Raw genomic sequence first — 104,574 nt, 5'->3', positions numbered from 1 at the left:
CGGCAGCGTCAGGATCGGTTCGCCCTGTGCACCTACCGCTTCAGTGAGCGCTTTGCTGTTGGCGGCTTTGGGACGGAGTTGCAGCACTTCGCCATGCCGGGCGGTGATCTGCTCAACCTGTCCCAGCACAATCATGTCCATCAGCTCTTCCCAGTCCTGGGAAAGCTGTCTTTCTTCTTCTTCATCCGGGCTCCAGAGCAGCGGGGCGCCAACGCGACGCTCTGCCAGCGGGATCTGCCTGTCACCCTCAACGGGTACCCACAACACCCGCTTCAGCTTATGCCTGACGTGGCTGGTTTCCCATGTCACTCCGCTATTACCCGTTAGCGGCGCAACGCAGACAAAGGTAGTTTCCAGTGGCCGCCCCAGGCTATCAATGGGGATCGTCTTCAGTTCCACCCCCAGCGCCGCAAAATCTTGCTCGGGTTTACTGCCCGCGCTTGCGCCCAGCCAACGTTCAAGCAACACGCCGATCCAGCCTTTATCGCGCTTCAGATCGTTGGGTATCGTCAACCCCGCCATCACGGCCAGCTCGCCCAGTGCATAGCCTGCCAAACGTTGTGCCTGCTGGAGTAACTGGGCTTCACTGACGGGAGGTGAGAGCAGTGGGGCGAGAGAATGCATGCTGACAACCTTTTGGTTAAAAAATGAACTGATATTTTATCCCTTGTGGATAGAGTTTACTTTTTTCTGAGTATATATTCCATGTGGATGATTTATATTATGTTTTTTAGGAATGTATCCCGTCGCGCCATGGCTAAAAAACAGGTTGTGCAATTCTGGTCACTGACAATAAACAGGATCTTACACCATGTTATCCACAGAAAAATGGGATAACTGCGAATAACCGCCACTACTGTTTCAATTTACAGCCTTGACGTGCGATGAAAATCGAATTTTCACACAAATTATGCCTAACTTATTGGCACAATCTGTGGATAAAACCGACGCTGTTCGATCTTTCATCACCAGGAAGATCTTTGATGTGACGATCGTCACGTTAATCGCCTTTGATACCCTAAATTTACGTTTAACTAGATGAATTTAAATAATTTATTTTAAGTGATGAAAATTGCCGATTCGCCGGGCCACAAGGTTGTTCATCGGTAATTCCATACTTCTTCACAACTATATCCACAGAAAAGGTGAATAAAAATGGTCTCAGTCGCCCTCATCTGTTTATAACTCCTCACAAAATTGTGAGTTATTCAAATGTTATTAGGTTGCAGGCCTGTAAGAGAGTGGTTTACCGCCTCCCTGTAGTGTGAAACAATCATTCATATATCAGATTTAGTTTGGGGTAGTCCGGTGATTGATGACGATGGCTACCGCCCAAACGTAGGAATAGTAATTTGTAATCGTCAGGGCCAGGTGATGTGGGCCCGGCGATATGGTCAGCACTCCTGGCAGTTCCCGCAAGGCGGGATCAATCCTGGAGAGTCCCCAGAACAAGCGATGTACCGGGAGCTGTTTGAAGAGGTTGGTTTAAGCCGAAAAGATGTTCGCATCCTGGCTTCGACCCGCAACTGGTTGCGTTACAAGTTACCGAAACGTTTGGTGCGTTGGGACACAAAGCCGGTTTGTATCGGCCAGAAACAGAAGTGGTTTCTTTTGCAGTTGGTGGGCAACGATTCAGATATCAATATGCAAACCAGCAGCACGCCAGAGTTTGATGGCTGGCGCTGGGTAAGCTACTGGTATCCGGTTCGTCAGGTCGTGTCATTCAAGCGCGATGTATACCGTAGGGTGATGAAAGAGTTCGCAAGTGTCGTGATGCAGCTTCAGGAGACGACTCCGAAGCCACAGAGCGCACCTGCCTGGCGACGTAAAAGAGGTTAAGCTACGCAAATCATGCTCACCCGCTTGCGAGAAATAGTTGAAAAGGTCGCCAGTGCGCCTCGCCTCAACGAGGCGCTGAATATTCTGGTGACGGACATCTGTCTTGCGATGGAAACCGAGGTCTGTTCGGTCTACCTGGCCGACCATGACCGACGTTGCTACTACCTTATGGCAACCCGCGGATTAAAAAAACCACGGGGACGCACCGTAACGCTCGCGTTTGATGAAGGTATTGTTGGCCTGGTCGGGCGACTGGCGGAGCCAATCAACCTTGCCGATGCGCAAAAACACCCCAGCTTCAAATATATCCCTTCCGTCAAAGAAGAGCGTTTCCGCGCGTTTCTTGGCGTACCGATTATTCAGCGCCGCCAGCTGCTTGGCGTGCTTGTTGTTCAGCAGCGCGAGCTGCGCCAGTACGATGAAAGCGAGGAGTCCTTCCTCGTCACGCTGGCAACGCAGATGGCGGCGATCCTCTCTCAGTCCCAACTGACAGCTCTTTTTGGTCAGTATCGTCATACGCGTATTCGCGCGCTTCCGGCCTCGCCGGGGGTCGCTATTGCCGAAGGCTGGATGGATGCCACGCTCCCGCTGATGGAGCAGGTCTACGAAGCCTCGACGCTGGATGAGGCGCTTGAGCGCGAACGGCTCACCGCTGCGCTGGAAGAGGCGGCGAATGAGTTTCGTCGCTACAGCAAACGCTTTGCCGCTGGCGCGCAAAAAGAGACGGCGGCCATTTTCGATCTCTACTCACACCTGCTTTCCGATGCGCGTTTGCGTCGTGAGTTATTTGCCGAGGTCGATAAGGGGTCGGTGGCAGAGTGGGCGGTTAAAAAGGTCATTGAAAAATTTGCCGAGCAGTTTGCGGTACTGACTGACGGCTATCTGAAAGAGCGCGCCGGCGATTTACGCGCGCTTGGGCAACGTCTGCTGTTCCACCTCGATGATACTATTCAGGGGGCGAATGCCTGGCCGAACCGGTTTGTGCTGGTGGCCGATGAACTCTCGGCGACGACGCTGGCGGAATTACCGCAGGACAGGCTGGCGGGCGTGGTGGTGCGCGATGGCGCAGCTAACTCTCATGCCGCCATTATGGTGCGTGCGCTCGGTATTCCGACCGTGATGGGGGCGGATATTCAGCCCTCCGTACTGCATCGCCGCACGCTGGTGGTGGACGGATATCGCGGTGAGTTGCTGGTGGATCCTGAGCCGGTTCTTCTTCAGGAGTACCAGCGTCTTATCAGCGAAGAGAATGAATTAAGCAAGCTGGCGGAAGATGACGTCAACCTGCCCGCACAGCTCAAGAGCGGTGAGCGGGTGAAGGTGATGCTCAACGCGGGATTAAGCCCCGAGCATGAAGAGAAGCTCGGCAGCCGCATCGATGGCATTGGTCTCTACCGCACCGAAATACCGTTCATGCTACAAAGCGGCTTCCCGTCAGAAGAGGAGCAGGTTGCGCAGTATCAGGGCATGTTGCAGATGTTTAACGACAAACCCGTCACGTTGCGCACCCTCGACGTCGGCGCGGATAAGCAACTGCCCTATATGCCCATCAGTGAAGAGAATCCCTGCCTCGGCTGGCGTGGGATCCGCATTACCCTCGATCAGCCGGAAATTTTCCTTATCCAGGTTCGTGCGATGCTGCGTGCCAACGCGGCCACGGGGAATCTCAGCATTTTGCTGCCGATGGTCACCAGTATTGACGAGATCGACGAAGCGCGGCGGTTGATTGAACGTGCAGGGCGCGAAGTGGAAGAGATGATCGGCTACGCGATCCCTAAACCCCGTATTGGCGTGATGCTGGAAGTGCCTTCGATGGTCTTTATGTTGCCGCAGCTGGCGACCCGCGTTGATTTTATCTCCGTTGGCACCAACGACTTAACGCAATACATTCTGGCGGTCGATCGCAACAATACCCGCGTGGCCAGTATCTACGACAGCCTGCATCCGGCGATGCTTCGTGCCCTGGCGATGATCGTCCGCGAAGCCGAGCAGCATAATATCGACCTGCGCCTGTGCGGTGAAATGGCCGGCGATCCGATGTGCGTGGCGATCCTGATTGGCCTCGGTTTCCGTCACCTGTCAATGAACGGACGTTCCGTTGCGCGTGTGAAATACCTGTTACGTCACATCGAACAAGATGAGGCGCATGAGCTGGCCGCGAGAAGCCTGGAGGCACAGCTGGCAGCCGAAGTGCGCCATCAGGTGGCGGCGTTTATGGAGCGACGCGGCATGGGCGGTTTGATCCGCGGCGGCCGCTGATCCCCACAAAATAATGACTGCTCGGACGACCCCCTCTCCCTTGAGGAAGAGGAATGGGGTGAGGGGGAACAGCGCGCATAAAACCCTATACACATCTTTTACATCTCAGGCGCATCCTCCGCGCCTGCCTTATGCTATGATTCGCAACTTTGGAGCACCTGCCAACGGCGGGAATGCAATTCAGCCGCTGTCCACTTTCAGCGGAATAACAACATCTTGTGGTGACAGATGAACAGTGGTTATCTGCATTTTCCGGAATTCGATCCGGTTATTTTCTCAATAGGACCTGTAGCGCTTCACTGGTACGGACTGATGTACCTGGTGGGCTTCGTCTTTGCCATGTGGCTTGCTGGTCGTCGCGCCAGTCGTCCAGGCAGCGGCTGGACGAAGAACGAAGTGGAAAACCTGCTTTATGCTGGCTTTCTTGGCGTATTCCTGGGCGGGCGCATCGGCTATGTTCTGTTCTACAACTTCCCGGTATTCCTGAACGACCCGCTCTATCTGTTCCGCGTCTGGGACGGCGGCATGTCCTTCCACGGCGGACTGATTGGTGTGATCCTCGTGATGGTGATCTTCGCCAAACGCACCAAACGTAACTTCTTCCAGGTGGCTGATTTTATTGCGCCATTAATCCCGTTTGGGCTGGGTGCAGGGCGTCTGGGCAACTTCATCAACGGTGAACTCTGGGGGCGTGTCGATCCGAGCGTGCCGTTTACCATGCTGTTCCCGGGCTCCCGCGCAGAGGATATCGCGCTGCTGCCTTCGCATCCTGAGTGGCAGTCCATTTTCGATACCTACGGCGTTCTGCCGCGTCATATGTCTCAGCTTTATGAGCTGGCGCTGGAAGGTGTGGTGCTGTTTATCATCCTGAATCTGTATATCCGCAAACCGCGCCCAATGGGGGCAGTATCTGGTCTGTTCCTGATTGGCTACGGCGCGTTTCGTATCATCGTCGAGTTCTTCCGCCAGCCGGATGCACAGTTTACCGGCGAGTGGGTACAGTACATCAGCATGGGGCAGATCCTCTCCATTCCGATGATTGTCGCGGGTGCCATTATGATGATTTGGGCGTATCGTCGTCGTCCACAGCAACAACTTTCCTGAGGAATCATGAAACAGTATCTTGAATTGATGAAAAAAGTGCTCGACGAGGGCACGCCGAAAAACGACCGCACCGGCACCGGTACGCTCTCCATTTTTGGCCACCAGATGCGCTTCAATCTGCAAGAAGGCTTCCCTCTGGTGACGACGAAGCGCTGCCATCTGCGCTCGATCATTCATGAACTGCTCTGGTTCCTGCAAGGCGATACCAACGTTGCTTATCTGCATGAAAACAATGTCTCCATCTGGGACGAGTGGGCAGATGAGAACGGCGACCTGGGGCCGGTTTACGGCAAGCAATGGCGCGCGTGGCCTACCCCGGACGGCCGCCATATCGACCAGATCACGACCGTCATGAACCAGCTGAAAAATGACCCGGACTCGCGCCGTATCATTGTTTCTGCCTGGAACGTGGGTGAACTGGATAAAATGGCGCTGGCGCCTTGCCACGCGTTTTTCCAGTTCTACGTGGCGGACGGCAAACTCTCCTGCCAGCTGTATCAACGCTCCTGCGACGTGTTCCTCGGCCTGCCGTTTAACATCGCCAGCTACGCGCTGTTAGTGCACATGATGGCGCAGCAGTGCGATCTTGAAGTGGGCGATTTTGTCTGGACGGGCGGTGATACCCACCTCTACAGCAATCATATGGAACAGACGCATCTCCAGCTGACGCGCGAACCGCGTGCATTGCCGAAGCTTGTGATCAAACGCAAACCGGACTCGATCTTCGATTACCGTTTTGATGACTTCGAGATAGAAGGCTACGACCCGCATCCTGGCATCAAAGCCCCTGTCGCCATCTGATACGGCGAATCCTGACACAACCGGTGCTCTTTAGCGCCGGTTTTTTTTCGCGCTCGTTTTGTTCTTCGAGCCTGTTTCCAGAGACGATGTAACGCGTTGCAACGGGTGAAAATCTCCGGAAAGCGGCTCGTAATGTTCTGGTTTAACGCTCGCGCCTTTTCTACCATTCCGCCACACTCCCGCCATGAAAAACGAACATGGCTTTACGCTTATCGAAACCCTTTTCGCCATCTCGCTGGTTGTGATCCTCAGCGCGACGGGTCTTTATGGCTGGGACAGCTGGCAACAGCGGCAGCGGCTCTGGCAGACAGCCTGTCAGGTGCGGGATTACCTGGCGTTCTTGCGAAACGACGCAAATCGTCACAACAGCGAGCACAGGATCGCGCTTCACGCTGACGGGAATCAGGCCTGCCTTGTCAGCGCTGTGGTCCTGGGCTGCGACAGCGGCGGCCCGTTCGTGATGAAACCGTTATGGCCGGAGGTCACGCTGAGCGACGTAACGCCTGCGCTGGGATTTTACGGCTTAAGGGATACCGCATGGGCCGGACATATTCGCGTGCAGAGCCGCGCCGGTGCGTGGTGGGTTATTGTCTCAAATGGCGGACGTATCAGGCTGTGTGATGCCGCAGGAGAAGGTGCATGCCAGTAAAACAAAAAGGGTTCTCCCTTCTGGAGGTCCTGATTGCGATGACGATAAGCAGTATTCTGTTACTCAGCACGTCACGTTTTTTACCGGGGCTACAGCAGGGTGTTTTACTGCAATCCGGGCAACGGGAGCTGGAAGATGAGGTGTGGCAACGCCTGCTTGCGATGGGTAAACAGCTCCAGCGAGCAGGATACTGTGCAGGGCATTGTCAGGGGCAAGGGTTAATTATCGGCAGGCAAGGACGATGTGCGATTGTGCAATGGGATGCAAACAGCAACGGCCAGTGGGATAACACCGCGTCAGAAAATGACAGCACGGGATTCCGGCTTGAGTCCGGAACGCTCGAAACGCTGCGGGGCGCGACATCCTGTGAAGGTAAGGGATGGGATAAGCTCACCGACCCGGATCGGGTCCTGATAGAGCAGTTTATGGTCACTAAAACCGATCGTGCTGGTTTTGCACCGGTAATCAATGTCGAGCTGCGTGCCCGCCGCAAAGGTGAACTGACCGCACCCTTTTCGGCTCGCCACACCGTAACGGGGTTTAATCTGTGAATCGTCAGCGGGGCATGTCATCGCTGGCGCTGGTCCTGCTATTGCTGGTGCTCGGCACGCTGATCCTCACCGGATTAAACCAGCAGTTGCAAACCTTTAGTACGTTGGTGAATGGCGAGAGTTTGTCTATTCGCCAGCAGGCTGCCTTGCAATCTGCACTGGAGTGGGGACGCGTTCAGGACTGGGCTTTACAGCCAGAGGTTCAGTGCAAGCAGACACAAGGTCTGCGGGTCTGTGTAAGGCTGTTTGAGGAGCGTGTTTTGCTTATTGCCGGAAATGACGATCTGTTGCTATGGCGAGGCGGGGATATCGCGGAAGGACAAATACGCTTTTCTGCCCACGGCTGGAGCGACTTCTGCCCCCTTAAGGAAAGTGCGCTATGTCAGTTACCCTGAGCAGACAAAAAGGATTTAGCATGGTTGAGGTTTTGCTGGCAATGATGTTGCTGGTTGTGGTTGTGACGGCGTTATCCGGATATCATCGCGCGCTGGCAGCCCGGTATGCGGCGCTTAGCCAGTATCGCCAGCTATGGCATCATGCGTGGAATCAGTCGCAGATCTCAACATTAACGCTCCCGCCGGGCTGGCAGGTCAGTCGGGGGCAGACAACACAGTCCGGATGTGTCAGCATCACGGTCACACTTATTTCTCCTCTGGGGCGGCAGGGCGCGTTGACGCGTCTGCATTGCCCGGTTAGCCGCTAGTCGGGAGCGTTTATGCTAAGGGTTTACCACTCAAATCGTCTGGATGTGCTGGAAGCACTGATGGAGTATATCGTTGAGCAAGAGCGTCTTGACGATCCGTTTGAGCCAGAAATGGTGCTGGTGCAGAGCACCGGTATGGCGCAGTGGCTACAAATGTCCCTTTCGCAGAAGTTTGGCATTGCGGCGAATATCGATTTTCCGCTGCCCGCGAGCTTTATCTGGGAGATGTTTGTACGCGTCCTGCCGGATATTCCTGAGCAGAGTGCCTTCAACAAACAAAGCATGGCCTGGAAACTGATGACGCTGCTGCCGGACATGCTGGCGCATGATGAGTTCGCCATGCTGCGCCACTATCTGAATGACGACACCGACAAGCGCAAACTTTTTCAGCTGGCCTCACGCACTGCTGACCTCTATGACCAGTATCTGGTTTACCGCGCAGAATGGCTGATTCGCTGGGAAGCGGGAGAATTAGTCGATGGGTTACCGGAAGCGCAAATCTGGCAGGCGCCGCTCTGGAAAGCGCTGGTCGAGCATACCGGGCAGCTCGGTCAGCCTAAATGGCACCGTGCTAACTTGTACGATCGCTTTATCTCAACACTTGAGAACACCGCAGAACGGCCAGCCCGTTTGCCGTCACGCGTGTTCATTTGCGGTATCTCCGCGCTGCCGCCTGTCTACCTGAACGCGCTAAAAGCGCTCGGTAAGCACATTGATATCCATATCCTCTTTACCAACCCATGTCGGCACTATTGGGGAGATATTCAGGATCCGCGCTGGCTTTCACGGCTGGTCACCCGCCAGCGTAAACGCCTATTTGAGGAACGCGCCGTGCCGCTGTTTAAAGACAGTGAAAACGCGGCGCAGCTTTTCGATGAAGAGGGGATTCAGAACCTGCCGAACCCGCTACTTGCCTCGTGGGGCAAGCTGGGGCGCGACTATATTTATCTGCTTTCAGATATCACCTCCTCGGGAGAGGGGGACGTGGACGCGTTTGCGGATATTACGCCAGACAGCCTGCTGCACAATATTCAGCTTGATATTCTGGATTTAGAAAACCGTGCCGTGGCCGGGATCACTGCCGAGGAGTTTGCGCGAAGCGATAAGAAGCGAAAACTGGATCCTGACGATCGCAGTATCGCGATCCACGTTTGCCACAGCCCACAGCGTGAAGTTGAAATTCTTCATGACCGCCTGTTGGCCATGTTGCAGGACGACCCAACCCTGACACCCCGCGATATCGTGGTGATGGTGGCGGATATCGACAGCTACAGCCCGTTTATTCAGGCTGTATTTGGCAGCGCAACGGGCGACCGCTATCTTCCCTACGCGATCTCTGACCGCCGTGCTCGTCAGTCACACCCGGCGTTACAGGCCTTTATCAGCCTGCTTTCGCTGCCTGATAGCCGGTTTATCTCTGAGGATGTGCTGGCATTACTGGATGTGCCTGTTCTGGCCGCACGCTTCAGCATTAACGAAGAGGGCTTGCGCTACCTGCGCCAGTGGGTCAACGAATCCGGCGTCCGCTGGGGAATCGACGATGATAACGTCCAGGAGTTTGAGCTGCCCGCGACTGGCCAGCATACCTGGCAGTTTGGCCTGACGCGTATGCTGCTGGGGTATGCGATGGAGAGCATCCACGGCGAATGGAATGACGTGCTGCCGTACGATGAGTCCAGTGGGTTAATTGCGGAACTGGTTGGTCACTTAGCCTCGCTGCTGATGCAGCTCAACCGCTGGCGCCGTGCATTGATGCAGCCCCGTCCACTCGAAGAGTGGCTGCCGATTTGCCGCGAAATGCTAAATGACTTCTTCCTGCCGGACAGCGAAACGGAAGCCGCCATGGCGCTTATCGAGAAGCAGTGGCAGGCCATCGTTGATGAGGGGGTTAATTCGCACTATCACGAGGCGGTTCCCCTTTCGCTTCTGCGTGATGAGCTGACGCAACGTCTCGATCAGGAGCGCATCAGCCAGCGCTTCCTTGCTGGGCCGGTGAATATCTGCACCCTGATGCCGATGCGTTCAATCCCGTTCAAAGTAGTCTGTCTGCTTGGCATGAACGACGGTATTTATCCACGTGCGCTGCCACCCCTGGGCTTTGATCTCATGAGCGCACAGCCGAAGCGGGGCGACCGCAGCCGCCGCGATGATGACCGTTATCTCTTCCTTGAGGCGCTGATGTCTGCGCAAAGCAGGCTTTATATCAGCTATATCGGCCGTTCAATTCAGGACAACAGCGAGCGTTTCCCGTCCGTGCTGGTGCAGGAGCTGGTGGACTACATCGGGCAGAGTCACTATCTGCCGGGCGATGAGGCCTGTAACTGCGACGAAAGCGAACGTCGGGTGAAAGCGCATATTACCTGTCACCATAGCCGTATGCCGTTTGATCCTGTCAATTACGTTCCTGATGAACTGCAAAGCTACGCCCGCGAGTGGCTTCCCGCTGCGAAGAACGCGGGCACACCGCAAACCGATTTCATTCAGGCGCTCGAACCGCGCGCCATAGACACCCTTACGTTTGAGCAGCTGCAGCGCTTTTGGGCCCATCCGGTTCGGGCTTTTTTCCAGCAACGCTTGCAGGTGAACTTCCGCTCGGAAGAGAGCGAAATCCCTGATGCGGAACCGTTTATTCTTGATGGACTGGAGCGTTTTAAGCTTAATTCCCAGCTTTTGAATGCGCTGGTTGACGAAGAAGACGCCAGTAAACTGTTCCGACGTTACAGGGCGTCGGGATTACTGCCGTATGGTGCGTTCGGCGAAATCGTCTGGGATGCCCAGTGTGAGGAGATGCAAGCGCTTGCTGACCGGGTTATCGCGTGTCGGCAACCGGCGAGCAGCATTGAAATTGATCTCGATTGTAACGGTATGCACCTCAGCGGCTGGCTCACGCACGTGCAGTCTGACGGGCTGCTACGCTGGCGCCCATCTATGCTCAGCGTTTCACATGGCCTGCAACTCTGGCTCGAACATCTTGTCTACAGTGCGAGTGGTCACGAAGGCGAAAGCCGGTTGTTTGTACGTAAGGACGGCGAGTGGCGCTTCCCGCCGATGGAGCCTGAGCAGGCGTTGACGTATCTGTCGCTTTATATTGAAGGTTATCGTCAGGGCATGAACAAGCCTCTGCTTTTGCTGCCTGAAAGTGGGGGGGCATGGATAAAAGCCTGTTACGACGCGCAGAATGATGCCATGTTAACGGATGAGGCTTCGCTCCAGAAAGCGCGCAGCAAGTTTTTGCAGGCCTACGAAGGGAACATGATGGTACGTGGCGAGGGCGACGATGTCTGGTATCAACGTTTATGGCGAACGCTGGAGCCAGAATATTTCGACATTATCACGGAAGAGGCGCAACGCTACCTGTTACCGTTGTTCAAATTTAAGCAGTCCTGAGTGCTGTATAAAAATTGCACAGTACGGGGTGTTCATTTATGATGCACCTCTTATCACGGACTGATGTACCCAAAGAAAGAGATGCTGGCGTGTCCAGCACGCACGTTGTTAATGATGTAGCCGTGATAAAGAGGTCGTAATGCCAGGCAGCACCTTGTTCAAAGCGTTTGTTTTGTTTATCGCCCTTTGGGCTCCCGTCACTCAGGCCGATTCCGGTTGGCAACCTGTCCAGGAAACAATCCGTAAGAGCGATAAGGACACCCGTCAGTATCAGGCGATTCGTCTTGATAACGGGATGACCGTGCTGCTGGTTTCCGATCCTCAGGCGGTTAAATCGCTCTCCGCACTGGTTGTGCCGGTCGGATCGCTGGAAGATCCTGATGACCATCCGGGACTGGCGCACTACCTTGAGCACATGACGCTGATGGGGTCTAAAAAATACCCACAGCCTGACAGCCTGTCCGAATTTCTGAAAATGCATGGTGGCAGCCACAACGCCAGCACTGCGCCGTATCGTACCGCGTTTTACCTGGAAGTGGAAAATGATGCGCTTGACGGGGCGGTGGACCGTCTGGCGGATGCCATCGCCGCACCGCTGCTGGATAAAAAATATGCTGACCGGGAACGCAACGCCGTAAACGCCGAACTGACGATGGCGCGCACGCGAGACGGTATGCGCATGGCGCAGGTTAGCGCTGAAACCATCAATCCGGCGCACCCGGGTTCGCGCTTCTCAGGCGGCAACCTTGAAACGCTGAGCGACAAGCCGGGTAGCCCGGTGCTCGATGCGCTGCATGCGTTTCGTGAAAAATACTATTCCGCCAATCTGATGAAAGCGGTTATTTACAGCAATAAACCGTTGCCGACGCTGGCAAACATGGCTGCGCAGACCTATGGCAGGGTGCCAAATAAAAATATCGATCTGCCGCAGATTAACGTGCCGGTTGTCACGGACGCGCAAAAAGGCATTGTTATTCACTATGTGCCGGCCTTGCCGCGCAAGGTGTTACGCGTTGAATTCCGTATTGATAACAACACGGCGCAGTTCCGCAGCAAAACCGACGAGCTGGTGACTTATCTTATCGGTAACCGCAGCCCGGGTACGCTCTCCGACTGGCTGCAAAAGCAGGGGCTGGTGGAAGGTATTCGCGCTGACTCCGATCCCGTCGTAAACGGGAATAGCGGCGTGCTGGCCATCTCCGCGACGCTGACCGATAAAGGGCTGGCTCACCGTGACGACGTCGTTGCGGCCATTTTCAGTTATCTCTCTCTGCTGCGCGACAAAGGCGTCGATAAACGCTACTTCGACGAGCTGGCGCACGTGCTGGATCTCGATTTCCGCTATCCCTCTATTACGCGTGATATGGACTACGTCGAGTGGCTGGCAGATACCATGATCCGCGTGCCGGTGGAACATACGCTGGATGCGGTAAATATTGCCGATCAGTATGACGCCGGGGCGCTCAAAGCGCGTCTGGCGATGATGACTCCGCAGAATGCCCGCGTCTGGTATATCAGCCCGAACGAACCGCATAACAAAATGGCCTACTTCGTTGATGCCCCGTATCAGGTTGAAAAAATCAGCGAACAGACCTTCGCGGGCTGGCAGAAAAAGGCGGGGGAAATTGCGCTGAAGTTACCGGAGCTTAACCCCTACATCCCGGACGATTTCTCGCTGATCAAACCCGCAAAGGCCTATCCGCATCCGGAGCTGATTGTTGATGAGCCGACGCTGCGCGTGGTCTACACCCCAAGCCGCTATTTCGGCGACGAGCCAAAAGCGGATGTCAGCGTAGTGCTGCGTAATCCTAAAGCAATGGACAGCGCCAGAAACCAGGTGCTGTTTGCGCTTAACGATTATCTGGCCGGTATTGCCCTCGATCAGCTCAGCAACCAGGCTGCCGTTGGCGGTATCAGTTTCTCCACCAATGCCAATAACGGCCTGATGGTGAATGCCAACGGCTATACCCAGCGTTTGCCGCAGCTGTTCCAGGCGCTGCTGGACGGTTATTTCAGCTATACGCCTACGGAAGAACAGCTCGAGCAGGCTAAGTCCTGGTATGCCCAGATGATGGATTCTGCCGAGAAGGGTAAAGCCTACGATCAGGCGATTATGCCAGCACAGATGTTGTCCCAAATTCCTTATTTCCAGCGCGAAGATCGCCGCGCGTTATTGCCCTCAGTCACCTTAAAAGAGGTGCTGGCTTACCGTGATTCGCTGAAAACCAATACTCGTCCGGAGTTCCTGGTTGTAGGGAACATGAGCGAAGATCAGGCTAAAACGCTGGCACAAAACGTGCGTGCGCAACTGGGTTCAAAAGGCGATGAGTGGTGCCGTAACCAGGATGTGCTGGTAGAGAAAAAGCAGAATGCGATCTTCGAAAAAGCGGGAAGCAGCACGGATTCCGCGCTGGCCGCGGTGTTTGTCCCTGTCGGATATGACGAATTTACCAGCTCTGCCCAGAGTGCGGTGCTCGGTCAAATTATTCAGCCGTGGTTTTACAACCAGCTGCGCACCGAAGAGCAGCTGGGTTATGCGGTATTCGCTTTCTCGATGAATGTGGGCCGTCAGTGGGGGGTGGGCTTCCTTCTGCAAAGCAGCGACAAACAACCTGCTTACCTGTGGCAACGTTATCAGGCATTCTTCCCGCAGGCGGAAGCAAAACTGCGCGCCATGAAGCCGGAAGAGTTTGCCCAGATCCAGCAGGCGGTTATCGCCCAGGTGATGCAACCGCCGCAGACGCTGGGTGAAGAGGCCTCGCAGCTGAGCAAAGATTTTGATCGCGGTAATATGAAATTTGATTCGCGTGATAAAATAGTGGCCGAAATAAAACAGCTGACGCCACAAAAAGTTGCCGATTTCTTCCATCAGGCGGTAGTAAAACCGCAGGGTATGGCCATCCTGTCTCAGGTTTCTGGCAGCCAGAACGGGAAAACGGACTACGTAAAATCAAAAGAGTGGACCGTCTGGAAGAGCGTCAGCGCGCTGCAACAAACTATGCCCTGGAGTAAGAAAGAATGACCCATACCGCTGAGCCGCTTGATCCCCTAAGTTTACCTCTACAGGGTGAGCGACTGATTGAAGCCTCAGCGGGAACGGGAAAAACCTATACCATCGCCGCGCTCTATCTGCGTCTGCTGTTGGGGCTCGGCGGCAACGCCGCTTTTTCGCGCCCGTTAAGCGTGGAAGAGCTGCTGGTGGTAACTTTCACCGAAGCGGCCACTGCCGAGCTGCGTGGCCGTATTCGCAGCAACATTCATGAGCTGCGCATCGCCTGTCTGCGTCAGACGACGGATAACCCCCTCTACGCGAGCCTGCTGGACGAGATTGCGGATAAGCAACAGGCTGCGCAATGGCTGCTGCTGGCCGAACGGCAAATGGATGAAGCGTCCGTCTTCACCATTCACGGTTTTTGTCAGCGCATGCTGAGCCTGAATGCGTTTGAATCCGGCATGCTCTTTGAGCAGCAGCTTATTGAAGATGAATCCGAGCTTCGCTATCAGGCCTGTGCGGATTTCTGGCGTCGTCACTGTTATCCGTTGCAGCGCGACATTGCTGAAGCGGTTCACGCCCTGTGGAAAGGTCCGGAAGAGCTTCTTCGCGCCATCGACCGTTACCTGCAAGGCGAAGCGCCGGTCATTAAATCTCCTCCGCCTGCCGATGAAACGCTGGCCTCGCGCCATGAAAAGATCGTCGCCAAAATTACCGCGCTTAAGCAGAAGTGGAATGAGTCGGTTGGTGAAATTGATGCAATCATCGAAAACTCAGGCATCGACAGACGCAAGTTCAACCGTGGGAACCAGGGGAAGTGGATCGAAAAGATCAGCGCCTGGGCCCAGGAGGAGACGCGGGGTTACCAGCTTCCGGACGCACTGGAAAAATTTTCGCAGCGCTTTTTGACCGAGCGAACCAAAGCCGACGGTATTGTGCCTGAGCATCCCCTGTTTGTGGCGATTGAAGCGCTGCTTGCGGAGCCATTAACGCTCAATGACCTGATGATCACCCGCGCCATGACGGAGATCCGCCAGGCCGTCGCGCGCGAAAAACGTCGCCGGGGCGAGCTGGGGTTTGATGACATGCTGAGCCGCCTGGACGAAGCCCTGTCCAGCGAGAATGGTGAAGCGCTCGCCAGCGCGATCCGTACCCGTTTTCCGGTGGCGATGATTGACGAATTTCAGGACACCGACCCCCAACAGTACCGCATTTTTCGCCGCATCTGGCGACAGCAGCCCGACACTGCCCTGCTGCTGATAGGCGACCCTAAACAGGCCATTTACGCCTTCCGTGGGGCAGATATCTTCACCTATATGAAAGCCCGTAGTGAGGTGGTCGCGCATTACACGTTAGATACCAACTGGCGCTCCGCTCCGGGGATGGTTGAGAGCGTCAATGCGCTGTTCAGCCGTATGGCGTCGGCATTCATGTTCAATGAAATCCCTTTCCTGCCGGTGAAATCCGCCCCAAAAAACGCATCCCTGCGCTTTGAAGTCAGCGGTGCGGTGCAACCCGCCATGACCTTCTGGCTGCTTGAGGGGGAAGGCTATGGCGTTGCCGATTATCAGGCGGCGATGGCCCAGCACTGCGCCGCGCAAATCCGTGACTGGCTAAGCGCAGGCGCGCGCGGCGAGGCACTGCTGTGGAAGGGGGAACAGGCATATCCTGTAAAGGCCTCTGATATTACCGTGCTGGTGCGCAGTCGTCAGGAAGCGGCGTTAATCCGCGATGCGCTAACGTTGCTGGATATTCCGTCAGTGTATCTCTCTAACCGCGACAGCGTGTTCGACACGCTGGAAGCCCAGGAAATGCTCTGGTTGCTTCAGGCGGTGTTGGCGCCGGAGCGCGAAAATACGCTTCGAAGCGCGCTGGCCAGTTCTATGCTGGGGTTGAACGCACGGGATATTGATGAACTCAACCATGACGAAAACGCATGGGATGCGGTGGTAGAAGAGTTTGTCCATTACCGTGAACGCTGGCAAAAGCGCGGCGTTATGGCGATGCTGCGCGAGCTGATGACACGGCGTCAGATTGCCGAAAATATGCTGGCGACATCCGGCGGTGAAAGGCGTCTGACCGATATTTTACACATCAGCGAACTGTTACAGGAAGCGGGTACCCAGCTTGAAAGTGAACATGCCCTTGTGCGTTGGCTGGCGCAGCAAATCGCGGATCCAAACAGTAACTCTTCAAGCCAGCAGATGCGTCTTGAGAGCGATAAGCATCTGGTGCAAATCGTCACCATTCACAAATCCAAAGGTCTCGAATATCCGCTGGTCTGGCTGCCTTTCATCGCGAACTACCGGGTTCAGGATCAGGCCTTTTACCATGACCGCGAGACTTTCGATGCGGTGCTCGATCTCAGCAAGGCGGAGACCAGCGTTGAACTGGCAGAAGCGGAGCGTCTGGCGGAGGATTTGCGCCTGCTTTACGTGGCGCTGACCCGTTCTGTCTGGCATTGCAGCCTGGGCGTCGCCCCGGTTTTCCGCCGTCGCGGGGAGAAAACAGGGGAAAGCGATTTCCATTTAAGCGCGTTAGGGCGGCTTATTCAGCGTGGCGAGCCGAAAGATGCGGCGGGGTTGCGCCTCTGCATTGAGTCGCTCTGCGGTGACGATATCGCACTGCATATCCCGTCTCTGCCAGACAATAGCCGCTGGCAAATGGCGCAAGAGCCCGCGACCGACCTTCATGCGCGCCAGATCACGCGGGTGCTTGCCGACGACTGGCGCGTCACCAGCTATTCTGGCCTGCAACAGCACGGGCAAAGTATTGCGCTGGATCTCATGCCGAAGCTGGACGTGGATGCCGCAGGGGTGGGTGATATTCCGGTTGAACCGACGTTAACTCCGCATCAGTTCCCACGCGGCGCGTCGCCGGGCACCTTTTTGCACAGCCTCTTTGAAGAGCTTGATTTTACTCAGCCTGTCAGTGAGGAGTGGGTGCTTAAGATGCTACAGAGCGGGGGCTATGACGCGCACTGGCAGCCCGTTCTCACTGACTGGATCAACGCCATTTTGCAGGCGCCGCTGACTGAGCAGGGCTTCGCTCTTCGTCAGCTAACGGCCAGAAATAAGCAGGTTGAGATGGAGTTTTATCTGCCTGTCGCAGGCCCGCTTAAGGCCGACGCGCTCGATGCGCTTATCCGTCAGTACGATCCGCTCTCAGCCGGTTGCCCGCCGCTGAACTTCCGTCAGGTGCAGGGCATGCTGAAAGGTTTTATCGACCTGGTCTTCCGTCACGAAGGACGGTACTACCTGCTGGATTACAAATCGAACTGGCTGGGCGAGAACAGCGAAGCCTATACCCAGCAGGCGATGGCGGCAGCCATGCAAATGCATCGCTACGATCTGCAATATCAGCTCTACACGCTAGCGCTGCACCGCTATTTGCGCCACCGTATTGCGGATTACCGCTACGACGATCATTTTGGTGGCGTCATCTACCTCTTCTTGCGCGGGGTCGACGCTGCCGATCCGCGCTCCGGGATCTTCAGCACCCGTCCGGATGCGGAATTGATTAATAAAATGGATAACCTGTTTGCAGCAAACACGGAGGAGATGGCATGACGATGCAGGACTTATTGCTGGAAGCGGTAGAGCAACGCGTGCTGCGTCAGCTGGACGTGCAGTTTGCCATGATGATTGCCGCTGACCAGCCCGCCGTGATGCTTGCCGCTGCCCTTTTGAGTAAAGACGCCGGAGAGGGGCATGTGTGTCTGCCGCTCTCGCGTCTGGTAGTTGACGAGAAAATGGCGCCTGTCCTCCAGTCCTGCTTTGCGCTGCTGGGGGAGAGGGTGGACTGGCAGAAAATTTTGCGCGAATCGTCGGCCGTCGGGCCGGGAGAAAACCAGGCGCCGCTGATCCTGACGGGGGAGCGCTTATATCTGAACCGTCTGTGGCGAAACGAACTGACGGTAGCGCGTTTCTTTAGTGAGACCAACGCGCCGCTTCCCTGCGACGAAGCGCAGCTTCGCCAGACACTGGACAGGCTGTTTGACTCCGGTGAGCCTACAGACTGGCAGAAAGTGGCGGCGGCCGTCGCCCTGACGCGGCGGATTTCGGTGATTTCAGGTGGCCCGGGGACCGGGAAAACCACGACCGTCGCAAAGCTGCTTGCAGCCCTGATCCAGCTATCAGGCGAGCAGCGATGTCGTATTCGTCTGGCGGCGCCCACCGGGAAAGCAGCGGCGCGACTGACCGAATCACTGGGCGGTGCGATGCAACAGCTGCCGCTCACTCAGGAGCAGCTTGCGCTTTTCCCGGGTGAAGCGAGTACCCTGCACCGTCTGCTCGGCGCGCAACCGGGTAGCCAGCGGCTGCGCTACCATGCGGGTAATCCGCTGCATCTGGACGTGCTGGTGGTGGATGAAGCCTCCATGATTGACCTGACCATGATGTCGCGCCTGATCGATGCTCTGCCGCCGCATGCGCGCGTGGTTTTCCTGGGCGATCGCGACCAGCTCGCCTCCGTGGAAGCCGGGGCGGTACTGGGGGATATCTGTACCTACGCCAGCTACGGTTATACCGCCGCGCGGGCGCAGGAGCTTGCCCGCCTGACCGGCTGCTCGCTTGAACCCGTTCACTCGCCGGTCGCAGGCGCACTGCGTGACAGCCTGTGTCTGCTGCAAAAAAGCTACCGTTTCGGTAGCAACTCCGGCATCGGCCAGCTGGCTGCGGCGGTCAACCGTGGCGATCGGCATGCCACGCGCACGGTGTTTGACGGCTCTTTCACTGACATTGAAAAGAAATCGCTGCAAAGCGGGGAAGAGTATCAGGCTATGCTTGAGGAGGCTCTCCAGGGATACCAGCGTTTTCTGAGCTGCGTGCAGCAGCGCAGTCAGCCCGGGCAGGTCATTGCCGCATTTGGCGAATACCAGCTTCTGTGCGCATTGCGGGAAGGGCCGTTCGGCGTTGCGGGCCTGAACGACAGGCTGGAGCAGCTGCTCGTGCAGAAACGCAAAATTAACCGTCAGCAGCATTCGCGATGGTATGAAGGCCGGCCAGTGATGATCTCCCGCAACGACAGTACGCTGGGGCTGTTCAACGGGGATATCGGTATTGCGCTCGATCGCGGTAACGGTTTGCGCGTCTGGTTCCAGCTACCGGACGGCAGCGTGAAGTCCGTCCAGCCCAGCCGTCTGCCAGAGCATGAAACGGCATGGGCGATGACGGTACACAAGTCTCAGGGCTCAGAGTTCAACCATGCGGCGCTGATCCTGCCGACACAGCTTTCGCCGGTCGTAACCCGTGAGTTGGTCTACACCGCCGTTACCCGTGCGCGCCAGCGTCTGTCGCTGTATGCGGATGAGCGCGTGCTGGGTCAGGCGATTGCCACTCGCACCGAGCGCAGAAGCGGATTAAGCGCGATTTTTGAATCTGTCTGAGTAATCACCCTCTCCGACAGGAGAGGGTGATTGTTATCCCAGGTCCGCCATTAACACCTTCGAGCGGCGCTGGTAGTTGTACATCTCTTTCTTACTTTCCGGCAGAGAATCAATATCCACCGGCGTGAAGCCGCGCTCCTGGAACCAGTGAATGCTGCGCGTGGTGAGCACGAACAGCTTGCTCAGACCCATCTGGCGCGCCTGTGCCGCCACGCGTTCAAGCAGCAGTTCCCCCCGCGAGGAGCTACGGTAATCCGGGTGCACGGCAACGCACGCCATTTCGCCAATCTGCTCTTCCGGGAACGGATAAAGCGCCGCACAGGCAATGGTCAGGTTATCTCGCTGGATGATGGTGAACTTGTCGATCTCCATCTCCAGCTGCTCGCGGGAGCGGCGAACCAGAATGCCCTGTTGTTCCAGCGGACGGATCAGCTCCAGAATGCCGCCGATGTCATTGATGGTGGCACGGCGGATCTGCTCGGCGCTCTCCATTACGATCTGCGTACCGATCCCGTCCCGGGAGAACAGTTCCTGCAACAGCGCGCCGTCTTCCTGATAGCTGATCAGGTGGCTGCGGCGTACCCCGCTGCGGCACGCTTTGACGGCGCCGCGCAGAAAACGCACGGTACCGGAATAGTAATCGCCTTGTGCTTCCAGCGCTTCGACGCGCGCCTGGGCTTCATTCGGAAAAAGTTCTGGCACAATCACGCCCTCATCGTTCACGACACCCTGTGAGGAGCAAAAGCCGATCATTTTTTCCGCTTTCAGCTTGATGGCCAGCTGGGTGGCAATCTCTTCCGAGGTCAGATTAAAACTTTCACCCGTTACGGAAACGGCAACGGGTCCCATCAGGACGATCGCGCCATTGTCTAACTGGCGGTGAATGGCTTCTTCATCAATGCGCCGGATGCGGCCGCTGTGGCAGTAATCCACGCCATCGTCCACGCCGAGCGGCTGAGCGATGATAAAGTTGCCGCTGACCACGTTGATGTGCGCGCCCTGCAGCGGCGTATTACTCAGGCTCATCGACAGGCGGGCGGTGATATCGAGCTGCAACAGACCCGCCGCCTGTTTGACCAGTTCGAGGGTTTTCGCATCCGTCACGCGGGTATGTTTGTGGTAGATCGGCTCATGGTGATGGGCGGCCAGGTTGGCTTCGATTTGCGGACGTGCGCCATACACCACCACCAGACGGATGCCGAGGCTGTGCAGCAGGCCGATATCATTGACGATACTGGAAAAGTTCTCATGCTCAATGGCTTCACCGCCAAGCATGATGACAAAGGTTTTGCCCCGATGGGTGTTGATATAGGGAACAGAATGGCGGAATCCCTGGACCAGTTCGGTTCTGCGTTCCTTAACCATGACACAACCCTTAATGAATGTTTATTCGTTATTTATGTATTTTTATTCGATTGTGGCCGCGTGTGCAAGCCAAAATTTTCTGCGACACACAGAAAATAATAAGTAATCCGTGCGTTAACGTATGATTGTTTACCCTTTTATAGATGACAGTTTATGCGTCATTCGTTAAAGTTTTCGGTCAATTTGGGGGTTTTGTTCATCAATCAGATTTCTTGCTCGGGAGAAGCATGTCGGGATCCAATTCAGCAATAAGCCGCCGCCGCCTGTTAAAAGGGGCCGGGGCGATGTGGTTGCTTAGCGTCAGCCAGGTGGGTCTTGCCGCCACAAGCCAGGTAGTCGCGGTGCGCGTCTGGCCGTCGTCGACCTATACGCGCGTGACGGTCGAGTCCAACCGCGTGCTGAAATACAAACAATTTGCCCTCAGCAATCCTGAACGTGTGGTGGTTGATCTCGAAGGTGTGAATCTCAACTCCGTGCTTAAAGGCATGGCGGCGCAGATCCGTGGCGACGATCCTTTTATCAAATCGGCGCGCGTCGGGCAGTTCGATCCGCAAACCGTGCGCATGGTGTTTGAGCTCAAGCAGAACGTGAAACCGCAGCTCTTTGCCCTTGCGCCTGTTGCCGCCTTTAAGGAGCGCCTGGTAATGGATCTCTATCCGGCGAATGCAACGGATATTCAGGATCCGCTCCTGGCGTTACTTGAAGATTACAACAAAGGCGATCTCCAGCGGCAGGTCCCACCTGCGCAAAGTGGTCCTAAGCCGGGCAGGGCGGGGCGCGATCGTCCGATTGTGATCATGCTCGATCCTGGCCACGGCGGAGAAGATTCCGGCGCCGTTGGGAAATATCACACCCGTGAAAAAGATGTGGTGCTGCAAATTGCCCGTCGTCTGAAGGCGTTAATCGACAAAGAGGGCAATATGCGCGCCTACATGACGCGCAACGAAGATGTCTTTATCCCGCTGAAGGTCCGCGTGGCGAAAGCGCAGAAGCAGCGCGCGGATCTGTTTGTCTCTATTCATGCGGATGCCTTCACCAGCCGCCAGCCGAGCGGATCGTCGGTGTTTGCCCTGTCAACGAAAGGGGCGACCAGTACCGCCGCGAGATACCTGGCGGACACGCAGAACGCCTCGGATTTAATCGGTGGCGTGAGCAAAAGCGGGGATCGTTACGTCGACCATACGCTGTTTGATATGGTGCAGTCGCTGACCATTACCGACAGTCTGAAGTTTGGTAAAGCGGTGCTGGGCAAACTGGGCCGGGTCAACAAGCTGCACAAAAACAGCGTCGAGCAGGCCGGATTTGCGGTACTGAAAGCGCCAGATATTCCGTCCATTCTGGTCGAAACCGCGTTTATCAGTAACGTGCAAGAGGAACGCAAGCTCAAGACGGCTAAATTCCAGCAGGAAGTGGCGGAGTCGATTCTGGCGGGTATTCGGGCCTATTTCTCAGACGGGGAAACGCTGGCGCGGCGGGGATAGGGTATTACGCCGGGTATCTCGCCCGGCACTTTCACAAACGGCAGATACAAAAAAACACCCTTAAGGGTGTTTATTGTTTTAAGAAGTGTTGGTTGCGGGGGCCGGATTTGAACCGACGACCTTCGGGTTATGAGCCCGACGAGCTACCAGGCTGCTCCACCCCGCGTCCGTGGAAGCGCACTATACTCGGATAGGTTTGTGATGCAACCCCTTTTTCGCATAATTCATTATTTTGTATGCAAAATGAACGGGAATAGCCACTTTGGCCTATTTTTTGTCCAGAATTTGCCAAAGGGAAGGCGATCGCATTTCATTACCACGGTGGGTTTGTTATCTTCATCACGCGGAATTGGGCAACTAAAAGACGAGATATAATGAAAGGACGTTGGGTGAAGTATCTGATGACAGGCGCAATGGTAGCGATTCTTGCGGCCTGCTCTTCCAAACCGACCGATCGCGGTCAACAGTATAAAGACGGGAAGTTATCCCAGCCTTTCTCTTTAGTTAACCAGCCAGATGCCGTGGGTGCTCCAATCAATGCCGGGGATTTCTCCGAGCAGGTGTACCAGATCCGCAAAGCGTCGCCGCGCCTGTATGGCTCACAGAACAACGTTTATAGTGCAGTGCAGGACTGGCTGCGTGCTGGCGGTGATACGCGCAATATGCGCCAGTTTGGTATTGACGCGTGGCAGATGGAAGGGGCGGATAACTACGGTAACGTTCAGTTTACCGGCTACTACACCCCGGTTGTCCAGGCACGACACACGCGTCAGGGCGAATTCCAGTATCCGATTTACCGCATGCCGCCAAAACGCGGTCGTCTCCCGTCCCGCGCTGAAATCTATGCCGGTGCGCTTAGCGAAAATTACGTGCTGGCCTACAGCAACTCGCTGATGGATAACTTCATCATGGACGTGCAGGGCAGCGGCTATATTGATTTTGGCGACGGCTCGCCGCTGAACTTCTTTAGCTATGCCGGGAAAAACGGCCATGCCTATCGCAGCATCGGTAAGGTGCTCATCGACCGTGGTGAAGTGAAACGAGAAGATATGTCGATGCAGGCGATCCGCGAGTGGGGCGAAAAACACAGCGAAGCGGAAGTGCGTGAGCTGCTTGAGCAGAATCCATCGTTTGTCTTCTTCAAACCGCAGAACTTTGCGCCGGTGAAAGGGGCGAGCGCCGTCCCGCTGATTGGCCGCGCTTCTGTGGCATCGGATCGTTCGATTATCCCGGCGGGTACCACGCTGCTGGCGGAAGTCCCTCTCCTCGACAACAACGGCAAATTCAACGGCAAGTATGAATTACGCCTGATGGTGGCGCTGGACGTGGGCGGGGCGATTAAAGGTCAGCACTTCGATATTTACCAGGGCATCGGCCCGGATGCAGGGCACCGTGCAGGCTGGTATAACCACTACGGGCGCGTGTGGGTGCTGAAGACAGCGCCGGGTACCGGGAACGTATTTAGCGGCTGAGTGTGGTATTCTGAGCGCAAGACGGATTACGGTTCAGGGTGAGGAATACCTCACCCTTTTTATATCTGAGGTTTTATGTCTGTGGTAATCAGCGATGCCTGGCGCCAGCGTTTCGGCGGCACGGCACGGTTATACGGTGAAAAAGCCCTGCAACTGTTCGCGGATGCGCATGTCTGCGTGGTGGGCATTGGTGGCGTGGGTTCGTGGGCGGCAGAAGCGCTGGCGAGAACCGGCATTGGCGCAATTACGTTGATTGATATGGATGACGTCTGCGTCACTAACACTAACCGTCAGATCCACGCCCTGCGTGATAACGTCGGTCTGGCGAAGTCCGAGGTGATGGCGGAGCGTATTCGTCTCATCAACCCGGAGTGCCGCGTAACGGTGATTGACGACTTTGTGACGGCAGATAACGTCGCGGAGTACATGAGCAAAGGCTACAGCTATGTGATTGACGCCATCGACAGCGTGCGGCCAAAAGCGGCGCTGATCGCTTACTGTCGTCGTTACAAGGTGCCGCTGGTGACAACGGGCGGCGCGGGTGGACAAATTGATCCGACGCAGATCCAGGTGGCAGATCTGGCGAAAACCATTCAGGATCCACTGGCTGCTAAGCTGCGCGAGCGCTTAAAAAGCGACTTCAACGTGGTGAAGAACAGTAAAGGCAAGCTGGGCGTGGACTGTGTGTTCTCGACAGAAGCGCTGGTTTATCCGCAGGCGGATGGTTCGGTCTGTGCAATGAAAAGCACAGCGGAAGGGCCAAAGCGGATGGATTGTGCCTCAGGGTTTGGAGCGGCCACCATGGTGACCGCCTCCTTCGGCTTTGTGGCGGTCTCTCACGCCCTGAAGAAGATGATGGCGAAGGCGGAACGTCAGGCCTGAGCCTGACGGGCGGCCTCCAGCACCGCGTCGTTTAGCGCAATCAGTCCCTGACCGCGCGAGGCGCTAAGCTGCGTGCGAAGTCCCAGCTCATCAAACAGCGCCAGCGGAGAATGCGCCAGCAGCTCTGCGGCGCTTTTCCCTTCGATTGCGGTCAACAGCACCGCCATCAGACCGCGAACAATGCGTCCCTCGCTGTCGCCGAAGAAATGCAGTTTCTCACCGGATATGCTAAACCCAAGCCAGACGCGGTTCTCGCAGCCAGCTATCTCCTTCGCCTGCGATTTCAGTTCGTCTGACAGCGTGGGCAACTGTTTGCCCAGCAGGATCAACTGACGATATTTATCTTCCCACTGCGTGAGCGGGACGAAGGTCTGTTTTAACGTCTCTTCAGTGATAACGGTGCCGAACGGATGCCCGGCTAAGGCTGAACTTGTCATTAATCCACCAGTAATTCCAGGGCGCGGTCGACGGCGGAAACCAGCGCGTCGACGTCACTTTTTGTGTTGTACGGTGCAAACGAGGCGCGCAGGGTACCGCTCACCCCCATGGCCGCCAGCAGCGGCTGGGCGCAGTGCTGTCCTGCGCGCAGGGCAATGCCGTATCCGGCAAGCAGCGTCACCATGTCGCTATGGTGTACGCCCGCAAAATCAAAGGCGAGCAGGCTGGAGTCCTGGACGCGGAACGAGCGAAACCCGGGGCGTTTCTTAAGCTCTTCTTCTGCCAGCGTCGCCAGGCCCCGGCTCCAGCTTTCAGCCTGAGCCACGTCCGTATCTGCGAGAAATTCGAGCGCTGCGCTCAGACCGATAACCCCTGCCACGTTCGGCGTACCGGCTTCCAGGCGGTAAGGCACATCCTGCGTTTTGAAACCGTCGAAGGTGACTTCGGTAATCATCTTGCCGCCGCCGAGCCACGGCGTCATCCGGGCCAGCAGTTCAGGTTTGCCGTACAGCGCGCCGATACCGGTTGGCCCGTACAATTTATGCCCTGAGAAGGCATAGAAGTCGATATCCAGCGCCTGAACGTTAGCCGGAAAATGCACCACACCCTGCGCACCGTCGACCATTACCACCACGCCGCTGGCATGGGCAATCTCAATGGCGCGCGCCAGATCCGGACAGCCGCCGGTGACGTTGGACATCTGCCCCAGCGCCAGAATACGGCTGCGCGGCGTAATCAGCTCAGGCAGACGCGCCACGTCAGGCAGGAAGTCTGTACCCAACGGGAGTTTTACAACCCGTGCCCCGGTTTGTTCGGCCACCATCAGCCAGGGCACCAGGTTGGCGTGGTGTTCCGCCTCGCTGACGATGATCTCATCTCCGGCCTGCAACAACGGACGCGCGTAGCATTGCGCCACCATGTTAATGGCCTCGGTGGTGCCGCGCGTCCAGACGATGTTCCTACCGCTGTCGGCATTGATCAGGCGCGCGACCTGATCCCGTGCGGCTTCGTATTGCGCCGTCAGGCGCTGCGCTTCGGCATACTGGCTGCGGTGCACGTTCCCGGCGCTCAGGCTGTAAAACTGGCGGGTTGCCTCAATCACCGCCTGCGGCTTAAGGGCCGTGGCGGCGCTATCAAGATAAATACCGGCATCGGCCAGCGCGGGAAACTGTGCGCGAAACTGCGCAGGACTGAAAGCGTTCATGGAATTCCTCATATCGATTCTACGATCGTCGCGCAAATTCATCGGCAGGGCAAGGAAGTTGATATCTATCAGATTTGTCTGCTTATCCTGGCGAGTCTGAAAAAGCAGGTTATGCTAAATAGTGTTAGGCGGATGTTTTAGCCTGTTATAAATCGAGGTTTGAATAGCATTAATTGCTAAAGGAGAATAATCATGAAAAAGACAGCTGCAATCATTTCTGCCTGTGCGTTGACCTTTGCCCTGAGCGCATGTTCTGGAAATAACTACGTAATGCATACCAACGATGGTCGATCTATCGTCTCTGAAGGGAAACCGACAACCGATAATGATACCGGGATGATTTCATATAAAGATGCTAACGGGAACAAACAGCAGATCAATCGCAGTGACGTGAAAGAGATGAAGGAAATCGAGCATTAACAGTTAGATAAGCGAAAAAAAAGCACCGCAAGTTGGCGGTGCTACATTAATCACTATGGACAGACAGGGTAAATGTACAGGAAGTGAAAATTTGGTAGCGTTGCTACCGTGGTCTGAATCGCAGACCAATTGCAAACACAACAACACAACATCACAACCGTAAGCCAAAAGCCCTTCAGAACACGCATTCCAAAAAAAGCTTTTCGTTCCGGCTCAGGAAGTGCCGCCACTATAGGTATTTGCTGGTAGTTCCTCAACGGACAAATTATAATGGCTCAGATAAAAAAAACTAATAGGTTAAACGTTGTTTCCTATATGTTAAATCTCGTTAACATCTAAGCCAGATAACCATGTCCAAGCGATTGCCACCCCTAAATGCATTACGTGTTTTTGATGCAGCAGCACGCCACCTCAGCTTCACCCGCGCAGCCGATGAGCTTTTTGTGACACAGGCCGCAGTAAGTCATCAAATCAAGTCTCTGGAGGATTTTCTGGGGCTTAAGCTGTTCCGTCGCCGCAACCGTTCGTTGCTGTTGACCGAAGAAGGGCAGAGCTATTTTCAGGATATTAAAGAGATTTTCTCCCAGCTGACGGAAGCCACCCGTAAGCTTCAGGCACGGAGCGCAAAAGGTGCACTGACTGTGAGTTTATTGCCCAGTTTTGCCATTCAGTGGCTGGTGCCGCGACTCTCAAGCTTTAACTCAACTTATCCGGGAATCGATGTCCGAATCCAGGCAGTGGACCGTCAGGAAGACAAGCTTGCAGACGATGTGGATGTGGCGATTTTTTACGGTCGTGGTAACTGGCCGGGCTTGCGTGTTGAAAAATTATACGCAGAATATCTGCTGCCGGTCTGTTCACCGCTGCTGCTGACGGGGGAGAAAGCGCTCAAAACGCCCGCCGATCTGGCGCAACACACGCTTTTGCACGATGCGTCGCGTCGCGACTGGCAAACTTATACCCGTCAGTTAGGTCTTAATCATATAAACGTGCAGCAGGGGCCCATTTTTAGCCACAGCGCGATGGTGTTACAGGCTGCCATTCACGGGCAGGGCGTGGCATTAGCGAATAACGTCATGGCGCAGTCCGAAATTGAGGCAGGCCGTCTGGTTTGCCCATTTAACGATGTACTGGTCAGCAAGAATGCATTTTATCTGGTTTGTCATGACAGTCAGGCAGAACTGGGTAAAATAGCCGCTTTCCGGCAGTGGATACTGGCGAAAGCGGCAAGCGAGCAAGAAAAATTCCGCTTCAGGTATGAACAATAACGTTTGTGTGCCGGGCACGCATTAATTCAGGACTTAAACATGACCAGCCGATTCATGCTGATTTTCGCCGCGGTGAGTGGCTTTATTTTTGTAGCTCTGGGCGCGTTTGGCGCGCATGTCTTAAGCAAGTCTTTGGGCGTTGTGGAGATGGGCTGGATCCAGACCGGCCTTGAATATCAGGCGTTCCACACGCTGGCAATTTTTGGGCTGGCGGTGGCGATGCAGCGCCGTATCAGCATCTGGTTTTACTGGAGCAGCGTCTTTCTGGCGCTGGGTACCGTACTGTTCAGCGGCAGTCTCTACTGTCTGGCGCTGTCGCATTTACGCCTGTGGGCGTTTGTTACACCCGTCGGCGGCGTCAGCTTCCTGGCGGGTTGGGTTTTAATGTTTATCGGAGCTATCCGTCTGAAACGCAAGGGCGTTGTTCATGAATAAGGTTGTTTTATATTGTCGCCCGGGGTTTGAGAAAGAGTGCGCCGCGGAAATCACCGATAAAGCGGCGAAGCGTGAAGTCTTCGGATTCGCTCGCGTCAAAGAGAACGCGGGCTATGTGGTATTTGAATGCTATCAGCCTGATGATGCCGACAAGCTGGCGCGCGAACTGCCGTTCAGCTCGCTGATTTTCGCCCGTCAGATGTTTGTCGCGGGCGAACTGCTGAAAGATCTTCCGCCGGAAGATCGCATCACGCCGATTGTTGGCCTGTTGCAGGGCGTGGTGGAGAAGGGCGGCGATTTGCGCGTGGAAGTGGCTGACACCAATGAAAGCAAAGAGCTGATGAAGTTCTGCCGTAAGTTTACCGTGCCGCTCCGCGCGGCACTGCGTGATGCGGGAGTGCTGACAAACTACGAAACGCCAAAGCGTCCAGTCGTGCATATCTTCTTTATTGCGCCAGGATGTTGCTACACCGGCTACTCGTATACCACCAATAACTCGCCGTTCTTTATGGGGATCCCGCGTCTGCGCTTCCCGTCAGACGCGCCGAGCCGTTCAACCCTGAAGCTGGAAGAGGCGTTCCACGTCTTTATCCCGGCGGACGAGTGGGACGAACGTCTGGCAAACGGCATGTATGCCGTCGATCTTGGCGCGTGCCCGGGCGGCTGGACCTATCAGCTGGTGAAACGCAACATGTGGGTTTCGTCTGTGGATAACGGCCCGATGGCGCAAAGCCTGATGGACTCCGGGCAGGTCACCTGGCTGCGTGAAGATGGTTTCCGCTACCGTCCTACCCGTAACAACATCTCCTGGATGGTGTGCGACATGGTAGAAAAACCGGCGAAAGTCGCGGCGCTGATGGCCTCCTGGCTGGTGAACGGCTGGTGTCGTGAGACGATTTTCAACCTCAAGCTGCCGATGAAAAAGCGTTACGAAGAGGTGTCGCAGAACCTGGCTTATATTCAGCAGCAACTGGACGAACACGGGATTAACGCGGAAATCCAGGCGCGTCAGCTGTATCACGACCGTGAAGAAGTGACGGTGCATATCCGTCGCTGGTGGGCGGCCGTGGGTGGGCGTCGCGACGAGCGATAACGTTTGTAACGCCCGGTGGCGCTGCGCTTACCGGGCCTACAAAATCGTGTAGTTGTTTTAACGTTCTAACCTTAACTGCTGTAAATTCCCGTCCAGCTGTAAATCCGTCTGTAGCGTTGCGATTTCCCGGCAGATAAACGCCATCTCTTTATTCGCCTCCAGCTTCTTGCGCCATTTTTCCGGCACTTCCTCAAGCCTTGCGTAAATCCCTTCCAGATTCTGAAACTCCGTCAGCAGCTGTGCGGCACTTTTGGGTCCAATACCGGCGACACCCGGCACTCTGGAGCTGCTGATCCCCGCCAGCCCCCAATAATCCGGCAATTGCTCAGGCGATACGCCAAACTCGCTGGCAATAAATGGCGCGTCCAGCCAGCGTTTCTGGAAGTAGTCGCGGATGCGGACCGTTGGAGAGAGCAGCTGGCAGTAGCCTTTGTCGGTTGAAACGATAGTCGCCTGATGCCCGGCGCTCGCGACTTTAACCGCCAGCGTTGCGGCTAAATCGTCAGCCTCATTACCGTGTGCGCCCCAGCACGGAACGCCGCGCTGTTCAAAGGCCGCGCGTATAACTGGCATTTCGGCGTGCAGATCGTCCGGCATCGGCGCACGCCCGGCTTTGTAGTCCGGCAGGCGCTGGTGCCGCCAGCCGGTATTGCGTGCTTCATCGTCGAATACGGCAACAGCGTGGGTGGGTTCGCTATGGCGAATGAGCTGCTCCAGCGCGTGTAAACAGGTGTCCTTGCAGGGGGTGCCCTGTACCGCGTGAATACGGCGAATCAGGTTAAGTGCATCGACGATAAGCAAATGAACGGCCACAGATAATCTCCCTTCTGTCTAATGGGGGAAGGGTAACACTGAGCGCAGCATGAAACTATGAATGGTGGGGAAAACAGGAAGAAGCCTCGCAAAACGAGGCTTCCTGAGAGGCTTAATCGCAGGTAACGATCTTCATCGCCAGGCCACCGCGGGAGGTTTCGCGGTATTTGGCGTTCATATCTTTACCGGTTTCGTACATGGTTTCGATAACCTTGTCGAGACACACGCGCGGTTCGCTGGTGCGGCGCAGCGCCATACGGGCCGCGTTCACCGCTTTCACAGAGGCGATGGCGTTACGCTCGATGCATGGCACCTGGACCTGTCCGCCGACCGGATCGCAGGTCAGCCCCAGGTTATGTTCCATGCCGATTTCCGCCGCAATACAAACCTGCGCAGGACTTGCGCCCAGCAATTCGGCCAGACCCGCCGCCGCCATAGAGCAGGCTACGCCCACTTCACCCTGACAGCCCACTTCCGCGCCGGAAATCGAGGCGTTCATCTTGTACAGTGAGCCAATCGCACTGGCGACCAGCATATACCGCGCGAGTGAGTTTGCATTCACTTCACGGATAAACTTGTCGTAATACGCCAGGATCGCCGGAACAATGCCGCACGCCCCGTTGGTTGGCGCGGTGACGACGCGGCCACCCGCGGCGTTCTCTTCGTTCACCGCCAGCGCGAACATGTTGATCCAGTCGACAACGGCCATCGGGTCGGTGGTGGTTTTGTCGGTGCTGACCAGCATGCGGCGCAGCGCAGCCGCACGACGTGGAACACGCAGTTTCCCCGGCAGCACGCCTTCGGTGGTGATCCCGCGCTCAATGCCGCTGCGCATCACTTCCCAGACGTTTGCGAAGTGCTGTTCCAGCTCCTCTTTGCTGTGCAGGGCCAACTCGTTTTTCATCATCAGGCCGGAGAGAGAAAGGCCTGTCTCCTGGCAGTGACGCTGTAAATCGGCCGCGTTTTTGTACGGGTACGGCACCTCAACGGCGGAGCCGTTGGTTTGACCAAAATGGTCTTCGTCGACGATAAACCCGCCGCCGATGGAGTAATACGTCTGGCTGTAAACCGCTTTATCGCCGACCAGCGCGGTAATGCGCATGCCGTTTTCGTGCAGCGACAGGTTATCCGCATGGAAATTCATGCAGTGGTCAACCGGGAATTCAACTTCGTGCTCGCCGTTGGCCAGCAGCAAACGACCGTGGGTGTTCACGTCCTGGATAAAGCCAGGAATGGAGTCAATATCAACGGTATCCGGCAGGTTACCCGCCAGCCCCATGATAATGGCAATATCGGTATGGTGGCCTTTACCGGTCAGGGAAAGGGAACCGTATACATCGACAACCACGCGGGTGATGTCGTGCAAAATGCCGCGTGCAATCAAGTCATCCGTGAATTGTTTACCGGCTTTCATTGGTCCGACGGTGTGAGAGCTGGAAGGACCAATACCGATTTTGAAGATATCGAATACGCTAATCATGATGCGTCCATTGCTTCAGTCAGAGGGGAGGAGTGCGCCATCCGCAGACGGCGCAGGAGGTATTAGCTGAACAGCGAGTAGAAAATAGCGGAGATGGCAATCAGACCCATCACAACAACGAACACGTTGCTGATATGGCCGCTGTATTTACGCATCGCTGGCACTTTCTGAATCGCGTACATCGGCATCAGGAACAGAATCATCGCGATAATCGGGCCGCCCAGGGTTTCAATCATGCCCAGAATGCTTGGGTTCAGGGTGGCTACCGCCCAGGTGGTCACCAGCATGAACAGCGCGGTGATTTTGTTCAGACGGTTGATTTCAATGCTCTTGCCTTTACCGCGCAGAGATTTAATCACCATACCGTTGAAGCCTTCACGTGCGCCCAGGTAGTGGCCCAGGAAGGATTTGGTGATGGCGATAATCGCGATGATCGGTGCCATCCACGCAATCAGCGGTGCGTTAAAGTGGTTTGCCAGGTAGGACAGAATAGAGATGTTCTGCTCTTTCGCCGCCGCCAGATCCGCCGGGGAAAGGCTCAGCACGCAGCTGAACACGAAGAACATAACTGTCAGTACCATCATGATGTGTGCGCGAGCCAGGATGCTGGAGCACTTCTTCTCTGCACCATTGCCGTACTCTTCACGCTTCGCCACCGCGAAGGAGGAGATGATTGGCGAGTGGTTGAAGGAGAACACCATTACCGGGATCGCCAGCCACAGGGTCAGTAGCAGGCCGTTACCGGTTGCGGATGCGCTGCTCAGAGACAGAGTTTCCAGCGCAGCGCCGTTCCACTGTGGGATCAGGTACAGCGCCAGCACCATCAGGGCTGCAACAAACGGGAATACCAGCACGCTCATCGCTTTGACAATCATCTGCTCGCCAAAGCGCACGATGGTCATCATACCGACGATCAGGATCAGGGACAGGATCGCACGCGGCGGCGGGGTCATCTGCAGCTGGTGCATCATGAAGCTTTCAACGGTGTTGGTGATAGCAACGCTATACACCAGCAGAATCGGGTAAATCGCGAAGAAGTAGAGCAGGGTAATCAGCTTACCTGCGCCGACGCCGAAGTGTTCTTCAACGACTTCAGTAATGTCTTCGCCCGGGTTTTTACCGGACAGCACGAAGCGGGTCAGGCCGCGGTGTGCAAAGAAGGTCATCGGAAAGGCGATGATGGCCATGATGATCAGCGGGATCAGACCGCCGACACCTGCGTTGATAGGAAGGAACAGTACACCAGCGCCGATTGCCGTGCCGTACAGGCCAAGCATCCACATGGTATCCGTTTTGCGCCAACCGCTTCGGGATTCAATCGAAGCAACGGTGCTGGTTTGAGTGGTTTCCATCTGTATCTCCTGGAGGAAGCAAATTGTCAGGTTTTTAGTCAAATCCGATGAAAAAGTGCCTGACGGTAATATGAAATTCGTTTAGTGACGGTTTTTTAATAATTTTTGCCCGTAACTATTGGCGGGCGGAAAGATACATTCTCGTTATGAATCTATCAGTGATCGCGATCCCAAATGCAATAATCCACTTATGATGTGGGCATATTTAGACCATTTATCTGTTAAAAAAACATCAAAGAGGATTTACGGGCGCGAAGGCTACCATTAACGACATGTTTTCGAAAAGGCTGACCCGCGAGATAGGTGTCTTTCGCTGTAAAGAAATAGGATTTTAGGATTTTCTGGCAGGTAATTTCGATTAAGGCTGATTATTTACGGTTTCAAAAACGAGGTAATCGTTTGCGCAGGCGCCAGATTTGTTAATAACATTGAAGATCGCTATGAATTACATCACTAATAAAAAAGCCGGATGACAATCCGGCTTGAGAGGAGGGAAAGGACGCTTTATTTGATGATTTCGTAACAGGGAATATAGGCAGAACCCGGAAGTTTCATGCGGTGCTGAGCCACAAAGCCCTGCAGCATGTCATCCATGCGGCGCATCATCTCCGGGTCACCGTGGATTTTATACGGCCCGAACTCCTCAATCGCGCGGATCCCCACCTCCTTCACGTTCCCCGCCACGATGCCAGAGAAGGCGCGACGCAGGTCAGCTGCCAGTACTTCCACCGGCTGATCCGGATAGAGTTTGAGGTTCGCCATGTTCTCATGCGACGGCTCGAAGGGGATCTGGAGATCCGGTGCGATACGGATGGACCAGTTAAAGCTGTAGGCATCCCCGGTATCACGACGGTTCTCTTTCACCAGCGGCATCGCTTTTTTCATCTGACGGGCCACTTCTGCGGCATCGTCAATAATAATGCGGTAGTGACGGCGCGCGTCTTCCCCCAGCGTATGCACGATAAACTCGTCCAGCACGCGGAAATAGTCGGCGCTCTCTTTCGGGCCGGTCAGGATCAGCGGCAGAACCTGATTTTTGTTGGCCGGGTTCATCAGGATCCCGAGCAGATAAAGCAGTTCTTCCGCCGTACCTACGCCGCCCGGGAAGATGATAATGCCGTGCGCGATACGGACAAACGCCTCAAGACGTTTTTCGATATCCGGCATAATAATCAGTTCGTTAACCAGCGGGTTAGGCGGCTCAGCGGCGATGATTGACGGCTCGGTCATGCCGATAAAACGGCCTTCTTTATAGCGTTGCTGCGCGTGTCCTACTGCCGCGCCTTTCATCGGCGCTTCCATCGCGCCAGGACCGCAGCCGGTACAGATGTTCAGCTCGCGCAGGCCGAGCTGATTACCCACGCGGCGGGCGTACAGGTATTCGGTTTCGTTAATGGAGTGACCGCCCCAGCAGACGACCATGTTCGGCGCTTCGCCAACGTGCAGGGCGCGGGCGTTACGCAGAATGGAGAAAACCAGGTTGGTGATATGAACGGAGCTTTCCAGATCGAGATGCTGGAAACGACCGGCGTTGCTGATCTGTCCGTTAACAAACAGGATGTCGCGCAGCACGGCAAAAAGGTTGGCCTGAAGTGAGCGAATAATACGCCCATCGACAAACGCCTCTTCCGGCGGGTTGATCACTTCCAGCTTCACCCCGCGCTCGCGGCGCAGCACATTGATATCAAAACTTTCGAAGCGGGACAGCAGCTCTTTACTGTTGTCGGTCAGGCTTCCGGAGTTCAGTACAGCAAGTGAACAGTTACGAAACAGTTGATACAGGTCGCTACTGGCGGTGCGTTTAAGCATGTCCACTTCCAGTTGCGACAACATATCCATAGAGCCAAGCGGGCTAATATGTGTAATCAAGTGAGCTCCTTATGGGACGATTATCGTCTTTCCCTGTTGATTACAATAGCCTTGGCTTATGACGTTTCACAACACTTCGGGCGGAATACCGCCCGCATATTATGAAAATATTTATCTTACTGGCGCACCAGCCGTCCGGTGGCAGGCACAAAATCGGTATTGGTGCGCCATGGGTTAATGTCCAGGCCGCCGCGACGGGTATAGCGGGCATAAACGCTCAGCTTTTCGGGCTGGCAGAAACGCTGTATGTCATTGAAGATGCGTTCCACGCACTGCTCGTGGAATTCGTTGTGATGACGGAATGACACCAGGTAACGAAGCAGCTTTTCCCGGTCAATCTGCGGGCCGCGATACTGGATCTGTACCGAGCCCCAGTCCGGCTGATGGGTGATAAGGCAGTTGGATTTCAGCAGATGGCTGACCAGCGTTTCGTCGACCACTTTTCCGCCCGCCGCGTTTTCCAGATAGTCGGTGCTAAATTCGTAGCTCTCCACATCAATGTCCTGATCGTCGATGCAGGTGCCGTGGAAATGGGCGATGGGCTGACCTTCCAGCTCATGCAGACGGTATAACGAGACGGTTACGTTCCCCTGCGCGCACGCGCTTAAATCACGTTCAAGCGTCTGTTGTACCTCGTCCCAGCTGTTAAATTTGGTCTGGTTAAAGCTGTTGAGATAGAGCTTAAAGCTCTTGGATTCAACCAGGTTTACGCTGGCGTAATCCAGCTCGACATGGCCCACGGCCACCTGCGGCAGACCGCGCGCATTCAGCCAGGAGAGTTCGTACAGCGTCCAGATGTCGCCGCCGACGAACGGCAGCGCGTCGGCATGAAGGCCAAGCGGATCGCGGTTCAGGCTGCGCGGCACACCCTGAAGCAGGCTTGCGTCGTAGGTGTCGCGGTAATCGGTCGATTTACCCAGCGTTAAGCCCGTTAACGCCTGATGATTTTCGTAAGACATGTTTCATAGCCACTTTACAGGTACACTTAGGGGCTGAGTTTATCCTGTCTTACAAGAAGAGAGAAATCGGTGGATATCGAAACTGCAAATGCCCTGACGTCCTTCACGACCCGCTATTGCGATGCCTGGCATGAAAAGCGGGGGACGTGGCCGCAAAGTACTGACTTATATGGCGTGCCGTCACCGTGCATTATCGCTTCGCAGGATGATTACGTTATCTGGCAACCGAAACCGTTCACGGGCGAGCAGAATGTAAATGCGGTTGAACGCGCAATGGACATTGTGATACAACCTGCGCTTCATGCAATTTATACCACGCAGTTTGCCGGGGATATGACTGCATGTTTTGCAGGACAGCCGCTGACGCTGCTGCAAACCTGGAGCGAAGACGATCTTCAACGCGTTCAGGAAAACCTCATTGGTCACCTGGTCACGCAAAAACGCCTTAAGCTCTCCCCGACTCTCTTTATTGCGACGCTCGACAGTGAACTGGACGTCATTTCAGTCTGCAACCTGTCTGGCGAGGTCATTAAAGAGACGCTCGGCACCCGCAATCGCGACGTTCTCGCGCCTTCTCTTGCGGATTTTCTTACCCGACTTGAGCCGCTTCTGTAATCCATGATGCTACTGGACGTGTGAGAGATCTCTTACACGCACTGTGAGACATCGCCGAAACAATTAGCTTTGTCTTAGGGATTTCAGATTAATATTAACTTCCCTTTCAACAGGTTAGCGATTTCCTGAAACGATTATCCCCGTTTCGCCAAGCTTACCTTGCTCACAGGGTGGGTTGTAAGACGAGGCAGAATAGCGGATTCTATCTGTGTCGACAGGATGCCGACGCGAGAAACGAACATCAGGATGATGGCGTTTCTCACCAGGAACACGTCAGGACGACGCCGCAGGAAGGCTTCAGGATGAAGCAAAGTGGATCACGCAGGATGCGTAAGGGACACCTCCAGGAAGGAGAACGTGAGCCGGTCAGGATGGTCGGTGGGTCAGGATGGCCAGGACGTTTCAGGACGAAACCTACACGTCAGGATGATGTGAGCAGGAAGCAAAAGGTAAAAGGATGAACAGGCCTTCGGGCATCAGGAAAAGTTGTCACGGATGAGCAGGGAGCACGTATTGTAGCTGGAATGCTGCGAAACGAACCGGGAGCACTGTTTTTACAGTGCTCCCTTTTTTTATTTCTGTCTTCCGCAATGCTATGCTTCGCGCCATTCCGTTTTTCAGTTGAGGTTACTATGACGCATCACGATAGCGTTCGTGCGCAGTTGCACGCCATCGAAGCCCTTATGCGCCAGCATCAGCTGTGGCAGGAAAGTGCGCCGCAGCCAGACGCGTTCGCCAGCACCCAGCCGTTTTGTCTGGATACGCTGTCTCCATTCGAATGGCTCCAGTGGGTATTAATTCCGCGCATGCACGCGCTGCTGGAAGGGGGACACGCGTTGCCCCAGGCGTTTGCCGTCTCTCCCTATTACGAAATGGCGCTGGAGGCGACCCACCCGGCGCGCGACGTTATGTTGGTTGAGCTGGAAAAGCTGGATACGCTTTTCGCCGGTGACGATGCATGACGCTTGAGATCCTGTATCAGGATGAGTGGCTGGTGGCGGTGAATAAACCGTCCGGCTGGCTGGTACACCGAAGCTGGCTCGATCGCGATGAGAAAGTGGTTGTTATGCAAACCGTGCGCGACCAAATCGGTCAGCACGTCTTTACTGCCCACCGTCTGGATCGGCCAACCTCTGGCGTTCTGCTGATGGGGCTTTCCAGTGAGGCCGGGCGCCTGCTGTCGCAGCAGTTTGAACAGCACCAGATCCAGAAGCGCTACCACGCCATTGTGCGCGGCTGGCTGACGGATTCCGCCACGCTGGATTATCCGCTGGTGGAGGAACTGGATAAAATCGCCGATAAATTTGCCCGCGAAGATAAAGGTCCGCAGCCTGCGGTGACCAACTATCGCGGTATGGCGACCACAGAACTGCCGGTGGCGACCAGCAAATTTCCCACTACGCGATACAGTCTGGTTGAGCTTTTGCCCAAAACCGGGCGCAAGCACCAGCTTCGCCGCCACCTTGCACATCTGCGCCACCCAATTATCGGCGACAGCAAGCACGGCGATCTGCGGCAGAACCGCAGCGCGGCAGAGCACTTTGGCTGTAACCGACTGATGCTGCACGCCAGCGAGCTAAGCCTGACGCACCCGTTTACCGGCGAACCGCTGACTATTCGCGCGGGGCTGGACGAGGTCTGGATGCAGGCGCTGTCACAGTTTGGCTGGCTGGGACAACTCCCCGAAAATGAAAGGGTTGAGTTTGCCGCAGGCAACGTTCAGGATGAACAGCAAGCGCAATAATTACGGGAGCAAAGCATGGCTGAAGTAGGTATTTTTGTCGGCACGATGTACGGCAACTCGCTGCTGGTTGCGGAGGAAGCAGAAGCAATCCTCGTCAATCAGGGCCATAAAGCAACGGTCTATGAAGACCCGGAGCTGGCGGACTGGGAAAAGTATAAAGATAAATACATTCTGGTGGTGACCTCCACCACCGGGCAGGGCGATCTCCCGGACAGCATCGTCCCGCTTTTCCAGGGCATTAAAGACCAGCTTGGCTATCAGCCAGATGTTCACTATGGCATCATCGCCCTCGGCGATAGCTCTTACGCCAATTTCTGCGGCGGCGGTAAGCAGTTCGACGCGCTGTTGCAGGAACAGCACGCTCAGCGGGTCGGCGAGATGTTACTGATTGATGCTGGCGAGCACCCCGAACCGGAAAGCGAGTCAAATCCCTGGGTTGAACATTGGGCCACGCTCCTGAACTAACCCTGTACTATACGAGCTGTAGGCCGGGTAGGGCGTAGCCGCCACCCGGCAACGAAGCTGCACCATATCCTCAATTCCGTGAAGTATCTTCCACCACTTTGGGCTTATGCCCCAAACCACGTTCCCCACGCCCGTCAATGTTGTGTTTCTGCACGGTGAGAGAACCGGTCACTCCTTCATATACTTTTCCCGTCACTATAAAACGGCTTCGGGCCGTACCAAAACCAAACACAAATCTCTCATTCTGATTACCCTACAGGTGCTGTACAGAATGAACCAGGCGAAAGCTATGTTTCAGGAGTGCAACAATGAGTACATTAAGCCACGCGGCGAGCAGCGCTGAGAAGCGCACCAACGCCCGATACTGGATAGTGGTGATGCTGTTTATCGTCACCTCTTTCAACTACGGCGACCGTGCCACGTTATCCATTGCCGGCTCTGAGATGGCAAAGGACATCGGACTTGATCCGGTGGGTATGGGTTATGTTTTCTCCGCATTTTCATGGGCCTACGTAATCGGCCAAATCCCTGGCGGCTGGCTGCTGGACCGCTTTGGCTCAAAACGGGTCTATTTCTGGTCCATTTTCATCTGGTCGATGTTTACCCTGTTACAGGGCTTCGTGGATATCTTCAGCGGCTTCGGCATTATCATTGCGCTCTTTACCCTCCGCTTCCTGGTGGGTTTAGCGGAAGCGCCATCTTTCCCGGGTAACAGCCGCATTGTGGCCGCCTGGTTCCCGGCGCAGGAGAGGGGAACGGCGGTAGCAATCTTTAACTCGGCGCAATACTTTGCGACGGTTATTTTCGCGCCAATTATGGGCTGGCTGACGCACGAAGTGGGCTGGTCGCACGTCTTCTTCTTCATGGGCGGGCTGGGGATCGTCATCAGCTTTATCTGGCTGAAAGTGATCCACGAACCAAACCAGCACCCGGGCGTGAACAAGAAAGAGCTGGACTACATTGCTGAAGGCGGGGCGCTGATCAACATGGATCAGAAAACCCAGAAAGCAAAAGTCCCGTTCAGCCAGAAATGGGGGCAGATCAAACAGCTCGTCGGCTCACGGATGATGATCGGTATCTATCTCGGCCAGTACTGCATTAACGCCTTAACCTACTTCTTCATCACCTGGTTCCCGGTTTACCTGGTGCAGGCGCGCGGGATGTCGATTCTGAAGGCGGGTTTTGTCGCCTCTGTGCCAGCCATCTGCGGCTTCGTGGGCGGGGTGCTCGGCGGGGTCATCTCCGACTGGCTGATGCGTCGCACCGGTTCGCTGAATATTGCGCGTAAAACGCCAATCGTGCTCGGCATGCTGCTCTCCATGACCATGGTGTTCTGTAACTACGTCAGCGCGGAGTGGATGATTATCGGCTTTATGGCGATGGCCTTCTTCGGTAAAGGCATTGGCGCGCTGGGCTGGGCGGTGATGGCAGATACCGCGCCGAAAGAGATCAGCGGCCTGAGCGGCGGTCTGTTCAACATGTTTGGCAACATTTCCGGCATTGTCACCCCAATCGCTATCGGTTACATCGTCGGCACCACCGGCTCCTTCAATGGTGCGCTGATTTATGTAGGCGTCCATGCGCTGGTGGCGGTACTCAGTTACCTGGTGCTGGTGGGGGACATCAAACGAATCGAACTGAAACCTGTTGGGGAGCGCGGATGATGACAACGCAATCAAGCCCGATCGTGACGGAGATGAAAGTCATCCCGGTGGCGGGTCAGGACAGCATGCTGCTCAACATTGGCGGCGCGCATAACGCCTGGTTCACCCGCAACATCGTGGTGCTGACCGACAGCGCAGGGAATACCGGCGTCGGGGAAGCGCCTGGCGGAGAGGTGATTTACCAGACGCTGGTCGACGCCATCCCGCAGGTGGTTGGGCAGGAGGTCGCCCGCCTGAACAAGGTGGTTCAGCGGGTGCATAAGGGCAACCAGTCGGCTGATTTTGATACCTTCGGCAAAGGCGCCTGGACGTTTGAACTGCGCGTTAACGCGGTGGCGGCGCTGGAGGCGGCTCTCCTTGATTTACTGGGCAAGGCGCTGAACGTGCCGGTCTGCGAACTGCTGGGGCCAGGCAAACAGCGTGATGCAGTAACGGTGCTGGGCTATCTGTTCTACGTTGGCGACCGGACGAAAACCGATCTGCCGTATCTGGAGCGCTCGCCGGGCAGCCACGCGTGGTATCACCTGCGTCATCAGGAAGCGCTCTCTGGCGAGGCGGTGGTACGCCTGGCAGAGGCGGCGCAGGATCGCTACGGCTTTAAAGACTTCAAGCTGAAAGGCGGCGTTCTGCCGGGCGAACAGGAGATTGACAGCGTGCGCGCGTTGAAAAAATGCTTCCCGGAGGCACGCATCACCGTCGATCCGAACGGCGCCTGGCGGCTGGATGAAGCTATCGCGCTGTGCAAAGGACTGGGCGACGTGCTGACCTACGCGGAAGATCCGTGCGGCGCCGAGCAGGGCTTTTCTGGTCGCGAGGTGATGGCCGAATTCCGCCGCGCTACCGGGCTGCCGGTTGCGACCAACATGATCGCCACTAACTGGCGCGAAATGGGCCACGCGGTGATGCTGAATGCGGTGGACATACCGCTGGCTGATCCGCACTTCTGGACCCTTTCCGGCGCAGTGCGCGTGGCGCAGCTGTGCGATGACTGGGGGCTCACCTGGGGCTGCCACTCCAATAACCATTTCGACATTTCGCTGGCGATGTTTACCCACGTTGGCGCAGCGGCGCCGGGTAACCCGACCGCCATCGATACGCACTGGATCTGGCAGGAAGGCGAAGCGCGCCTGACCAAAACTCCACTTGAAATCAAAAACGGCACCATTGCCGTACCGGATGCGCCGGGGCTGGGCGTGGAGCTTGACTGGGATCAGATCCACAAGGCGCATGAAGCGTATAAAAAACTGCCGGGCGGCGCGCGCAACGACGCAGGCCCGATGCAGTACCTTATCCCCGGCTGGACATTTGACCGTAAGCGCCCTGTATTTGGACGTCACTGATAAAAGGATCGAACGATGAGCACATTTTCTACCCCTGTAGTCACCTCCATGCAGATCATTCCTGTCGCGGGACATGACAGCATGCTGATGAACCTGAGCGGCGCCCATGCGCCGTTCTTCACCCGTAATATTGTGGTGATCAAGGACAACTCAGGGCATACCGGTGTCGGTGAAATCCCGGGCGGGGAGAAGATCCGTAAAACGCTGGAGGACGCCATTCCGCTGGTGGTGGGTAAAACGCTGGGCGAGTACAAAAATGTGCTGACCAGCGTGCGTACGACCTTTGCCGATCGTGATGCGGGTGGCCGTGGTCTGCAAACGTTTGATCTGCGTACCACTATCCATGTGGTCACGGGTATTGAAGCCGCGATGCTGGATCTGCTAGGCCAGCATCTGGGCGTCAATGTCGCCTCCCTGCTGGGCGACGGCCAACAGCGCAGCGAAGTGGAAATGCTCGGCTACCTGTTCTTTATCGGCAACCGCAAACTCACCCCGCTGCCGTACCAGAGCCAGCCGGACGAAAAATGCGACTGGTATCGTGTGCGTCACGATGAAGCGATGACCCCGGATGCGGTGGTGCGCCTGGCTGAAGCCGCGTATGAAAAATATGGCTTTAATGACTTCAAGCTGAAAGGCGGCGTACTGGCGGGTGAAGAAGAAGCTGAGGCGATTGCCGCGCTGGCGAAGCGCTTCCCGCAGGCGCGCGTCACGCTGGATCCGAACGGTGCCTGGTCGCTTGAAGAGGCGATCAAAATTGGTAAGCAGCTCAAAGGCGTGCTGGCCTACGCGGAAGATCCGTGCGGCGCAGAGCAGGGGTTCTCTGGACGTGAAGTGATGGCGGAGTTCCGTCGCGCCACCGGGCTGCCAACCGCCACCAACATGATCGCGACCGACTGGCGCCAGATGGGGCACACGCTCTCGCTGCAATCGGTGGATATTCCGCTGGCAGACCCGCACTTCTGGACGATGCAAGGCTCGGTTCGCGTGGCGCAGATGTGCCATGAGTTCGGCCTGACTTGGGGCTCGCACTCCAACAACCACTTCGACATCTCGCTGGCGATGTTCACCCACGTAGCGGCTGCTGCGCCGGGCAACATTACCGCTATCGACACCCACTGGATCTGGCAGGAGGGCAATCAGCGCCTGACTAAACAGCCGTTTGAGATCAAGGGGGGGATGGTGCAGGTTCCAGCTACGCCGGGGCTGGGCGTTGAACTGGATATGGATCAGGTCATGAAAGCGCACGAGCTTTACCAGAAACACGGGCTGGGCGCACGTGATGATGCGCTGGCGATGCAGTACCTGATCCCAGAGTGGTCATTCGACAATAAACGTCCGTGCATGGTACGATAAGCCAACTGGGACCGCTCCCATGAGCGGTCCCTTACGTGGTGTATGCTTAACGTAACTAACATGCGTAAGGATGGCTTATGAAAATTGTTATCGCTCCGGACTCGTATAAGGAAAGCTTGAGCGCGCTGGAGGTGGCGACAGCGATAGAGGTCGGTTTTCGCGAAATTTTCCCCTCAGCGGAGTACGTCAAATTACCGGTTGCCGATGGCGGCGAAGGGACGGTGGAAGCGATGGTGGCAGCCACCCATGGGCGTCTTGTCCATGTTCCCGTTACCGGGCCTTTGGGAGAACACGTGGAAGGGTTTTTCGGGTTATCCGGAGACGGGAAAAGCGCGTTTATCGAGATGGCGGCCGCGAGCGGTCTGGAGCTTGTTGCTCCTGCAAAGCGTAACCCGTTAATCACCACCTCGTGGGGGACCGGGGAACTGATCCGTCATGCGCTGGATGCGGGCGTTAAGCATATCATTATTGGCATTGGAGGCAGCGCGACCAATGACGGTGGCGCAGGCATGGTGCAGGCGCTGGGCGTAAAACTGCTGGATGCGAAAGCACAGCCCGTTGGGCCGGGCGGCGGCGAACTGGCAAGCCTTGCGCATATCGATCTTAGTGGGCTGGATGAGCGGCTGGCAGACTGTCGAATTGAAGTGGCCTGCGATGTGACCAACCCCCTGATTGGCGACACTGGCGCTTCTGCGGTATTCGGTCCTCAGAAAGGGGCGACGCCGGAGATGGTCAGGACGCTGGACAACGCGCTTGCGCATTACGCAAACATTATCGCCAGGGATCTGGATATTGACGTCTTAAACCTGGCGGGGGGCGGAGCAGCTGGCGGAATGGGGGCGGCGCTGTATGCATTTTGCGGGGCGCAGCTTCGTCGGGGGATTGAGATTGTCACCGATGCCCTGCATCTCGATGAACAGGTCGCGGACGCCGATCTGGTGATCACGGGCGAAGGCCGTATCGACAGCCAGACGATCCACGGCAAAGTGCCCGTTGGCGTGGCGAGAGTCGCGAAACGCTATAACAAACCGGTTATCGGCATTGCCGGCAGCCTGACGGCGGATGTTGGCGTGGTGCACGAGCACGGACTGGATGCGGTATTCAGCGTGATTTACACCATCTGCTCGCTGGAGGATGCGCTGGAAAATGCGCAACAGAATGTACAGATGGCCGCAAGGAATATTGCGGCGGCCATAAAGGTGGGGCAGGGGATGTCGCGTTAACGATCGTGCTCCTGTAGGCCCGGTAAGCGAAGCGCCACCGGGCTTTTTCTTAGCTTCCCAACACCTTCATCGCTTCCCGCGTCACGTTGTCCATCTCGTCCAGCAGCTCCAGAAACTCCGGCTCAAGATCGGATTCTGGCGTACCCGCGCGGAGCTGCTGTTCAAGCAGCTGGCAGAGATTTTTCAACCGCGGCACGCCGCTGTAGCCGCAGCTACCGTGCAGTTTATGGATGGCCTCCAGCAGCCCTTCAGGGTTTTCGCCCACCAGCTGTTCTTCAACCTTGTTACGGATCTCAGGCAGGAAGTCCACCAGCATTTGCAGCATATCGCGGGCCAGATCGGCTTTGCCTGCTGCCTGGCGCAGCGCCAGTTGCCAGTCAAACGTGGCATTCTGGTTAACGCTGATTTCCGGTGATTCAGCTGAAATGGTGTACGTCCCGCCAATGTGACCCGGTTTGTAGCGCAGCAGCAGGCTGTGCAGCTTCTCTTCATCAATCGGTTTCGCCAGATAATCGTTCATGCCCGCACCCAGCAGTTTCTCTTTTTGTCCCGCCATCGCGTGCGCCGTCACGGCAATCACCGGCGTCTGCTGCTGGTGTGGAAGCTGACGAATTAATTCGCAGGCGCGGATGCCATCCATGCCCGGCATCTGAATATCCATCAGGATCAGGTCAAACTGCATCTGTTTGGCTTGTTCTACGGCTTCGGCGCCGCTGGTACACAGCTCAACGTGCTGAACCTGATCCTCAAGCAGCACGCCAATCAGCTTAAGGTTTGCCGGGTTATCATCCACGGCCATCACCGTCATCGGCAGCTTATGTTCGTCGTTTTCCAGCGGCAGGGACTGATGCGTCAGACGGCAATATTCAGTCAACGCAGGTAACAGCCGTGTGGCGGTGAGGGGTTTCAGCAGACATGCCGCCGCCCCGTCGTTTTTAAGCTCTTCGGCGTTGATTTGGGCGTGGCACGGCAGAGCCAGCAGCAGGTAGTCCGTCATTGAGGCAGCCTTTGCCAGCCGTTCCTGCTGCATGGTCAGTTCTCCGGTAAATGTCACCGGAATCCCCAGCAAAAGAATATCGTAATGATCGTTCGCCAGCGCGGAGAAGGTCGGGCTGTAGACCACCTCCAGCGGCGTGCTGCTTAATACATCCAGCGTACACTGCGCCGCGGCGGCGTTCGGTTCCACATAGGCCAGACGCATCCCTTTCAGGCAGTCGGTGACCGGACCGTCGGTTTGCACGTTCGGATTAAGATCAAGATTGATATGGAACCAGAAGGTCGAGCCCCGGTTAGGCTGGCTGTGGAAGGAGATATCGCCTCCCATCTCTTTCACCAGCTTTTGGGTGATCACCAGACCCAGGCCCGTTCCGCCGTGACGACGGGAAATGCTCGCATCGGCCTGGCGGAACGCCTGGAACAGACGCGACTGATCGCGCTCCGGAATGCCGATGCCGGTATCCCGGATCTGAACTTCAATCTGGACCTTATTATTACTGAGCGCCCTTTTTTCGACCAGAATGTCGATGTTGCCGCTCTCGGTGAACTTAATCGCGTTGCCCACCAGATTGGTGATGACCTGTTGCAGGCGCAGCGGGTCGCCAATGACGTTATCCGGTACGTCATTTTTGATATTGAGCGTCAGTTCCAGCCCCTTATCATGCGAGGAGTGGGCGAGAAGCGTGACCACGTCATCCAGTGTGCTGCGCAGCGGGAAGGGGATACTCTCCAGAATCAACTTGCCCGCTTCCAGCTTCGAGAAGTCCAGTACGTCGTTAATAATGGTCAGCAGGTTGTTGGCTGAGCGTTCAATGGTATGCAGGTGGTCACGCTGGGTCGGGTTGAGCTCGCTTTTGAGCGTCAGACGGGTGAAGCCAATCACCCCGTTCAGCGGCGTGCGCAGCTCATGTGACATGTTTGCCAGGAACTCAGACTTAATACGGGCCGCCTCCTGAGCGCGTTTTTTCGCCAGATCCAGCTCCACGTTCTGGATCTCCATCTGCTCCAGCGTTTCGCGCAGGTCAGAGGTGGCCTGGTCAACGTTGTGCTGCATCTCTTCGTGATATGCCGCCAGCGACATCGCCATTGAATTGATGCCGTTTTTCAGCATATCCAGCTCGCCGAGCATGAAGCCTTCCACGCGGCTGTCCAGCTGACCCCGGCGGATCCGGTCAACGGTATTCACCATGTTACGGATAGGCCCCGTGACGTCGCGCATCAGCCGCCAGCCGAAGATCAACGCGATGCCGATACAGAACAGCATCATCACGCCGGAGATGAATATTTCTTTGTACTGCTGAAGCCGCACCGACTTGAGATCCAGCTCCAGCGCCACATATCCCAGCATATTATTGCTGGACTTCGCATCGGACTGGGCGGATTCGTCGGGTGAATAGCTTTCTGAGATAATCGGCGTGCGCAGGATCATGATATCGCCGCGCCGCAGGACCGTGAGATGACGCGGGAAAGGGGTACCTTCCGGGATTTTCAGCGACGTGGGATCCAGATGGAAATTCGAGGTGACGAAAAGACGGTTATGCTCATCGTAAACGGAAATGGCGCGCACAATCTCTGAATGACGGCGGTGCAGCACGCTGATTAACTGACCAATGGATTCACGGTTTTGCAGGTTCATACCGTACTCGCTGGAGACGGCCAGCGGTTCGATAATGCTGGCCCCGGCATCTTCAAGCTGTCTCTGCAAATCGTTATAGCGATGCACCACAAAGAAAATGCTCAGCAGCAAACCGATGAGAACGGTAGGAGCGAGGATCAAAATCATCATGCGCGCGCGCAGGCTGTAGTTGGTCATGGAGTTCCGTTATGGGACAATCAGGCTAATTATGTTTATTTGAGAACAATCTCGGCGATGGCGCAATTCTACTCTGCAAAACGACGCGTGACGACGCGTCAGATCATAACTGTTGAAGCCTCTGACCTCGATCCTTTTGGACAGGGGGTAGCGCGTCACAAGGGTAAGACACTGTTTATCACAGGTTTGCTGCCAGGAGAACGCGCAGATATTACGCTGACGGAAGACAAACGCCAGTATGCGCGCGGCCAGGTCAAGCGCCGTCTTAATGATAGCCCGGAGCGCGTGACGCCTCGCTGCCCCCATTTTGGCGTTTGCGGAGGCTGTCAGCAACAGCATGCCAGCACAGAATTACAGCAAAAAAGTAAAAGCAACGCGCTGGCCCGCCTGCTAAAACATGACGTCAGTGACATCGTTGCTGACCAGCCGTGGGGCTACCGTCGCCGCGCTCGCCTGAGTCTAAGCTACCAGCCAAAAACTGAACGGCTGGAGATGGGTTTTCGCAAAGCCAGCTCCAGCGATATCGTCTCCATCACGCAATGCCCTGTTTTGGTGCCCCAACTTGAGGCACTGCTCCCGGCCGTGCACCACTGTCTTGCATCGCTGGATGGTGTGCGTTCGCTGGGCCATGTCGAACTGGTGCTGGCCAACGGCGGCCCGCTGATGGTGCTGCGCCACACCGCACCGCTGTCCAGGACAGATCGCGAAAAACTGGAACGCTTTTCGCATTCTCATGAGCTTGCGCTTTTCCTCGCGCCGCAAAGCGAGATACTTGAGCAGGTTAGCGGAGACGCGCCCTGGTATGCGTCAGACGGGCTACGCTTAACGTTCAGCCCGCGGGATTTTATCCAGGTCAACGACGGCGTGAACCAGCAGATGGTGGCGAACGCGCTGGCGTGGCTTGACGTTCAGCCCACCGATCGGGTGCTCGATCTGTTCTGCGGTATGGGCAACTTTACCCTGCCGCTGGCCCGCAAAGCCGCAAGCGTGGTTGGGGTGGAAGGCGTTGAGGCGCTGGTGGCGAAAGGCCAGGAGAACGCCCAACAGAACGGCTTGCAAAATGTGACATTCTTTCATCAAAATCTTGAGGATGATGTTACTCAGCAACCGTGGGCTAAGCAGGGCTTTGATAAGATCCTGCTCGATCCGGCGCGCGCAGGTGCGCCGGGCGTGATGCAGCATATAATTAAACTCGCGCCTGAACGCGTGGTCTATGTTTCCTGTAACCCGGCGACGCTGGCCCGTGACAGCGAAGCATTATTGAGCGGGGGTTACCAGATTCGGCGTCTGGCAATGCTGGACATGTTCCCGCACACTGGACATCTGGAATCAATGGTGTTGTTCGAGCACATCTAATGAGTTTGGCTTGTCGACTTCGACAGGCCCTTGTCCCTAAAGGAGAGGACGATGGTTGCGGTAAGAAGTGCACATTTAAATAAAGCTGGTGAGTTTGACCCTCAAAAATGGATCGCAAGTCTGGGGATTTCCAGCCAGCAGTCGTGTGAACGCTTAACCGAAACCTGGGCCTATTGTTTACGCACAACGCAGGGGCATCCGGACGCTGAACTGCTGTTGTGGCGCGGCGTGGAGATGGTTGAAATTCTCTCCATGCTTAACATGGATATCGAAACGCTACAGGCCGCACTGCTGTTCCCACTGGCAGATGCTAACGTGGTGACGGAAGACGTGCTGCGTGAAAGCGTCGGCCAGTCCGTCGTGGCGCTCATCCACGGCGTGCGTGATATGGCCGCCATCCGTCAACTGAAAGCCGCGCAAACGGATTCTGTCTCTTCCGAGCAGGTGGATAACGTCCGCCGCATGCTGCTGGCGATGGTGGATGATTTTCGCTGCGTGGTGATCAAGCTGGCCGAACGGGTTGCCCATCTGCGCGAAGTGAAGGATGCGCCGGAAGACGAGCGCGTCCTGGCCGCCAAAGAGTGTACGAATATCTATGCGCCGCTGGCGAACCGTCTGGGTATCGGGCAACTGAAGTGGGAGCTGGAAGATTACTGCTTCCGCTATCTGCATCCGGCGGAATACAAACGCATTGCCAAATTGCTGCACGAACGCCGCATCGACCGCGAACACTATATCGAGGAATTTGTCAGCGGGCTGCGCCAGTCGATGAAAGAGGAGAATGTGCGCGCCGAGGTCTACGGGCGTCCGAAGCACATCTACAGCATCTGGCGCAAAATGCAGAAGAAACACCTCGCCTTTGACGAGCTGTTTGACGTGCGCGCCGTGCGTATCGTGGCGGAGCGTCTCCAGGACTGCTACGCCGCGCTGGGGATAGTACATACTCACTTCCGCCATCTGCCGGATGAGTTCGATGACTACGTCGCGAACCCCAAACCGAATGGCTATCAGTCCATCCACACCGTGGTGCTTGGCCCCGGCGGCAAAACTGTGGAAATTCAGATCCGTACTAAACAGATGCACGAAGACGCCGAACTGGGCGTCGCCGCGCACTGGAAGTACAAAGAAGGCACTTCCGGCGGCGCGCGCTCCGGACACGAGGACCGTATCGCCTGGCTGCGTAAGCTGATTGCGTGGCAGGAAGAGATGGCCGACTCCGGCGAAATGCTCGACGAAGTGCGCAGTCAGGTCTTCGACGATCGCGTCTACGTCTTTACCCCGAAAGGGGATGTGGTTGATCTGCCGGCAGGCTCTACGCCGCTCGATTTCGCCTACCACATTCACAGCGACGTGGGGCACCGTTGCATCGGGGCGAAGATCGGCGGACGTATCGTACCGTTTACCTACCAGCTACAGATGGGCGACCAGATTGAAATCATCACCCAGAAGCAGCCAAACCCAAGCCGCGACTGGCTGAATCCAAACCTCGGTTACGTGACCACCAGCCGCGGGCGCTCTAAAATTCACGCCTGGTTCCGCAAGCAGGATCGTGACAAGAATATCCTTGCCGGTCGTCAGATCCTTGACGACGAGCTGGAGCATATCGGGATAAACCTGAAAGAGGCGGAGAAGTTCCTGCTGCCGCGCTACAACTTCAACGAGCTCGACGAACTGTTAGCGGCGATTGGCGGCGGCGATATCCGCCTGAACCAGATGGTGAACTTCCTGCAAGCGCAGTTCAACAAGCCAAGCGCGGCAGAGCAGGATGCGGCAGCGCTGAAACAGCTCCAGCAGAAAACCTACGCTCCGCAGCAGCGCAGCAAGGACAATGGCCGCGTGGTGGTTGAAGGGGTGGGTAACCTCATGCACCATATTGCCCGCTGCTGCCAGCCGATACCGGGTGACGATATTGTCGGCTTTATCACCCAGGGGCGCGGGATCTCAATTCACCGCTCCGACTGTGATCAGCTTGCTGAGCTGCAATCGCATGCGCCGGAACGTATCGTGGAAGCCGTCTGGGGTGAAAGCTACTCCGCTGGCTACTCGCTGGTGGTGCGCGTCACTGCCAACGACCGCAGTGGCCTGCTGCGCGACATCACCACCATTCTCGCCAACGAGAAGGTCAACGTGCTGGGCGTTGCCAGCCGCAGCGATACCCGCGAGCAGCTTGCCACCATCGATATGACCATCGAAATCTATAACCTGCAGGTGCTGGGCCGGGTGCTCGGTAAACTGAACCAGGTGCCGGATGTGATTGACGCGCGTCGTCTGCACGGCGGCTGAACATCCTCTTCTGTAGGCCGGGTAAGGCAACGCTGCCACCCGGCATTTTGACATCAGGACAGAACTATGACTCAAATCGACCGCCTGCTTGGCATCATGAAACGCCTGCGCGACCCGGAAAACGGCTGCCCGTGGGATAAAGAGCAGACTTTCGCCACCATTGCGCCTTACACGCTGGAAGAGACCTACGAAGTGCTGGACGCGATTTCGCGCGAAGATTTCGACGACCTGCGCGGTGAGCTTGGCGACCTGCTGTTCCAGGTGGTGTTCTACGCTCAGATGGCGCAGGAAGAGGGGCGCTTTAACTTTGACGACATCTGCGCCGCTATCAGCGACAAGCTGGAGCGCCGTCATCCGCATATCTTTGGCGATGCCTCCGCAGGCAACAGTGCGGAAGTGCTGGCGCGCTGGGAGCAGATCAAAAGCGCCGAACGCGCTGAAAAATCCCAGCACTCGGCGCTGGACGACATTCCCCTGAACCTTCCTGCGCTGATGCGCGCGCACAAAATTCAAAAGCGCTGCTCGGCGGTAGGGTTTGACTGGACCTCTCTCGGCCCGGTGCTGGAAAAAGTGCACGAAGAGATCGACGAAGTGATGCATGAAGCGCAGCAGGCCGTTGTGGATGAAGCAAAGCTGGAAGAGGAGATGGGCGATCTGCTGTTCGCGACCGTCAACCTTTCTCGCCACCTCGGTGTAAAAGCGGAAACCGCCCTGCAAAAAGCGAACATTAAATTCGAACGTCGCTTCCGTGAAGTTGAGCGCATTGTGGCCTCGCGCGGCCTGGAAATGAGCGGCATTGACCTCGAGGCGATGGAAGAAGTCTGGCAGGAAGTAAAACGCCAGGAACATGATCTCTAACGAAATTTTGCGATCAAGCGCAATTTGTGTGATTTTTTAAATGACAAGCGCTTGATTTGCGTCAAAAACATTTACCCAAAAGGGGCTATTTTCTCACTCCTTATGTTTGTCATGGCCTGGGAAGGAGACGGAGAATGAAAGTTTGTGGCGCTCGTCGTGTTCGGGTATACTACTTTCCCGTCTTGGTTATTCCATCGTTTCACCCTAACTTCTCAGGTTCAGCATGACAACGAACTATATTTTTGTGACCGGCGGGGTCGTATCCTCTCTGGGTAAAGGCATTGCCGCAGCCTCCCTCGCAGCCATTCTTGAAGCCCGTGGCCTCAATGTGACCATGATGAAACTGGATCCGTACATCAACGTCGATCCTGGCACCATGAGCCCAACCCAACACGGGGAAGTGTTCGTTACTGAAGACGGCGCTGAAACCGATCTGGATCTTGGCCACTACGAGCGTTTCATCCGTACCAAAATGACCCGTCGTAACAACTTTACGACTGGCCGTATCTACTCTGACGTTCTGCGTAAAGAGCGCCGTGGTGACTACCTGGGCGCGACCGTGCAGGTCATCCCACACATCACTAACGCCATTAAAGAGCGTGTCCTTGCCGGTGGCGAAGGGCATGACGTTGTGCTGGTTGAAATCGGCGGTACCGTAGGGGATATCGAATCCCTGCCGTTCCTCGAAGCGATTCGTCAGCTGGCGGTAGATATTGGTCGTGAGAACGCGCTGTTCATGCACCTGACGCTGGTGCCTTACATGGCGGCAGCAGGTGAAGTGAAAACCAAACCGACTCAGCACTCCGTTAAAGAGTTGCTCTCCATCGGTATTCAGCCTGATATCCTGGTTTGCCGTTCCGATCGTGCGATTCCAGCGAACGAACGCGCGAAAATTGCATTGTTCTGTAACGTGCCTGAAAAAGCCGTTATTTCAATGAAAGACGTCGATTCCATTTATAAAATCCCGGGCCTGTTGAAATCACAGGGTCTGGACGATTATATTTGTAAACGATTCAGCTTGAACTGTCCGGAAGCTAACCTGTCTGAATGGGAGCAGGTGATTTACGAAGAAGCCAATCCGGGCGGCGAAGTGACTATCGGTATGGTCGGCAAGTATATTGAACTGCCGGATGCCTATAAGTCAGTTATCGAGGCGCTGAAGCACGGTGGTCTGAAGAATCGCGTCTCCGTCAACATCAAGCTGATTGATTCGCAGGATGTTGAAACGCGCGGCGTCGAAATTCTCAAAGATCTGGATGCGATTCTCATCCCTGGCGGCTTCGGCTACCGTGGTGTTGAAGGCAAGATCGCCACTGCACGCTATGCGCGTGAAAACAATATTCCATACCTCGGCATCTGCCTGGGTATGCAGGTTGCGCTGATTGAATTTGCGCGCAACGTAGCGGGAATGGAAAACGCGAACTCTACGGAATTTGTGCCAGACTGTAAGTACCCTGTCGTGGCGCTGATTACGGAATGGCGCGACGAAGACGGTAACGTCGAAGTCCGTACCGAGAAGAGCGATCTGGGTGGCACCATGCGTCTTGGCGCACAGGCCTGCCAGCTGTCAGACGATAGCGTGGTTCGCAAGCTGTACGGCGAGCCGGTGATTACCGAGCGCCATCGTCACCGCTATGAAGTCAACAACATGTTGTTGAAACAAATTGAAGCTGCGGGTCTGCGTGTTGCGGGCCGTTCCGGGGATGATCAGTTAGTCGAGATCATCGAAGTGCCAAACCATCCGTGGTTCGTGGCCTGCCAATTCCACCCGGAATTTACTTCAACGCCGCGTGACGGGCATCCGCTGTTTGCAGGCTTCGTGAAAGCCGCCAGCGAGTACCAGAAGCGTCAGGCGAAGTAAAAAAAGTTAGAACGGCAACGCGTACCCCTGGTACGCGTTGTTTGTCTGGAGTTTTAGTTTAACTTGTACTGAGGAAAATCTAATGTCCAAAATCGTTAAAGTCATCGGTCGTGAAATCATCGACTCCCGTGGTAACCCGACCGTTGAAGCCGAAGTTCATCTGGAAGGTGGTTTCGTCGGTATGGCTGCTGCTCCATCAGGCGCATCTACAGGTTCCCGCGAAGCGCTGGAACTGCGTGATGGCGACAAATCCCGTTTCATGGGCAAAGGCGTACTGAAAGCGGTTGGCGCTGTTAACGGTCCTATTGCTCAGGCTATCGTTGGCAAAGATGCCAAAGATCAGGCTGGCATCGACAAGATCATGATCGATCTGGACGGTACTGAAAACAAATCTAACTTCGGTGCGAACGCAATCCTGGCAGTTTCCCTGGCGAACGCCAAAGCAGCCGCTGCTGCTAAAGGTATGCCACTGTTCGAGCACATCGCTGAACTGAACGGCACCCCAGGCAAATACTCCATGCCTGTACCAATGATGAACATCATCAACGGTGGTGAGCACGCAGACAATAACGTTGATATTCAGGAATTCATGATTCAGCCTGTTGGCGCGAAATCCCTGAAAGAAGCGGTGCGTATGGGTTCTGAAGTGTTCCACAACCTGGCTAAAGTTCTGAAAGCTAAAGGTATGAACACTGCTGTTGGTGACGAAGGTGGCTACGCGCCAAACCTGGGTTCTAACGCAGAAGCGCTGGCTGTTATCGCTGAAGCGGTTAAAGCAGCAGGCTACGAGCTGGGCAAAGACATCACCCTGGCGATGGACTGTGCAGCATCTGAATTCTACAAAGACGGTAAATACGTTCTGGCTGGCGAAGGCAACAAAGCGTTCACCTCCGAAGAGTTTACCCACTTCCTGGAAGACCTGACCAAACAGTACCCAATCGTTTCTATCGAAGACGGTCTGGACGAGTCTGACTGGGATGGTTTCGCATACCAGACCAAAGTACTGGGCGACAAAATCCAGCTGGTTGGTGACGATCTGTTCGTAACCAACACCAAGATCCTGAAAGAAGGCATCGAGAAAGGCATCGTTAACTCCATCCTGATCAAATTCAACCAGATCGGTTCTCTGACCGAAACGCTGGCTGCGATCAAAATGGCGAAAGACGCTGGCTACACCGCTGTTATCTCTCACCGTTCTGGCGAAACTGAAGACGCTACCATCGCTGACCTGGCTGTGGGTACCGCTGCTGGCCAGATCAAAACCGGTTCTATGAGCCGTTCTGACCGTGTTGCTAAATACAACCAGCTGATTCGTATCGAAGAAGCGCTGGGCGAAAAAGCACCTTACAACGGTCGTAAAGAGATCAAAGGCCAGGCATAAGCCTGAACTTTCGTTCTTATGAAAAAACCCGCTTCGGCGGGTTTTTTGTTTTCTATAGCAGAAGCGGCAGCGTGGCGCTGGCCGTTTGCTGGCTTACGTCACCGTAATGGCTGTCTACTGCAATAAGGGAAGTGGTAAGCAGTTCAACCAGCAGCATCACGCCAACCTTGGCATTGAGCGCACCCGCGCTCAGCGGTCCCTCGGGCTTGGCTGCAACCAGCTGTAAATCGCTCAGGGAGGCCAGCGGGCTGCGGGGTGTATTGCTGAGCGCCAGTACCTTAACGCCACGCTTGCGGGCGAGTTTCACCACGTGAAGCAGATCCCGTGTAGAGCCAGAACTTGAGATGGCCACCACCAGCGTCTCTTTCGAGAGCGTCGTCGCATTCATGGCGGCGCGATGCATATCGCTAAACAGCTGTGCAGGTTTGCCGAGTCGCAGCAGCTTGTAATGCAAATACTCCCCCAGAATCGCGCTGGCCGCCACCCCGTAAATTTGCACTGATTGCGCCTGATGCAGGGCCAGTGTCGCCTGTTCAAGCTGGGCCCGGTCGAGGAGTTTTGCGGTATCTTGCAGCGCCTGGACAGACTCATCCACCACGTTATCTATCGCATCTCCTGCCTGACGCTCTGGCAAACCCTGCTGAATATCCAGCGCAAGCGCCATTTTAAATTCGTTATATCCCTTACAGCCCAGCGTGCGGCAAAGGCGTGTGACGCTGGCCTCGCTGGTGCCGCTTTCACGCGCCAGCTCGGTGATCGTCAGGTAGAGCACCCTGGCAGGATCGTTGAGAACAAACTCCCCCAGTTTTTGTTGCGTTGGGCTATACCCGGAAGCCTCCTGGCGTAGCTTCAGCAGCAGGTTTTCATGGTCCGACATGCTAGATCCTTAATGCGTTTCTCTGCCAACTAGTGTGGCGGAAAGCGGGGGAGAGATGCCAGTCATTTCGAAAAAGTATGATCGGCGTCCTGGTTTTTGGTGGTAATTTTCACAATTAAAATTATATGTGGTAAAAATTTTCATCAACAACCAGGGGGATAAAAAAATGATGCAAATGTTCAGCGGAGCGTCTTCCGGCGGATGGTTTGAAAAAGCGCAGCGCTTTGGCAAATCCTTTATGTTACCTATCGCCATACTGCCCGCAGCAGGTCTGTTGTTGGGGATCGGCGGGGCGCTATCGAATCCGAATACGCTTACCGCGTATCCATTTTTAGACGTTGGCTGGCTACAGGCCATCTTTACCATCATGAGCAGTGCAGGCTCGATTGTGTTCGCAAACCTGTCGGTACTGTTTGCTGTTGGGGTCGCCGTTGGGCTGGCAAAAAATGATAAAGGTACGGCAGGGCTGGCGGCATTACTCGCTTATCTGGTGATGAATGCCACTATCAATGCGCTGCTGATCCTGACCGGAAAACTGGCGCATGAGAACCCGGGCGCCGTAGGGCAGGGCATGACGCTGGGTATTCAGACGCTTGAAACGGGCGTGTTTGGTGGGGTCGTTATTGGGCTTGTGACCTGCGCACTGCATCATCGGTTTAATAAAATCGCGCTTCCGCAATTTCTGGGCTTTTTTGGCGGCTCGCGCTTCGTTCCCATTATCAGCTCGCTGGCGGCGATACTTGTCGGCGCGCTGATGACCGTGGTCTGGCCGCATTTTCAGAAGCTGATCTTTGGCCTTGGCGGTCTGGTGGATGCCACCGGCTATCTGGGGACATTGCTGTACGGCTTCATCCTGCGCATGCTTGGCCCGTTTGGCCTTCACCACATCTTTTATCTGCCGTTCTGGACCACCGCGCTTGGCGGCAGTGAAATTGTTAACGGTCACCTGGTTGAGGGCACGCAGCGGATCTTCTTTGCCCAGCTCGCGGACCCGAACACCCAGCACTTCTATGAGGGCACGTCGCGCTTCATGTCCGGGCGCTTTATTACGATGATGTTTGGCCTGCTGGGCGCCTGCCTGGCGATGTACCACACGGCTAAACCCGAGAACAAGAAGCGCGTAGCCGGGCTGCTGCTGTCAGCGGCGTTAACCTCTTTCCTGACGGGCATTACCGAGCCCATCGAGTTCTCATTCCTGTTTATTGCGCCGGTGCTGTACGTCATTCATGCGCTGTTTGACGGGCTGGCGTTTATGCTCGCGCACATGCTGCATATCACCATCGGGCAAACTTTCTCCGGCGGGTTTATTGATTTCGTGCTGTTCGGCATTTTGCAGGGTGAAGCGAAAACTAACTGGATGTTCGTCCCGCTGGTAGGCGTACCGTGGTTCTTCCTTTACTACTGTACTTTCCGCTATCTGATTAAACGTTTTGATTTTGCCACGCCGGGCCGTGAAAAGGAGGCGTTGGCTGACGAGGCTACCATGCCGCAAAGCGAGCGTGCCGCGGCGGTGATCGCCGGATTGGGTGGAAGAGACAATCTGGATGACGTTGACTGCTGCGCCACGCGTCTTCGCGTCACGGTGAAAGACGGTAGCAAAGTTAATGAAGCAGCACTGAAAGCGACCGGCGCGCGCGGCGTTATCGTCCGCGGCAACGGTGTCCAGGTCATCTATGGCCCGCACGTCACCCTTATCAAAAACGAAGTGGAAGAGATCTTATCGTAATGAAAACTGTACTGGATAACCTGAAAGGAAAACTGGTCGTCTCCTGCCAGGCGCTGGAAAATGAACCGCTGCACAGCCCGTTTATTATGTCGCGAATGGCGCTGGCGGCAGCCCAGGGCGGTGCCGCTGCGATCCGCGCCAATAGCGTGGTGGATATCAAGGCTATCAAAGGGCTGGTCTCACTGCCGGTCATCGGCATCATCAAACGGGACTATCCGGATAGCGAGGTGTTTATCACCGCGACGCTCAAAGAAGTGGATGAGCTGATGGCGGTCGCCCCGGACATCGTTGCGCTGGATGCGACCGCCCGGAAACGGCCCGGTGGCGTATCGCTGGGCATGCTGATCGCGCAGATCCGCACCCGTTACCCTTCGCTGCTGCTGATGGCGGATATTGCCACCGTGCAGGAGGCCGTGACCGCGCAGGCGCTGGGGTTTGATTGTGTCGGAACCACCCTTTACGGTTATACGGCAGAGACCGCGGGCCATTCGCTACCGGAAAATGACTGCGCGTTTTTGAAAGAGGTGCTGTCTGCCGTCACGATCCCCGTGATTGCCGAAGGTAACGTGGATACCCCCGATCGCGCGGCCAGGTGTCTGGAGTTGGGTGCGCATACGGTTGTCGTCGGCGGGGCGATCACCCGACCGCAGCAAATTACGGAACGGTTTATGGCGGCAATTGGCGCGCAAAGCACCGATGGAGCATGATCATCTGACGGGGATCTGCGATACTTATCGTTTATTCCCTTAACAGAGTTGACTATGCAGTACCCGATTAACGAGATGTTCCAGACCCTGCAAGGCGAGGGTTACTTTACCGGCGTTCCCGCTATCTTTATTCGTTTACAGGGATGCCCGGTTGGCTGCGCCTGGTGTGATACCAAACATACGTGGGATAAGCTCGCAGATCGGGAAGTGTCGCTGTTCAGCATTCTGGCTAAAACCAAAGAGAGCGATAAATGGGGCGCGGGCAGCGCGGAAGATCTGCTTGCCATTATTGGTCGTCAGGGCTGGACGGCGCGGCATGTTGTGATCACCGGCGGGGAACCCTGCATTCACGATCTGATGCCCCTCACCGAACTGCTCGAGAAGAACGGCTATAGCTGTCAGATCGAAACCAGCGGTACCCATGAAGTGCGCTGCTCCCATTCAACGTGGGTAACGGTTTCACCGAAAGTGAATATGCGTGGCGGTTATGACGTGTTGTCGCAGGCGCTTGAGCGTGCGGATGAGATCAAACATCCGGTGGGGCGCGTGCGTGACATCGAAGCGCTGGACGAACTGCTGGCGACGCTGACGGACGAAAAGCAGCGCGTGATCGCGCTACAGCCTATCAGCCAGAAAGACGATGCAACCCGTCTGTGCATTGAAACCTGTATCGCCCGCAACTGGCGCCTGTCGATGCAGACGCACAAATATCTGAACATTGCCTGATACTTGTGTGGCCCCGCTTAACGCGGGGCTTTTGTTGTTGGCAGTAAAGCCCAGGTCACGACTGCCGACCCAAGGCAAATCGCACTGTTGAACAGCAAGGCATACTGCGCGGCACTGGCCGTTCCCATCGGCAGCCATAGGGCGTATAGCGATGCGGTGACCGCGATCCCCATTGCGCCGCCCAGGGAACTGCCCATCTTATAGATCCCTGAAGCCACCCCCACTTTGTTTTCAGGGGCATTCATTACCGCCGTGTCCGTTGAGGGCGTGGCGTAACATCCGAGCCCCAGCCCGAATAAAATATTGCTCAGAAAGACGGTGACAATGTAGACCTCTTTGCTTAAGAAGGTGCATGAAATCAGCGTAATACCTGTTGCGGTCAGCAGCGGGCCGGTCATCATCGGCAGCCTGGCGCCATAGCGCTGAAGCAGTTTTTCACCCACCCGGATCATCGCCAGTACGGTAACCAGATACCCCAGCGTCATCATGCCGGTCTGTAGCGGTGACAGATGATGGCCTTGCTGCAACCAGATGCTGGCGATCATCATGGTGCCAATGCAGCCGTTGAGCAGGAAATTTGAGAATACCGAGGCGCTATAGGCACGGTTTTTAAACAGGGCGAAATCGATCAATGCCGCATCGCCCTTCCGCCGCCCGGTAACGACAAAGCACATCAGTGCAATCACGGCTCCACACAGTACAAGAAGCGATAAACTGCTGCTCCAGCCCCAGCTGTGTCCTTTGCTGATAAACAGATTGAACAGCACCAGCATAAGGACAAAACTCACCAGGCCGCTGATATCCAGCTTGTGTCGACACGCATCAGGGCTGCGGCTTTCCGGCGTGGCGCGGATAAGCAATAGCGCGACCAGAGCCACCACTATCGACAAAATAAAAATCCAGCGCCAGCCCAGCGTGGTGGCGATGGCGCCTCCCACAAACGAGCTCAGGCCACTCCCGCCCCATGAACCAATAACCCAGAAGCTGATTGCGCGCTGGCGTGCTTTCCCTTCATACCAGGTCTTAATCAGCGCCAGCGTGGCGGGCATGATGCAGGCCGCGGATAGCCCCTGTATCGCTCTTCCCAACAGAAACAGGACGGGCTCCCATGAAATGAACAGCAGACCGCTTCCGATCATGCTCAAAATCAGGCCTGTCATGGTCAGGCGCATGCGCCCAAACTTATCGGCAAACCCACCGCAGGCTACGACAAAACAGCCGCTAAACAACGCGCTCAGGCTGACGGCCAGCGTAAGGGTTTCGAGGGCAATGTCGAGGCTATTCTGCATGGCCGGAACCACGTTGATAACCGACTGGGCAAACAGCCAGAAGGTCAGAACGCTCATGACGATACCCGCCAGCAGCCGATCGTTACCGGCGTAGGCGGATGCGTCTGTCAGGGAAACGGTACTCATAATGCAGCCCTCCCCGGAAGGTGCGAATCAGCGCAGATAGTGTTCGGTCAGTGCGGCCCACAGCGCCGCGCCGGTGAGGAGAATAGTGTCGTTAAAGTCGTAGCCCGGGTTATGCACCATGCAGCGGTCAGGCTCATCGCCAGCGCCAAGGGTGAAATAACAGCCATTGGGATTTTTCTCGAGCATGAACGCAAAGTCCTCGCTGCCCATAAACGCATTCACCTCCGCGACGGAATCCTGACCGAACAGATCGGTGGCGACGTTGCGCACCATCTCATTGGCTTGCGGATTGTTTTTCAGTACCGGGCTGCCATTAATGTGTCGAATGGTAGCCGTGGCATTGAAACTTTCCGCCTGCGCAACGGCGATATCATGGATGCGCTGTAGCACGGTTTGCCGCACGCTTTCATCCAGCGTGCGCACGGTAAGTTTCATCAATACTTTGTCGTTGATGATGTTGGGAGCATGTCCAGCCTGAATGCTGCCTACGGTAACGACGGCAGGCTGAAAAGGGGTGATATTGCGCGAAACAATGGACTGCAAAGCGATAGTGATATGACAGGCAATCAGGGTGGCGTCTACGGTATGTTCTGGCACCGCGCCGTGCCCCCCCACGCCGTTAACCTCAATATGAAGGGTGTCCGAAGAGGCCATCATGGCGCCATCGCGCAGACCAATTTTTCCGACGGGCTGTGACGGCATATTGTGCAGACCAAAAATGTGGTCGCAGGGGAACAGGTCAAACAAACCGTCCTCTACCATAACGCGTCCGCCATACAGAAGTTCTTCCGCGGGCTGAAAAATAAGGTGCAGCGTGCCGTTAAAATTGCGGGTGCGTGCCAGGTACTCCGCTGCATACAGGAGCGTTGTGGTGTGGCCGTCATGACCGCAGCCGTGGAATTTACCCTCAACGGTACTGCTCCAGGCCTTGCCGCTGTTTTCCTGCATAGGCAGCGCATCCATGTCGGCGCGCAGACCCAGGCGTTTAGGCCCGTTACCCACCTTCAGCGTGCCGACCACACCGGTTTTCGCCAGGCCGCGATGAACCTCATATCCCCATTCCTCAAGCAACGCCGCAACGCGATCGCTCGTATTGTGCTCCTCAAAACCAATTTCAGGATGCTGATGAAAATAGCGACGTAATTCAGTGAACTGGGCCTCTTTGCCGCGCAGAGCTTCGATAATTGGATGTGTCATTTTTGTTATCCTTTTTATGCCAAACGGTGATAATTTCGAGTCTATGACGATCGCACTGCCAGAAAATGCATTTTTTTGTTGTAAAGCGACGGTTTTGTTTTGATTGTTTTTCATACAATTCCGTTATGACAAAAAAGAGCCGGTCATTATTTGTCTTTGATGAGGGGTAAGATGAATCAGCGGGGAGATGAATTTTGGGTGGAGATCCAGGACATTCGCCACTGCGTGAAGGATGAAGGCGATACGCTAACGTTGCTCTGGGTGCTGGAAGGGCGGGCTGAGCTGAATACCGATGTGGGACGTGACATCCTGGAGGCCAATACCCTTGCCATCATCAACCGTCATCGGCGCTGGCAGTTCACGAGCGAAACGGCAAATATCACCCTGCGCGTGTCCCTTTCCGGGCGCTGGGTGGTCCAGCTCTGCAATGATTTTTTTGTCCATGATTACGCTATACCGGCAGAAGCCGGAGGCGTCTGGCCCCAATGCGATGCGCTTCGCGATCTGCTGCGCCAGCTTCTTGTGGTCACCCTCATCAACGACCCACACCGCTACCGGCTGGAGGCGTACCGCTGGCTGAGCGAGATATTGCTGTTGCTGACCAGCCGCTTTCAGCAGCCCGCCCGGTTTTTGTCCCGTGAACTTTCCCCAGCGCACAGCAAACGCATTGCCCGGGTGATAGAGCGGATCAATGCCAGTTATTCTCGCCGTATTACGCTTGCGGAAATCGCCGCGAGTGAATATGTCTCTGAAGCCTGGCTCTCTCGTCTCTTTAGAAAGGAGGTGGGGATCAGTTTCATGCAGTACATCACCACCCTACGGCTGGAAAAGGCGGCTGACGCGCTCCGTCTGACGAACCGACCGCTGCATCAGATTGCGCTTGAGCAGGGTTTCGCCAGCACGCGTATGATGACCGATCGGTTTCGGCGTGTTCACAATATGTCCCCGGGTGAGTTTCGTAAGTCCCGACGCCAGCACCCGGAGGCCACACGTGTTCGTACGGACAGGTGTGAGCAGCGCTATCCGGTGGCCATGGATAAGCTGTTTAGCCTGCTCAATGAACCGGTGGCGCGCGGCTGGGGAGCCTCCCCGCTTATCGATCGCCCGCAGCAGGAGCAGACACTGGATCTTGAGCAGCTTAATCCTCTCTCCACCTCGCTGCGCCGTATGCGGGTAGTCATTACTCTGCGTGAGCTCGACGATTTACTGCGTGAGGACGTTCGTCAGAATCTTGAAGCGATAAATGAGGCCATTCCCATAGAGGGAATTGATATCGCCGAACCTTTTCTCAGCAGCCGTCTGTTTGCCACCGGGTGGGATGACCCCCAGATGGCGGGCTACGCCTGCTGGTACAATCTGCATCAGCTCTTCACCTGGCTGGCAAAAAAGCAATGGACGGTGCTGCTGCACACCGGCGTAACGACCCGTCGCGATCTACTTGCCCGTTTTTTACAACGGACGGTCAATCATTTTTCGCCCGAGATCACCGCGGGCTGGCACTTTGTCATGCACTGGTCAACACAGGCGAGTGAGGAGACCCGGGAGCAGGTCTGGCTGGCGCAGCACAACGTCATACGCAACTATCTGCCACAGGCAAAGTTTGGTTTATGGCATCGATTTTCACCCGACAGCGCGGGCGTGAGCGACAATACCCTGTTCAGCTCAGCCATCCTGATGCAGGCCGATTTTCTTGCCTGTTCAGCCGATGCCAATGAACTTCTCGATCCTGCGCAGCGGGAGCCAGCCCAACTCTCTTCTACAGAAAATTATCCGGTACAGAAGATCCGCCAGATTATCGCCGCCCTTCGTCTGCGCAAATGTTCGCTTCCCGTCTGGCTTCTCTCCTGGAATACCCTCACCGGGAACACGCGGGCGACAAACGGCTGGTTTTTTCGTGGGGCGCTGCTGATGCAGAGCCTGCTCGGGCTATCGGAACAGGTCTGGCTAGGGGGATTCTGGCTCAATTCGGGCCTTCAGGGTGAAGCCCGTGCGAACAACACCATCGATACGTCAAGCCTTGCGCTACAGTACAACCATGGTCTTCCACGGCCGGTTTATTGGGTACTCTGGCTCTGGCAACGCCTGCGGGGCGAGGTGCTGGTAAACGACGGGCGTGTTCTGCTCACGCGCCATCACAATGGTTACCAGTTGCTGCTGCGTAATGTGGTGGTTTTTAATCCGCTCCTTTCCAGTGAAGAAGCATTCATCCAGCGTTTTCGCCAGCAGTATCATTTACACCTGAAGGGAATGCGCGGTATTTGGCGAATTAAACGCCATCTTTTCGATCAGCATAACGGCGCGCTCTATCCGTTGCTTGAAGGGGTAGGCAGCGAAAGCGGCCCTGACGAAGAGATGTGGCGCTGGATAGCGCACAAAGCGCGTCCAACGCTTTCCCTGTACGATGAACGCATTGATGACGGCTGGCAACTGACAGAATCACTGGAGAGTAATGCGCTGGTGCTCTATGAGTTTACGCCGCTCGTGCCTCTTGAGGCCGAAACGGAGGAGATTCACTCCCCGCGGTAGACGCAGCCTGCCGTGCAGGTCTCTTTGATCATCACCGCGCTCAGCAGCGGCACAAGCGGTTTCATCTGATCCCAAATCCATTTCGCCAGCACTTCGCTGGTCGGGTTTTCAAGGCCCGGAATATCATTCAGATAGTAGTGATCGAGACGATCGTAGGTCGGCTTAAACGCGGCCTTCAGTTCGGCAAAGTCCATGATCCAGCCCGTATGGGGATCGACTTCACCGGTGATTTCAAGACGCACCATAAACGAGTGCCCATGCAGGCGGCCACATTTGTGCCCTGCAGGAACGTGTGGAAGGTGGTGTGCGGCTTCGAAGGTGAAATCTTTAAACAGTGTGGTGGACATCATAGCTCTCAGGAATGCGGAAAAAACCGCCGCATAGTACCGGAAAGCACAATTTTTATCATTAATTAAAACGGCTCTGAACGGTCACCGCCTCGTATTCATGGTGTTTATCGATTTTTGTTGTTTTATTTCATATGGTTATTTAATCGCTTTTATCGTTAAGAACGATAACTAAAACAGGTTAGTCCATTTGGTTATTAATTATTTCCATCCCTTCTTTAATTGTTATTATCCCCGCCGTTAACCTTATCTTCAGTTTGGATTTATTCGCTTAAAGTCCGCTTTGCTACTGGAACATAACGACGCATGACAACACAGGCCCCACCTTCAAATTTGCTTCCCCTTAACCCGGAGCAACTGGCGCGCCTCCAGGCCGCGACTTCCGATTTTTCACCCACCCAGCTTGCCTGGGTCTCCGGCTATTTCTGGGGAATGCTGAACCAGCAGCCGGGTGCTGTGGCAGGCGTCCCGCCAACGGCCGTTGAAATTCCTGCCATCACGCTTATCTCCGCTTCGCAAACGGGTAATGCCCGTCGTGTGGCCGAAGCGCTGCGTGATGACCTGCTCGCCGCGAAGCTGAACGTTAACCTGGTCAACGCCGGGGATTATAAATTCAAACAGGTCGCGTCAGAAAAACTGCTGGTGGTGGTGGCGTCAACGCAGGGGGAAGGTGAGCCTGCTGAAGAAGCCGTCGCGCTGCATAAGTTCCTGTTCTCGAAAAAAGCACCAAAGCTCGAGGGCACCGCCTTTGCCGTCTTCGGCCTCGGTGATATGTCCTATGAATTTTTCTGCCAGTCCGGTAAAGATTTCGACAGCAAGCTGGCGGAGCTGGGCGCAGAGCGCCTGCTGGATCGCGTAGACGCTGACGTGGAATACCAGGCTGCCGCCGCCGAATGGCGGGCGCGCATCGTTGAGGTGCTGAAGGCCCGCGTCCCGAAAGAGACGCCAGCGCAGGCCGCCGTTACCGTAGCCGGCACCGTTAACGAAATCCACACCAGCCCTTACACGAAAGAGGCGCCGCTGACGGCGAGCCTGTCGGTAAACCAGAAAATCACGGGCCGTGATTCAGAAAAAGACGTGCGCCATATCGAAATCGATCTCGGTGACTCTGGCCTGCGTTACCAGCCTGGCGATGCGCTGGGCGTCTGGTATCAGAACGATCCGGTGCTGGTGAAAGAGCTGGTCGAGCTGCTGTGGCTGAAAGGCGATGAACCGGTTATCGTGGACGGCAAAACGCTCTCGATCTCCGAGGCGCTCCAGTGGCATTTCGAACTAACGGTGAATACCGCCAACATCGTTGAAAACTACGCCACCTTAACCCGCAGCGAATCGCTCCTTCCGCTGGTCGGGGATAAGGCGAAGTTACAGCAATACGCGGCGACAACGCCGATTGTCGATATGGTGCGTTTCTCTCCGGCACAGCTGGATGCTGACGCGCTGGTCGGCCTGCTGCGTCCGCTGACCCCGCGCCTGTACTCCATCGCCTCCTCGCAGGCGGAAGTGGAAAACGAAGTCCACATCACCGTTGGCGTGGTGCGTTACGACATCGAAGGCCGCGCGCGCGCGGGTGGGGCGTCAGGCTTCCTGGCAGACCGCGTGGAAGAAGAGGGCGAAGTTCGCGTCTTTATCGAGCACAACGACAACTTCCGCCTGCCGGCGAACCCCGAAACGCCGGTGATTATGATTGGCCCGGGCACCGGTATTGCGCCATTCCGCGCCTTTATGCAGCAGCGTGCAGCAGACGACGCGCCGGGTAAAAACTGGCTGTTCTTCGGCAACCCGCACTTTACTGAAGATTTCCTCTACCAGGTTGAGTGGCAGCGCTACGTCAAAGAGGGCGTGCTGACCCGCATCGATCTGGCCTGGTCCCGCGATCAGAAAGAAAAAGTATACGTACAAGACAAACTGCGCGAACAGGGCGCAGAGCTGTGGCGCTGGATCAATGACGGCGCCCACATTTATGTCTGCGGCGACGCCAATCGCATGGCGAAAGACGTTGAGCAGGCACTGCTGGAAGTGATTGCCGAATTCGGCGGTATGGATGCCGAAACGGCGGATGAATTTTTAAGTGAGCTGCGCGTAGAGCGCCGTTATCAGCGAGATGTCTACTAATGAGCGAAAAACATCCTGGCCCACTGGTGGTCGAAGGCAAACTGACTGATGCCGAGCGCATGAAGGTAGAAAGCAACTACCTGCGCGGTACCATTGCCGAAGATTTAAATGACGGCCTGACCGGCGGTTTCAAAGGCGACAACTTCCTGCTGATCCGTTTCCACGGTATGTACCAGCAGGACGACCGCGATATCCGCGCCGAGCGTGCCGAACAGAAGCTGGAGCCGCGTCACGCGATGCTGCTGCGCTGTCGTCTGCCGGGCGGGGTAATCACTACGAAACAGTGGCAGGCGATCGACAAGTTTGCCGGTGAAAACACGATTTACGGCAGCATCCGTCTGACTAACCGTCAGACCTTCCAGTTCCACGGCATTCTGAAGAAGAACGTCAAGCCGGTGCACCAGATGCTGCACTCCGTGGGTCTGGACGCGCTGGCGACCGCCAACGACATGAACCGTAACGTGCTCTGCACCTCGAACCCGTACGAATCTGAGCTGCACGCCGAAGCGTACGAGTGGGCGAAAAAAATCTCCGAACATCTGCTGCCACGTACCCGCGCCTATGCGGAGATCTGGCTCGATCAGGAGAAAGTCGCCACCACCGATGAAGAGCCGATCCTCGGTCAGACCTACCTGCCGCGTAAGTTTAAAACCACGGTGGTGATCCCGCCGCAGAACGATATCGACCTGCACGCCAACGACATGAACTTCGTGGCGATTGCCGAAAACGGCAAGCTGGTCGGCTTTAACCTGCTGGTGGGCGGCGGTTTGTCCATTGAGCACGGTAACAAGAAAACTTACGCCCGCACCGCGAGCGAGTTCGGCTTCCTGCCGCTGGAGCACACGCTGGCCGTGGCAGAGGCGGTGGTTACGACCCAGCGCGACTGGGGTAACCGTACCGATCGTAAAAACGCGAAAACCAAATATACCCTTGAGCGCGTAGGCGTCGAGACGTTCAAAGAAGAAGTGGAGCGTCGCGCGGGCATCAAGTTTGAGCCGATCCGCCCTTACGAATTCACCGGTCGCGGCGATCGCATCGGCTGGGTGAAAGGCATCGACAATAACTGGCACCTGACGCTGTTTATCGAAAACGGCCGTATTCTTGATTATCCGGGCCGTCCGCTGAAAACCGGCCTGCTGGAAATCGCAAAGATCCACAAAGGCGAGTTCCGTATTACCGCCAACCAGAACCTGATCGTCGCCAGCGTGCCGGAAAGCGAAAAGGCGAGAATTGAAGAGCTGGCCCGCGAGCACGGGTTGATGAATGCGGTGAGCGCGCAGCGTGAAAACTCAATGGCCTGCGTGTCGTTCCCGACCTGTCCGCTGGCGATGGCCGAAGCCGAGCGATTCCTGCCGTCCTTCACTGATAAAGTGGAGGCGATTCTGGAAAAACACGGTATTCCGGACGAGCATATTGTTATGCGCGTGACGGGCTGTCCGAACGGCTGCGGCCGCGCGATGCTGGCCGAAATCGGTCTGGTAGGGAAAGCGCCGGGTCGATATAACCTGCATCTGGGCGGTAACCGTATCGGGACACGAATTCCGCGTATGTTCCGTGAGAACATCACCGAGCCGGAAATTCTCGATTCCCTCGACGTGCTTATCGGACGCTGGACGAAAGAGCGCGAAGCGGGTGAAGGCTTCGGCGACTTTACGGTACGTGCGGGCATCATTCGCCCGGTGCTCGATCCCGCAAGGGATTTCTGGGAATAACATCCCGGCGGTTTCACCGCTTTTGTAGGCCGGGCAAACGCAGTGCCGCCCGGCAAAACAGGCAAACGAGGTTCTTATGTCCGTACTCGATCTAAACGCCCTTAATGAGCTGCCAAAAGTCGAACGCATTCTGGCCCTGGCAGAAACCAACGCCCAACTGGAAAAACTCGACGCCGAAGGGCGCGTGGCGTGGGCGCTGGAAAACCTGCCGGGAGACTATGTGCTTTCGTCGAGCTTTGGCATTCAGGCGGCGGTCAGTCTGCATCTGGTGAATCAGATCCGTCCGGACATTCCGGTGATCCTCACCGATACCGGCTATCTGTTCCCGGAGACCTATCAGTTTATCGACGAGCTGACGGACAAGCTCAAGCTGAACCTGAAGGTTTATCGCGCAACCGAAAGCGCGGCCTGGCAGGAGGCGCGTTACGGCAAGCTGTGGGAGCAGGGCGTTGAGGGCATCGAGAAATACAATGAGATCAACAAGGTCGAGCCGATGAACCGCGCGCTGAAAGATCTTCATGCGCAGACGTGGTTTGCTGGGCTCCGCCGCGAGCAATCCGGGAGCCGGGCAACGCTGCCGGTGCTGGCGGTGCAGCGTGGCGTGTTCAAAGTGCTGCCGATCATTGACTGGGATAACCGCACGGTGTACCAGTATCTGCAAAAGCACGGGCTGAAGTACCATCCGCTGTGGGATCAGGGCTACCTGTCGGTAGGCGACACCCATACCACGCGTAAATGGGAACCGGGAATGGCGGAAGAAGAGACGCGATTCTTTGGGCTGAAGCGCGAGTGCGGGCTGCACGAAGGGTAATGTTTTTTCGCCCGGTGGCGGCTACGCCTTACCGGGCCTACGTTTCGTGCCGTTGTAGGCCCGGTAAGCGCAGCGCCACCGGGCTTAATTGCATCAGGCTTTCCCCGCTTTCGCCAGCTCCTTCACCAGCGGCAGCATCACTTTCACGACATCCCGGCTGCGGTGCTCAATCCGCTGCGGCAGCGTTTTATCAATGTGCTGCTGATTATCCAGCCGCACGTCATGCCAGCTGGTCCCGTTTGGGAACGCCTTCGATTTAGCGCGCTGCTGATAGCCATCTTTTTTGCCCAGCGCCCAGTTAGTTGCCTCGACGTACAGCACCGGAATGCCCGCCTTATCAAACACTTCACCGTCATTACAGCAGCCCGTGCCTTTGGGATAATCGGGGTTACCGCCCGGATTTGTCGCGGCATAGACGCCATGCGTGCGGGCAAGCGCCAGCGCGCGGTCGCGGGTGAGTTTACGTACGCTGCTCGGCGTGCTCTGTCCGCTATTAAAATAGAGCTTATCTCCCACGATCAGATTATCGAGGTTAATCACCAGCAACGTATTTTTCTTCTCCTCAGCGGTCATGCGCTTAAGGAGATTCTCAGCGCCGAGTTTTCCTTCTTCTTCACCGCTGGTCGCAACAAAGCGAATGCTGTATTTCGTCGGAATATTCTTCAGGCGTTCGGCCAGCTCAAGCATGACGCCCAGCCCCGCCGCATTGTCATCCAGTCCCTGAAGCGTCAGCCCGCCGAGGTTATTATCGACATCAGCGTCGCTCATCGGCGTGTAGGTATCAAGGTGCGCCATAATAATAATCTGCTCAGCCGCCTTTCCTTCGTGCGCGGCAATGACCGTGCTGCCGGTTACGTTATGCCAGTTCTGCGTTTTATTGCGTGAGGTATAGATGTAGCGGCTGTGGAAAGCGCGAATGTCGCTCTCATAGCCCATATCCGCAAACTGCTGACGAATATAGTCTGCCGAGAGCATTTCGGCTGGGGTTCCGGTCATGCGGCCCGGAAAGACCGTCGCAATATGCCGCGCCTGCATACTGGCTATTTCACCGTAAGATTGATTTTTTGCCTGAGCCGGAAGGATAAAGCAAACGCCGAGCGCCAGGGCAACGAATCGGTGGCGCATTGCGGAAAACATAGTGAGTCCTTAAAAACAGAGCAAAATTTTAACCCGCATAGTATGAAACTGTGATCGGGTAGACACAATTTGAATTGCGCTTAAATGCCCGAAATTTCGCGTGTTAAGCACTTTTTGATATTTGCTTTTCCACGGCGTTATTCCATTGAGTAACTACTCATTCCAATTCGTAATTTCATTCGATCTAAGCCGCCCCCTATAGTCCCTTTATTCCTGGTTGTTAGTGAGTTGTTGCCTGTGGACTATCTCCCCCTTTTTGCCGCCTTGAAAGACCGACCGGTACTGGTTGTCGGGACGGGTGAAATTGCCGATCGCAAAATCGCGTTCCTGCAACGCGCCGGGGCGCAGGTGCAGGTCGTTGCAGAGGCGGATTTTGAAGAGTCTCAGATCGACAGCGTGGTGCTGGTGATTGCGGCAACCGAAGATCGGGCGCTCAACCGCCGAATCTCCGACGCAGCTCAGGACCGTCACCGTCTGGTGAACGTGGTAGACGACCAGCCGCTGTGCTCGTTTATCTTCCCGTCGATTGTTGACCGCTCGCCGCTGCTGGTGGCGATCTCCTCCGGCGGCACCGCGCCGGTGCTGGCGCGCGTACTGCGGGAAAAAATCGAAGCGCTGCTGCCGACCAGCCTCGGGCGCATGGCGGAGAAGGCCAGCTACTGGCGCAACCACCTTAAAACGCGTCTGACCAGCGTGACGGAACGCCGTCGCTTCTGGGAGCGTGTGTTTCGCGGCCGCTTTGCCAGCCTGATGCATGCCGGTAACGAGACGGCGGCGCAACAAATACTCGAAGACGAACTGGATAACCCCGGCAGTACGGGCGGGGAGATCATTCTGGTGGGCGCCGGGCCGGGCGATGCCGGGCTGCTCACGCTGCGTGGCCTCCAGGTTCTTCAGGATGCGGATGTCGTGTTCTACGACCATCTGGTCACCGACGGTATTCGCGAACTGATCCGCCGTGACGCGGAGCAAATCTGCGTTGGTAAACGTGCCGGCGAGCACTCCGTGCCGCAGCACGACACCAATCAAATGCTGATTGCCGCCGCGAAAGCGGGCAAGACCGTGGTGCGCCTGAAAGGGGGCGACCCGTTTATCTTCGGCCGTGGTGGCGAGGAGTTGCAGGCGGCAGCCGAAGCGGGCGTCCCGTTCCAGGTGGTCCCCGGCATTACGGCGGCGTCTGCCGTCACGGCCTACGCCGGTATTCCGCTGACCCATCGCGATTACGCCCAGAGCGTGACCTTTGTGACCGGGCATTATAAAGCCGACAGCACGCCGTTTGACTGGTCGCATCTCGCCCAGAGCCGACAAACGCTGGCGATTTATATGGGCACGATGAAAGCGGCAGACATCAGCGAACAGCTTATTCAGCACGGTCGCGATGCGACGACGCCGATAGCAGTGATCTCCCGCGGGACACGCGTCGATCAGCATGTCGCCATCGGCACTTTACAAGACCTTGCAACCCTGGCGAAAGACGCCCCGATGCCCGCCCTGATCGTGGTGGGAGAAGTGGTGCAGTTGCACAGCTCGCTCGCCTGGTTCCAACACACAACCGACACAGAAGGCTTCGGCGCTTCTGTTGTAAATTTGGCTTAAGGAACGGTTATGGACCAAAAACGACTTACTCACCTGCGGCAGCTCGAAGCGGAAAGTATCCACATTATCCGCGAAGTGGCCGCCGAGTTCTCTAACCCGGTGATGATGTACTCCATCGGTAAAGATTCCAGCGTCATGCTGCACCTGGCGCGTAAAGCGTTTTATCCGGGGACGCTGCCGTTCCCGCTGCTGCATGTGGATACCGGCTGGAAATTCCGCGAGATGTACGAGTTTCGTGACCGTACCGCCAAAGCCTACGGCTGCGAGCTGCTGGTGCACAAAAACCCGGAAGGGGTGGCGATGGGCATCAACCCGTTCGTGCACGGCAGCGCCAAGCATACCGATATCATGAAAACCGAAGGGCTGAAGCAGGCGCTGAATAAATACGGTTTTGATGCGGCCTTCGGCGGCGCACGGCGTGACGAAGAGAAATCCCGCGCCAAAGAGCGTATCTACTCTTTCCGCGACCGCTTCCACCGCTGGGACCCGAAAAACCAGCGTCCGGAGCTGTGGCACAACTACAACGGCCAGATCAACAAGGGCGAAAGCATTCGCGTCTTCCCGCTCTCCAACTGGACCGAGCTGGATATCTGGCAGTACATCTATCTGGAAAATATTGAGATCGTTCCGCTGTATCTGGCAGCAGAGCGCCCGGTCCTGGAGCGCGACGGCATGCTGATGATGATCGACGACGATCGCATTGATTTACAGCCGGGTGAAGTGATCAAAAAACAGATGGTCCGTTTCCGTACTCTCGGCTGCTGGCCGTTGACCGGCGCGGTGGAATCCAGTGCGCAGACGCTGCCGGAGATCATCGAGGAGATGCTGGTGTCGACCACCAGTGAGCGACAGGGCCGCGTGATTGACCGCGACCAGGCAGGCTCCATGGAGCTGAAGAAACGTCAGGGTTATTTCTAAGGAGCCGCCATGAATACGACTATTGCCCAACAAATTGCCGATGAAGGCGGCGTAGAAGCTTATCTGCACGCCCAACAGTACAAAAGTCTGTTGCGTTTCCTGACCTGCGGCAGCGTTGATGACGGGAAAAGTACCCTGATTGGTCGTCTGCTGCACGACACGCGACAAATTTACGAAGATCAGCTCTCTTCCCTGCACAATGACAGTAAACGCCACGGCACCCAGGGCGAAAAACTCGACCTGGCGCTGCTGGTGGACGGCTTGCAGGCGGAGCGCGAGCAGGGCATTACCATTGATGTCGCCTATCGCTACTTCTCTACCGAAAAGCGCAAATTTATTATCGCCGACACCCCGGGGCATGAGCAGTACACCCGTAACATGGCGACCGGCGCGTCTACCTGTGACCTGGCGATCCTGCTGATGGACGCCCGTAAAGGCGTGCTGGATCAGACGCGTCGTCACAGCTTTATCTCTACGCTGCTGGGGATCAAACACCTGGTGGTGGCGGTGAACAAAATGGATCTGGTGGACTACAGCGAAGCGCGATTCGACGAGATCCGCCAGAGCTACCTGACCTTTGCTGAACAGCTGCCGGGCAACCTCGATATTCGCTTTGTGCCGCTGTCGGCGCTGGAAGGGGATAACGTCGCCTCTCAGAGCGCGAACATGCCGTGGTACAGCGGCCCGACGCTGCTGGAGGTGCTGGAAACCGTTGAAATTCAGCGCGTGGTTGAGACCCAGCCGATGCGCTTCCCGGTGCAGTACGTAAACCGTCCGAACCTCGATTTCCGCGGCTTCTCCGGCACCCTTGCGTCCGGCTCGGTCAACGTGGGCCAGCGTGTGAAGGTGCTGCCGTCCGGCGTGGAATCGACCATTGCCCGTATCGTCACCTTTGATGGCGATCTGGACGAAGCAGGGGCAGGTGAAGCGGTAACCCTGGTGCTAAAAGACGAGATTGACATCAGCCGCGGCGATCTGCTGGTCGACGCGCAGGAAACGCTGGCGGCGGTGCAGGGCGCATCCGTGGACGTGGTGTGGATGGCGGAACAGCCCCTGACCGCAGGCCAGAGCTATGACATTAAAATTGCCGGCAAGAAAACCCGCGCTCGCGTGGACGGCATTCAGTTCCAGGTGGACATCAACAACCTGACCCACCGTGACGTGAGCGAGCTGCCGCTGAATGGCATCGGTCTGGTGGATCTGACCTTCGACGAGCCGCTGGTGCTGGATCCGTATCAGCAGAATCCGGTGACGGGCGGGCTGATCTTTATCGACCGCCTGACCAACGTCACCGTCGGCGCCGGGATGGTCCGTGAGCCAAACGCGCAGGCTACCGTGGCCTCTGAGTTCAGCGCGTTTGAACTTGAGCTGAATGCGCTGGTGCGTAAACACTTCCCGCACTGGGGCGCACGCGATTTGCTGGGAGGCAAGTAATGGCTGCCCATGATGAGAACGTCGTCTGGCATCCTCATCCGGTCACCGTCGCCCAGCGCGAACAGCTCCACGGTCACCGTGGGGTTGTGCTGTGGTTTACCGGGCTGTCTGGCTCCGGTAAATCCACGGTGGCAGGCGCGCTGGAAGAAGCGCTGCATCAGCAGGGAGTGAGCACCTACCTGCTGGACGGCGACAACGTGCGTCACGGCCTGTGCAGCGATTTAGGGTTCAGCGATGAAGACCGTAAAGAGAACATTCGCCGGGTGGGAGAAGTCGCCAGCCTGATGGCGGATGCCGGGCTGGTGGTGCTGACGGCGTTTATCTCACCGCACCGCGCCGAACGTCAGATGGTGCGTGAGCGCGTGGGCCGGAATCGCTTCATTGAAGTGTTTGTGGATACGCCGCTGGCAATCTGCGAAGCGCGCGATCCGAAAGGGCTGTATAAAAAAGCCCGCGCGGGAGAGCTGCGAAACTTCACCGGTATTGACTCGGTTTACGAAGCGCCTGAATCCCCTGAGATTCATCTGGAAGGTCAACAATTGGTAACAAATTTAGTAAGCCAATTATTAGACCTGCTCAGACGGGACGATATTATCAGATCCTGAGACGGTATCGTTCGGGAGCTGTCTTCCCGAGCGATGAGTCACGGTCACAGGATTAGCTATGCGCAACAGTGAAAACTACATGATTACCACCGGGTCGGAACCGTTAACGACCGACGACGAGACGACCTGGTCCTTCCCTGGGGCGATTGTCGGCTTTGTGTCGTGGCTACTGGCGCTGGGTATCCCGTTTTTGATCTACGGTGGAAACACCCTCTTTTTCTTCCTCTATACCTGGCCTTTCTTCCTCGCGCTGATGCCCGTTGCGGTTGTGGTGGGCGTGGCGCTGCACTCCCTTTTCAACGGCAAGCTCCTGTATAGTACGCTCATCACTATCGCCACCGTTGTGGCCATCTTTGGCCTGCTGTTTTTATGGCTGATGGGCTAACTTACGGCATAATTAAAACCCCGCAGTAGAGTCCAGCGGAAAGTTATGGGATGATGATGCCGTTTTTTCAGGGGGCAGGATGGGTAAACTAACGCTGCTGTTGCTGGCTTTGCTGGTCTGGCTGCAATATTCGCTGTGGTTCGGCAAAAACGGACTGCACGACTACAGCCGGGTGAGCGATGACGTCGCGGCACAGCAGGCGACAAACGCCAAACTTAAAGCGCGTAACGATCAACTTTTTGCTGAAATTGATGACCTCAATGGCGGCCAGGAGGCGATTGAGGAGCGCGCACGCAATGAACTTAGTATGACTAAGCCGGGCGAAACGTTTTATCGCCTGGTTCCGGATGCGTCTAAACGCAATCAGGGCTCCGCACAAAACAATCGATAATCAGGCCCAGGATTACGACATGGCAGCAACTTTTTCGGACGTCTGTGCCGTGGTGCCGGCCGCAGGTTTTGGCCGGCGTATGCAGACAGAATGTCCTAAGCAGTATCTCTCAATTGGCGATAAAACGATCCTCGAGCACGCCGTGGCGGCGCTGCTGGCGCATGCCCGGGTGAAACGCGTTGTTATTGCCATCAGCCCCGGCGATGCACGTTTTGCGCAGCTCCCGCTGGCGAATCATCCTCAGATTACCGTCGTTGACGGCGGCGCAGAGCGGGCTGACTCCGTTCTGGCGGGCATTCAGGCTGCCGGGAACGCGCAGTGGGTGCTGGTGCACGATGCCGCGCGTCCCTGTCTGCATCACGACGATCTGTCGCGTCTGCTGGCCCTGAGTGAAACCAGTACAGTGGGCGGCATTCTGGCCGCCCCGGTGCGTGACACCATGAAGCGTGCCGAACCGGGTAAACCGGCGATTGCCCACACCGTCGAGCGCGTCGATCTGTGGCACGCGCTGACGCCACAATTTTTTCCCCGCGAATTACTCCACGACTGCTTAACGCGAGCGCTTAAAGAAGGTGCGACCATTACGGACGAAGCCTCGGCGCTGGAGTATTGCGGTTTCCACCCCACGCTTGTTGAAGGGCGCGCTGATAATATAAAAGTGACGCGCCCGGAAGACTTACAGCTCGCGGAATTTTATCTTACCCGTACGACCCCTCAGGAGAAGGCATAATGCGTATTGGACACGGTTTTGATGTACACGCCTTTGGTGGCGTTGGCCCAATTATCATTGGCGGCGTGCGCATTCCTTACGAAAAAGGTCTGCTGGCGCATTCTGATGGCGACGTGGCGCTGCATGCGCTGACCGACGCGCTGCTGGGTGCCGCCGCGCTGGGCGACATTGGCAAACTGTTCCCGGACACCGATCCTGCTTTTAAAGGCGCAGACAGCCGCGAACTGCTGCGCGAAGCCTGGCGTCGTATTCAGGCCAAAGGCTACACCCTCGGCAACGTTGATGTGACGATCATTGCTCAGGCACCAAAGATGCTGCCGCACATCCCTCAGATGCGCGTGTTTATCGCTGAAGATCTGGGTTGCCATATGGACGACGTCAACGTCAAAGCGACCACCACGGAGAAGCTGGGCTTTACCGGTCGTGGCGAAGGCATTGCCTGTGAAGCCGTGGCGCTGCTGGTGAAGGCGGCCAAATGACGGATTTCGACAATCTGACGTATCTGCACGGTAAACCGCAGGGCAAGGGTCTGCTGAAAGCCAACCCTGAAGATTTCGTGGTAGTGGAAGATCTGGGTTTTGAGCCGGACGGCGAAGGCGAGCACATCCTGGTGCGCATTCTGAAAAACGGCTGCAATACCCGCTTCGTGGCGGACGCGCTGGCAAAATTCCTCAATATTCACGCCCGCGAAGTGAGCTTTGCCGGTCAAAAAGATAAACATGCCGTGACCGAACAGTGGCTTTGCGCCCGCGTGCCCGGTAATGCCATGCCCGATTTAAGCAAATTTGAGCTTGAGGGCTGTAAGGTACTGGAGTACGCCCGCCATAAACGCAAACTGCGTCTGGGCGCACTGAAAGGTAATGCCTTTACCCTGGTGTTGCGCGAAGTGACCGAACGCGAGGACGTTGAAAAACGCCTGAAGGCCATTAACGAACGCGGCGTACCAAACTATTTCGGCGCTCAGCGCTTTGGTATCGGTGGTAGCAACCTGCTGGGCGCGCTGCGCTGGGCGCAAAGCGGTGCACCGGTGCGCGATCGTAATAAACGCAGTTTTTGGTTGTCGGCGGCCCGCAGTGCGTTGTTTAATCAGATTGTGAGCGAACGGCTGAAAAAACCGGACGCGAATCAAGTTGTTGTCGGCGATGCGCTACAATTAGCGGGACGCGGAAGCTGGTTTGTGGCAACGGCCGAAGAGATGGCCGATGTCCAGTCGCGCGTGGACGCTAAAACGCTGATGATTACCGCCGCCTTGCCGGGTTCAGGCGACTGGGGAACCCAGGGCGAGGCGCTGGCCGCTGAGCAGTCAGCGGTGGCGGATGCGCCAGAATTACAATCGTTGCTGGTGCGGGAAAAGGTCGAGGCGGCACGTCGTGCGATGCTCCTCTACCCGCAACAGCTGAGCTGGAACTGGTGGGATGACGTAACCGTCGAGTTACGCTTCTGGCTGCCGGCAGGTAGCTTTGCCACCAGTGTTGTCAGGGAACTTATCAACACGTCGGGTGATTATGCGAATATTGCTGAGTAACGATGACGGGATCCATGCGCCAGGTATTCAGACGCTGGCGAAACACCTCCGCGAATTTGCGGATGTGCAGGTCGTGGCTCCCGATCGTAACCGCAGTGGCGCGTCTAACTCATTGACGCTGGAGTCTTCACTTCGCACCTTTACCTTTGAGAATGGCGATATTGCCGTCCAGATGGGGACGCCGACCGACTGCGTGTTTCTGGGCGTGAACGCGCTGATGCGCCCGCGGCCGGACGTTGTGGTCTCCGGCATCAATGCCGGGCCAAATCTTGGCGATGATGTGATTTACTCCGGCACCGTGGCCGCGGCGATGGAAGGGCGTCACCTGGGGTTTCCGGCGCTGGCGGTCTCGTTAAACGGTCACACCCACTATGACACAGCCGCCGCGGTGACCTGCTCCATTCTCCGTGCGCTTGGCCGCGAGCCGCTGCGTACCGGACGTATCCTCAATATTAACGTGCCGGACCTCCCGCTGGACGAGATCAAAGGGATCCGCGTGACGCGCTGTGGCAGTCGCCATCCTGCCGATCAGGTTATTCCCAAGCAGGATCCGCGCGGCAATACCCTGTACTGGATCGGCCCGCCGGGAGATAAATGCGATGCCGGGCCAGACACCGACTTCGCTGCGGTGGATGAAGGGTACGTTTCCGTTACGCCGTTGCACGTAGATTTAACCGCTTATAGCGCGCATGATGTGGTGTCGGACTGGTTAGATCGGGTCGGAGTGAACGCGCAATGGTAAGTAAACGTGTACAAACTCTTCTGGAACAATTACGCGCACAGGGGATCGCCAACGAGCAGGTGCTGAACGCGCTTGCCCAGGTTCCCCGTGAGAAGTTTGTAGATGAGGCGTTTGAACACAAAGCGTGGGAAAACGTGGCGCTGCCCATTGGGCAAGGCCAGACGATTTCGCAGCCCTACATGGTGGCGCGTATGACGGAGCTTCTGGAGCTAACGCCAGAGTCCCGGGTGCTGGAAATTGGCACCGGTTCAGGGTATCAAACCGCGATCCTGGCTCACCTTGTGCACCATGTCTGTTCGGTGGAACGGATTAAAGGGTTGCAGTGGCAGGCGCGCCGTCGCCTGAAACAGCTTGATTTACATAATGTATCGACACGCCACGGCGATGGATGGCAGGGTTGGCAGGCTCGCGCCCCGTTTGACGCCATCATTGTCACGGCAGCGCCACCTGAAATCCCCACTGCGCTTCTTTCGCAGCTGGACGAGGGTGGCATTCTTGTATTGCCCGTCGGCGATGAGCAGCAGCTTTTGAAGCGCGTTCGTCGACGCGGCGGCGAGTTTATTATCGATACCGTGGAAGCCGTGCGCTTTGTGCCCCTGGTTAAGGGCGAACTGGCCTGAGACTCGGATTTTTCCAGGGTTATTAAGGCAAATTCAGCGTATGGTGTGGCGCGATAGATTCGTGCCATCACGGTTATTTTTAAGTCACTGGTAGTTAACACATTCCTGGGGGATAAATGAGCGCGGGAAGCCCAAAATTCACCATCAGCCGTGTTGCGGCATTATCACTGGTTTCGCTCTGGCTGGCAGGCTGTACAAGTTCAAATAACGCGCCTGCGCCCGTCAGTTCCGTTAATGGAACCAGCGGCTCGGGTAACACGTCCAGCGGAATGTTGATCACCCCTCCGCCTAAAATGGGCACCTCAACGGCGCAGCAAACTCCGCAGATCCAGCCGGTTCAGCGTCCAGTTACGCAGCCTACGCAGATTCAGGCAGTGGAACAGCCTGTTCAGACTGAAAATGGCCGCATAGTGTATAACCGTAAGTATGGGAACATTCCGAAAGGTAGCTATACCGGCGGCAGCACCTATACCGTGAAGCGCGGCGATACGCTGTTCTATATTGCCTGGATCACCGGGAACGATTTCCGCGATCTTGCACAGCGAAACAACGTCCAGGCCCCGTATGCTCTGGAAGTCGGGCAAACGCTTCAGGTTGGCAACGCGACGGGGACACCGCTTACGCCAGGCAACACCGTTTCAGCGGCCGACGTAACTGCGCAAAATAACAGCGTTACTCCTGCACAAAAAACCACCACGGTGGTTGCTTCACAACCTGTAATTACGTATTCTGAGGATTCAGGTGATCAGAGTGCTAACAAAATGTTGCCGAATAATAAAGGTACTGCGACTGTTGTCACAGCACCGACTACGGCACCTGTGGTTAGCTCTACTGTACCGACTGCAAGCAGTCAGAATGCCAGCTCGTCAATCACCACCTGGCGCTGGCCAACTGACGGCAAGATTATCGAGAACTTCGCTACCTCTGAGGGGGGCAACAAAGGGATCGATATCGCAGGCAGTAAAGGACAGGCAATCATCGCGACCGCAGACGGACGCGTTGTCTATGCCGGTAACGCACTGCGCGGTTACGGTAATCTTATTATCATCAAACATAACGATGATTACCTGAGTGCCTACGCCCATAACGACACTATGCTGGTCCGGGAACAACAAGAAGTTAAGGCGGGGCAAAAAATCGCTACCATGGGTAGCACCGGAACCAGTTCTACACGCTTGCATTTTGAAATTCGTTACAAGGGGAAATCCGTAAACCCGCTGCAATATTTACCGCAGCGATAAATTGACGGGGCATGCCAGCCAGGGTGTCTCGTCCAGGGATCACGGGTAGGAGCCACCTTTATGAGTCAGAATACGCTGAAAGTTCATGATTTAAATGAAGACGCGGAATTTGATGAGAACGGATCAGAGGCTTTTGACGAAAAAGCCTTAGTAGAAGAGGAACCCAGTGATAACGATTTGGCTGAAGAAGAGCTGTTATCGCAGGGTGCCACACAGCGTGTGCTGGACGCGACTCAGCTTTACCTTGGGGAGATTGGTTACTCCCCACTGCTAACGGCCGAAGAAGAAGTCTATTTCGCACGTCGTGCTTTGCGTGGTGATGTTGCCTCGCGTCGTCGCATGATCGAAAGTAACCTGCGACTGGTCGTGAAAATTGCCCGCCGTTACGGCAATCGTGGTCTGGCTCTGCTGGATCTGATTGAAGAGGGCAACTTAGGTCTCATCCGCGCAGTTGAGAAGTTTGACCCGGAACGCGGGTTCCGTTTCTCAACCTACGCGACCTGGTGGATTCGTCAGACCATCGAACGGGCTATTATGAACCAGACCCGTACGATTCGACTGCCGATCCACATCGTCAAAGAGTTGAATGTTTATCTGCGTACCGCGCGCGAGTTGTCCCATAAACTGGACCACGAGCCAAGTGCGGAAGAGATTGCAGAGCAACTCGACAAACCGGTTGATGACGTAAGCCGTATGCTGCGTCTCAACGAGCGCATTACCTCGGTTGACACCCCGCTGGGTGGTGACTCCGAAAAAGCGCTGCTGGACATTCTGGCCGATGAAAAAGACAACGGCCCGGAAGACACCACGCAGGACGATGACATGAAACAGAGCATCGTCAAATGGCTGTTCGAACTGAACGCCAAACAGCGTGAAGTGCTGGCACGTCGTTTCGGTTTACTGGGGTATGAAGCTGCGACACTGGAAGATGTCGGCCGTGAGATTGGCCTGACCCGTGAACGTGTTCGTCAGATTCAGGTTGAAGGGCTACGCCGCCTGCGTGAAATCCTGCAAGGGCAAGGTCTGAATATCGAAGCGCTGTTCCGCGAGTAAGCAACCATTCGTCAGAAAAGGCCCGTCGTGAGACGGGCCTTTTTTATGCCTTACGATTGCGCCGTTTCGTGCAGCAAACGCCAGGTGATGTTATCCCCTTCCTGATTAAGCACCGCGGTTGACCAGCGCACGTTGACGGGCTGGCCTGGCCGGGTTTGCGTCTCCCGGTAATGGAGCACCGCGCCGTTGTCCCATGTCTGAAGCGTTGTTAACGCATCAATACCGATCCTGAGCCCGGGTCGGGTTCCCCGCTGCGCATATAAAAATTTGGCCAGAGCGTGATGATCTAAATGGGCGCCACTCGGTGGAACCATCAGAAAATCCGGACGGAAACGGGCGAGCAGGGCGTCCTGTTCGCCTTCGCCTGCACCTAACCAGTTTTCAAGGGCGACGTGGATGTCGAGGATCTCTTGTTCGAAATGAGTCATGGGTGCTCCTATTGCAGTTGCGCAAGTAACTGCGTGTTATTAAGACGGTAGACGTACAGTACGGGCAGCAGAGTGATAACTGCGGCAAAAATAAACATCCCGTGCCAGGCGGCCAGCGGCGTAAAATAAGCTTGCATGAAGCTCAGCGCCTGCGCCAGCAGCAGGGTACCCGCAAAAAAGCTCAACTGACGATTCAGATTCCATAGCGCACTGGCATCAGGCATATCTTCCCGCCGCATTGTCAAAAACGCGCTGCTCTGAGCCGTACTGCTGCAAAGGCTTCCCCCCGCACCCATTAACGCAAACGCAAAGGCAGGTAACAGCATAGCCGGGCCGACGTTAATTAAAAGCAGAATGCCCGTCGCCTGCAAAAGGCAACCGATGACCACCAGCGGCCGCGGGCCGATACGGTTGAAATAGCGTCCTGTCGCGGTGATAGCCAAAAACGATGCCACAGACCACGGCAGCATAAGCATGCCCGTTGCGGTGGGCGTCATATTGGCCTCGCTCTGAAGGTAATACATGCCCGTTACGTTCACGCCAATAAAGATGCCGGGTACGCATACATAGATAAGCATGGATAAGCGCAACAGCGGATCCGTCAGCAAAGACAGGTTTACTATTCTGGTGGTGTTTATCGGTGACGGTTCTGTTTTAAGCCACGCGCAGGCCAAAACAAAGGTGACAATGGCGACGGGCAGGGTGGCAAAAAATATCCAGCGCCAGGTGAATGTCTGAACCAGCATGCCGCCCACAGCCGGTGAGCAGGCGGGGGCAAGCAGCGCGACCAGCATCACCGCCGAGGCGAGTCTGGCCCGCTCATGAGGCTTAAACTGTTGCCAGGTCAGCGCCTGACCAACCGGGATCAGTAAACCCCCTCCGGCGCCCTGCACGACGCGCCAGGCAATCAAACTTTCCAGCGAAGATGAGAAACCCGCCGCAACGGAGGCCGCGCTAAAGAGAAGCAGTGAGAGCAGAATAACGCGCTTCGGCCCGACGCTGCGCGTCAGAATACTGCTGAATGGGATGACTAACGTCAGCCCGGCAATGTATCCGTTACTTACCCAGGCAAGCGCGGAAGGTGTGGTATTGAATGCGTGAGCCATCGCCGGAAAGGCGACGCTGGCAATAAACATGTTTATCAAATCAAGGAAAAAGCCGAGCAGAAAGACGACGGCGATTTTGCTGCGATACGTCATGGAAGTTCCTCCGGTGAGGTGGCGTATCGTATCGGCCCGCGCGTTACGGATAAACGCGACAAAGGACGATATACTGTCAACATTATTTTGACAGTTAACCAGGCAAGCGATGCTTAATTTACAGCGTACGGCGATGTTTATCGCCGTAGCGGACACCGGCAGTTTCACCGCCGCGGCGGAGGCGATGGGGCTGACAAAAGCGGTGGTCAGCTTTCATATTCGTCAGCTTGAAGAGGAGCTGGGCGTCACCCTGTTGCTGCGAACCACCCGACGCCTGACGCTGACCGAAGCGGGGAAGCTCTTTCATCAACGAAGCGTGATGCTGTTACGGGATGCAGAGCGATTGCAGGATGATGTTCGCGCCAACCACGCCGGGCTGACGGGAGAACTGCGGATCACCACCACGCCCGAGTATGGCTCGCAGGTGGTGGTGCCTTTGCTGGCTGAGTTTAGCCAGCTGCACCCTGATCTCCGCGTGCGGCATGTCTCGTCCTCTTTGCATGCCGATCTTATCGCCGAGCGCTTCGATGTCGCTATCCGGCTCGGCACGCTTGCAGATTCGCGCTACCACGCCGCGTTGATGACCTCCTTCACCATCCTGCCCGTGGCGACGCCATGCTGGCTGGCAAACCATCCGGTTGACTCGCTGGAGCAGCTGGCGGAAGCGGACTGGATCATTCACGAGCGTTTAACGTCGCCGCTGCGCTGGCAGGTGAGAGGCGTTGATCGGCATCCGGTTTCCTTTGAGATCAGAAAAGCGCCGCGCCTGTATGCAGACAGTGCCCAGGCGTTGATGGCTTTTGCCCTCGCGGGATGTGGCGTGGCGCTGTTGCCGGAGTGGCTGGTGCGTAACGCACTGGATGCAGGGAAGCTGGTCTCGCTGTTACCGGAGTACACGTTTGCTCAGCAGGGCATCTATGCTGTTTATCCCGATGCCCGGCATGTGCCCGCGAAAGTGCGAACATTTATTGATTTTATGCGCGTCAGGGTTACTTAACCCTGCATCATCTTTTTAATGAGCGCTGAAAATTGCTCTCGTTCCGCGCCGTTAAGGCGCCCTAAAAACGCCTCATCCACCTCATTTCCAATCGGTTTACTGCTCTCAAGCAGGGCCTCACCTTCGGCCGTCAGAAAGACAAACCGACGGCGTTTGTCCGCCGGATCGTGCTCGCGCCTGACCAGGCCGCGTGCTTCCATGCGGCTCAGCATTTCTGCCAGCGTCGCTTTGGTGCTCACCGCGACTTCAGTCAGGGCAACCTGCTCAATGCCAGGATTTTCAGCAATTGACCGCATCACCGCATATTGTGGTTTGGTCAGTTCGGGCAATGCGTGTTGCCACTGGGCGGTATGCTGTTGAAAAAGCTGACGTAGCAGGTGAAACGCTTCTTGTCTTAACTCCATGGACACTCCGACGGAAAAATACTCCCTCTATGATAGCCGCTCTCGGGCTGAATTTTAACGCGAGAGTTTTTTTAGCGAATAGTGTGATCGTATGCGAACGATCTTGTCAGCAGCAGGATCGAGGCGTAGTTTAGTTAATATGTTCGTATACGAACAAACTAATTGAGGTGCTGAATGAGATTGATTGTGGGAATGACGGGCGCGACGGGTGCGCCATTAGGCGTGGCGTTGTTGCAGGCGCTGCGGGAAATGCCGGAGGTGGAAACGCATCTGGTGATGTCGAAGTGGGCAAAAACCACGATTGAGCTGGAAACGCCCTTCACTGCGCATGACGTTGCTGCACTGGCGGATGTCGTCCATAGCCCGGCCGATCAGGCTGCCACCATCTCCTCCGGCTCGTTTCGCACCGACGGCATGATCGTCATTCCGTGCAGCATGAAAACGCTGGCGGGTATCCGCGCGGGCTACGCCGAAGGGCTGGTAGGGCGTGCGGCAGACGTGGTGCTGAAAGAGGGACGCAAGCTGGTGCTGGTTCCGCGTGAGACGCCGCTCAGCACCATCCATCTTGAGAACATGCTTGCCCTTTCCCGCATGGGCGTGGCGATGGTGCCACCTATGCCTGCGTACTACAACCACCCGCAAACCGCCGATGACATAACCCAGCATATCGTGACCCGCGTTCTCGACCAGTTTGGTCTGGAGCATAAAAAAGCCCGACGCTGGGAAGGTTTGCAGGCAGCGAAACATTTTTCACAGGAGAATAAAGATGGCATTTGATGATTTGAGAAGCTTCTTGCAGGCGCTCGATGAGCAAGGGCAGCTGCTGAAAATTGAGGAAGAGGTAAACGCTGAGCCGGATTTAGCGGCCGCCGCCAACGCTACCGGACGCATTGGCGATGGTGCGCCTGCGCTGTGGTTCGATAATATTCGCGGCTTCACCGATGCCCGTGTGGTGATGAACACTATCGGCTCGTGGCAAAACCACGCTATTTCGATGGGGCTGCCAGCAAATACCCCGGTGAAAAAACAGATCGACGAGTTTATTCGTCGCTGGGACAAATTCCCCGTCTCGCCAGAGCGTCGTGCAAATCCGGCCTGGGCGCAGAACACGGTGGACGGGGAAGACATCAACCTGTTCGACATTCTGCCGCTGTTCCGCCTGAACGACGGTGACGGGGGCTTTTATCTCGATAAAGCGTGCGTTGTCTCCCGCGATCCGCTCGACCCCGAACACTTCGGCAAGCAGAACGTCGGGATTTACCGTATGGAAGTGAAGGGCAAGCGTAAGCTCGGCCTGCAACCGGTGCCGATGCATGATATCGCGCTGCATCTGCATAAGGCAGAAGAGCGCGGCGAAGACCTGCCTATTGCCATTACGCTGGGTAACGATCCGATCATCACCCTGATGGGCGCCACGCCGCTGAAATACGATCAATCCGAGTATGAGATGGCCGGTGCGCTACGCGAAAGCCCGTATCCGATTGCGACGGCTCCGCTGACCGGTTTCGATGTGCCGTGGGGGTCGGAAGTGATCCTCGAAGGGGTGATTGAAGGCCGAAAACGTGAAATTGAAGGGCCATTCGGTGAGTTTACCGGACACTACTCCGGCGGGCGCAACATGACGGTCGTGCGCATTGATAAAGTCTCTTACCGCACAAAACCCATTTTCGAATCTCTCTACCTGGGGATGCCGTGGACCGAGATTGATTATCTGATGGGGCCCGCTACCTGCGTGCCGCTCTATCAGCAGCTGAAGGCGGAATTCCCGGAAGTGCAGGCGGTAAACGCCATGTACACTCACGGCCTGCTGGCGATTATCTCCACCAAAAAACGATACGGCGGTTTTGCCCGTGCAGTCGGGCTCCGCGCCATGACCACGCCACACGGTCTGGGTTACGTGAAAATGGTGATTATGGTGGATGAGGACGTCGATCCGTTTAACCTGCCGCAGGTGATGTGGGCGCTGTCATCGAAGGTCAATCCGGCAGGCGATCTGGTGCAGCTACCGAATATGTCTGTGCTGGAGCTTGACCCCGGCTCCAGCCCGGCGGGGATCACTGACAAGCTGATCATTGATGCCACCACCCCAGTCGCTCCGGACAACCGTGGTCACTACAGCCAGCCGGTACAGGATCTCCCTGAAACCAAAGCCTGGGCCGAAAAACTGACCGCGATGCTGGCGGCACGTCAATAAGGAGGAAAAAATGATTTGTCCACGTTGTGCCGATGAACATATTGAGGTGATGGCAACATCACCGGTGAAAGGTGTCTGGACGGTATACCAGTGTCAGCACTGTCTGTATACCTGGCGCGATACCGAACCGCTGCGCCGTACCAGCCGCGAGCATTACCCGGAAGCGTTCCGCATGACGCAGAAGGATATTGATGAAGCACCGCAGGTGCCGACGATCCCGCCGCTGCTGTAATAAAAAGCCCGGAGGCGCTGCGCTTACCGGGCGATAATATTGTGCGGTCTTTTGCCCGGTGGCGCTACGCTTACCGAGCCTACGGGTTTTGTAGGCCGGGTAAGGCGAAGCCGCCACCCGGCAAAAAAGACCGCAGAGAACTAAACCAGACTCTTCAACCGATAAATCCACTCCAGCGCCTGACGCGGCGTCAGCGAATCCGGATCGAGATTTTCCAGCGCTTCTACAGCCGGAGATGTCTCTTCCGGCACCGCCAGCAGTGACATCTGCGTACCATCTATCTGCGTAGCTGCCGCATTCGGTGACAAACTTTCCAGCTCACGCAATTTCTGACGCGCGCGCTTAATCACCTCTTTCGGCACACCCGCCAGCGCGGCGACGGCCAGGCCATAGCTCTTGCTTGCCGCGCCGTCCTGCACCGTGTGCATAAAGGCGATGGTGTCGCCGTGCTCAAGCGCATCAAGGTGGACGTTAGCCACGCCTTCCATTTTCTCTGGCAGCTGTGTCAGTTCGAAATAGTGCGTCGCGAACAGCGTCAGCGCCTTGATTTTATTCGCCAGACTTTCCGCGCACGCCCAGGCCAGGGACAGGCCGTCATAGGTGGAGGTACCGCGTCCTACTTCGTCCATCAACACCAGACTGTTCTCTGTCGCGTTATGCAGAATGTTGGCGGTTTCGGTCATCTCGACCATAAAGGTAGAGCGACCGCTCGCCAGATCGTCAGCCGCACCCACACGGGTGAAGATACGGTCGACAGGGCCAATCTCAACCTTCTGCGCCGGAACGTAGCTGCCGATGTAGGCGAGCAGCGCGATAAGGGCTGTCTGGCGCATATAGGTACTTTTACCGCCCATATTGGGGCCGGTAATGATCAGCATTCTTCGCTGCGGTGACAGATTCAACGGGTTGGCAATAAACGGCTCGTTCAGCACCTGCTCAACCACCGGATGGCGACCTTCGGTAATGCGAATGCCGGGCTTGTCAGTAAAGGTAGGACAGGTGTAGTTCAGCGTTTCGGCGCGCTCGGCCAGGTTTACCAGCACATCCAGCTCGGCCAGCGCAGCGGCGCTCATTTGAAGGTCAGCCAGATGCGGCATCAGGATGTCGAACAGCTCGTCATACAGCTGTTTCTCCAGCGCCAGCGCTTTACCTTTCGACGTGAGCACTTTGTCTTCGTACTCTTTCAGCTCGGGAATAATGTAGCGCTCGGCATTTTTCAGCGTCTGGCGGCGAACGTAGTGAATCGGTGCCAGGTGGCTCTGCCCACGACTGATCTGGATATAGTAACCGTGTACGGCGTTGTAGCCGACTTTCAGGGTGTCGAGCCCCAGACGTTCACGCTCGCGGATTTCCAGCTTATCCAGATAATCCGTCGCGCCATCGGCCAGCGCACGCCATTCGTCCAGCTCTTCGTTATAACCCGGAGCAATAACCCCGCCATCCCGCACCAGAACAGGCGGCGCATCAATGATGGCGCGTTCCAGCAGTTCGCGAAGCTCGGTAAATTCGCCCATGGTTTCGCGCAGCTTTTGCACTGGCGCGCTGTCGATCTCTCCCAGCTGAGCGCGCAGTTCCGGCAACTGCTGGAAAGCGTGACGCATACGGGCGAGATCGCGTGGACGCGCGGTACGCAATGCCAGGCGCGCCAGGATACGCTCAAGATCACCCACCTGACGCAGCACCGGCTGCAATTCGGTGTAACGATCCTGCAATGCGGCAATGGTTTGCTGACGGCCAATCAGCGTTTCGGTGTTGCGGATCGGCATATGCAGCCAGCGTTTGAGCATACGGCTGCCCATGGGGGTAACCGTGCTGTCAAGAACCGACGCCAGCGTATTTTCCATGCCGCCAGCGAGGTTCTGCGTGATCTCCAGGTTGCGGCGCGTGGCGGCATCCATGATGATGCTGTCCTGCTGACGCTCCATGGTAATTGAACGGATATGGGGCAGGGCGGTACGCTGCGTATCCTTCACGTACTGCAACAGACAGCCTGCGGCACATAGCCCGCGCGGGGCATTTTCCACACCAAAGCCAATCAAATCGCGCGTGCCAAATTGCAGGTTCAGCTGCTGGCGCGCGGTATCAATTTCGAACTCCCACAGTGGACGACGACGCAGGCCGCGGCGACCTTCAATCAGCGCCATCTCGGCGAAATCCTCTGCATAAAGCAGTTCTGCCGGATTGGTGCGCTGTAGTTCAGCCGCCATGGTTTCACGGTCAGCCGGTTCACTCAGGCGAAAACGACCGGAGCTGATATCCAGCGTGGCATAGCCAAACCCTTTACCGTCCTGCCAGATCGCCGCCAGCAGGTTATCCTGGCGCTCCTGAAGCAGGGCTTCATCGCTGATGGTTCCCGGCGTCACGATGCGTACGACCTTGCGCTCAACGGGGCCTTTCGACGTGGCCGGGTCGCCAATTTGTTCGCAGATAGCGACAGACTCGCCCTGGTTCACCAGCTTCGCCAGATAGTTTTCAACCGCGTGATGCGGGATACCCGCCATCGGGATGGGTTCGCCTGCCGACGCGCCACGTTTCGTCAGAGAAATGTCGAGCAGCTGAGACGCACGTTTCGCATCGTCATAAAAAAGCTCGTAAAAATCGCCCATACGGTAAAACAGCAGAATTTCCGGATGCTGTGCCTTCAGCTTCAGGTACTGCTGCATCATCGGCGTATGCGCGTCGAAATTGTCGATTGTGCTCATGGAGTTATGATATCCATTTCTTTGAAAATATTACGCTTTGAGCGGCTCAATGGCCGATTGTTCCTTCTATTGTCGCATGAAAAAAAGGTGCGGCGCAGAAAAAAGTCACGACTTTACGAGGCATCTTCCGCTATTAATTCAATGATGATTTTTCCGTGCTCGACGCCCACCCGAACCTGCGAGTTGGTGGTAAATCCCGCTTGTTCAAGCCAGTCGCCTTTCAGGCTCAGCGCTGCGTGTACGCTGTAGCGTTTTGGAATTTTCGTTTTACGGTCTTCATGACGTTTTCTGAAGTAACCCACTTTTAAGTGCCGATAGGGTTTGGCGATCGCGATCTGTTGCATAAGCTCTCCGGTGAATGCGGTTATTTACACCTGTATAAAATACCAGTAAAACGCAGCGAGGGGAGGGGTAATTCTGGAAGGACGCTTCAGAAAACGGAATGCAATAACTGAAAATGTGCGGATAAAAAGGTATTATAAATACACTTTATTGTTGAGGACGACGTTATGTCCGGTAAACGTATTTCACGAGAAAAAAAGACGATCGCCAGAATGATCGCCCTGTACGAAAACAGGTGTCCGCACGCCATAAAAGAAGAGGGGCACTATTCGGCGCTTAAGGCTTATGCCGATAAGCGGCTGGATAAATGCGTGTTTGGTGAGGAAAAACCTGCCTGCAAACAGTGCCCGGTGCACTGTTATCAGCCCGCCCGACGGGAAGAGATGAAGCAGGTAATGCGCTGGGCAGGGCCACGTATGTTATGGCGTCATCCGATTCTGACCATCCGACATCTGATCGACGATCGTCGTCCGGTTCCGGAATTACCGGAAAAGTATCGGCCTAAAAAATAATCGTCTCAGCGCCGCAGTGGACGACAAATCACGCTCAGGGCTACGGCGCGGCGCAGGCAGACAGAAAAAGAGCACCAAATATCCCTGCGCCAGCGCGGGAGCAATATGTACCCGCTGACGGAATGACGGGTTATTTCAGGCTCTCTTTATCGATTCCCAGACGCTTCATACGCGAGAGCAGGGTAGTACGCTTCAGCCCCAGCCGTTGCGCCGCACCTTTCGGTCCGGCTACCACGCCGTTGGTCTCCTTCAGCACTCGCATAATGAGCTGATATTCATCTTCTCCCTCTTTCGCAAGCTCGCTTGCGGCCACGGTCGTTTCAGAGAGAGTAACCTCTGGCAGGGAGAGCTGGAGCACGTTCCCGCGCGTCAGCAGGACCGCGCGCTCAATGACGTTTTCCAGCTCGCGCACGTTCCCCGGCCACTCCATCGCCGAAAGGGTGCGTAGCGTTTCGGCAGGAATACTGTCGATATTTCGCCCCATCCGGCGGGCAATCTTCGCGGTAAAGGCTTTCACCAGCAGCGGAATATCTTCCGGGCGTTCGCGCAGCGGCGGCAGGCAGATCGGGAAGACGTTCAGACGATAGTAAAGATCGCTGCGAAACTTGCGGTCGGCGACCATTTTTTTCAGATCGCGGTTGGTGGCGGCAATCAGACGCACGTCGGTCTGGATCAGCTTGTTGCTGCCGAGACGCTCGAACTCCTGCTCCTGCAAAACGCGCAGCAGCTTAGGCTGAAGCTCCAGCGGCATATCGCCCACTTCGTCGAGGAACAACGAGCTTTTATCCGCCAGTTCAAAACGGCCCAGCCGCTGGCTGCTGGCGCCGGTAAACGCGCCGCGCTCGTGGCCGAACAGGTCGCTTTCCAGTAAGCCCGCAGGCATCGCCGCGCAGTTCATCTTCACCATCCGGCGGCTGTTGCGGTTGCTCAGGTTGTGGATCGCCCGGGCAATCAGCTCTTTCCCTGTGCCGGTTTCACCGAGGATCAGCACCGTGCTGTCGCTCTGCGCCACCATCTCCACCTGCTTGAGGATGTTGTACATGGCATCGCTGCGTCCGATGATTTCGCCAAACTCGCTGTCCACATTGTTGAGCTGCTCGGTCAGCGCCAGGTTTTCGTCCACCAGCCGTTCTTTCAGACGGTGGATCTCCTGATAGGCGAGGGCGTTATCCAGCGCAATGGAGATACGTTCGGCGATCTGGCGCAGCAGCTTCAGGTTGGCGGTGGTAAATACGGCTTCATCGCACTGCGCCAGTTTAAGCACGCCGAGCATGGTGTTGCCGGACATCAGCGGCAGCAGGCACAGGGTCTGGATCTTGTTGCCCCAGGTGTTAAACAGCATCCGCTCGTAGGGCGCTACCGGATCCTGCTCGCTGAGGTTTAACAGCAGGATCTCTTTGCTTTTAAATACCCGTTCAGACAGGGTTCCCGCTTCGTCCACTTCGCTTTGCTCGTGCGCCGGGTTAGCTTCGTCGAGGTAGTGGGTGGAGTAGATGTTCAGCTTGCCCTTACGGTTGCCGCGCAGCGCAATGCTGATAGCATCGATCCTGAAATAGTGATGGATCTCTTTGGCGACCTCGCTCACCAGTTCGTCCATATCGAGACGCGACAGCACGGCATTGGTGATGGCGACCAGTATGCGGAAATTATCGCGCTCGCGGCTCAACAGGTCGTAATCCACGTTATTGGTGACGCGGCTTTGGATCTGCTCTGCCACGACGGCCACAATTTGCGTGAAGGTATGCAACCGCTCGTACTCCGCCTCGGTCCAGGGCTGGTCGTTATTACGGATAAACTCGCAGCCGCCAAAAATTTGCCCTTCCACCGCCAGCGGCAGCATGCTGTAGTGGCCGAACGGGTGGTAAAGGTTGCTCTCTGCCAGCTTCGGCCAGGCCTGGCGAAACTGGTCAAAATTGCAGTGCAGCGCTTCCGGGCGGGAGAGAATACGTCGCACCGGACCGTGGGCCAGAAACGTTTCATCTTCATATTCGAAGATTTTGCCGTTATCACGCGTTGAGAAATAGCTCGCGCGGTGGGTTGCGCTATGCCAGAGCACAATGGCGGCGCTGTCCGCCAGCGCTGATTGCCTGACCAGCCGCGTCAGGGCATCGCTCAGCGCGCCGAGGTCGGGCTGTTGTAAAAGTGTGCGCGTGATGTCAAACAGGCCCTGCTGTCCAAGATCGCTCATCGGTGTATACGGCATTATTGCTTTCCAATAGAAACTGGCAAAAAAGAGACATTCAGCGCTGACCGCTTTTGGCGCGGTCTAGCAAATTCGGGGTAACGGTTCAGCGTGCGGCAGATCCAGCGTGCGCTTCACGCCGTAAAGCCCGGTCAGGCGCACCCCTTTGCGCTCAACCACGTCGCCGATGATGGCCGCGTCTTTCCCTAAGGGATGTGCGCGCAGTTGTTCAAGTACGGCTTCCGCCGCCGTGCGTTCCACGCCGATCACCAGCTTGCCTTCGTTGGCAAAGTTAAGCGGGTCTAGCCCTAATAGCTCGCACAGCCCGCGTACAGCAGGCTTAACGGGCATGCCGCGCTCGGTCAGTTCAATTCCGCAGCCGCTGCTTGCGGCAAATTCGTGTACGACGGCATTCACGCCGCCTCGCGTGGCGTCGCGCAGGGTTTTTACACCCGGCATGTCGCGCAGCGTCTGGATCAACGGCGTGAGTACCGCGCAGTCACTGTGCAGCTCGCCATCCAGCCCTAAGCCTTCGCGCAGGTTCAGGATGGTTGCCCCGTGGCAGCCCAGCGTGCCGCTGACAATCAGCACGTCGCCTGCACAAAGCTGCTGTGCGCCCCAGTGAATGTCGGCGGGGATCGCCCCCATTCCGGCGGTGTTAATGAAGAGCTTATCCGCCGCGCCGCGCTGCACCACCTTGGTATCCCCGGTCACGATGGCGATCCCCGCCTCGCGGGCGGTGTGCGCCATGCTATTGACCACCGCCGTGAGCGTCTCCATGGGTAACCCTTCTTCGAGGATAAACCCGCAGGAGAGGTAGCGGGGGATCGCGCCGCTGACGGCCACGTCGTTTGCCGTGCCGCAGACGGCGAGCTTGCCGATATCGCCGCCCGGGAAGAACAGCGGGTCAATCACGTAGCTGTCGGTAGAGAACGCCAGCCTGTCGCCGTGGGCGGTCAGGGCCGCGAGGTCAATACGCGCCTGATCTTCCTGCTCGGCGAGCCAGGGGTTGTTAAAGGCTTCCATGAACAGCCTGTTAATCAACTGCTGCATCGCCTGTCCACCGCTTCCGTGCGCCATTTCCACCGTGTTCATGCTTCACACTCCTGGTTGCGATAGTGATACCACGCGGCGCATGCCCCTTCGGAAGAGACCATCAGCGCGCCAAACGCGGTTTGCGGGTTACAGGCGTTGCCAAATAACGGGCAGTGATGAGGTTTGCATTTGCCGGTGAGTACGTCGCCACAGCGGGCGCGGGGATCGTCGCACACCTTCTGCGGCTGCGGGCGGAAATGCGCTTCGGCGTCGAAGGCGCGATACGCGGGCGTCAGGTGTACGCCGGATTCGGCAATCAGCCCCAGTCCGCGCCACTCGCTGTCGCCTTCGACGCTAAACACGTCGGCTATCGCCTGCTGTGCCCGTCTGTTACCTGCATCGGGCACCACGCGGCGATACTGATTTTCCACCACACTCAGGGCCGCTATTTTCTGCTCAACCAGCATGGTCACGCCTTGCAGTAGATCAAGTGGCTCGAAACCAGCCACCACTAACGGACGATTGTACTGTTCAGCGATAAACCCGTAGGCTTCTGTGCCGATCACCATGCTGACGTGTCCTGGTGCCAGGAAGGCGTCGATGCCGTTGTCCGGCGCTTCAAGCAGGCTACGCAGCGTGGGAATAAGCGTGATGTGCTGGCAGAAAAAGTAAAAGTTAGTGACGTTGCGGGCTTTCGCCTGCTGGAGAGTGATAGCGGTGGCGGGCATGGTGGTTTCAAAACCCAGCCCGAAAAAGACCACCTTACGCTCAGGATTAGCCTCTGCCAGCGTCAGGGCATCCATCGGTGAGTAGACGATTCGCACGTCCGCGCCGCGCGCCTTCGCCTGGAGCAGCGAGCCATTTTTTCCCGGTACGCGCATGGCGTCGCCAAAGGTGCAAAAAATCACACCGGGGCGGCTGGCGATGTCGAGACAGCTGTCGATGCGCCCCATGGGCAGCACGCACACCGGGCAGCCGGGGCCGTGGATAAATTCGATGTTCTCCGGCAGCAGCTGGTCGAGGCCAAATTTAAAGATGGCGTGGGTGTGTCCGCCGCACACCTCCATGATCCGCAGCGGTTTTTCTTTCGTGTAGTCCAGCAGGGACGCGCGGGTTTTCAGGCGATCGATAAGCTGCAACACCTGCTCAGGCGCGCGATATTCATCAACGTAACGCATGTGTTATCGTTCCTCACCATACAGCAGGGCACCCACGTCCGGCTCAACGTCGAACATATTCTGTAGCGCGTCCAGCGTGTCGCGGGCTTCTTCCTCATTAATCACGCTCATGGCAAACCCCACGTGGACCAGCACCCACTGGCCGAGACGCGATGCGCCGGTCTCATCGTGGCTGCCCACCAGCGTCAGATCGACATCGCGCAGGATGCCGCAGACCTCCACTTTGGCCTGATTGCCGACGATGGAATGAATTTGTCCGGGGACGCCTATGCACATCGTTCGCTCTCCAGCCAGTTCAGCCAGGCGTCCATCCCGTCGCCGCGCGTGGCGGAAACCAGCAGGATCTCAATGTCCGGGTTCACTTCCCGGGCGTAAGCCAGGCACTTATCCACGTCGAAATTCAGGTACGGCAGCAGGTCGACTTTGTTCAGCAGCATGAGGGAGGCGGCGGCAAACATATGTGGATACTTCAGCGGCTTGTCTTCCCCTTCGGTCACGGAGAGCACCGCCACTTTATGCCGCTCGCCAAGGTCGAAGCTTGCCGGGCAGACCAGGTTGCCGACGTTTTCAATAAACAGGATGCCGTTATCCGCCAGCGGCAGGCGCGGGGCGGCGTCGGCAATCATCTGCGCGTCCAGGTGGCACCCTTTCCCGGTGTTGACCTGAATCGCAGGCGTACCGGTTTCGCGGATGCGCGCCGCGTCGTTTACCGTTTGCTGATCGCCTTCGATAACGGCGCAGGAGACTCGTTTATTCAGTCGTTTGAGGGTTTCGGTCAGCAGGGTGGTTTTACCGGAGCCGGGGCTGGAGACCAGGTTCAGTACCAGCTGTTGACGGGCGGCAAAGCGGGCGCGATTGCGGGCGGCGAGCTGGTTATTTTTGTCCAGCACGTTAATCTCCACCTCCAGCATCTCGCGCTGGCTGATGCCCGGCGCGTGGGTGCCCGCTTCGCCGTGGCCGTAATGCAGGTCGCCCGCGTCTGAACGCTGCGGCGCAAAGGTGATGCCGGTCAGTGCCGCCGCGGGACGCGGGGCAGGGGAAAAGGGCGCGGAGCGAAACGCGGAGTGGGGACGGTGTTCATCCCCTTCTATATACAGGTTGCCTTCAGCGCAACCGCAGGTACTACACATACATTACTCCTTCTCGATTTCGAGGCGTTGGATCTGCATACCGTCATCCGCCACGATGCGCAGCCCGCTGCTCTGGCACTGCGGACAGCGCTGTACCTTCGATGACAGCAGCGTGACGTACTGCTGACACTGCTCGCACCAGCACTCCGCCTGCTGCTCCTCGATATGCAGTGCGCAACCCTCCGCCAGCGTGCCGCGGCACACCAGCTCAAAACAGAAGGTGAGGGCGCTGGTCTCGACGCAGGAAAACGCCCCGACCTTCAGCCAGACGCCGGTCACGCGCTTCGCATGGTTCTGCACAGCCTGCTGTTCGATAAGTTCCAGTGCCCGCTGGCAGAGGGTGATTTCGTGCATGACGCCTCCTTAATGAATTGCCCCTTCAATGCAATAACAGTGCCAGCTTGATTTGCGTTACGGCGTGACGATGTCAACGCTGTCGAAATGACACGTCGACACCGCAGCGGTGACAGTGCGCATCTCTTTAAAATCCATTTAAATCAATAAATTAAAAACTGGCACGAAATCTGCTTAACAGCCGCTAACTCCATTAACCGGATACCTTTTATGACTATTTGGGAAATTAGCGAAAAAGCGGATTACATCGCGCAACGTCATCAGCAGCTTCAGGATCAGTGGCACCTCTACTGCAACTCTCTGGTTCAGGGGATCACCCTGTCAAAAGCCCGTCTGCACCATGCCATGAGCTGCGCAGCGCAGGGGGATATGCGCTTTGTGTTGTTTGGACACTTCACGATTTTTGTCACCCTGGCGGAGAGCTTCAACAGCCACACCATTGAGTATTACGTTGAGACAAAAGAGGGTGAAAAACAGTGTATTGCGAAAGCCCAACTGATGGCCGACGGCATGGTGGACGGTCACGTCAGCACCCGCGATCGCCAGCAGGTGCTGGAGCACTATCTGGAGAAAATCGCGCCGGTTTATAACGGCCTCTACGCTGCCGTTGAGCACGATCAGCCGATCAACCTGAAACAGCTGATCGACGGAAAATCCTCCGCGAACGTGGCCTGAAAAGCGAGTGTCGAGAAGTGTCGATAAGACAGTTTTTTTCGTCAAAAATGACCATCACCAGAGGATGACCCGGTGAACCGTTTTGTAATTGCTGACTCGACGGTCTGTATTGGCTGTCGAACCTGTGAGGCGGCGTGCTCGGAAACGCACCGCCTGCACGGGCTACAGTCCATGCCGCGCCTGCGCGTCATGCGTAATGAGAAAGAGTCTGCCCCGCAGCTCTGTCACCACTGTGAAGACGCGCCATGCGCGGGCGTCTGTCCCGTCAATGCCATCACCCGCGTTGACGGCGCGGTACAGCTGAACGAAAGCCTGTGCGTGAGCTGCAAGCTGTGCGGCATCGCCTGTCCGTTTGGCGCCATTGAGTTTTCCGGCAGCCGTCCGCTGCATATTCCGGCGAATGCCAACACCCCGAAAGCGCCGCCTGCGCCACCGGCTCCGGCACGCGTGAGCACGCTGCTCGACTGGGTGCCGGGCATTCGTGCCGTTGCGGTGAAGTGCGACCTGTGCAGCTTCGATGAACAGGGTCCGGCTTGCGTGCGCACCTGTCCGACCAAAGCGTTAATTCTGGTTAATATTCGCGACATCGCCCGCACCAGCAAACGCAAGCGCGAGCTGACCATCAATACTGACGTCGGCGATCTTTCGCTGCTGCGGGCGCTTAACGAGGGGGCGAAATGAACGCGATAGTTATGATGACCAGCGGCGTGGCCTGGTTTGCCGTCGCCGCTGTCCTGGCACTGCTCCTCTCCTTCCATAAAACGCTGAGCGGCTGGATCGCCGGTATCGGCGGAGCGGTCGGCAGCCTGATGACGCTGGCGGCGGGCGGCGCTGTCCTGATCGACGGCCAATCCGTCGACACCCTCATCCCGCTGATTCACCACGCCGTTGAGCTTACGCCGCTAAATGCCATCTGGCTGGTCACCTTTGGTCTGTGTGGGCTGTTTATCAGCCTGTTTAATATCGACTGGCACCGCCATCAGCACACCAACGCCAACGGCCTGCTGGTTAACCTGTTGATGGCCGCCGCGGTCTGCACTGTTGTCGCCAGCAACCTCGGCGCGCTGGTGGTGATGGCTGAAATCATGGCCCTGTGCGGCGTGTTCCTGACCGGATGCAGCGCCTCCGGCAAGCTGTGGTTTGCGCTCGGACGACTCGGCACGCTGCTGCTGGCGCTGGCCTGCTGGCTGGTGTGGCAGCGTTTCGGCACGCTGGACTTTGCCGTGCTTAACGGCCAGCCGCTGGGGAATGACGTCTGGCTGTTGGGCGTAGTCGGTTTTGGCCTGCTGGCCGGGATTATCCCGCTGCACGGCTGGGTGCCGCAGGCGCATGCCAATGCCTCGGCCCCGGCTGCCGCGCTGTTCTCCACCGTGGTGATGAAGGTCGGTCTGTTCGGCATCCTGACGATAACCCTGACGGGCGGCCAGCCGCCGCTGTGGTGGGGCGTGGCGCTGCTGATTGCCGGGATGATCACCGCATTTGTCGGCGGGCTGTACGCCCTGATGGAGCATAACATCCAGCGCCTGCTGGCGTACCACACCCTGGAGAATATCGGCATCATCCTGCTCGGCATGGGCGCAGGCGTCACCGGGCTGGCGCTCAACCAGCCGGCGCTGATTGCCGCCGGGTTTATTGGCGGTCTGTATCACCTTATCAACCACAGCCTGTTTAAAAGCACCCTGTTCCTCGGCGCGGGCAGCGTCTGGTTTCGCACCGGGCACCGCGATATTGAAAAGCTCGGCGGGATTGGCAAAAAAATGCCCGTCATTTCGCTGGCGATGCTGGTCGGGCTGATGGCGATGGCCGCGCTTCCACCGCTGAACGGCTTTGCCGGGGAGTGGGTGATCTATCAATCCTTCTTCGCGCTCGGCCAGAGCGACGCGTTTATCGCGCGGCTGCTCGGCCCGCTGCTGGCGGTTGGGCTGGCGATTACCGGGGCGCTGGCGGTGATGTGTATGGCGAAGGTTTACGGCGTCACCTTCCTGGGCGCGCCGCGCACCCGCGAAGCGGAAAACGCCTGTTGCGCCCCGGTGCTGATGGCCACCAGCGTGGTCGCGCTGGCGCTGTGCTGTATCGCAGGTGGGGTTGCCGCGCCGTGGCTGCTGCCGCTTCTGGGCCACGCCATTCCGCTGCCGCTGGCTACGGCGCATACCGTCGTGTCCCAGCCGATGATGGCGCTGCTGCTGATTGCCGCGCCGCTCCTGCCGTTCGTGCTGATGCTGTTCTTCAGACGCGACCGTCTCGCCTCCCGCTCGCGCGGCGCGGCGTGGGCCTGCGGCTACGAACACGAGCAGTCGATGGTCATCACCGCCCACGGTTTCGCCATGCCGGTGAAGGAGAACTTCGCCGCCGTGCTGAAGCTGCGCCACTGGCTGAACCCGGTGGGCTGGGTGCCGGGCTGGCAGAGTGCCGCCGTGCCCGTGCTGTTCCGCCGCCTGGCGCTGATCGAGCTGGCGGTGCTGGTGGTGATTGTCATTTCACGAGGAGCCTGACATGAGTTTGTTACTGGCAATACTTCAGGCGCTGGTGCTATTCGCCGCCGCGCCGCTGCTGTCGGGCATCACGCGCGTGGCGCGCGCCCGGCTACACAACCGTCGCGGGCCTGGCGTGCTCCAGGAGTACCGCGATCTCTTCAAGCTGCTCTCCCGTCAGAGCGTCGCGCCGGATGCCTCAGGTTGGGTGTTCCGCCTGACGCCGTTCGTGATGGTCGGCGTGATGCTGACCATCGCCACCGCGCTGCCGGTAGTGACGGTGGGCTCGCCGCTGCCCGTGCTTGGCGATCTGATTACGCTGATCTACCTCTTCGCCATCGCGCGTTTCTTCTTTGCGATTGCGGGCCTGGACACCGGCAGCCCGTTTACGGGTATCGGCGCCAGTCGTGAGGCGATGCTCGGCGTGCTGGTTGAGCCAATTCTGCTGCTGGGGCTGTGGGTCGCCGCGCAGGTTGCTGGCTCGACCCACATCAGTTTCATCACCGACACCGTTTACCACTGGCCGGTTTCACGTTCGCTCCCGCTGGTGCTGGCGCTCTGCGCCTGCGCGTTCGCCACCTTTATCGAGATGGGCAAGCTGCCGTTCGATCTCGCGGAAGCGGAGCAGGAATTGCAGGAGGGGCCACTCACCGAGTACAGCGGCAACGGCTTTGCGGTGCTGAAGTGGGGCATCAGCCTCAAGCAGCTGGTGGTGTTGCAGATGTTCGTCGGCGTTTTCTTCCCGTGGGGGCAGATGACGCACTTCTCTGCGGGCGGCCTGCTGCTGGCCGTTGTGGTGGCTGCGCTCAAGCTGCTTATCGGCGTGCTGGTGATTGCCCTGTTTGAAAACAGCATGGCGCGCCTGCGTTTTGTCGAAACGTCACGCATTACCTGGGCTGGTTTTGGTTTTGCATTTTTAGCGTTCGTCTCCTTGCTGGTGGCGTGATTAAAGAGAGTGTTTATGTCTGAAGAAAAGAAAGGTCAGCAGTATCTCGCCGCGTTGCATCAGGCTTTCCCGGGCGTGGTGCTGGAGGAGTCATGGCAAACCAAAGACCAGGTAACCGTCACCATTAAGGTGAACTACCTGCCGGAAGTGGTGGAGTTTCTTTACTACCAGCAGGGCGGCTGGCTGTCGGTGCTGTTCGGCAACGACGAGCGTCAGCTGTGCGGCAACTATGCGGTGTACTACGTGATGTCGATGGAGCAGGGCGAGAAGTGCTGGCTCACCGTGCGCGTCGAAGTTGACCCGAACAAGCCGGAGTACCCGTCCGTCACGCCGCGCGTACCCGCCGCCGTCTGGGGCGAGCGCGAAGTGCGCGACATGTACGGCCTGGTGCCGGTTGGTCTGCCTGACGAGCGTCGCCTGGTGCTGCCGGACGACTGGCCGGATGAACTCTATCCGCTGCGCAAGGACAGCATGGACTACCGCCAGCGTCCGGCCCCGACAACCGACAGCGAAACCTACGAGTTCATCAACGAGCTGGGCAGCAAGAAGAATAATGTGGTGCCGATCGGCCCGCTGCACGTCACCTCTGACGAACCGGGCCACTTCCGCCTGTTCGTCGACGGCGAAAACATTATCGACGCCGACTACCGCCTGTTCTACGTCCACCGCGGCATGGAGAAGCTGGCGGAGACCCGCATGGGCTACAACGAAGTCACGTTTCTTTCTGACCGCGTGTGCGGCATCTGCGGCTTTGCCCACAGCACCGCCTACACCACCTCGGTGGAGAACGGCATGGGGATCGTGGTGCCGGAACGCGCGCAGATGATCCGCGCCATTCTGCTGGAGGTGGAACGCCTGCACTCACACCTGCTGAACCTCGGCCTGGCCTGCCACTTCGTCGGCTTTGACTCCGGGTTTATGCAGTTCTTCCGCGTGCGTGAGGCATCAATGAAGATGGCGGAGATCCTCACCGGGGCGCGTAAAACCTACGGCCTGAACCTGATCGGCGGGATCCGCCGCGACCTGCTGAAAGACGACATGATCCAGACCCGCCAGCTGGCGCAGCAGATGCGCCGCGACGTGCAGGAGCTGGTGGACATGCTGCTCAGCACGCCCAACATCGAGCAGCGCACCGTCGGGATTGGTCGTCTTGACCCTGAAATCGCCCGCGACTTCAGCAACGTCGGCCCGATGGTGCGCGCCAGCGGCCACGCCCGCGACACCCGCGCCGATCACCCGTTCGTCGGCTACGGCCTGCTGCCGATGACCGTGCACAGCGAGCAGGGCTGCGACGTCATCTCCCGCCTGAAGGTGCGCATCAACGAGGTGTTTACCGCGCTGAACATGATCGACTACGGCCTTGATAACCTGCCGGGCGGCCCGCTGATGGTGGAAGGCTTCACCTACATTCCAAACCGCTTTGCCCTCGGATTCGCCGAAGCGCCGCGCGGGGATGACATTCACTGGAGCATGACCGGCGACAACCAGAAGCTCTACCGCTGGCGCTGCCGTGCGGCGACCTACGCCAACTGGCCAACCCTGCGCTACATGCTGCGCGGTAACACCGTCTCTGACGCGCCGCTGATCATCGGCAGCCTCGATCCGTGCTACTCCTGCACCGATCGCATGACCGTCGTGGACGTGCGCAAGAAGAAAAGCCAGGTGGTGCCGTACAAAGAGCTTGAGCGCTACAGCATCGAGCGTAAGAACTCGCCGCTGAAATAAGGACTCGTCATGTTTACCTTTATCAAAAAAGTGATCAAAACCGGCGCGCAGACCAGCAGTTATCCGCTGGAGCCGATGCCGGTGGATAAAAACTTTCGCGGCAAGCCGGAGCACAACCCGCAGCAGTGCATCGGCTGCGCGGCCTGCGTCAACGCCTGCCCGTCGAATGCCTTAACGGTGGAAACGGACCTGAAAACCGGCGAGCTGGCCTGGCAGTTTAACCTCGGGCGCTGCATCTTCTGCGGCCGCTGCGAGGAGGTCTGCCCGACGGTAGCCATTCGCCTGTCTCAGGAGTACGAGCTGGCGGTGTGGAAAAAAGAGGATTTCCTCCAGCAGTCGCGCTTTGCGCTGTGCAACTGCCGCGTCTGCAAGCGTCCGTTCGCCGTGCAAAAAGAGATCGACTACGCCATCGCGCTGCTGAAGCACAACGGCGACGTGCGTGCGGAGCATCACCGTGAAAGCTTCGAAACCTGCCCGGAGTGCAAACGTCAGAAATGCCTGCTGCCGTCTGACCGCATCGATTTAACCCGTCATATGAGAGAGGCCAGCTGATGGAAAACTTACTCGGCCCGCGCGACGCTAACGGCATTCCGGTGCCGCTGACGGTGGAGGAGTCCATCGCCAGCATGAAGGCGTCGCTGCTGAAAAAAATCAAACGCTCGGCCTACGTCTATCGCGTGGACTGCGGCGGCTGCAACGGCTGTGAGATCGAAATCTTCGCCACCCTGTCGCCGCTGTTTGACGCCGAACGCTTCGGCATCAAAGTGGTGCCGTCCCCGCGCCACGCGGATATCCTGCTGTTCACCGGCGCGGTCACCCGCGCGATGCGCTCGCCTGCGCTGCGCGCCTGGCAGTCTGCGCCGGATCCGAAAATCTGCATCTCCTACGGCGCCTGCGGCAACAGCGGCGGCATCTTCCACGATCTTTACTGCGTCTGGGGCGGCACCGACAAAATCGTGCCGGTGGACGTTTACATTCCGGGCTGCCCGCCGACGCCCGCCGCCACGCTGTACGGTTTTGCCATGGCGCTCGGCCTGCTGGAGCAGAAGATCCACGCCCGCGAGCCGGGCGAGCTGGACAACCAGCCAGCCACTCTCCTGCACCCGGATATGGTGCAGCCGCTGCGGGTGAAGATCGATCGCACGGCGCGCAGGCTGGCGGGTTACCGCTATGGCCGTCAGATTGCCGACGATTATCTGCGTCTGCTGAGCCAGGGCGACCATCAGGTGGCGCGCTGGCTGGAGGCCGAGAACGATCCGCGTCTCAATGAGATCGTGGCAAACCTGAACAGTATTGTGGATGAGGCGCGTATCCGATGAGTGAAACGGTGGTGTTCAGCCAACTGAGCCGTAAGTTTATTGATGAGAACGATGCCACGCCGGATGCGGCGCAGCAGGTGGTCTATTACAGCCTGGCGATTGGGCACCACCTCGGGGTAATCGACTGCCTGGAGGCGGCGTTAAGCTGCCCGTGGCCCGAGTACCTGGCGTGGATCGCCACGCTGGAGGAGGGCAGCACGGCGCGGCGCAAAATGGAGGGCGTGCCGAAGTACGGTGAGATCGTTATCGACGCCAACCACATTGCGATGCTCGCCAACGCCTTTGACGCGGCGCTGAGCAGGCAAACCCCGGCGCAGCAGGCGTGGAGCAAAACGCTGCTCGGCATGCTGCACGATATTCATCAGGAGAGCGCCATCTACCTGATGGTGAGGAGATTACGTGACTGACGTTTTACTGTGTGTCGGCAACAGCATGATGGGCGACGACGGCGCGGGCCCGCTGCTGGCGGAGATGTGCGCCGCGAACCCGCCGGGCAACTGGGTGGTGATTGACGGCGGCAGCGCGCCGGAAAACGACGTGGTGGCCATTCGCGAGCTGCGCCCGGACAGGTTGTTAATCGTCGATGCCACCGATATGGGGCTCAACCCCGGCGAGATCCGCCTGATTGACCCGGACGACATCGCCGAGATGTTTATGATGACCACCCACAACATGCCGCTGAACTACCTGGTAGATCAGATTAAAGACGACGTGGGTGAGGTGCTGTTTCTGGGCATTCAGCCGGACATCGTCGGGTTTTATTATCCGATGACGCCGCCGGTGAAAGAGGCGGTGGACGTGGTGTATTCACGGCTTGCCGGGTGGGTTGGGGACGGGGGTTTTCAGCCCCCCACCCCGCCCC

At 56.7% G+C, this 104,574-nt stretch carries 93 protein-coding genes and 1 tRNA gene; 66 read left to right on the top strand and 28 right to left on the bottom strand.

What is annotated here, in order from left to right; translation table 11 throughout:
• A partial coding sequence (gene mutH / locus INF86_RS02125; RefSeq protein WP_193543179.1) for a DNA mismatch repair endonuclease MutH occupies positions 1–624 on the bottom strand: 624 nt, incomplete at its 3' end.
• Between the two features lie 684 nt (positions 625–1,308).
• Here mutH and rppH point away from each other — a divergent pair.
• The 12 genes from rppH (at position 1,309) to recD (ending at position 19,671) form a co-directional block, all read left to right on the top strand.
• Positions 1,309–1,839 carry an RNA pyrophosphohydrolase gene (rppH, locus tag INF86_RS02120; protein ID WP_032622373.1) on the top strand — a complete coding sequence of 177 codons (531 nt, stop codon included), beginning with the start codon at positions 1,309–1,311 and terminating at the stop codon, positions 1,837–1,839.
• Positions 1,840–1,851: 12 nt separating this feature from the next.
• Positions 1,852–4,098, top strand: coding sequence for a phosphoenolpyruvate--protein phosphotransferase (ptsP, locus tag INF86_RS02115; protein WP_058676762.1), 2,247 nt, complete (start codon positions 1,852–1,854; stop codon positions 4,096–4,098).
• A 228-nt stretch (positions 4,099–4,326) separates the two neighbouring features.
• Positions 4,327–5,202 carry a prolipoprotein diacylglyceryl transferase gene (gene lgt, locus INF86_RS02110; RefSeq protein ID WP_022649236.1) on the top strand — a complete coding sequence of 292 codons (876 nt, stop codon included), beginning with the start codon at positions 4,327–4,329 and terminating at the stop codon, positions 5,200–5,202.
• A 6-nt stretch (positions 5,203–5,208) separates the two neighbouring features.
• Positions 5,209–6,003 carry a thymidylate synthase gene (gene thyA, locus INF86_RS02105; RefSeq protein WP_006811817.1) on the top strand — a complete coding sequence of 265 codons (795 nt, stop codon included), beginning with the start codon at positions 5,209–5,211 and terminating at the stop codon, positions 6,001–6,003.
• Positions 6,004–6,187: 184 nt separating this feature from the next.
• Positions 6,188–6,652, top strand: a complete 465-nt coding sequence (locus INF86_RS02100; protein ID WP_126315148.1) for a prepilin peptidase-dependent protein — start codon at positions 6,188–6,190, stop codon at positions 6,650–6,652.
• The gene (locus tag INF86_RS02095) at positions 6,643–7,203 is read left to right on the top strand and encodes a prepilin peptidase-dependent protein (protein WP_193543178.1); all 561 of its coding nucleotides are present in this window, start codon (positions 6,643–6,645) and stop codon (positions 7,201–7,203) included. The genes INF86_RS02100 and INF86_RS02095 overlap by 10 nt, the downstream gene beginning before the upstream one ends.
• Positions 7,200–7,598 (top strand): DUF2509 family protein, encoded by a 399-nt coding sequence (locus INF86_RS02090; RefSeq protein ID WP_193543177.1) that lies wholly within the window; start codon positions 7,200–7,202, stop codon positions 7,596–7,598. Before INF86_RS02095 ends, INF86_RS02090 begins: the two co-directional genes overlap by 4 nt.
• On the top strand, positions 7,583–7,906 hold the full coding sequence (locus INF86_RS02085; protein WP_023298509.1) for a prepilin-type N-terminal cleavage/methylation domain-containing protein: 324 nt from the start codon (positions 7,583–7,585) through the stop codon (positions 7,904–7,906). The genes INF86_RS02090 and INF86_RS02085 overlap by 16 nt, the downstream gene beginning before the upstream one ends.
• A 12-nt stretch (positions 7,907–7,918) precedes the next feature.
• A complete protein-coding gene (gene recC, locus INF86_RS02080) occupies positions 7,919–11,293 on the top strand; it encodes an exodeoxyribonuclease V subunit gamma (RefSeq protein ID WP_165716042.1) in 3,375 nt (1,124 codons plus the stop codon).
• Positions 11,294–11,432: 139 nt separating this feature from the next.
• Positions 11,433–14,315, top strand: coding sequence for a pitrilysin (gene ptrA / locus INF86_RS02075; RefSeq protein ID WP_155025164.1), 2,883 nt, complete (start codon positions 11,433–11,435; stop codon positions 14,313–14,315).
• Positions 14,312–17,854 carry an exodeoxyribonuclease V subunit beta gene (recB, locus tag INF86_RS02070; protein ID WP_193543176.1) on the top strand — a complete coding sequence of 1,181 codons (3,543 nt, stop codon included), beginning with the start codon at positions 14,312–14,314 and terminating at the stop codon, positions 17,852–17,854. Before ptrA ends, recB begins: the two co-directional genes overlap by 4 nt.
• Positions 17,851–19,671, top strand: a complete 1,821-nt coding sequence (recD, locus tag INF86_RS02065; RefSeq protein WP_193543175.1) for an exodeoxyribonuclease V subunit alpha — start codon at positions 17,851–17,853, stop codon at positions 19,669–19,671. Before recB ends, recD begins: the two co-directional genes overlap by 4 nt.
• Before the next feature lie 33 nt (positions 19,672–19,704).
• Here recD and argA read toward each other — a convergent pair whose 3' ends face one another.
• Positions 19,705–21,036, bottom strand: coding sequence for an amino-acid N-acetyltransferase (gene argA, locus INF86_RS02060; RefSeq protein ID WP_022649227.1), 1,332 nt, complete (start codon positions 21,034–21,036; stop codon positions 19,705–19,707).
• A 227-nt stretch (positions 21,037–21,263) separates the two neighbouring features.
• Here argA and amiC point away from each other — a divergent pair, with 227 nt between their 5' ends.
• Complete coding sequence (gene amiC, locus INF86_RS02055) at positions 21,264–22,517, top strand: N-acetylmuramoyl-L-alanine amidase AmiC (RefSeq protein ID WP_022649226.1); 1,254 nt, start codon at positions 21,264–21,266, stop codon at positions 22,515–22,517.
• A gap of 89 nt (positions 22,518–22,606) precedes the next feature.
• Here the strand turns inward: amiC and INF86_RS02050 are convergent.
• Positions 22,607–22,683: transfer RNA gene (locus INF86_RS02050), tRNA-Met, on the bottom strand.
• Positions 22,684–22,891: 208 nt separating this feature from the next.
• Here INF86_RS02050 and mltA point away from each other — a divergent pair.
• Together mltA and tcdA are read left to right on the top strand one after the other, a co-directional pair.
• On the top strand, positions 22,892–23,989 hold the full coding sequence (gene mltA, locus INF86_RS02045; RefSeq protein WP_022649225.1) for a murein transglycosylase A: 1,098 nt from the start codon (positions 22,892–22,894) through the stop codon (positions 23,987–23,989).
• A gap of 75 nt (positions 23,990–24,064) precedes the next feature.
• Positions 24,065–24,871, top strand: coding sequence for a tRNA cyclic N6-threonylcarbamoyladenosine(37) synthase TcdA (gene tcdA / locus INF86_RS02040; protein WP_006811804.1), 807 nt, complete (start codon positions 24,065–24,067; stop codon positions 24,869–24,871).
• Here the strand turns inward: tcdA and csdE are convergent.
• Together csdE and csdA are read right to left on the bottom strand one after the other, a co-directional pair.
• Entirely contained in the window at positions 24,862–25,308 is a 447-nt protein-coding gene (gene csdE / locus INF86_RS02035; protein WP_193543174.1) for a cysteine desulfurase sulfur acceptor subunit CsdE, read from the bottom strand. The two genes, tcdA and csdE, sit on opposite strands and share 10 nt — an antisense overlap.
• Positions 25,308–26,513, bottom strand: a complete 1,206-nt coding sequence (csdA, locus tag INF86_RS02030; RefSeq protein WP_154849372.1) for a cysteine desulfurase CsdA — start codon at positions 26,511–26,513, stop codon at positions 25,308–25,310. Before csdA ends, csdE begins: the two co-directional genes overlap by 1 nt.
• A gap of 192 nt (positions 26,514–26,705) precedes the next feature.
• On the opposite strand from csdA, the gene INF86_RS02025 reads away from it, so the two are divergent.
• The 4 genes from INF86_RS02025 to rlmM all read left to right on the top strand — a co-directional run bounded on the left by INF86_RS02025 (position 26,706) and on the right by rlmM (position 29,729).
• Positions 26,706–26,933, top strand: coding sequence for a YgdI/YgdR family lipoprotein (locus INF86_RS02025; protein ID WP_015571738.1), 228 nt, complete (start codon positions 26,706–26,708; stop codon positions 26,931–26,933).
• A gap of 350 nt (positions 26,934–27,283) precedes the next feature.
• Positions 27,284–28,201: a glycine cleavage system transcriptional regulator GcvA gene (gene gcvA / locus INF86_RS02020; protein WP_022649222.1), complete on the top strand. Its 918-nt coding sequence runs from the start codon at positions 27,284–27,286 to the stop codon at positions 28,199–28,201.
• 39 nt (positions 28,202–28,240) lie between these two features.
• A complete protein-coding gene (locus INF86_RS02015; protein ID WP_003862756.1) occupies positions 28,241–28,636 on the top strand; it encodes a DUF423 domain-containing protein in 396 nt (131 codons plus the stop codon).
• Positions 28,629–29,729 carry a 23S rRNA (cytidine(2498)-2'-O)-methyltransferase RlmM gene (gene rlmM, locus INF86_RS02010; RefSeq protein WP_193543173.1) on the top strand — a complete coding sequence of 367 codons (1,101 nt, stop codon included), beginning with the start codon at positions 28,629–28,631 and terminating at the stop codon, positions 29,727–29,729. Before INF86_RS02015 ends, rlmM begins: the two co-directional genes overlap by 8 nt.
• Positions 29,730–29,786: 57 nt before the next feature.
• On the opposite strand, the gene xni is transcribed toward rlmM, so the two are convergent.
• From xni to queF, 5 genes are all read right to left on the bottom strand, one after another.
• Positions 29,787–30,542 carry a flap endonuclease Xni gene (gene xni / locus INF86_RS02005; RefSeq protein ID WP_032626021.1) on the bottom strand — a complete coding sequence of 252 codons (756 nt, stop codon included), beginning with the start codon at positions 30,540–30,542 and terminating at the stop codon, positions 29,787–29,789.
• Positions 30,543–30,654: 112 nt separating this feature from the next.
• On the bottom strand, positions 30,655–32,022 hold the full coding sequence (locus tag INF86_RS02000) for an L-serine ammonia-lyase (protein WP_193543172.1): 1,368 nt from the start codon (positions 32,020–32,022) through the stop codon (positions 30,655–30,657).
• Between the two features lie 62 nt (positions 32,023–32,084).
• Positions 32,085–33,374: an HAAAP family serine/threonine permease gene (locus tag INF86_RS01995; protein ID WP_022649218.1), complete on the bottom strand. Its 1,290-nt coding sequence runs from the start codon at positions 33,372–33,374 to the stop codon at positions 32,085–32,087.
• A gap of 504 nt (positions 33,375–33,878) precedes the next feature.
• Positions 33,879–35,243, bottom strand: a complete 1,365-nt coding sequence (gene ppnN / locus INF86_RS01990; RefSeq protein WP_023298502.1) for a nucleotide 5'-monophosphate nucleosidase PpnN — start codon at positions 35,241–35,243, stop codon at positions 33,879–33,881.
• 116 nt (positions 35,244–35,359) lie between these two features.
• On the bottom strand, positions 35,360–36,202 hold the full coding sequence (queF, locus tag INF86_RS01985) for an NADPH-dependent 7-cyano-7-deazaguanine reductase QueF (protein ID WP_023298501.1): 843 nt from the start codon (positions 36,200–36,202) through the stop codon (positions 35,360–35,362).
• Positions 36,203–36,271: 69 nt separating this feature from the next.
• On the opposite strand from queF, the gene syd reads away from it, so the two are divergent.
• The 8 genes from syd to INF86_RS01945 all read left to right on the top strand — a co-directional run bounded on the left by syd (position 36,272) and on the right by INF86_RS01945 (position 44,606).
• Positions 36,272–36,817 (top strand): SecY-interacting protein, encoded by a 546-nt coding sequence (gene syd / locus INF86_RS01980; protein ID WP_022649215.1) that lies wholly within the window; start codon positions 36,272–36,274, stop codon positions 36,815–36,817.
• A gap of 632 nt (positions 36,818–37,449) precedes the next feature.
• Positions 37,450–37,779, top strand: coding sequence for a YqcC family protein (locus INF86_RS01975; RefSeq protein ID WP_022649214.1), 330 nt, complete (start codon positions 37,450–37,452; stop codon positions 37,777–37,779).
• Complete coding sequence (gene truC, locus INF86_RS01970; protein ID WP_193131767.1) at positions 37,776–38,561, top strand: tRNA pseudouridine(65) synthase TruC; 786 nt, start codon at positions 37,776–37,778, stop codon at positions 38,559–38,561. Before INF86_RS01975 ends, truC begins: the two co-directional genes overlap by 4 nt.
• 15 nt (positions 38,562–38,576) lie before the next feature.
• Positions 38,577–39,026, top strand: coding sequence for a flavodoxin (locus tag INF86_RS01965; RefSeq protein ID WP_022649212.1), 450 nt, complete (start codon positions 38,577–38,579; stop codon positions 39,024–39,026).
• 308 nt (positions 39,027–39,334) lie between these two features.
• The gene (gene gudP / locus INF86_RS01960; RefSeq protein ID WP_003862734.1) at positions 39,335–40,690 is read left to right on the top strand and encodes a galactarate/glucarate/glycerate transporter GudP; all 1,356 of its coding nucleotides are present in this window, start codon (positions 39,335–39,337) and stop codon (positions 40,688–40,690) included.
• Positions 40,690–42,030 carry an enolase C-terminal domain-like protein gene (locus INF86_RS01955; protein WP_193543217.1) on the top strand — a complete coding sequence of 447 codons (1,341 nt, stop codon included), beginning with the start codon at positions 40,690–40,692 and terminating at the stop codon, positions 42,028–42,030. The genes gudP and INF86_RS01955 overlap by 1 nt, the downstream gene beginning before the upstream one ends.
• Positions 42,031–42,045: 15 nt before the next feature.
• On the top strand, positions 42,046–43,383 hold the full coding sequence (gene gudD / locus INF86_RS01950) for a glucarate dehydratase (RefSeq protein ID WP_046618678.1): 1,338 nt from the start codon (positions 42,046–42,048) through the stop codon (positions 43,381–43,383).
• A 77-nt stretch (positions 43,384–43,460) separates the two neighbouring features.
• Positions 43,461–44,606, top strand: a complete 1,146-nt coding sequence (locus INF86_RS01945) for a glycerate kinase (protein ID WP_193543171.1) — start codon at positions 43,461–43,463, stop codon at positions 44,604–44,606.
• 49 nt (positions 44,607–44,655) lie between these two features.
• On the opposite strand, the gene barA is transcribed toward INF86_RS01945, so the two are convergent.
• Positions 44,656–47,415, bottom strand: coding sequence for a two-component sensor histidine kinase BarA (barA, locus tag INF86_RS01940; RefSeq protein ID WP_022649206.1), 2,760 nt, complete (start codon positions 47,413–47,415; stop codon positions 44,656–44,658).
• 57 nt (positions 47,416–47,472) lie between these two features.
• On the opposite strand from barA, the gene rlmD reads away from it, so the two are divergent.
• From rlmD to eno, 5 genes are all read left to right on the top strand, one after another.
• Positions 47,473–48,771: a 23S rRNA (uracil(1939)-C(5))-methyltransferase RlmD gene (gene rlmD / locus INF86_RS01935; protein WP_193543170.1), complete on the top strand. Its 1,299-nt coding sequence runs from the start codon at positions 47,473–47,475 to the stop codon at positions 48,769–48,771.
• A gap of 51 nt (positions 48,772–48,822) precedes the next feature.
• Entirely contained in the window at positions 48,823–51,054 is a 2,232-nt protein-coding gene (relA, locus tag INF86_RS01930) for a GTP diphosphokinase (protein WP_022649204.1), read from the top strand.
• A 66-nt stretch (positions 51,055–51,120) separates the two neighbouring features.
• A complete protein-coding gene (gene mazG, locus INF86_RS01925) occupies positions 51,121–51,912 on the top strand; it encodes a nucleoside triphosphate pyrophosphohydrolase (protein ID WP_022649203.1) in 792 nt (263 codons plus the stop codon).
• A gap of 223 nt (positions 51,913–52,135) precedes the next feature.
• Complete coding sequence (gene pyrG / locus INF86_RS01920) at positions 52,136–53,773, top strand: glutamine hydrolyzing CTP synthase (RefSeq protein WP_022649202.1); 1,638 nt, start codon at positions 52,136–52,138, stop codon at positions 53,771–53,773.
• A gap of 82 nt (positions 53,774–53,855) precedes the next feature.
• The gene (gene eno, locus INF86_RS01915) at positions 53,856–55,154 is read left to right on the top strand and encodes a phosphopyruvate hydratase (RefSeq protein WP_022649201.1); all 1,299 of its coding nucleotides are present in this window, start codon (positions 53,856–53,858) and stop codon (positions 55,152–55,154) included.
• Positions 55,155–55,206: 52 nt separating this feature from the next.
• Here eno and INF86_RS01910 read toward each other — a convergent pair whose 3' ends face one another.
• Positions 55,207–56,031, bottom strand: coding sequence for a MurR/RpiR family transcriptional regulator (locus INF86_RS01910; protein WP_015571725.1), 825 nt, complete (start codon positions 56,029–56,031; stop codon positions 55,207–55,209).
• A gap of 166 nt (positions 56,032–56,197) precedes the next feature.
• Between INF86_RS01910 and INF86_RS01905 the strand changes: the two genes are divergently transcribed.
• Genes INF86_RS01905 through queE form a run of 3 tightly spaced genes read left to right on the top strand, consistent with a single transcriptional unit; the run spans position 56,198 to position 59,190 of the window.
• Complete coding sequence (locus INF86_RS01905; protein WP_063163567.1) at positions 56,198–57,757, top strand: maltose/glucose-specific PTS transporter subunit IIC; 1,560 nt, start codon at positions 56,198–56,200, stop codon at positions 57,755–57,757.
• Positions 57,757–58,464 (top strand): N-acetylmannosamine-6-phosphate 2-epimerase, encoded by a 708-nt coding sequence (locus INF86_RS01900; protein WP_063163539.1) that lies wholly within the window; start codon positions 57,757–57,759, stop codon positions 58,462–58,464. Before INF86_RS01905 ends, INF86_RS01900 begins: the two co-directional genes overlap by 1 nt.
• A 54-nt stretch (positions 58,465–58,518) precedes the next feature.
• Complete coding sequence (queE, locus tag INF86_RS01895; RefSeq protein WP_006811780.1) at positions 58,519–59,190, top strand: 7-carboxy-7-deazaguanine synthase QueE; 672 nt, start codon at positions 58,519–58,521, stop codon at positions 59,188–59,190.
• Between the two features lie 17 nt (positions 59,191–59,207).
• Here the strand turns inward: queE and INF86_RS01890 are convergent, their stop codons facing one another.
• Complete coding sequence (locus INF86_RS01890) at positions 59,208–60,605, bottom strand: MFS transporter (RefSeq protein ID WP_032626005.1); 1,398 nt, start codon at positions 60,603–60,605, stop codon at positions 59,208–59,210.
• 27 nt (positions 60,606–60,632) lie between these two features.
• Positions 60,633–61,802: a M20 aminoacylase family protein gene (locus INF86_RS01885; protein WP_193543169.1), complete on the bottom strand. Its 1,170-nt coding sequence runs from the start codon at positions 61,800–61,802 to the stop codon at positions 60,633–60,635.
• A gap of 171 nt (positions 61,803–61,973) precedes the next feature.
• Here INF86_RS01885 and INF86_RS01880 point away from each other — a divergent pair, with 171 nt between their 5' ends.
• Positions 61,974–64,328 (top strand): helix-turn-helix domain-containing protein, encoded by a 2,355-nt coding sequence (locus tag INF86_RS01880; RefSeq protein WP_193543168.1) that lies wholly within the window; start codon positions 61,974–61,976, stop codon positions 64,326–64,328.
• Here the strand turns inward: INF86_RS01880 and queD are convergent.
• A complete protein-coding gene (gene queD / locus INF86_RS01875) occupies positions 64,313–64,678 on the bottom strand; it encodes a 6-carboxytetrahydropterin synthase QueD (protein WP_006811776.1) in 366 nt (121 codons plus the stop codon). The genes INF86_RS01880 and queD overlap by 16 nt on opposite strands.
• A gap of 303 nt (positions 64,679–64,981) precedes the next feature.
• Between queD and cysJ the strand changes: the two genes are divergently transcribed.
• The 3 genes from cysJ to cysH all read left to right on the top strand — a co-directional run bounded on the left by cysJ (position 64,982) and on the right by cysH (position 69,310).
• Positions 64,982–66,787 carry an NADPH-dependent assimilatory sulfite reductase flavoprotein subunit gene (cysJ, locus tag INF86_RS01870; protein ID WP_193543167.1) on the top strand — a complete coding sequence of 602 codons (1,806 nt, stop codon included), beginning with the start codon at positions 64,982–64,984 and terminating at the stop codon, positions 66,785–66,787.
• Positions 66,787–68,499, top strand: a complete 1,713-nt coding sequence (cysI, locus tag INF86_RS01865) for an assimilatory sulfite reductase (NADPH) hemoprotein subunit (RefSeq protein ID WP_193543166.1) — start codon at positions 66,787–66,789, stop codon at positions 68,497–68,499. Before cysJ ends, cysI begins: the two co-directional genes overlap by 1 nt.
• Before the next feature lie 76 nt (positions 68,500–68,575).
• Entirely contained in the window at positions 68,576–69,310 is a 735-nt protein-coding gene (gene cysH, locus INF86_RS01860; protein WP_193543165.1) for a phosphoadenosine phosphosulfate reductase, read from the top strand.
• 93 nt (positions 69,311–69,403) lie between these two features.
• On the opposite strand, the gene INF86_RS01855 is transcribed toward cysH, so the two are convergent.
• Positions 69,404–70,447, bottom strand: coding sequence for an aminopeptidase (locus INF86_RS01855; protein ID WP_023298484.1), 1,044 nt, complete (start codon positions 70,445–70,447; stop codon positions 69,404–69,406).
• Between the two features lie 237 nt (positions 70,448–70,684).
• Between INF86_RS01855 and cysG the strand changes: the two genes are divergently transcribed.
• The 11 genes from cysG to INF86_RS01800 all read left to right on the top strand — a co-directional run bounded on the left by cysG (position 70,685) and on the right by INF86_RS01800 (position 79,393).
• Positions 70,685–72,043, top strand: coding sequence for a siroheme synthase CysG (cysG, locus tag INF86_RS01850; RefSeq protein ID WP_165716032.1), 1,359 nt, complete (start codon positions 70,685–70,687; stop codon positions 72,041–72,043).
• A gap of 9 nt (positions 72,044–72,052) precedes the next feature.
• Positions 72,053–72,961: a sulfate adenylyltransferase subunit CysD gene (gene cysD, locus INF86_RS01845; RefSeq protein WP_006811770.1), complete on the top strand. Its 909-nt coding sequence runs from the start codon at positions 72,053–72,055 to the stop codon at positions 72,959–72,961.
• Between the two features lie 9 nt (positions 72,962–72,970).
• Entirely contained in the window at positions 72,971–74,395 is a 1,425-nt protein-coding gene (cysN, locus tag INF86_RS01840) for a sulfate adenylyltransferase subunit CysN (RefSeq protein WP_022649189.1), read from the top strand.
• Positions 74,395–75,000 (top strand): adenylyl-sulfate kinase, encoded by a 606-nt coding sequence (gene cysC / locus INF86_RS01835; RefSeq protein ID WP_022649188.1) that lies wholly within the window; start codon positions 74,395–74,397, stop codon positions 74,998–75,000. Before cysN ends, cysC begins: the two co-directional genes overlap by 1 nt.
• 58 nt (positions 75,001–75,058) lie before the next feature.
• Positions 75,059–75,385: a DUF3561 family protein gene (locus INF86_RS01830; protein ID WP_022649187.1), complete on the top strand. Its 327-nt coding sequence runs from the start codon at positions 75,059–75,061 to the stop codon at positions 75,383–75,385.
• 79 nt (positions 75,386–75,464) lie between these two features.
• A complete protein-coding gene (gene ftsB / locus INF86_RS01825; protein ID WP_003862095.1) occupies positions 75,465–75,776 on the top strand; it encodes a cell division protein FtsB in 312 nt (103 codons plus the stop codon).
• Positions 75,777–75,795: 19 nt separating this feature from the next.
• Positions 75,796–76,506: a 2-C-methyl-D-erythritol 4-phosphate cytidylyltransferase gene (gene ispD, locus INF86_RS01820; protein ID WP_023298482.1), complete on the top strand. Its 711-nt coding sequence runs from the start codon at positions 75,796–75,798 to the stop codon at positions 76,504–76,506.
• Complete coding sequence (gene ispF, locus INF86_RS01815; RefSeq protein ID WP_003862097.1) at positions 76,506–76,985, top strand: 2-C-methyl-D-erythritol 2,4-cyclodiphosphate synthase; 480 nt, start codon at positions 76,506–76,508, stop codon at positions 76,983–76,985. The genes ispD and ispF overlap by 1 nt, the downstream gene beginning before the upstream one ends.
• Positions 76,982–78,031, top strand: coding sequence for a tRNA pseudouridine(13) synthase TruD (gene truD, locus INF86_RS01810; protein ID WP_023298481.1), 1,050 nt, complete (start codon positions 76,982–76,984; stop codon positions 78,029–78,031). Before ispF ends, truD begins: the two co-directional genes overlap by 4 nt.
• Positions 78,012–78,773: a 5'/3'-nucleotidase SurE gene (gene surE / locus INF86_RS01805; RefSeq protein WP_193543164.1), complete on the top strand. Its 762-nt coding sequence runs from the start codon at positions 78,012–78,014 to the stop codon at positions 78,771–78,773. The genes truD and surE overlap by 20 nt, the downstream gene beginning before the upstream one ends.
• The gene (locus INF86_RS01800; protein ID WP_022649184.1) at positions 78,767–79,393 is read left to right on the top strand and encodes a protein-L-isoaspartate(D-aspartate) O-methyltransferase; all 627 of its coding nucleotides are present in this window, start codon (positions 78,767–78,769) and stop codon (positions 79,391–79,393) included. Before surE ends, INF86_RS01800 begins: the two co-directional genes overlap by 7 nt.
• Positions 79,394–79,487: 94 nt before the next feature.
• Here INF86_RS01800 and INF86_RS22610 read toward each other — a convergent pair whose 3' ends face one another.
• Positions 79,488–79,619 carry a peptidase gene (locus INF86_RS22610; RefSeq protein WP_306173474.1) on the bottom strand — a complete coding sequence of 44 codons (132 nt, stop codon included), beginning with the start codon at positions 79,617–79,619 and terminating at the stop codon, positions 79,488–79,490.
• On the opposite strand from INF86_RS22610, the gene nlpD reads away from it, so the two are divergent.
• The gene (nlpD, locus tag INF86_RS01795) at positions 79,561–80,634 is read left to right on the top strand and encodes a murein hydrolase activator NlpD (protein WP_306307778.1); all 1,074 of its coding nucleotides are present in this window, start codon (positions 79,561–79,563) and stop codon (positions 80,632–80,634) included. The genes INF86_RS22610 and nlpD overlap by 59 nt on opposite strands.
• A gap of 60 nt (positions 80,635–80,694) precedes the next feature.
• On the top strand, positions 80,695–81,687 hold the full coding sequence (gene rpoS / locus INF86_RS01790) for an RNA polymerase sigma factor RpoS (protein ID WP_022649182.1): 993 nt from the start codon (positions 80,695–80,697) through the stop codon (positions 81,685–81,687).
• Positions 81,688–81,737: 50 nt separating this feature from the next.
• On the opposite strand, the gene INF86_RS01785 is transcribed toward rpoS, so the two are convergent.
• Positions 81,738–82,115, bottom strand: coding sequence for a DUF4440 domain-containing protein (locus INF86_RS01785; RefSeq protein ID WP_023306830.1), 378 nt, complete (start codon positions 82,113–82,115; stop codon positions 81,738–81,740).
• 8 nt (positions 82,116–82,123) lie between these two features.
• A complete protein-coding gene (locus INF86_RS01780; protein ID WP_193543163.1) occupies positions 82,124–83,314 on the bottom strand; it encodes an MFS transporter in 1,191 nt (396 codons plus the stop codon).
• Positions 83,315–83,423: 109 nt separating this feature from the next.
• On the opposite strand from INF86_RS01780, the gene INF86_RS01775 reads away from it, so the two are divergent.
• Complete coding sequence (locus INF86_RS01775; RefSeq protein ID WP_023298477.1) at positions 83,424–84,311, top strand: LysR family transcriptional regulator; 888 nt, start codon at positions 83,424–83,426, stop codon at positions 84,309–84,311.
• On the opposite strand, the gene INF86_RS01770 is transcribed toward INF86_RS01775, so the two are convergent.
• The gene (locus tag INF86_RS01770; RefSeq protein ID WP_022651767.1) at positions 84,308–84,715 is read right to left on the bottom strand and encodes a MarR family winged helix-turn-helix transcriptional regulator; all 408 of its coding nucleotides are present in this window, start codon (positions 84,713–84,715) and stop codon (positions 84,308–84,310) included. The genes INF86_RS01775 and INF86_RS01770 overlap by 4 nt on opposite strands.
• Positions 84,716–84,889: 174 nt before the next feature.
• Here INF86_RS01770 and INF86_RS01765 point away from each other — a divergent pair, with 174 nt between their 5' ends.
• From INF86_RS01765 to INF86_RS01755, 3 genes are read left to right on the top strand one after another with little or no spacing between them, the layout of a single operon-like run.
• A complete protein-coding gene (locus INF86_RS01765) occupies positions 84,890–85,492 on the top strand; it encodes a non-oxidative hydroxyarylic acid decarboxylases subunit B (protein ID WP_003862111.1) in 603 nt (200 codons plus the stop codon).
• Positions 85,482–86,909 (top strand): non-oxidative hydroxyarylic acid decarboxylases subunit C, encoded by a 1,428-nt coding sequence (locus INF86_RS01760; protein ID WP_022649178.1) that lies wholly within the window; start codon positions 85,482–85,484, stop codon positions 86,907–86,909. Before INF86_RS01765 ends, INF86_RS01760 begins: the two co-directional genes overlap by 11 nt.
• 10 nt (positions 86,910–86,919) lie before the next feature.
• A complete protein-coding gene (locus INF86_RS01755) occupies positions 86,920–87,141 on the top strand; it encodes a non-oxidative hydroxyarylic acid decarboxylases subunit D (RefSeq protein WP_003862116.1) in 222 nt (73 codons plus the stop codon).
• 140 nt (positions 87,142–87,281) lie between these two features.
• On the opposite strand, the gene mutS is transcribed toward INF86_RS01755, so the two are convergent.
• Together mutS and INF86_RS01745 are read right to left on the bottom strand one after the other, a co-directional pair.
• Positions 87,282–89,843: a DNA mismatch repair protein MutS gene (gene mutS, locus INF86_RS01750; RefSeq protein WP_022649176.1), complete on the bottom strand. Its 2,562-nt coding sequence runs from the start codon at positions 89,841–89,843 to the stop codon at positions 87,282–87,284.
• A gap of 113 nt (positions 89,844–89,956) precedes the next feature.
• Positions 89,957–90,187 (bottom strand): SymE family type I addiction module toxin, encoded by a 231-nt coding sequence (locus tag INF86_RS01745; protein ID WP_022649175.1) that lies wholly within the window; start codon positions 90,185–90,187, stop codon positions 89,957–89,959.
• 165 nt (positions 90,188–90,352) lie between these two features.
• On the opposite strand from INF86_RS01745, the gene INF86_RS01740 reads away from it, so the two are divergent.
• Entirely contained in the window at positions 90,353–90,697 is a 345-nt protein-coding gene (locus tag INF86_RS01740) for a nitrous oxide-stimulated promoter family protein (RefSeq protein ID WP_022649174.1), read from the top strand.
• Positions 90,698–90,827: 130 nt separating this feature from the next.
• Here the strand turns inward: INF86_RS01740 and flhA are convergent, their stop codons facing one another.
• The 6 genes from flhA to hypA form a co-directional block, all read right to left on the bottom strand.
• The gene (gene flhA, locus INF86_RS01735) at positions 90,828–92,900 is read right to left on the bottom strand and encodes a formate hydrogenlyase transcriptional activator FlhA (RefSeq protein WP_193543162.1); all 2,073 of its coding nucleotides are present in this window, start codon (positions 92,898–92,900) and stop codon (positions 90,828–90,830) included.
• Positions 92,901–92,963: 63 nt separating this feature from the next.
• Complete coding sequence (hypE, locus tag INF86_RS01730; RefSeq protein ID WP_193543161.1) at positions 92,964–93,974, bottom strand: hydrogenase expression/formation protein HypE; 1,011 nt, start codon at positions 93,972–93,974, stop codon at positions 92,964–92,966.
• Positions 93,971–95,092, bottom strand: a complete 1,122-nt coding sequence (hypD, locus tag INF86_RS01725; protein WP_045308749.1) for a hydrogenase formation protein HypD — start codon at positions 95,090–95,092, stop codon at positions 93,971–93,973. Before hypD ends, hypE begins: the two co-directional genes overlap by 4 nt.
• A 3-nt stretch (positions 95,093–95,095) precedes the next feature.
• A complete protein-coding gene (locus tag INF86_RS01720; protein ID WP_038416593.1) occupies positions 95,096–95,368 on the bottom strand; it encodes a HypC/HybG/HupF family hydrogenase formation chaperone in 273 nt (90 codons plus the stop codon).
• Positions 95,359–96,222 (bottom strand): hydrogenase nickel incorporation protein HypB, encoded by an 864-nt coding sequence (hypB, locus tag INF86_RS01715; RefSeq protein WP_032625971.1) that lies wholly within the window; start codon positions 96,220–96,222, stop codon positions 95,359–95,361. The genes INF86_RS01720 and hypB overlap by 10 nt, the downstream gene beginning before the upstream one ends.
• Before the next feature lie 3 nt (positions 96,223–96,225).
• Complete coding sequence (gene hypA, locus INF86_RS01710; protein ID WP_022649168.1) at positions 96,226–96,576, bottom strand: hydrogenase maturation nickel metallochaperone HypA; 351 nt, start codon at positions 96,574–96,576, stop codon at positions 96,226–96,228.
• A 210-nt stretch (positions 96,577–96,786) separates the two neighbouring features.
• Here hypA and hycA point away from each other — a divergent pair, with 210 nt between their 5' ends.
• The 9 genes from hycA to hycI form a co-directional block, all read left to right on the top strand.
• Entirely contained in the window at positions 96,787–97,251 is a 465-nt protein-coding gene (gene hycA / locus INF86_RS01705; protein WP_063137612.1) for a formate hydrogenlyase regulator HycA, read from the top strand.
• Between the two features lie 72 nt (positions 97,252–97,323).
• On the top strand, positions 97,324–97,932 hold the full coding sequence (locus INF86_RS01700; RefSeq protein ID WP_022649166.1) for a 4Fe-4S dicluster domain-containing protein: 609 nt from the start codon (positions 97,324–97,326) through the stop codon (positions 97,930–97,932).
• Entirely contained in the window at positions 97,929–99,743 is a 1,815-nt protein-coding gene (gene hycC / locus INF86_RS01695) for a formate hydrogenlyase subunit 3 (RefSeq protein ID WP_193543160.1), read from the top strand. Before INF86_RS01700 ends, hycC begins: the two co-directional genes overlap by 4 nt.
• A gap of 1 nt (position 99,744) precedes the next feature.
• Positions 99,745–100,668, top strand: a complete 924-nt coding sequence (locus INF86_RS01690) for a respiratory chain complex I subunit 1 family protein (protein ID WP_193543159.1) — start codon at positions 99,745–99,747, stop codon at positions 100,666–100,668.
• A 15-nt stretch (positions 100,669–100,683) separates the two neighbouring features.
• Positions 100,684–102,393, top strand: coding sequence for a formate hydrogenlyase subunit HycE (gene hycE, locus INF86_RS01685; protein ID WP_022649163.1), 1,710 nt, complete (start codon positions 100,684–100,686; stop codon positions 102,391–102,393).
• A gap of 9 nt (positions 102,394–102,402) precedes the next feature.
• A complete protein-coding gene (locus tag INF86_RS01680) occupies positions 102,403–102,945 on the top strand; it encodes a formate hydrogenlyase complex iron-sulfur subunit (protein WP_022649162.1) in 543 nt (180 codons plus the stop codon).
• Positions 102,945–103,712 carry an NADH-quinone oxidoreductase subunit B family protein gene (locus INF86_RS01675; RefSeq protein ID WP_022649161.1) on the top strand — a complete coding sequence of 256 codons (768 nt, stop codon included), beginning with the start codon at positions 102,945–102,947 and terminating at the stop codon, positions 103,710–103,712. The genes INF86_RS01680 and INF86_RS01675 overlap by 1 nt, the downstream gene beginning before the upstream one ends.
• Positions 103,709–104,119, top strand: a complete 411-nt coding sequence (locus INF86_RS01670; protein WP_063200624.1) for a formate hydrogenlyase maturation HycH family protein — start codon at positions 103,709–103,711, stop codon at positions 104,117–104,119. Before INF86_RS01675 ends, INF86_RS01670 begins: the two co-directional genes overlap by 4 nt.
• On the top strand, positions 104,112–104,574 hold a 463-nt coding region (gene hycI / locus INF86_RS01665), incomplete at its 3' end, for a hydrogenase maturation peptidase HycI (protein WP_193543158.1). The genes INF86_RS01670 and hycI, both read left to right, overlap by 8 nt.

Origin of the sequence: Enterobacter cloacae complex sp. I1M (genome assembly GCF_014982425.1) — a bacterium.
In the GTDB taxonomy this organism is placed as follows: domain Bacteria; phylum Pseudomonadota; class Gammaproteobacteria; order Enterobacterales; family Enterobacteriaceae; genus Enterobacter; species Enterobacter intestinihominis.
The sequence above is the reverse complement of the archived record's forward strand: the minus strand, read 5'-3'. Positions and strand labels throughout refer to the sequence as shown.

Excerpts from the sequence above, each read along its gene's own strand:
- ptsP (WP_058676762.1), top strand. The coding sequence starts at position 1,852 with ATGCTCACCCGCTTGCGAGAAATAGTTGAAAAGGTCGCCAGTGCGCCT.
- lgt (WP_022649236.1), top strand. The coding sequence starts at position 4,327 with ATGAACAGTGGTTATCTGCATTTTCCGGAATTCGATCCGGTTATTTTC.
- thyA (WP_006811817.1), top strand. The coding sequence starts at position 5,209 with ATGAAACAGTATCTTGAATTGATGAAAAAAGTGCTCGACGAGGGCACG.
- INF86_RS02100 (WP_126315148.1), top strand. The coding sequence starts at position 6,188 with ATGAAAAACGAACATGGCTTTACGCTTATCGAAACCCTTTTCGCCATC.
- INF86_RS02095 (WP_193543178.1), top strand. The coding sequence starts at position 6,643 with ATGCCAGTAAAACAAAAAGGGTTCTCCCTTCTGGAGGTCCTGATTGCG.
- INF86_RS02085 (WP_023298509.1), top strand. The coding sequence starts at position 7,583 with ATGTCAGTTACCCTGAGCAGACAAAAAGGATTTAGCATGGTTGAGGTT.
- recC (WP_165716042.1), top strand. The coding sequence starts at position 7,919 with ATGCTAAGGGTTTACCACTCAAATCGTCTGGATGTGCTGGAAGCACTG.
- ptrA (WP_155025164.1), top strand. The coding sequence starts at position 11,433 with ATGCCAGGCAGCACCTTGTTCAAAGCGTTTGTTTTGTTTATCGCCCTT.
- recB (WP_193543176.1), top strand. The coding sequence starts at position 14,312 with ATGACCCATACCGCTGAGCCGCTTGATCCCCTAAGTTTACCTCTACAG.
- recD (WP_193543175.1), top strand. The coding sequence starts at position 17,851 with ATGACGATGCAGGACTTATTGCTGGAAGCGGTAGAGCAACGCGTGCTG.
- argA (WP_022649227.1), bottom strand. The coding sequence starts at position 21,036 with ATGGTTAAGGAACGCAGAACCGAACTGGTCCAGGGATTCCGCCATTCT.
- amiC (WP_022649226.1), top strand. The coding sequence starts at position 21,264 with ATGTCGGGATCCAATTCAGCAATAAGCCGCCGCCGCCTGTTAAAAGGG.
- mltA (WP_022649225.1), top strand. The coding sequence starts at position 22,892 with ATGAAAGGACGTTGGGTGAAGTATCTGATGACAGGCGCAATGGTAGCG.
- tcdA (WP_006811804.1), top strand. The coding sequence starts at position 24,065 with ATGTCTGTGGTAATCAGCGATGCCTGGCGCCAGCGTTTCGGCGGCACG.
- csdE (WP_193543174.1), bottom strand. The coding sequence starts at position 25,308 with ATGACAAGTTCAGCCTTAGCCGGGCATCCGTTCGGCACCGTTATCACT.
- csdA (WP_154849372.1), bottom strand. The coding sequence starts at position 26,513 with ATGAACGCTTTCAGTCCTGCGCAGTTTCGCGCACAGTTTCCCGCGCTG.
- INF86_RS02025 (WP_015571738.1), top strand. The coding sequence starts at position 26,706 with ATGAAAAAGACAGCTGCAATCATTTCTGCCTGTGCGTTGACCTTTGCC.
- gcvA (WP_022649222.1), top strand. The coding sequence starts at position 27,284 with ATGTCCAAGCGATTGCCACCCCTAAATGCATTACGTGTTTTTGATGCA.
- INF86_RS02015 (WP_003862756.1), top strand. The coding sequence starts at position 28,241 with ATGACCAGCCGATTCATGCTGATTTTCGCCGCGGTGAGTGGCTTTATT.
- rlmM (WP_193543173.1), top strand. The coding sequence starts at position 28,629 with ATGAATAAGGTTGTTTTATATTGTCGCCCGGGGTTTGAGAAAGAGTGC.
- INF86_RS02000 (WP_193543172.1), bottom strand. The coding sequence starts at position 32,022 with ATGATTAGCGTATTCGATATCTTCAAAATCGGTATTGGTCCTTCCAGC.
- INF86_RS01995 (WP_022649218.1), bottom strand. The coding sequence starts at position 33,374 with ATGGAAACCACTCAAACCAGCACCGTTGCTTCGATTGAATCCCGAAGC.
- queF (WP_023298501.1), bottom strand. The coding sequence starts at position 36,202 with ATGTCTTACGAAAATCATCAGGCGTTAACGGGCTTAACGCTGGGTAAA.
- INF86_RS01975 (WP_022649214.1), top strand. The coding sequence starts at position 37,450 with ATGACGCATCACGATAGCGTTCGTGCGCAGTTGCACGCCATCGAAGCC.
- truC (WP_193131767.1), top strand. The coding sequence starts at position 37,776 with ATGACGCTTGAGATCCTGTATCAGGATGAGTGGCTGGTGGCGGTGAAT.
- INF86_RS01965 (WP_022649212.1), top strand. The coding sequence starts at position 38,577 with ATGGCTGAAGTAGGTATTTTTGTCGGCACGATGTACGGCAACTCGCTG.
- gudP (WP_003862734.1), top strand. The coding sequence starts at position 39,335 with ATGAGTACATTAAGCCACGCGGCGAGCAGCGCTGAGAAGCGCACCAAC.
- INF86_RS01955 (WP_193543217.1), top strand. The coding sequence starts at position 40,690 with ATGACAACGCAATCAAGCCCGATCGTGACGGAGATGAAAGTCATCCCG.
- gudD (WP_046618678.1), top strand. The coding sequence starts at position 42,046 with ATGAGCACATTTTCTACCCCTGTAGTCACCTCCATGCAGATCATTCCT.
- INF86_RS01945 (WP_193543171.1), top strand. The coding sequence starts at position 43,461 with ATGAAAATTGTTATCGCTCCGGACTCGTATAAGGAAAGCTTGAGCGCG.
- barA (WP_022649206.1), bottom strand. The coding sequence starts at position 47,415 with ATGACCAACTACAGCCTGCGCGCGCGCATGATGATTTTGATCCTCGCT.
- rlmD (WP_193543170.1), top strand. The coding sequence starts at position 47,473 with ATGGCGCAATTCTACTCTGCAAAACGACGCGTGACGACGCGTCAGATC.
- relA (WP_022649204.1), top strand. The coding sequence starts at position 48,823 with ATGGTTGCGGTAAGAAGTGCACATTTAAATAAAGCTGGTGAGTTTGAC.
- mazG (WP_022649203.1), top strand. The coding sequence starts at position 51,121 with ATGACTCAAATCGACCGCCTGCTTGGCATCATGAAACGCCTGCGCGAC.
- pyrG (WP_022649202.1), top strand. The coding sequence starts at position 52,136 with ATGACAACGAACTATATTTTTGTGACCGGCGGGGTCGTATCCTCTCTG.
- eno (WP_022649201.1), top strand. The coding sequence starts at position 53,856 with ATGTCCAAAATCGTTAAAGTCATCGGTCGTGAAATCATCGACTCCCGT.
- INF86_RS01910 (WP_015571725.1), bottom strand. The coding sequence starts at position 56,031 with ATGTCGGACCATGAAAACCTGCTGCTGAAGCTACGCCAGGAGGCTTCC.
- INF86_RS01905 (WP_063163567.1), top strand. The coding sequence starts at position 56,198 with ATGATGCAAATGTTCAGCGGAGCGTCTTCCGGCGGATGGTTTGAAAAA.
- INF86_RS01900 (WP_063163539.1), top strand. The coding sequence starts at position 57,757 with ATGAAAACTGTACTGGATAACCTGAAAGGAAAACTGGTCGTCTCCTGC.
- queE (WP_006811780.1), top strand. The coding sequence starts at position 58,519 with ATGCAGTACCCGATTAACGAGATGTTCCAGACCCTGCAAGGCGAGGGT.
- INF86_RS01890 (WP_032626005.1), bottom strand. The coding sequence starts at position 60,605 with ATGAGTACCGTTTCCCTGACAGACGCATCCGCCTACGCCGGTAACGAT.
- INF86_RS01885 (WP_193543169.1), bottom strand. The coding sequence starts at position 61,802 with ATGACACATCCAATTATCGAAGCTCTGCGCGGCAAAGAGGCCCAGTTC.
- INF86_RS01880 (WP_193543168.1), top strand. The coding sequence starts at position 61,974 with ATGAATCAGCGGGGAGATGAATTTTGGGTGGAGATCCAGGACATTCGC.
- queD (WP_006811776.1), bottom strand. The coding sequence starts at position 64,678 with ATGATGTCCACCACACTGTTTAAAGATTTCACCTTCGAAGCCGCACAC.
- cysJ (WP_193543167.1), top strand. The coding sequence starts at position 64,982 with ATGACAACACAGGCCCCACCTTCAAATTTGCTTCCCCTTAACCCGGAG.
- cysI (WP_193543166.1), top strand. The coding sequence starts at position 66,787 with ATGAGCGAAAAACATCCTGGCCCACTGGTGGTCGAAGGCAAACTGACT.
- cysH (WP_193543165.1), top strand. The coding sequence starts at position 68,576 with ATGTCCGTACTCGATCTAAACGCCCTTAATGAGCTGCCAAAAGTCGAA.
- INF86_RS01855 (WP_023298484.1), bottom strand. The coding sequence starts at position 70,447 with ATGTTTTCCGCAATGCGCCACCGATTCGTTGCCCTGGCGCTCGGCGTT.
- cysD (WP_006811770.1), top strand. The coding sequence starts at position 72,053 with ATGGACCAAAAACGACTTACTCACCTGCGGCAGCTCGAAGCGGAAAGT.
- cysN (WP_022649189.1), top strand. The coding sequence starts at position 72,971 with ATGAATACGACTATTGCCCAACAAATTGCCGATGAAGGCGGCGTAGAA.
- cysC (WP_022649188.1), top strand. The coding sequence starts at position 74,395 with ATGGCTGCCCATGATGAGAACGTCGTCTGGCATCCTCATCCGGTCACC.
- INF86_RS01830 (WP_022649187.1), top strand. The coding sequence starts at position 75,059 with ATGCGCAACAGTGAAAACTACATGATTACCACCGGGTCGGAACCGTTA.
- ftsB (WP_003862095.1), top strand. The coding sequence starts at position 75,465 with ATGGGTAAACTAACGCTGCTGTTGCTGGCTTTGCTGGTCTGGCTGCAA.
- ispD (WP_023298482.1), top strand. The coding sequence starts at position 75,796 with ATGGCAGCAACTTTTTCGGACGTCTGTGCCGTGGTGCCGGCCGCAGGT.
- ispF (WP_003862097.1), top strand. The coding sequence starts at position 76,506 with ATGCGTATTGGACACGGTTTTGATGTACACGCCTTTGGTGGCGTTGGC.
- truD (WP_023298481.1), top strand. The coding sequence starts at position 76,982 with ATGACGGATTTCGACAATCTGACGTATCTGCACGGTAAACCGCAGGGC.
- surE (WP_193543164.1), top strand. The coding sequence starts at position 78,012 with ATGCGAATATTGCTGAGTAACGATGACGGGATCCATGCGCCAGGTATT.
- INF86_RS01800 (WP_022649184.1), top strand. The coding sequence starts at position 78,767 with ATGGTAAGTAAACGTGTACAAACTCTTCTGGAACAATTACGCGCACAG.
- rpoS (WP_022649182.1), top strand. The coding sequence starts at position 80,695 with ATGAGTCAGAATACGCTGAAAGTTCATGATTTAAATGAAGACGCGGAA.
- INF86_RS01785 (WP_023306830.1), bottom strand. The coding sequence starts at position 82,115 with ATGACTCATTTCGAACAAGAGATCCTCGACATCCACGTCGCCCTTGAA.
- INF86_RS01780 (WP_193543163.1), bottom strand. The coding sequence starts at position 83,314 with ATGACGTATCGCAGCAAAATCGCCGTCGTCTTTCTGCTCGGCTTTTTC.
- INF86_RS01775 (WP_023298477.1), top strand. The coding sequence starts at position 83,424 with ATGCTTAATTTACAGCGTACGGCGATGTTTATCGCCGTAGCGGACACC.
- INF86_RS01770 (WP_022651767.1), bottom strand. The coding sequence starts at position 84,715 with ATGGAGTTAAGACAAGAAGCGTTTCACCTGCTACGTCAGCTTTTTCAA.
- INF86_RS01765 (WP_003862111.1), top strand. The coding sequence starts at position 84,890 with ATGAGATTGATTGTGGGAATGACGGGCGCGACGGGTGCGCCATTAGGC.
- INF86_RS01760 (WP_022649178.1), top strand. The coding sequence starts at position 85,482 with ATGGCATTTGATGATTTGAGAAGCTTCTTGCAGGCGCTCGATGAGCAA.
- INF86_RS01755 (WP_003862116.1), top strand. The coding sequence starts at position 86,920 with ATGATTTGTCCACGTTGTGCCGATGAACATATTGAGGTGATGGCAACA.
- mutS (WP_022649176.1), bottom strand. The coding sequence starts at position 89,843 with ATGAGCACAATCGACAATTTCGACGCGCATACGCCGATGATGCAGCAG.
- INF86_RS01745 (WP_022649175.1), bottom strand. The coding sequence starts at position 90,187 with ATGCAACAGATCGCGATCGCCAAACCCTATCGGCACTTAAAAGTGGGT.
- INF86_RS01740 (WP_022649174.1), top strand. The coding sequence starts at position 90,353 with ATGTCCGGTAAACGTATTTCACGAGAAAAAAAGACGATCGCCAGAATG.
- flhA (WP_193543162.1), bottom strand. The coding sequence starts at position 92,900 with ATGCCGTATACACCGATGAGCGATCTTGGACAGCAGGGCCTGTTTGAC.
- hypE (WP_193543161.1), bottom strand. The coding sequence starts at position 93,974 with ATGAACACGGTGGAAATGGCGCACGGAAGCGGTGGACAGGCGATGCAG.
- hypD (WP_045308749.1), bottom strand. The coding sequence starts at position 95,092 with ATGCGTTACGTTGATGAATATCGCGCGCCTGAGCAGGTGTTGCAGCTT.
- INF86_RS01720 (WP_038416593.1), bottom strand. The coding sequence starts at position 95,368 with ATGTGCATAGGCGTCCCCGGACAAATTCATTCCATCGTCGGCAATCAG.
- hypB (WP_032625971.1), bottom strand. The coding sequence starts at position 96,222 with ATGTGTAGTACCTGCGGTTGCGCTGAAGGCAACCTGTATATAGAAGGG.
- hypA (WP_022649168.1), bottom strand. The coding sequence starts at position 96,576 with ATGCACGAAATCACCCTCTGCCAGCGGGCACTGGAACTTATCGAACAG.
- hycA (WP_063137612.1), top strand. The coding sequence starts at position 96,787 with ATGACTATTTGGGAAATTAGCGAAAAAGCGGATTACATCGCGCAACGT.
- hycC (WP_193543160.1), top strand. The coding sequence starts at position 97,929 with ATGAACGCGATAGTTATGATGACCAGCGGCGTGGCCTGGTTTGCCGTC.
- INF86_RS01690 (WP_193543159.1), top strand. The coding sequence starts at position 99,745 with ATGAGTTTGTTACTGGCAATACTTCAGGCGCTGGTGCTATTCGCCGCC.
- hycE (WP_022649163.1), top strand. The coding sequence starts at position 100,684 with ATGTCTGAAGAAAAGAAAGGTCAGCAGTATCTCGCCGCGTTGCATCAG.
- INF86_RS01680 (WP_022649162.1), top strand. The coding sequence starts at position 102,403 with ATGTTTACCTTTATCAAAAAAGTGATCAAAACCGGCGCGCAGACCAGC.
- INF86_RS01675 (WP_022649161.1), top strand. The coding sequence starts at position 102,945 with ATGGAAAACTTACTCGGCCCGCGCGACGCTAACGGCATTCCGGTGCCG.
- INF86_RS01670 (WP_063200624.1), top strand. The coding sequence starts at position 103,709 with ATGAGTGAAACGGTGGTGTTCAGCCAACTGAGCCGTAAGTTTATTGAT.